The sequence below is a fragment of the Caldimonas taiwanensis NBRC 104434 genome (genome assembly GCF_001592165.1).
In the GTDB taxonomy this organism is placed as follows: Bacteria; Pseudomonadota; Gammaproteobacteria; order Burkholderiales; family Burkholderiaceae_C; genus Caldimonas; species Caldimonas manganoxidans.
In genome coordinates, this window is the sequence record NZ_BCWK01000002.1 from 224418 (window position 1) to 335363 (window position 110946).

Consider the following 110946-nt stretch of genomic DNA (forward strand, 5'->3'; position numbering starts at 1 on the left):
CGCTCGCAGCAGCCGCCTCGTACCAATCACGCGCCTGGCGAACATCCTTGGGCACGCCCAGGCCCTTTTCGTACATCGACGCCAGCAAGTACTGCGCCGCCATGTCGCCTTGCCATGCCGCACGGCGATACCACTGTGCCGCCTGGGCCCAGTCCTGAGGCACGCCACGCCCCAAGTAGTAGGCCGTGCCAACGGCCACTTGGGCCTCCACATGCCCGCGAGCAGCCGCCTTCGAGTACCACTGCACCGAGCGCGCATGGTCGGCCCGGCCGGTCAGGCCGCGCTCATAAATCTCGCCCAAGGCATGTTCGGAGCGCACGAAGCCTTGGGCCGCCGAGGCTTCCAGCAGCGCGATCGCCTTGCCGATGTCGGGCCGGGCGGTCTCGCCGCGCACATGCATCATCGCCAAGTTGTAGCGGCCCACCGGGCTGCCCTGCTCGGCCAAGGCAGTGAACCGGCGCTCGGCCTGCGCCCAGCGCCCGGCCTGGTGATCGGCAAGGGCCTCGAAGATCTCGCGCCGATCCTGCACGCCGCGCGGCGGGCTCGGCGACCTCACGCCGCCATCGGCCCCGAAAACCGGCGGGACCCAGACCGCTTGCAGCAGCACCAAGCCACAGGCCAGCGCCAAGATCTTCAGGGCCGGCATCCGGCCGCTGCGCATCCGTGTTGGCTGGGTCCACCTCATGGCCGTCTCCTGCCGGGGGCATGGTCCCCGCACCTTAAGCACGGTACCCCAAAGGCGATGACCCGGCCAGCCGCGTGGATGCCCAGCCGCTCGTGCCAGGCCGATAGACTCTCGACCATGGAGATCCGTTGGCTCGGGCGCGTCGAATATCTGCCCACCGTCGAGGCCATGCAGGCCTACACCGAATCACGCACCGCGGACAGCCCCGACGAGCTGTGGCTGTGCGAGCATCCGCCGGTCTTTACCCTGGGGTTGGCCGGCAAGACCGAGCATCTGCTCGCCCCGGGACACATCCCGGTGGTGTCCACCAACCGAGGCGGCCAGGTGACCTACCACGGCCCCGGCCAAGTGGTCGCTTACCCTCTGGTCGATTTGCGCCGATTGGGCCTCTACGTGAAGGAATATGTCCACCGGCTCGAGCAGGCCGTGATCCAGACGCTCGACAGCTTCGGCGTGACCGGCCATCGCGTCAGCGGCGCGCCGGGCGTCTATGTGAATCTGGCCGACCCCTTCGGTCACGCACGCCTGCGGCCCGACCGGCCCGACCCCTTCGCCGGTCTGGGCAAGATCGCCGCGTTGGGCCTCAAAATCAGCCAACACCGCAGCTACCACGGCCTGGCCCTGAACGTGGCAATGGACCTGAGCCCCTACGAACGCATCCACCCTTGCGGCTACGCCGGCCTGCGCAGCATCGACTTGGCTACACTTGGGGTTTCCACCGACTGGGACACGGTGGCCAGCCGCCTGAGCGAACGCCTGCAGGCCCATTTGAGTCCCTGACACCGCAGCCGGCCGGCTGCGACGGAGCACCCCGCGCATGTCCACCTCCAACGTCGTCCACCAGGTCCAGCCCAGCGGCACCTACGACGCCACGGCCAAGCAAAAGGCCCAGGCCAAGACCGCGCGCATCCCCATCAAGATCGTGCCGGCCGCCCCCCTCAAAAAGCCCGACTGGATCCGCGTCAAGGCCGGCTCGCCCAGCACGCGCTTTTACGAAATCAAGCAGATCCTGCGCGAGCACAAGCTGCACACCGTGTGCGAGGAAGCCTCCTGCCCCAACATCGGGGAGTGCTTTGGCAAAGGCACGGCCACCTTCATGATCATGGGCGACAAGTGCACCCGCCGCTGCCCCTTTTGCGATGTGGGCCACGGCCGCCCCGACCCGCTGGACCCCGACGAGCCGATCAACCTGGCCAAAACGATTGCCGCACTCAAGCTCAAGTACGTGGTGATCACCAGTGTGGACCGCGACGACCTGCGCGACGGCGGCGCCGCCCATTTCGTGGAGTGCATCCGCCGCACGCGCGAACTCTCCCCCCACACCAAGATCGAGATCCTCACGCCCGACTTCCGCGGCCGCATGGACCGTGCGCTCGAGATCCTCAAGGCCGCGCCGCCCGACGTGATGAACCACAACCTCGAGACGGTGCCGCGGCTGTACAAGGAAGCCCGTCCGGGCTCAGACTATCAGTACAGCCTGAACCTGCTCAAGCGCTTCAAGGAATTCGCCCCCCATGTGCCGACCAAAAGCGGCCTGATGGTCGGTCTGGGCGAGACCGACGAAGAAATCCTCCAGGTGATGCGTGACATGCGCGAACACGGCATCGACATGCTCACCATCGGCCAATATCTGGCCCCCTCGAACCACCACCTGCCGGTGCGTCGCTATGTGCACCCCGAGGTGTTCAAGATGTTCGAGCAAAAGGCCTACGAGATGGGCTTCACCCATGCCGCCGTGGGCGCGCTGGTGCGCTCCAGTTACCACGCCGATCAGCAAGCGCACCAAGCGGGCGTGGCCGACGCCGTCTGAGCATGGAGGCGGTCGCCCGCCTGAGTCGGCGCCAGTACGGCGAATCGAAGGGCAGCCATGCCCACGATCATTTCCAGCTCCTGTGGGGCTGGCATGGCGCTTTGGAGCTGGAGATCGAAGGCCGCGGCACGCGCGTGGTGGCCGGCCGCCTGGCGGTCATCGCCCCCGGCCAGCGGCATGACTTCTGGTCCGCCGGCGGCAGCACCTGCTTCGTGCTCGATGCCAACGACAGCGCCCATCCGGCACTTGCGGCCCTGGCCGGTCGCGTGCTGCCCCTGGACGGGACGGCCTTGCATCTGCTGCGTTTCCTGGCCAGCCGCCACGATCTGGCCGATCTGCAAGGCCCGGCCACCGCGCTGCTGCTATCGACATTGCCCAGCGAAGCCGCCGCGCCGCGCCGCACGCGACGGCCCATCGACTGGGGGCGGCTGGACGCTTGGATCGACGCCCACCTGGGCGAGCCCTTGGACGTGGCCGACCTGGCGGCACAGGCCTGCCTGAGCCCCTCACAGTTCACCGCCCGGTGCCTGGCCGAAACCGGGCAGGCACCGATGGCCTACGTGCGCGAACGCCGCCTGGCCGCGGCCCGCCGGCTGCGCGCTCAGGGTCTGCAGGTGCAGGAGGTGGCGCTGCGCTGTGGCTACCGTTCACCGTCGGCGCTGACGGCGGCGCTGCGGCGTCGGGGCTGATCTCGCCTGGGCACCGAGACGGCCCAGCGAGGCATCACTGGATCCCCGATCTTTCGCGGCTCGAGGATCGGCGAGCCTTCTCCGACATGCGCCCACGCTGATAAAGCGCTACACCCAGGAAGCACCCCAGTCCAAGCCGACCACAAGGCCGAAACCCGCTCCCACCACCGTGCTCGCCACCGTTTCAACGAAGAGCTTGTACAGGGCGTAGTCGTCGCCAATGCGGCGCAGCAGGTCCAGGTTGCCCGGGCTCATCAGCGTCGATGTCGTCCCCAAGGCCACAGCCCCTGGAGCCAACAGCAGGTTGCTGTGCTGGGCCCAGGCCAAGACCCAAAGAGCCCTCTGCTGCGATGGGTCTTGCACCGGTTCAAGCCACAAGGGCCTCCCCCCCGCCGGGCACGTGCGCGGGCACACAGTCGCTCGATCTCAGGATCATTCCGGGGTGCAAAGGGCAAAGGCGGGTTCGTGCGCAGATGGGGGTTGAGCGCCTGGAGCGTTTGCAGCACGTCTTCGTGATGGCAAGACGATGGTGAGCTGCCATAGACGCTTTGAATCAATGCCGGCAAGGTATCGCCAACTTGGACCGGATACTCGAAGTACAAGGGGCGGTTCATGGTTCCTCCTGATGTTGTGGTGATCCGTCCGTGCCCTGGCATCCTAGGCCAATCCGCTTTGGGCGAGCCTGGCCTGGACGTATCCAGGGGTGAAACCTGGTTTCGAGGCGTAGGCCCTATCAAACCGTGATCGCGCGACGACCGACCCGCGTGGCGCGACGATCGCGCCGCGCGCCCGCGGCTATGCTCGCCTGCCATGAACTCCGAGACCCCGACTGCAAGCCGCGGCCGTTCCGCTTCCCACCTGTACGCCCTCGGCGCGATCGCGCTGTGGGCCTCATTGGCCACCTTGGGCGTGGCCTTGTCGCATGTGCCGCCCTTTCTGCTCACTGGCGTCGCCCTGGTGGTGGGCAGCGTGCCGGCCTGGCCCTCGTGGCGGCAGTGGCGCATTCCGCTGCGCACCTTGGCTTTGGGGGTCTATGGACTGTTCGGTTTTCATTTCCTGCTGTTCATCGCACTGCGCCACGCGCCGGCGGTGGAGGCCAATTTGGTGAACTATCTGTGGCCGCTCCTGATCGTGGTGATGGCCCCGCTGTTCCTGCCCGGCCTGCGGCTGCGCCCGGTGCATGTGGGGGCCGCACTGACCGGCTTCGCCGGCGCGGCGCTGGCGATCGCCGGCGGGCGCGAGTTGGCCGGGGGGTGGTCCTGGGGCTATGTCGCGGCGCTGGGCTCGGCCTTCGTCTGGGCGAGTTATTCGTTGTGGACGCGGCGCGTGGCGCATTTCCCGACGGCGGCCATCGGGTTGTTCGGTCTGGTCTCCGGCGGGCTGTCGCTGATCTGCCACTGGGCGCTGGAGCCGCGCGTGGCACTGTCGGCACAGGACTGGGGCCTGCTCGTGCTGATGGGGTTGGGGCCCCTGGGGGCCGCCTTCTTCCTGTGGGACAAGGCGCTCAAGACCGGCGATGCGCGGCGCATCGGCATCCTGAGCTATCTGACACCGCTGGCCAGCACGGTGCTGCTGGTGCTGGTCACCGGACGCAGTGTGTCGGGCTGGATCGTGGCCGCTGCGGTGCTCATCATCGGCGCGGCCCTGGCCGGGGTGCGGGCCCGCGCCTGATCAGGCTTCGGACAGCAGGCGCTCGATGAGCTGGTGCAACTGCGCAAAGTCGGGCTCGCCGACATAGCGCTTGACGACCTGGCCGCGCTTGTCCACGACGAAGGTGGTGGGCGTGAGCTTGACCTCGCCGAACCGTCGGGCCACCTCGCCGGTGTTGTCGATGGCCACCTTGAACGGCAGTTGACGGCTGTGCGTGAAGTTGGACACATAGGCCGGCGGGTCGTAGCTCATCGCCACGGCCACCAGGTCGAACCCACGCTCATGGTACTTGCGATAGGTCTCGACGAGCTCGGGCATTTCCTTCACGCAGGTCACACAGCTCGTGGCCCAGAAATTCACCAACACCACCTTGCCGCGCAGTTCGGCGAGGTTTTCCTTGCGGCCGTCCAGCAGCACATAGTCCACGGCCGGAGCCTGATCTCGGGACAGGGCCATCCAGCCAGTGACGGCAAGAACCACGGCCACCACGGCGGCGGCCCACAGGGCAGGTTTCTTCATCGGGGGCACTCCATGTGCAAGGCGCCAGTGTACGGCCAGGCCGCTGCGCCTGCCCGGCGCAGGGGCGGCCGATCCGCACGGAAGGAGTCGCACCCGTGGCAAAAGTTCGCCCTGCCCCAAGGGCTCACATGGTTTTGGCCAACTCGAACACCAGGGCCGACGGCAGCGAGCTGAGGATGGCCCCGCGCCCCACGCGCGCGATCGTGGCATGTCCGAAGCCCGAGGCTTCGAACATGTCCCCTTCTTCGACGATCTCGATGAAGACCAGGTCGGGCGCTTCATGCAGCAGGTCTTCACGCCACTGGTTGAAGCGCTCACCGCGCAGGATGGATTCGATCAGGATGGCGTGCGGCAGGCCCTCGCGGCAAAAGGCCACGGCCTCGTCCAGGGACGACACGAAATCGAGCACCAGCCCCATGTGTCGGACCGCCTCGCGCACTTGGGCACGCACCTCACGCCGCGATGCCACCACCAGCACGTGGCTGCCGGCCAAGGGGCGCGAGTTGGCCGAGGACGCCGCAAATCCGGTGTCTTCCTCGACCACGCTGAGGCCCGGCAGCTGATCGGCCACGGTGCGCGGAAAACACAGCGTCACGGCAGTACGCGACTCATCGTCTTGGCGCTGCAGTTCCAACCCCAGGGTGTCGGCGGCTTGCCGCACGAGGCACCAGCTCACGTCATCGAGCAGGGGCCGCTCGTCCTGCAAGGACAGCGCGGCAGCCACGGGGCTCGGCCCGACCTCGTCGGGCGCCGTGTGATGAAAGCGGCACTGCAAGCGGGCCTGGACCGGCCAGGGCTTGGTGTCCAGCCGCAGCTCGATCGCCCCTTGGGCATGCGTGAACGCCCAGTCCAGCAGCGTATTGAGCAGGGAAAACAGCAGCGCCGGATCGACGATCACCTCCACGGGCTTGAGCACCTGGCGGATCTCCAGCCCATGGGACTGGCTCTCGCGACTGCGGTGCGCCAACACGCCTTGCAGCATTTGCGTCAGATGCAGCCGCTCGGCGCTTTGGCGCACGCGACCGGAAGCCAAGCGCACGATTTGCTGACTGCACATGCCCACGCGCCGGGCGCGTTCGAGCTCGTCGCGCAAGCTGCGCAGGCTGCGTCGGTCGATCTGACCGGTGGCGATCAGCGCATGCACCCGCTCCAACGCACGGCTCAAGGGCGTGGAGACTTCCTCCCCGATCTGGGCGAGCAAGCGGTGCCAGCGCTCGACGGCCGGCTCGGGCACCGAGGGCATGGCCTCTGCCGGCCGCTGGCGCCCGGGGGGCGTCGGGCCGGAGAGCTCAGACAAGTCCATGGACGCTCCAGCGGCGTAGCAACGCAACGATAGTGCCACCAGTATTCCGAGAGGTGACAAAGGGTGTCGATCCCCCGATCGGGGGCCTGCGAGCGAGAGTGACGCCGGCGGCGGATAATCGGCACGATGTCCCCTCGAATCCTCGTCGGTCTGGCTTTCGCGCTGGGAGTGGCGCTGGGAGTGTCGGCTTGTGCGCCGACACTGGATTGGCGCGAGGTGCGCCCCGAGGACGGCCGCTGGGTGGCGCTGTTTCCGTGCAAGCCCAAGACCCATGCGCGCAGCGTCGAGCTGGCGGGCACGCAGGTTCGCATGCACCTGTATGCCTGCACGGCCGCAGGCCACACCTATGCCCTGAGCTGGGCGGATCTCGGGGATCCGAGCCGGGTGACCCCGGCGCTGCGCATGCTGCGGCAAGCCACGGTGGCCAACCTCGACGCCCCCGAGCCGGTGCCCCAGCCGCTGCAAGTGCCCGGCATGACCCCCAACCCCGAGGCGCTGCGCGTGCGTGTGAGTGGCCACTTGCCAGACGGTCAAGCCGTCACCCATGTGGCCGGCTACTTTGCCCATGCGACCCGCATTCACCAAGTCAACGTGGTCGGCCCCGAGCCGCCGGAGGAAGCCGTCCAAACCTTCTTCGAGGGCTTGCGCCTGCCATGAAGCCGCCGCGCCCGGCCGATGCGCCATTGCGCACACGGCAAGCCCTGGTGCTTTTTCTGGTGTTTGCCTGGGCGTATTTCCTCTCGGCGCTGATTCGCGCGGTGACGGCCACCCTGGCGCCGACCTTGAGCGCCGATCTGGGCCTGAGTTCGGGTGATCTCGGCTTGCTGGCGGGCGCTTACTTCCTTGGTTTTGCCGCCATGCAACTGCCTTTGGGTCGGTGGCTGGACCGCTTCGGTCCACGCCGCGTGCTGATGGCCTTTTTGGGCATGGCGGTGCTGGGCTGCGCCGCTTTTGCATTGGCGCAAGGCTTCACGAGCTTGACGGTGGCGCGCATGCTGATCGGTGCGGGAGTCAGCGCCTGCTTGATGGCGCCGCTCACAGGCTTTCGGCACTGGTTCACCCCCACCCAGCAGCTGCGCGCGAACTCGTGGATGCTGATGACCGGCTCGCTGGGCATGCTGGCCTCCACACTGCCGGTGCAATGGCTGCTGCCGCTGACGGGCTGGCGCGGACTGTTCTGGCTGCTGGCCAGTGGCCTGATGCTGAGCATCGCCTGCCTGTGGGTGGCCGTGCCGCGCGATCGGCCACCGAGCGCACCGGGCGCGCCCGATCCGGCCACCGCCGAGGGCTATGGCGCCATTTGGCGCGAGCCGGCCTTTCGTCGCTACGTCGGTCTGGGCTTCGTCAACTATGGCGGCATGATCGCCCTGCAGACGCTGTGGATCGGCCCTTGGCTGGTGCAGGTGGCCGGCTGGTCGCCGGACGCCTCGGCCTCGGGCTTGTTCGTCGTCAATGCGTCCATGCTGCTGGCCTTCCTGGCGTGGGGACTGGTGATGCCGCGGCTGCAGGCCCGGGGCTGGTCCGCTGCCCGGCTCATCGTCACGGGCGCGCCATGGAGTCTGGGCGTGCTCGCGCTGAACTTGGTGCTGGGACCCCAGGCCACCGCCGGGCACTGGGCTCTGTATTGCGTGAGCTGCACTTTCATGGCCTTGGCACAGCCCCTGGTGGGACAGTCCTTCCCGCCCCATCTGGCCGGCCGGGCTCTGTCGGCCTACAACCTGGTGATCTTCGCCGGGGTGTTCGCCATGCAATGGGGCATCGGCCTGGTGGTGGACCTGGGGCGCGCCCTGGGGCTGGAGGCGATCGGCGCTCATCGCCTGGCGCTGGGCCTGTATGGCGTGCTGGCGGCCGGGGCCTATGTCCAGCACTGGCGGGCCCTGCGCATGGCCACCCCCCCGACCCGGGTGTCCGCCCGATGACACACACCCCAGGCGCGATGGGTCGATAATCCGTCAACGTCGTTTCCCATGCTTGGCATTCTCATCATCGCCCACGCCCCGCTGGCCAGCGCCCTGCAGGCCTGCGCGCGCCATACGTTTCCGGAGTGTGCAGCCACTCTCGAAGCCCTGGACGTGACCGCCCAGATGAGCATCGACGAAGTCGAGACCCGCGCGCGCGCGCTGCTGGCCCGAGTGCGCGCGCCCGAAGCGCTCATCCTCACCGATGTCTTTGGCGCCACGCCCTGCAATGTGGCCCAACGTTTGGCCGACGGCGTGCATGTGAAGGTCGTGGCTGGCGTCAACGTGCCGATGCTATGGCGCAGCTTGTGCTATCGGCACGAACCGCTGGACTCGCTGGTCGCGCGCGCGGTGGCCGGCGCCAACCAAGGCATCATGCAAGTGGGCCACACTGCTCCGCAAAATCAGGTGTCCTCCCCCGTCCATGCTCAAGTCACGAATCACCATCAGCAATAAGCTCGGCCTGCACGCACGGGCCTCGGCCAAGCTCACCAAGCTGGCCGGCAGTTTCAAAAGCGAAGTCCATCTCAGCCGCAATGGCCGACGCGTCAATGCCAAGAGCATCATGGGCGTGATGATGCTGGCCGCCGGCTTGGGCAGCGAGGTCGAAATCGAAACCCATGGCGAAGATGAGCAAGCCGCCATGGATGCGCTGCGCGCACTCATCGAAGACAAGTTTGGCGAAGGCGAGTGAATCGACCGTCCCGCGTGGCCTGATGGATGGGCGCTGTCGTCCGAGATTCATCCGCCCAAAAAGTGCCGGCGATATTTGGCCGGCAAATCGGCGATGCGCATCAACATGGGCAAGTCGGCCGTGTTGAAATCCGGATCCCAGGCCGGAGGCCCCAAGACTTTCGCGCCGCAGCGCAAGTAGCCTTTGATCAATGCCGGCGGCTCCACCGCGAGGTCGCGCTGCAACTCGTCCACCGGCAGCGGCAGGCGCGGCTGCACGCGGTATTCGATGGGGGCCAGATGCGTGTGGCGCAGCTGCTCCCACAGGCTGGCCGCATAGTGGCCGCCGTCGCGCATGCTCACGCTGGCGCAGCCCACCATGGTGTCCAGGCGGTTGCGCACCATGAACTCGGCCAGCGCCCCCCACAGCGCCAGGATCGCCCCGCCGCTGCGGTACAGCGGGTGCACGCAGGAACGGCCCAGCTCCACCATGCGGGCTCGCAGCGGACGCAGCCGCGTCAAATCGAATTCCGTCTCGCTGTACAAGCCACCGACCCGTCGCGAGGCCTCGGGCGTGAGCACCCGGTACGTGCCGATGACCGGGCCCGGCCCCCCCTCGCACGATGGGGCGCGCACCAACAAGTGCTCGCAATAGGCATCGAAGACATCGATGTCATGGCCCGGCGGGGAGCCCTTGGGCACGCTCAGACGCGCCCCCATCTCCTCGGCGAACACCTGGTACCTCAGCCGTTGCGCTTCGCGCACCTCCTCCTCATGGCGCGCCCAAACCACCTCCAGCCGCGCCCGGGCAGCCCCCTCAGCCGCGCCAAGGTCCCCAGTCGAGCCGTGAAGTGACCTCCGCGGCGCACGGATCTCGGCAATGGGCAAGGTCGGCAGCGGCAGGTCCCTCATGTCGTTCTCCGTTCTCCGAGATGGCATCGCCCTCAAGCCTAGGGATGCGTCATGACGTGGCCATGACCATGCCGTGACGCACTCGTGACTTCCTACCGGCCGCACCACCGAACCCAGGCCGACACCGAGGCTTCCCGATCCCAACCGGCCTGGCGGTCGTGTTACCGTGACGGCCTGATCGTCATCCCTCTGAGACCGGACATTCCGCAACACGCATGGATCGGCCCTCGCGCGCCTGCGACCCACCGACGCCCAGGCCAGCGGGCTGGCGCACCTGGCTGGAGGAACTGGCCACGCCGGCCCTGCCGCTGCAGCCACTGCGCGAGCTCACCGCCCGCATCCTGCTGGTGTTGGGCGCCGGTGGTTTGCTGCTGATCACACTGACCTGGGGCCTGGCGCCGCTGGCCCATCCCCCGAGTCTGGCCACCGGTTATGCGCTCAGCGCCACGGCGCTGGGCTTGAGTCTGTGGGTGCGCCGCAGCCAGCGCCCGTGGGCGGTGGGCTTGGCCGTCACGGTCTGCCTGTTGGGAGCACTGGCCTGGGTGGCCGGGCTGGGCACGGTGCAAACCACCCACCTCCTGATGCTGGCCCTGCCGGTGATCTACATCGTCTTCATCTTCGGGCCCTGGGCCGGCTTGTCGGCCGCGCTGCTGACGGCCGGCGTCATCTACGGCTTGGCCCATCTGCAAGCGCAAGGCCTGTATGGTCAGCCCAAGTTGCTGTCACCCTACAACCAGGCCTGGGCCTACCTGACATTCATCCTGCTGTGCAGCACCTTGGCCCTGGTGCTGCGGCAACGGCTGGTGCGATCCTCGACCGAGCAAGCGCGCCAGCGTCTCGAGCACGAGCAGATCCAAGCCCTGCAAAAGGTGCACCACCGTCTGGCCATGGCCGTGCGGATCGGACGCTTCGGCGTATGGGAATACGACCTCCTGCACGGCGAGTTCATCATCGACGACCGAGAGCGGGACATCTTCGGCGCTGCCCCCGGCTTGCAGCGCCCGCGGATGAAAGACTGGCTGCACGTGGTCCATGCCGACGACTTGGATCGCGTGCGCCAGTGTCTGCAGCGCGCCTTGGCCGGCCAAGGCGGCTACGACTGCCGCTATCGCATCGTCCGACGCGACCGCAGCGTGCGCTGGATCCACTCGGTCGGTGAAATCGAGCGTGATGAAGACGGCCGCATCGTGCGCTTGATCGGGCTGGACCGCGACATCACCGAGGAAGAAGAACGACTGCAACGCCTGCGCCTGGCAACCAAAGTCGCCAAGCTCGGCGTATGGGAATACGATTTCGCCACCGAGCGCTTCAGCTTCGACGCCTACGAACGCCAGTTGTTCGGCCTGCCCGAAGACGTGGAAGTGACCCGCCCGCTGCTGCGCGCCTGCCTGCACCCCGAGGACCTGCCCGGCGCGTTGGCCTCGATGCAAAAAGTCATCGAAGGCGGGGCGGAATATGAATCGCAATTTCGCATCCAACGCGACGGACAGGTGCGATGGTTGCGCGGCCTGGCCCATGTCGATCGAGACAGTCGCGGCCGCCCGGTGCGCATGCTCGGCGTCAACTGGGACGTCACCGAAGACGTCCAAGCGCATCTGGCCCTGCAAGACGTCAATCAGCGGCTCCTCATCGCCCTGTCCACGATCAATGCCTCGGTGTGGGAGTATGACGCCCAGGCGCGCCGGTTGCGCTGGGACGAGCGTGGCGCCGCACTGTACGGTATCGATGTCAACCGCGATCGGCAAGCCTGGGAATCGGTGCTCAGCCCCGAATGCGCCGAAGCCACGCGCCAGCGCATCGATGCTCTGCTCAAAGACCCCGGATGCAGCGAGTTCGATCTGAGCTACACCATCGAGCACCCCCAGCTCGGACGCCGCCACATCCGCTCGGTGGCCCGCAACGAACGCGACGCCAATGGTCGCTTGGTGCGCACCATCGGCTTGGACATGGACATCACCGCGCAAGTCGAGACGGCCATGCACGCCGAAATGTTGGCGCAGCGACTCCAGCTGGCCATCACGGCAGCCGGCATCGGCGTGTGGAGCAACCGCTTGTCCGACGGCGCCGTCGAATGGAACGAACAGCAATACCACATCTATGGCCTGCCGCCGCAATCGCCCATCTCCCGACAAGCCTGGCTCGAGCGCGTGCATCCCGACGACCGGGAGCGCATGGCGCGGGAAGTCGCCCACGCTCACGAGCACACGACGGGCGCCAGCTCCGAATTCCGCATCGTGCGCCCCGACGGGCAGGTCCGTCACGTGCGCGTCGTGGCCCGCGGCACCCGTGATGCCGCCGGGCATCCCACGGGAACCATCGGCCTGACCTTCGACATCACCCCCGAACGCCAAGCCACCGAGGCCATCCAGCGCGCCCGGGCTGCGGCCGAGGAGGCCAACCGCCTCAAGAGCGAGTTTCTGGCCAACGTCAGCCACGAAATTCGCACGCCGATGAACGCCATCATCGGCATGACCGAACTGGCCCTGGGCGGAGCCCTGCCCGCACGCGAGCGCGACCAAATCGCCAAAGCCAACGCGGCAGCACGCAATCTGCTGGTCGTGCTCAACGACATCCTGGACTTCTCCAAGATCGAAGCCGGCAAGCTCGACCTGGACCACACCGCGTTCTCGCTGCCGGCCTTGGTGGGAAGCGCGCTGGACATGGTGCGGCTGCAAGCCCAGGCCAAGGGCTTGACGCTGGACGTATCCATCGCGCCGGACGTGCCCGAACACTGCCTTGGCGACCCGACCCGGCTGGGCCAGGTGCTCACCAACCTGCTGTCCAATGCCGTCAAGTTCACCGAACGCGGCCGGGTGGACTTGCGCATCGCCCTGGCCAGCGCCGCGCCGGCCGACCGACCCATCGTGCGCTTCGAGGTGGAAGACACCGGCATCGGCCTGACCGAGGAACAGCAAGCGCGGCTGTTCGAGGCATTTGCCCAGGCTGATGCCTCGACCACGCGCCGCTTTGGCGGCACCGGGCTGGGCTTGGTGATCTCGCGCCGCCTGCTCGACCTGATGGGAGGACGCATCGGCGTACGCTCCAAGCCCGGCGGCGGCTCGCTGTTCTGGTTCCAATTGCCCTTGGAGCGGGAAACTCCCGGATCGACCGACACCGGCGACCGACTCGCCTCGCTACCCCGGCTCGATGGCCTGCGCGTCCTGCTGGCCGAAGACAATCCGCTCAACCGCGAGCTCGCCGTGGCCCTGCTCGAAAGTGCCGGCGCCCAAGTCCAGGCCGTCGACAACGGGGCCCAGGCCGTCTGCGCGGTACAGCAAGACCGCTTCGACCTGATCTTGATGGACGTGCAAATGCCGGTCATGGACGGATTCGAAGCCACACGCCGCATCCGTGCGCTGCCCGGCCCAGCCGCCCGCCTGCCCATCGTCGCCATGACCGCGCATGCCATGTCCGGAGACCGGGAACGCTCGCTGGCCGCAGGCATGAACGAGCACCTGACCAAGCCCATCGACAGCGCCGCCCTGCGCCACACCCTGGCCCGCCTGCGCCACAGCCTCACCGACGCGGCAGCCGGTGCCGCCGCGGCCCCATCCCCGCCCCCCACCCCCGCGCCATCGGCAGACGCCCCCCTGCCGCTGCTGGATGCGGCCCTGGGGGTGCGCCTGTGCGGCCAACGCGAGGACCTCTACCACCGAGCCTTGCAGCAGTTCGTGGCGCTGTACGCAGACTCCGGGCGCTTCCAGCCCGATGCCCGCCCCGACGCCGTGCAGCGCGAGGCGCACAGCCTCAAGGGAGCGGCCAGCAGCTTGGGGCTGTTGCGGCTGCAGCACCAGGCCGCACAGCTGGAAGCCCAGTGCAAATCCGCTCACCCCCTGCCCGCGGCCGACTTGGCGCAGCTGAACGACACCCTGGCCGCCAGTTGCCAAGCCGTGCGGGCCTACCTGGGCCGCACCACGCCCCCGCCTTGACTCGAAACAAGCCCTCCAGCCCCCCGAAGCCGCCGGGCCCGATACACTGTGGGCTGGACTCTACGAAACGGTCGCATTGGCGGCCGTCTGCCCCACCATGAACGACGTTCAGCAACGCATCGACGACCTCGTCAAATCGCACCGCGTGGTGCTTTTCATGAAGGGCACCGCGCAGTTCCCCATGTGCGGTTTTTCCGGCCGCGCCGTCCAACTCCTCAAGGCCTGCGGCGTCAACGACTTCAAAGCCGTCAACGTGCTGGAAGACGAAGCCATCCGGCAAGGCGTCAAGGAGTACGCCAACTGGCCCACCATCCCGCAGCTCTATGTCAATGGTGAATTCATTGGCGGCTCGGACATCATGATGGAGATGTACCAGTCCGGCGAACTGCAACAAGTGCTGGGCACGGCCCAATAAGGCCGCCGCCGTGGGTGCCCCCCAGGTCGTCGTCGGGCTCACCGGAGCCACTGGCGCCATCTACGGCGTGCGGCTGCTGCAGCGTCTGCGCGAGCTGGGGGCTCGCACCCATCTGGTCGTCTCGGCCGCTGGCGTGCTCAATGCCCATCACGAGCTCGGTCTGGACCGCCACGCGCTCGAAGCCCTGGCCGACGTGGCCTATGCGCCTGGCGACGTGGGCGCAGCCATTGCCAGCGGCAGCTTTCCCACGGCGGGCATGGTGATTGCGCCATGCTCGATGAAGACCCTGGCGGCCGTCGCGCATGGCCTGTCGGACAACCTGCTCAGCCGTGCGGCCGACGTCACCCTCAAAGAGCGCCGACGCCTGGTGCTGATGGTGCGCGAGACCCCCTTCAATCTTGCGCACTTGCGCAACATGACGGCCGTCACCGAAATGGGCGGCATCATCTTCCCCCCACTGCCGGCCTTTTACCACCGCCCCGACAGCATCGAAGCACTGGTCGACGACAGCATCGAGCGTGTGCTGGCCTTGATGGGCCTCCCCAAGGCCCACCCTCAGCCCTGGCAAGGTTTGTAGGCGCTGTTACCGTGATTGGCGGTTGTCATCCGTGTACGCCATCGTAGGATCCATCTGCTGACGAAGCGCTTGCACACACAAACGCACCTTGGCCGACTGTGCAGAACGCACCGTAGAGACGGCATAGATGTGAGCGCTGTGCTCATATTGCGGGAGCACCCGCACCAACGCACCCTGCGCCAAAGAAGGTGCCAGCAGCCATTGAGATGCCTTCACCAAACCGAACCCGTCACGCGCCCAACGCAATACGACGTCGATGTCATTGGAGGCCAAAGGACCTTTGACCTTCACCTGCTCCAAGCCGTCCGGCCCACTCAGCCGCCACAATCCAAACGGCTCTTCCCGCTCCCGCAGCAACACGCAGTCGTGCGCTGCCAAGTCCGACAGCGTTTGCGGCACGCCTCGGCGCGCCAAATAAGACGGCGCTGCACAAACGATGTGTGCGTTGCGCGCAATCAAATGCCCGATCAAGTGAGGCTCGGCTACCTCCCCGGCACGCACGTCGAGGTGGAACGACTCCCCTACCAAGTCCACGCGCCGATCCAATAGCTCCAGCCAAATATCGATGCCTGGATAGCGCCTCTTCAGGGACGACAAAGCAGGCGCAACCACTTCGCGCCCAAGCCGGGCGCTACTGCTGACGCGAATGGGGCCCTGGGGCTCCCTCGCCGCCCGCGACAGCTCATCGCGCATGTCATCGACGTCTTCCAGGATGCGCTGCGCCCAATCCAACACACGCTGGCCCTCATCGGTCAGGCTCACCTTCCGCGTCGTGCGTCGCAGCAGCGTGACCCCCAGCGCACGCTCCAACTGAGCCACACGCTTACTCGCCAAAGCTTGCGACACGCCCGCCTCGCGCGCGCCGCCGGCAAAACTGGCCCGCCTCGCGACGACGCAGAACAGCCGCAGATCGCTCAGAGATGGATCATTGATCACGATTAAGAATAAATGAAACTCCAGTAGAACAGATTGTAGTTATTTTTGTGATTAGTAAGATGCCTTGCACTCGACAACTTTCTGGTCCCACGGCACCTTCCATGACGACACTTACGAACTACCGAGGCATCATTCCCGCGATTGCCTGCCCATTCACCGACGACGACCGTATCGACGAGCCAGCGCTGCGCCGCTTAGCGCGCTGGCTCGCCCAGCAGCCCGGCGTGGTCGCCGTCATGACCAATGGTCATACCGGGGAATGCTTCGCGCTTTTGCCCGAAGAGCGGGCACAGGTCACGCAAATCGTGGCTAGCGAGCTCGCAGGGCAGTTGCCCGTCATCAGCTCCATCGTCTGCGAGGGCATCGAAGACGCCAAACGTCACGCACGCATGGCCCGCCAAGCCGGTGCTGCCGCTTTGGACGTGATGCCCCCACACCATTGGCTTCGTTTTGGATACCGGCCCAAGCACGTGCGTCAGTATTTCGACGCCGTTGCCGAAACAGGGCTCGACCTAGTGGCGCACGTCTACCCCGCCTGGACGCGAGCCTCTTACACCACCGAAGTCATGGCCGAGCTGGCGCGTCATCCATCGGTCCAGGCCTTCAAAGTGGGCCAGCGCGACATGAACAAATACGCGGCCGACATTGCCGCCATTCGGGCGGTCGCTCCGACCAAAGCCATCCTCACCTGCCATGACGAGTATCTGTTGGCCAGCATGGTGCAAGGCGTGGATGGCGCATTGGTGGGCTTTGCGACATTCATTCCGAGCTTGATCGCGGATCTTTGGTCCGCTGTTCAAGCTGGCGACCTGCGGCGCGCGATGCAAATCCAAGCGGTCATCAACCCATTGAAGGACGCGGTTTACGGCATGGGGGAGCCCACTGGTGAGGCCCACGCACGAATGAAAGCCGGCATGTGGCTCGCTGGCATCCTCGACAACCCTCGCGTACGTCCTCCCACCGAGGCCCCTGACGAAGCAGAAATTCACGCCTTGCGCGCAGCCCTGGCGCAAGCCGGCTTGCTCAAACGCTGAAGTTCCCCTTGGTCCACACCAATGATTCAAAAGGAGACATGCCCATGACACGACGGACCTTTTTGCACCACAGCGTGCGCACGATCATCGCTACGACAGTCGCTGTCACTGCGGTGCTGCCCAATGTAGCCCACTCCCAACCCTACCCCCACAAAGTGGTGAAGATGATCATCCCCTTCCCTCCTGGCGGCACCCTGGACTTCGTGGGGCGGGCGCTAGCGCAGAAATTGGGAGAGTCGATGGGCCAAACATTCATTGTCGAAAACCGGGCTGGCGGCAATGGGTTCGTCGGCGCTGACGCTGTGGCCAAAGCCCCCGCCGACGGATACACGTTACTGTTCAACGCCAGCACCTTTGTCACTGGCCCCATGGTGGCCAAGGCGCCTTACGACGTTCAGAAAGACTTCGTACCGATCGCCCTGGTGGCCCAAGCCCCACTGGCCGTATCCGTGACGAACGGACTGCCGGTGAAAGACTTGGCGGGGCTGATTGCACATGCCAAAGCCCATCCCGGTCAGCTGAACTTCGCCATTGGATCTACCGGTTCGGCAGGTCACCTGGCCACCGAACTGCTCAAGAAAACCGCCAACATCAACTTGAGCATCGTTCCATACAAAGGCACGGCTCCAGCCATGCAAGACTTGGTAGGGGGACAGATTGAAGGCTTCATCGATCCTCTGCTGGGGGCCATGAGCTTCTACAAGTCGGGACGGCTGCGCATCCTGGCTATCACATCCAAGACCCGCCTCCCCAATCTGCCGGAACTGCCCACCGTCGCAGAAACCATCCCGGGCTACGAGTTTTACAGCTGGTACGGGCTGTGGGCTCCGGCCGGCACCCCCACTGAGGTCGTGAACAAACTCAATGCCGAGGTCAACAAAGCCCTCCAAGGAGATCTTAAAGACAAGCTCGAGGCGCAGGGGTTGATCGTCGGTGGTGGCACTGTCGATGACATGGCCCGATTCCAGCGATCGGACATGGCCAAGAGCCAAAAACTCATTTCCGAAGGGAACATCCGTGCTCAATAACACCGGCCCTGTGGCCTTGGTCACTGGCAGCAGCTCTGGCATTGGCCAAGCCATCGCGCAATGGCTGGTCGAAAAGGGCTGGTTCGTGTTCGGGTTCGATGTTCGACCTGCAACCATCCAGCATGACGCCTACAGCCACCGCATCGTCGACCTGACCGATGCAGCAGCACTGGAGGCGGCGCTTCAGCCCTGGCGCCACGAGCCAGCACCGTTTGCGCTGATCCACGCCGCTGGGATGCTGCGCACTGGATTACTGGGACAACTCGACACAGACGCGGCCCGGCAGTTGTGGCAACTGCACGTTCAAGCCGCCACGCAACTGGCTAACCTTCTTCTGCCGCGCATGGCCCAAGTCGGCCGAGGACGTATGGTGCTCATCGGCAGCCGCGTATCCCAAGGCATGCCAGCCCGGAGCTTGTATGCCGCTAGCAAGGCCGCCCTGGTCGCGTTGGCGCGCAGTTGGGCCGCCGAAGTCGTGACCCAAGGCGTGACGGTCAATGTCGTGTCTCCAGCCGCCACAGACACCGGCATGCTCCGTGATCCCGCACGAACTTCCTCCCCACCCGCACTGCCCCCCATCGGGCGACTGATCCAACCTGCCGAAGTGGCAGCCCTCGTCGGTTTTCTCCTGTCCGACGCTGCTGCAGCCATCACTGGCCAAGACATCATTATCTGCGGTGGCGCGTCTCTTCCATCTCATCCTCGACCCGCATTATGAAAATCGTTGACATTCGGGAATCCACCCGCCCCATTGCATCAAACATCCGCAATGCCTACATCGACTTCAGCAAAATGACGCTCAGCTTGGTGGCTGTGGTCACCGATGTCGTGCGTGACGGCAAACCGGTCATCGGCTACGGATTCAACTCCAATGGTCGTTATGGGCAAGGCGCATTGATGCGCGAGCGATTCATTCCCAGACTGCTCGAAGCCGATCCGAACAGCCTACTCGACCCTGAGCGAGACAATCTTTGCCCTCACCGCATCTGGGACACGATGATGCGCAATGAAAAGCCTGGAGGGCATGGTGAACGATCCGTCGCCGTGGGCACGATCGACATGGCGGTCTGGGATGCCGTGGCAAAAATCGAGGGCAAGCCTTTGCACCGTTTGCTGGCCGAGCGCTATGGCCGGGGCCGTCCAGCCAACCCCAAAGTGTTTGTCTATGCAGCTGGGGGCTATTACTGGCCCGGCCAAGGCTTGGAAGGATTGATCCGTGAAATGTGCAGCTACCTCGATCGCGGGTACACCGTGGTCAAAATGAAAATTGGTGGTGCCAGCTTGTCCGAAGATTGCCAACGCATTGAAGCTGTACTCAAGCTGCTGGGCCCAGGGCAACATTTAGCCGTCGATGCCAATGGCCGATTCGATTTGAAAACAGCACTTGCGTATGCCGAGGCTTTAAAAAACTACGGCCTGTTTTGGTATGAAGAGGCAGGCGATCCGCTGGACTATCAACTTCAAGCGGTGCTGGGGCAGCATTACCAAGGCCCTCTGGCCACCGGAGAAAACCTCTTCTCGATGCAAGATGCCCGCAACCTCATCCGCTACGGTGGTATGCGGCCAGATCGCGATTGGTTGCAATTCGATTGTGCCCTCAGTTATGGTTTGGTCGAATACCTGCGCACGCTCGATATGCTCCAATCGCACGGCTGGAGCCCCACACGCTGCATCCCTCACGGCGGTCACCAAATGAGCCTGGCCATCGCTGCGGGATTGGGTCTGGGCGGCAATGAAAGTTACCCCGATCTGTTTCAGCCTTATGGAGGTTTTCCCGATGGGGTTCGCGTCGAAAACGGCTACGTCACCCTGCCCGAACTACCAGGCATCGGATTTGAAGGTAAGGCGGACCTGTATGCACAAATGAAGGCGCTGGCCGCATGAGCCACAGCGGGGCAGCGCATCCGACGGCCCTCACCCACTGCCACCGCCACTTGGGTGCGGCATTTCCCGTCCGCTGCGCGACTCGATCGAGGGGGCATACAGCCAATGCTTGCGCGCCGCAAACACCGCATTCGGATACTCCGGCCGGCCACGGCTGCCGTTGTAGCGGCCCAAGGCCATGAAGAGGTTGCCCTTTTCGATGTCCAGGTAGTGGCGCAGGATCACGCAGCCAAAGCGCAGGTTGATCTTCATGTGAAAGAGCTTGGACGGATCGCCATCGCCGATCAGTCGGCTCCAAAACGGCATCACCTGCATGTAGCCCCGTGCCCCCACCGGGCTGACGGCATACTTGCGAAACCCGCTTTCCACCTGGATGAGGCCCAGCACCAGCGCTTGCTCCAAACCGGCGCGGGTGGTTTCGTACCACAGCGTCTTCAAGAACTCCAGGCGCGTGGTCCGGTCCGGCTTGTGCCGCCGCAAGCGGTCGCTCATCTCGCCGAGCCAGCGCAAATACGCCAAGCGCTCCTGGATATCCCGGAACTCAGGCTCGGGCGCAGCGCGATTGGCGATCGCGGCCGATAAGGCCGAGCGGACCGAATCGGCCAACGGCTCCTCGATCTGACCACCGGCCAGCGCCGGCGCGGCAGGCACGATCAGTCCGGCCGCCCCGGCCAGCATCAGCCGGCGCCGCAACCAATGAACGCCTCCCTCGCCCCTCATACCCCCAGCCGCTGGCGCAAGAAGGCCAACAGCTCGGTCGCGGCCACCGGCGTGGCCTGAGGATCGCGGCGGCCCTGGTATTCCAGCTTGCCCTCCTTGAGGCCACGGTCGGACAGCACCACGCGATGCGGCACGCCGATCAGCTCCCAGTCGGCGAACATCGCGCCCGGACGCTCTCCCCGGTCATCGAGCATCACATCCACCCCGAGCGCGGCCAATTCGTCATGCAAGCGGTCGGCAGCGGCCTTCACTTCGGCCGAGCGCTCGTATCCGATCGGGCACAGCACCACCGTGAAGGGCGCCATGGCATCGGGCCAGATGATGCCGCGCTCATCGTGGTTCTGCTCGATGGCCGCCCCGAGGATGCGGGTCACGCCAATGCCGTAGCAGCCCATCACCATCAGCTGGGGCTTGCCGTTTTCATCCAAGTAGGTCGCGTTCATCGCGGCGCTGTACTTGGTGCCGAGCAAGAACACATGCCCCACCTCGATGCCACGCTGGATGGCGAGCCGCCCCTTGCCATCGGGCGAGGGATCTCCCTCGACCACGTTGCGAATGTCGGCCACCACATCGGGCTCGGGCAGGTCGCGGCCCCAGTTCACACCGGTGTAGTGGTAGCCGACATCGTTCGCGCCGCAGACGAAGTCGCTCATGTTCGCCACCGTGCGGTCGGCCACCACCTTGACCGGCCGCTTCACGCCGATGGGCCCCAAGTAGCCCGGCTGACAGCCAAAATGCGCCTCGATCTCGGCTGGCGTGGCAAAGCGAAAGCCCGCCTTGAGGCCCTCGATCTTGCCGGCCTTGACTTCATTGAGGTCATGATCGCCACGCACCAGCAGCAACCACACCTGGGTGCGCACCACCTCCCCGGCTTCGTTCTTCTCGTCGGTGGCCAACACCAGCGATTTCACCGTGCGCGACAGCTCCAGGCCCAAAAACTCCGCCACTTGCGCACAAGTGCTCTTGCCCGGCGTGGGCGTCTTGGCCAGCGCCTGCGTGGGCGCAGCACGCTGCGCAATCAGCGCCACGGCTTCGGCCAGCTCGATGTTGGCCGCGTAATCGGACTGCGGGCAGTACACGATCGCATCCTCGCCGGTGTCGGCGATCACCTGGAACTCGTGCGAGGCATCGCCGCCGATGGCACCGGTATCGGCGGCCACCGCGCGGAACTTCAGGCCCAGGCGCTCGAAGATGCGCACGTAGGCGTCGTACATCTGTTGATAGCTGCGACGCGCCGACTCCAGATCGCGGTCGAAGGAATAGGCGTCCTTCATCGTGAATTCGCGCCCTCGCATGATGCCAAAGCGAGGCCGGCGCTCGTCGCGGAACTTGGTCTGGATGTGGTAGAAGTTTTTCGGCAACTGTCGGTAGCTGCGCAGCTCCTGCCGGGCAATGTCAGTGATGACCTCCTCCGAGGTGGGCTGGATGACGAAGTCGCGCTCGTGCCGATCCTTCACGCGCAGCAGCTCCGGGCCCATCTGGTCCCAGCGCCCCGTCTCCTGCCACAGCTCGGCCGGCTGCACCACCGGCATCAGCAGCTCGATGGCGCCCGAGCGGTTCATTTCCTCACGAATGATGGCCTCCACCTTGCGGATGCTGCGCAGGCCCATCGGCATGTAGCTGTAGATGCCCGCGCCCAGCCGTTTGATCAGGCCGGCACGCATCATGAGCTTGTGGCTGACGATCTCCGCATCGGCGGGCGCTTCCTTCAAGGTCGAAATGAAAAACTGGGAGGCTTTCATGGGCAAAAGAGGTGAAAAGGCCGCCCCAAAGCGTGAACGATCTCACGCATGAGGGCCTTCGGCGCGGCCCGGTAGGCAGCCGCGCGTGCCGGTGCAATAATGATTTCAATTGAAAAATCCGAGGTTCGATTATGCTCGACCGTGACGGCTTCCGGCCCAACGTCGGCATCATCCTGCTCAACCACAAGAACCAGGTGTTCTGGGGTAAACGCATCCGCACCCATTCGTGGCAGTTTCCCCAGGGGGGCATCAAACATGGCGAGAACCCCGAGCAGGCGATGTACCGAGAGCTCCATGAGGAAGTGGGGCTGCGTCCCGAACACGTGCGCATCGTCGCGCGCACCCGCGATTGGCTGCGCTACGAAGTGCCTGAACACTACATCCGCCGCGACGCGCGCGGTCATTACAAAGGCCAGAAGCAGATTTGGTTCCTGTTGCAGCTCCTGGGGCGCGACAGCGACATGAACCTGCGCGCCACCGACCATCCCGAGTTCGACGCTTGGCGCTGGAACGATTACTGGGTGCCGCTGGATGCGGTGATCGAGTTCAAGCGCGGCGTCTACCAGATGGCGTTGACCGAGCTGGCCCGCTATTTGCCGCGCTTGCCCCATCAACACAACCGCTATCTGCGAGCCGGGCTGCGACCGCAACCCCGCGAAGAGCCGCGCACGGCCCCTGCCGTCCCGCTGGTCGAGCCTCCCGGCACCGGCGAAAGCTGAACCTGCGAGCCCGCGCTCGCTCCACGCGAGCGGACTTTGTGGCGCCGGCCCGGCGCTACGCGCCTTCACATCGCTGCGCGATGTGAGCCGTCGCCGCAACCTGGCGCTCGTTACACGAGCACCAGGTTGTCCCGATGGATGAGTTCGGATTCGCCGGGACAGCCCAGCAAGCGTTCGATCTCGCTGGATGGCTTGCGAGCAATGAGCCGAGCCTGGGTGCTGTCGTAGTTGGACAAGCCCCGCGCGATCTCACGGCCTTGGGTGTCACGCACGGCGATCACGTCACCACGATCGAACTCTCCCGTCACCTGCACCACACCGATGGGCAGCAGGCTCTTGCCGGCCTCGCGCAGCTTGGCCACGGCGCCATCGTCCACCACCACCGCCCCGCGCAGTTGAAGATGGTCGGCCATCCATTGCTTGCGCGCCGCCAGTTTGGCCGTGCCGGCCACCAGCAGCGTGCCGATCGATTCACCTTGCGCCAAGCGGATCAGCACATCGGGCTCACGGCCCCAGGCGATCACCGTCGAGGCACCGCTGCCAGCGGCGCGCTTGGCCGCCAGGATCTTGGTGATCATGCCTCCTTTGCCGATGCTGGAACCCGCCCCGCCGGCCATGCGCTCGAGCTCGGGGTCGCCCGCTCGGGCTTCGTGCACGAAGCGGGCGTTCGGGTCCTTGCGCGGGTCCGCCGTGTACAGGCCACGCTGGTCGGTCAAAATCACCAACACATCGGCCTCGACCAAGTTGGCCACCAGCGCCCCCAGGGTGTCGTTGTCGCCAAACTTGATCTCGTCGGTGACCACGGTGTCGTTTTCATTGATGACCGGAATCACCTTCAAAGACAACAGGGTCAGCAAGGTCGAACGGGCATTGAGGTAACGCTCACGGTCGGCTAGGTCGGCGTGGGTCAGCAGCACCTGAGCGCTGCCCAGGCCTTGGGCGCGCAATTCGGTCTCGTAAATGTGGGCCAGGCCCATCTGCCCCACCGCGGCGGCAGCTTGAAGTTGGTGCAGCTCGGTCGGACGTCGGGTCCAACCCAGTCGCTTCATGCCTTCGGCGATCGCGCCGCTGGACACCATGATCAGCTCGCGACCTTCACGGGCCAAAGCCGCCATCTGGCGGCACCAGTTCCCGATGGCCTGGGCATCCAGGCCACGGCCCTCGTTGGTCACCAGACTGGAGCCCACCTTCACGACGATACGGCGGGCATTGCGAAGCACGTCACTCATCGGAGTATCGCAAGCGAAAGAACGAAGCGTCCGCGACCTCAGCGCCAGCGCGGGTCGTGCGGGTCAGACGAAGGGGCCGATTCGGCATCTTGGGCCTCCTGCGACACGAAGCGCACATCGGGCTGCTGCGGTTCGGGCTCGCGATGGGCCGCCAGATGGTCGTAGATGGCGCGCACCAAGGCTTCGCAGCCCTCACGGGTGAGTGCAGAAATCTCGAAGACTGGTCCCTTCCAGCGCATGCGCTTGACGAAGTCCTTCACGCGCGCCGCGCGTTCGTCCTCGGGGATCATGTCGAGCTTGTTCAGCACCAGCCAGCGCGGCTTCTCGTACAGCGCCTGGTCGTACTTCTTCAACTCGGCCACGATGGCCTTGGCCTGAGCCACCGGATCCACCCCTTCGTCGAACGGCGCCAGGTCCACCAGATGCAGCAGCAAGCGGGTGCGTTGCAGATGGCGCAAGAACTGATGTCCCAGGCCGGCGCCCTCGGCCGCGCCTTCGATCAGCCCGGGCACATCGGCCACGACGAAGCTCTGCTCCGGGCCGACGCGCACCACGCCCAGGTTGGGGTGCAAGGTGGTGAAGGGATAGTCGGCGATCTTGGGCCGAGCATTGGAGATGGCCGCGATCAGGGTGGACTTGCCCGCATTGGGCATGCCCAGCAAGCCCACGTCGGCCAGCACCCGCAACTCCAGCTTGAGTCGACGCTGCTGCCCCGGCCACCCCAAGGTGCGCTGGCGCGGCGCCCGGTTGGTACTGGACTTGAAATGCAGGTTACCAAAGCCGCCGTCGCCGCCCTTGGCCAGCAAGACCTTCTGCCCCGGCACCAGCAGCTCGGCCACGACCTCTCCGGTGTCCACATCGGTGATGATCGTGCCCACCGGCATGCGCAGCACGATGTCCTCGCCGGCCGCGCCGAACTGGTCCGAACCGCGGCCATGCTCACCATGCCGGGCCTCATGGCGGCGCGCATAGCGGAAATCGACCAGGGTGTTGAGGTTGCGGTCGCCCACGGCGTAAACACTTCCGCCGCGCCCCCCGTCGCCCCCGTTGGGGCCGCCAAAGGGAATGAACTTCTCGCGGCGGAAGCTCACGCAGCCGTTGCCGCCATTGCCGGCAGCCACGTCGATGTAGGCTTCGTCAACGAATTTCATGATGTCCTGTCCCGCCGAGAACGGCCGCACACGAGGACCGGCCGCCGTTGGCGATGGTACTGCAGCGCCGTCGGCCGGGTTGGCGACGGCACAAAACAACGAAGCCCCGGCAAACCGGGGCTTCGCTTCAAGGGAAGGCCGACGCTTACAGCGGCGTGACGCTGACCACCTTGCGGTTCAGCGGGCCCTTCACATCGAAGGACACTTGGCCGTCGACCAGAGCGAACAACGTGTGGTCACGCCCCGTACCGACGTTCACACCGGCATGGAAACGCGTTCCGCGCTGGCGCACGATGATCGAGCCGGCCGACACGACCTGGCCGCCGAACACCTTCACGCCGAGCATCTTCGGTTGGGAGTCGCGGCCGTTCCGGGTGGAACCGCCGCCTTTTTTCTGTGCCATGCTTGCTTACTCCTGGAAGGGGGTCAGGCCGTCACCGCACTGATTTGCAGCTCGGTGTAAGTCTGGCGATGCCCTTGGCTCTTCTTGTAGTGCTTGCGACGACGCAGCTTAAAGATGCGCACTTTGTCATGCTTGCCATGAGCCACCACCGTGGCTTTGACGCTGGCGCCGGCAACCAAGGGCGTGCCAACCTTGAGCTCGGCGCCGTTGCCCACGGCGAGAACCTGGTCGATCACGATCTCTTGGCCGACTTCCGCAGCAATCTGTTCTACCTTGATCTTTTCGCCGGCAGCCACCTTGTATTGCTTGCCGCCGGTTTTTATGACCGCGTACATATCAGCCCTTTCACAAACGCGCACCTTATCGACCCGGTGCGGATCCGGTGCGCACCGATCGTCATGGCTTGTACGCCGCCGCCCTCGCGCTGCATGGCTCACCCTTCGGCACTGAAGCCCAGGCACTGAAGCCTTGGCACTGAAGTGACTGATCCGAAGACAGCCCAAGCGCCCAAAGGCAAGCCCACCCACCCGAGGCCACGAGCACCACGCACCATGACCCAAACTCAGCCTCCATTTGGCCGAGCCCAAAAGTATAGCACACCCAGAATCCCAGCCGCCCTGCCCCCGTCGATCCCGGCCTTGCCCGCCACTGGCCTCTTTATAATCCGCGGATTCACGTCCCTGGGCCTGTCGCGTGTCCGCCCCTGTCTCATCCCCTGCACTGCCCGAATTACTGGCCGCCGAGATGGCCGAAGTCGACGCCGTCATCCATCGGCGCCTGGCCTCCGAGGTGGCGCTGATCAACCAGATCGCTCATTACATCGTCAGCGCCGGCGGCAAGCGCATCCGGCCTCAGCTGGTGATCCTGGTGGCCAAGGCGCTGGGCTTCGATGGCCCGCAGCGGCACGAACTGGCAGCCGTGGTCGAGTTCATCCACACCGCCACCTTGCTGCATGACGACGTGGTAGACGAATCCCAGCTGCGCCGCGGCCGCGAAACGGCCAATGCGGTGTTCGGCAATGCTGCCAGCGTGCTGGTGGGCGATTTCCTCTACTCACGCGCCTTCCAGATGATGGTGGCCATCGACCGCATGCGCGTGCTGGACGTGCTGGCCGAGGCGACCAACGTCATCGCCGAGGGCGAGGTCTTGCAGCTGATGAACATGCACGACCCCGACACCGACATCGAGGCCTACTTGCGCGTCATCCGCTACAAAACCGCCAAGCTGTTCGAGGCCAGCGCCCGCCTGGGCGCGGTGCTGGCCGACGCACCGGCCGAGATCGAGCAATCTTGCGCCGACTACGGCCGCCACCTGGGCACGGCCTTCCAGCTCATCGACGACCTGCTCGACTACGAGGGCTCCACCGCGGCTCTGGGCAAGAACGTCGGCGACGACCTGCGCGAAGGCAAGCCCACGATGCCGCTGCTGATTGCGATGGAGCGCGGCAACGCACAAGAGCGGCAATTGATCCGCCACGCCATCGAGCATGGCGAGATGAACCGCTTGAAGGACATCGTCGACATCGTTCGCCGCACCGGGGCATTGGATGCAACACGCCAAGCCGCCCGCGCCGAGGCCGAGACGGCCCGGCACTGCCTCCACGGCCTGCCGGCTTCCCCCTATCGAGAAGCTCTGCTAGAATTATGTGTTCGCTCAGTTGAGCGCTCTGCTTGAGCAAGCAACTGAGCATCCAACTCGACCCTGCAAGGGTCCCATCGGGGTGTAGCTTAGCCTGGTAGAGCGCTACGTTCGGGACGTAGAGGCCGGTGGTTCGAATCCACTCACCCCGACCAGTTTTCTTCGTCGGCCCGCCCCGATGTCTCGGGCGGAGCCATCCAGCCCACCATGGTCGGCAGTGTTGGCTTCGAGCACGCCGCGCCGGCGTGTAAAGCGTAGGGCACGCGACGTAGGGCACGCGAAACACCGAGCACGACCAAGCCACTTGCCGAGCCCGCCCCAGGTTGCGAACTCGGCATGCGTGAGGCCCAGCAAGGATTGCGGGTCACGCTCCAACACATCCAGAAACTTCGCATCCCAAGCGGTGTTGTTGAATCCGGCGCGCTCGCCGTGTACTTGGTGTGACAAGCCGCCCGTGGCGACGATGGCCACTTTCAGGTCTTCGGGATAACTTTCGATGGCACGGCGCAGCGCCTGACCCAGCCTCCAACACCGCCGAGCACTGGGAATTGGAAACTGCAGCACTCCCACCTGCAGCGGCAACAGTTTCACCGGCCATCCGTCTTCGTAGGAACACATCACCGACAAAGGAGAAAAACACCCGTGGTCCAGCGATCGGGCGCTTCAACCGGAGGCGCTCACGCGTCCAAAACGCTCCCGCACCTGATCGGCCGTGGCCAAGGGGCGGCCCAGCCATCGAATGCCTTCGGCCGCCTGCGCCACCAGCGCGGCGTTGTCCGGTGCCATGCGCCCGTCGCGCAGCCACACGTTGTTCTCGAAGCCCACCCGCACATGCCCGCCCAGGGCCGCAGCCGCCAGCACGCAGGCATGCTCCTGCGCGCCGAAGGCGCACACGGCCCACGGGTGCATCCCATCATGCGCCTGCAGGAAGGGCAGCAGATCGTTGGGCGAGGAGGTCTGCCCGGCGCTGTAGCGTCCCAGCACGAAAAGCAGGAACCACGGCCCCTCGGGAATCACGCCGCGGCGGCACAGGTCCTGCCAGTCGCGCACGTCGGCCGCGTCGTAGAGGATGACTTGGGTCATCACGCGATGCGCCACCAACCACTAGAAGAAGGCACTGAGTTCTTGCTCACGGACACCCGGCACATGCAGCTCACGCAAGGCCACCGACACGGCTTCCGGCAGCACCTCGCGCACCACGGCCATCTGGACCGCCGGCTCGTAGATCCTGGCCGCCTCGGTGGTGATCTGCACCACCAGTTGCGAGCCCACCGCCTGGCGCACGGCCGCTGTGGCCTCCCGGTAAGCCTGGGCATCGAGCAGGTGACGCCCGTCAGGCCGGCGCACATGCATGTGCAGCATGGCGGCGCCGGCTTCCAGACAGGCCTTGGCCGTCGCGGCCAGGGCTTGTGCGGTCAGAGGCAAGGCAGGGTGTTGCTCGTGGGTCTTGTACGCCCCGTTGGGGGCCACCGTGAGCATGAGGGGGTCGAGCGCGAGCGGGGTCGTCATGGGGCCATCCTTTCAGCCAATAGTGCCGCAAGCCTGCGCCAGAGCAAGCCCGGCAAGGCAGCCCAGCGGCGATGAGGCGCACCGCAGGCGAGGCGCCAGCAGTTGTATTCTCGCAACATCCAGCTTCGCCCGGGGCCTTGGGGCAGGCCTGACACCCGAGACCCTCACGGGCGGCGCGGCCGCCGTCGGGCCGACGTGGGGCATGGTCAGGCGCAACTCCAAACGCAGGCAGGGGGAGTGCACAGCGGCCAGATTTCGGGCACGGACGTGCACTAGTTCACCATGCCGCCGCCGATCTCGGGCTGCTTGCACGGGCTTGCAAGGTTTACAGTGTGCAGAGGATCGGCGATCATTCCGCGGCCCCACAGACGGCGCCTTTCGGCGCTGTGCGATCGCTCACTTTTTTCCGATTTGACCTTTTGGCATGGACACCCTGGCTGAGGCCCCGAACTCCACGCTGTCTGGCGTGGCGCGCGTGCTGGTCAATGCCGGCAAGCTCTCGACGAAGACCGCCGAGGATCTGGCCAAGCAGGCCGCGGAAAAGCGCTGCAGTTTCATCAATGCGGTCATCGCCGCCGGCGCGGTCTCTCCCAGCGATTTGGCGCACACCCTGTCAGCGACGTTTTCCCTGCCGCTCATCGACTTGAACGCGGTCGATGTCCAGCGCTTGCCCAAGGGCTTGATCGAACCGAAGCTGTCGTCCCAGTACCAGGTCCTCCCGCTGGGCAAGCGGGGCAGCCGCCTGTTCGTCGCCGGTGCCGATCCGACCGACCAGGAAGCCCTCGAGCGCATCAAGTTCGCCACCCAGCTGACGCCCGAGTGGATCTTGGTCGAGCATGACAAGCTGGTCAAAGTGCTCGAAAGCCTGGGCGCCTCGGCCAGCGAGGCGCTGGAGAGCATCGTCGGCGGCGATTTCGAGTTCGATGTGTCCGAGGAGGACCCTGCTGCGTCGGAAGCCGCAGAGATGGCCGCCGACGTCGAGGACGCACCGGTCGTGCGCTTCTTGCAGAAGATGCTGATCGATGCGATCAACATGCGGGCCTCGGACCTGCACTTCGAGCCTTATGAGCTGAGCTACCGGGTGCGCTTCCGCATCGATGGCGAGCTGCGCGAAATCACGCAGCCGCCGGTGGCCATCAAAGACAAGCTGGCCTCGCGCATCAAGGTGATCTCTCGTCTGGACATTGCCGAAAAACGGGTGCCCCAAGATGGGCGCATGAAGCTGAAGTTCGGCAACCGCGCCATCGACTTTCGCGTCAGCACCTTGCCCACGCTGTTTGGCGAGAAGATCGTGATCCGTATCCTCGATCCCTCCAGCGCCAAACTGGGGATCGATGCGCTGGGTTATGAAAAGGCCGAGAAAGAGCGGCTGTTGGCGGCCATCCACCGCCCCTATGGCATGGTGCTCGTCACAGGCCCCACCGGCAGCGGCAAGACGGTGTCGTTGTACACCTGCCTGAACATCCTGAACCAGCCGGGGGTGAACATTTCCACCGTCGAAGATCCGGCCGAAATCAACCTGCCTGGCATCAACCAGGTCAATGTGAACGAGAAAGCCGGCCTGACCTTTGCCACGGCCTTGCGGGCTTTCCTGCGCCAGGATCCCGACGTGATCATGGTCGGGGAGATTCGGGACCTGGAAACCGCCGACATCGCCATCAAGGCGGCGCAGACCGGTCACCTGGTGTTGTCCACGCTGCACACGAACGATGCGCCTTCGACCTTGACACGCCTGCGCAACATGGGCGTGGCGCCGTTCAACATCGCCTCCAGCGTGATCCTCATCACCGCCCAACGCCTGGCCCGGCGGCTGTGCGAGAACTGCAAGCAGCCCGCCAACTATCCCCGCGAGGCCATGCTCAAAGCCGGCTTCAAGGAGGAAGAGCTCGACGGCAGTTGGAAGCCCTACCGAGCCGTGGGTTGCTCGAGCTGTAACAATGGCTACAAAGGGCGCGTCGGCATTTACCAAGTGATGCCCATTTCCGAGGAGATCCAACGCATCATCTTGGCCGACGGCTCGGCCTTGGACATCGCCGCCCAAGCGCAGAAGGAAGGCGTGCGGGATCTGCGTCAGGCCGGCTTGTACAAGGTCCGACTGGGGGTGACGACACTCGAAGAAGTCATTTCCGTCACCAATGAATAAGCTTTGACACAGGGCTTGCACCCTGGAGACACCATGGCAGTGGCAGCAGCAAAGAAAACCCAGGAATTCGTCTTCGAATGGGAAGGCAAGGACCGCAATGGCAAAGCCGTGCGTGGAGAAATGCGCGCCGGCGGTGAGGCCATGGTCAGCGCCAGTCTGCGCCGTCAGGGCGTGCTGGTCACCAAGGTCAAGAAGCGCCGCATGAGCGGTGGCAGAGCGATCAAGCCCAAGGACATTGCCATCTTCACCCGTCAGCTGGCCACGATGATGCGTGCGGGCGTGCCCTTGCTGCAGGCGTTCGACATCGTCGGCCGCGGCAGCAGCAATCCGCGATTGACCAAGCTGCTCAACGAGATCCGCATGGACGTGGAGACCGGCACCAGTCTATCGGCGGCCTTGCGCAAGCATCCGTTGTACTTCGACGCGCTGTACTGCAATCTGGTCGAAGCCGGCGAGGCCGGCGGTATTCTGGAGACACTGCTGGAGCGCCTGGCCACCTACAAGGAAAAAACCGAAGCCATCAAGGCCAAAATCAAGTCGGCGCTGATCTACCCGGTGGCCGTGCTGGTGGTGGCCTTCATCGTGGTGACCATCATCATGATGTTCGTCATCCCGGCGTTCAAGGACATTTTCACCTCCTTCGGTGCCGACTTGCCGGCTCCCACGCTGCTGGTGATGGCGATGTCGGACCTGTTCGTGCAGTACTGGTACATCATCTTCGGCGTCTTGATCGGTGGCACTTACTTCTTCTTCGAGAGCTGGAAGCGCTCGGAGAAGATGCAAAAAGCCATGGATCGCTTGCTACTGAAAGTGCCTCTGTTCGGCCCGCTGGTCTACAAATCGGCCGTGGCGCGTTGGACGCGCACCTTGGCCACGATGTTTTCCGCCGGCGTGCCTTTGGTCGAAGCGCTGGATTCGGTTGGCGGAGCCTCGGGCAATGCGGTGTTTGCCGAAGCCACCGAGAAAATCCAAAAGGATGTCTCCACCGGCACGAGTCTGACCACGGCGATGCAATCCACGGGCCTCTTCCCGGTGATGGTGCTGCAGATGTGTGCGATCGGCGAAGAGTCGGGTTCCTTGGATCACATGCTCAACAAGGCCGCCGAGTTTTTCGAGCAGGAGGTCGATGAGGCGGTCAAAGGGCTGTCGAGCCTGATGGAGCCCGTGATCATCGTCGTGCTGGGCACCATCATCGGCGGCATCGTGGTGTCGATGTACCTGCCCATCTTCAAGCTGGGTCAGGTGGTCTGAAGCGCAAGCCCAAGAGCCTCGATGTCCTCTGAAATGCTTGCCTGGTGGCTATCACCGGCCACCTTGGCCGTGCTGGGCCTGTGCGTGGGGAGCTTCCTCAACGTGGTCATCCATCGCTTGCCCCTGATGCTGGAGCGGCAGTGGCGACGCGACAGCGCCGAGCTCCTGGAGCAAGCCCTGCCCGACGAGGGCGAGCCGCTGGGTCTGTGGCGGCCTCGATCACGCTGCCCGCACTGCGGCCATGCCATCCGCTGGTACGAGAACATTCCTGTCATCAGCTGGGTGGCACTGCGCGCGCGATGCTCGGCCTGCAAAACCCCGATTTCCTGGCGCTATCCGGCCGTCGAGCTGTTGACGGCCGTCCTGTTCGCCGGCGTGGCGTGGAAGCTGGGGCCGCAGCCCGTGGTGCTGGCTTGGTGCGGGCTGATGGCCACCTTGGTGGCTTTGGCCTTCATCGACTGGGACACCACCTTGCTGCCCGACCAGCTCACGCAGCCCTTGTTGTGGGCCGGACTGATCGCCGCGGCCTTGGACTGGACGATTCCGCTGTCCACGGCGCTGTGGGGAGCCGTCGCGGGCTATCTGGCCTTGTGGTCGGTCTATTGGCTGTTCAAGCTCACCACCGGCAAGGAAGGCATGGGCTATGGTGACTTCAAGCTGCTGGCAGCACTGGGCGCTTGGCTGGGCTGGAACACCCTGCTGCCGATCGCGCTGATCGCCTCGCTGATCGGCGCCGTGGTGGGCATCGGGATGAAGCTGACCGCCCACCTGCGTGAAGGCCGCTATGTGCCCTTCGGCCCGTTTCTGGCCGGTGCCGGCGCCTTGGTGTATTTCCTGGGCGCCGACACCGTGCTTGGTTGGTTGGGGTGGGCCTGAGCCGATGGACGGCGCACGGCTCCCGCGCCCCCGCCGGCTCGGACTGACCGGTGGCATCGGCAGCGGCAAAAGCACCGTGGCCGCTTGGCTGCGCGAACGCGGCGCGCATGTGGTCGACACCGACGCCATCTCGCGCCAGCTCACCCAACCCGGTGGAGCCGGCATCGCGCCGATCCGTGCGGCCTTCGGCGAGGCGGTCTTGACGGCCGACGGCGCCTTGGACCGCGAGCGCATGCGCGAGCGGGTGTTTCGCGACCCGCAAAGCAAGGCCATGCTCGAGGCCATCTTGCATCCGCTGATCGGCGAGGAAGCCCTGCGCCAAGCGGCCCAGGCCCCGCCGGATCAGATGGTGGTCTTCGATGTGCCGCTGCTGGTCGAATCGCGCGTCTGGCGCACCCGGGTGGACCAGGTCCTGGTGGTCGATTGTTCGCCCGAACGCCAAGTGCTGCGCGTGAAGCAACGCTCGGGCCTGAGCGAAGCCGCGGTGCGCGCCATCATGGTCCAGCAGGCCTCGCGCCTGCAGCGACTGAGCGCAGCCGACATCATCGTGGCCAACGACACCGACGGTTTGGCCGATCTGTACGCCGCATTGGAAGCGCTGTGGCGTCTGTGGCATCCGATGCATCCGCCGGCTGCGGCCGCCGCGTCGGCCTTCTGAGCCTGCCACCGCCGCGAGGGTCGCCGACCGAAAGACAGGGGCTTGCGCGGTGCGCGGGTAGCCCGCGCTACCCAGGTATGGAAAAATGCTTGGCATTGACTGCGTCGTGCCGCTTGCCTTGATCCTCTACGAATATCCCTTCAACGAAAGCATCCGCACCATGCTGCGGCTCGAACACTTGTTCGACCGGCTGGGCCAGTTGATGGTGCGTGAGGCGGCCGTCGACCACCATTTCGCCCTGGCCACCCTGTTCGAGATCATGGACGTGGCCTCCCGGGCCGATCTCAAGTCCGACTTGCTCAAGGATCTGGATCGCCAGAAAACGCTGCTCAATGGCTATCGCGGCAATCCCTCGATCTCGGAGCAGGCCTTGGACGAGGTGCTCGGTCGCATCGACCATGCTCACGCCCAGCTCAACCAGCTGCCCGGCAAAGCGGGCCATGCGCTGACCAGCAATGAGTGGTTGATGAGCGTGCGCAGCCGCATCAGCATCCCCGGCGGCACCTGCGAGTTCGACCTGCCCGCGTATTACGCCTGGCAGCATCTCCCGGCGGCGCGGCGGCAAGCCGACCTGCAACGCTGGGTGAGCACGCTGATGCCGCTGGCCGAGGCCTTGCGGGTGCTGTTGGGGTTGCTGCGCGAGTCCGGCGTGCCGCACAAAGTGATGGCCACCGCCGGCCAGTATCAGCAAAGCCTGCCTGCGGGGCGCAGTTATCAGCTCCTGCGGGTGCGCCTGGATCCGTCCACCGGACTCGTGCCCGAGATCAGCGGCCATCGCTTGATGGTGTCGATCCGCTTCTTGCGCCAAGAGGACGATGGACGCTTGCGACCGTCCGTCGAAGATTTGGGTTTCGAATTGACCCTGTGCACCGGATGAGCTCTGCCCCACCCCCACCTCGCACCGTGCGCTGCCCGGCCTGTGGCGGGCCGAGCCAGTACGCGCCGGACAACCCGTACCGTCCCTTTTGCAGCGAACGCTGCAAGAACCTGGATTTCGGGGCCTGGGCCAGCGAACGCTACCGCGTGCCGGCTCCGTCGCAGGCGTCCGACCCCGACGACCCGGGATCCTCGGCCCCGGTGCATTGACGCAGGCTCAGTCCGCGTGGGTTGGGCCCTTGTGACAGCGCTCGGCGGCAAACCATTGCAGCACGGGCACCGTCCCCGGCAGCACCGGACGCACTTGCACCGGCAGATCCTGCCAGGCCATGGACTGGCCTTCACGCATCTCGAGCTCGCCCGTCCATTCGTAGACCTTGCAAAAATGCAGGCGCACCAGCGCATGCGGATAGTCCACCAGCTCGACCTTCCATGGATGAACCGCGCCGATGGTGATGCCCAGCTCTTCGTGCAATTCGCGACGCAGGGCATCTTCCACCGACTCCCCGCGCTCGAGCTTGCCTCCCGGGAACTCCCAGTAGCCCGCATAGACCTTGCCCGGCGGGCGCGAGGTCAGCAAAAAACGCCCCTCCCCGGCCGGTGTGCGCTCGACCAAGACCCCAACGGCCACATCGATGGGCGTTCTCATGCCGCAGCCAGGCCGATGCGGCCGCAATAGTCCCGAGCAAACTGGTAAGCCACGCGCCCCGAACGCGAGCCACGCTCCAAGGCCCACACCAACGATTCCTGACGCGCGGCCTCGATGGAGGCCTCGTCCACGCCGAAGCGGCGCAGCCACTGCGCCACGATGGCCAGGTATTCGGCCTGGGTGAAGGGATAGAAGCTGATCCACAGTCCGAAGCGCTCGGACAGGGAAATCTTTTCTTCCACCACCTCGCCCGGATGGACCTCTCCGTCGTCGGTGTGGGTGTAGGTGAGGTTTTCTTTCATGTACTCGGGCAGCAGGTGGCGGCGGTTGCTGGTGGCGTAGATCAACACGTTCGGTGTGGCCGCCGCCACCGAGCCGTCGAGAATGGACTTGAGCTCCTTGTAGCCCGCTTCGCCCTCGTCGAAGCTGAGGTCGTCGCAAAAGACAATGAAGCGCTCCGGACGATCGGCCACCAGATCGATGAGATCGGGCAAGTCCACGAGATCGCCCTTGTCCACCTCGATGAGCCGCAGCCCACGGTCGGCAAACTCGTTCAAGCAGGCCTTCACCAGCGAGGACTTTCCGGTGCCCCGCGCGCCGGTCAACAGCACATTGTTGGCCTGTCGCCCGGCGACGAACTGCGCGGTGTTGCGCAGCAAGCGCTCTTTCTGCGCATCGACCTCGCGCAGGTCCGACAGGCGGATGGTGGACACATGGCGCACCGGGTCGAGACGGCCGACGGGGCCGCGCCGGCGATAGCGAAACGCGATGGAGGCCGACCAGTCGGGCTCGGTCAGAGCGTCCTGGGGCAGCATGTTTTCCAGCCGCGCCAGCAGGGCTTCGGCACGTAGCAACAGAGTTTCGAGGGCAGCAGACATGGGCAAACGCGCAGACGGCAAAGACTCGTCGACGCGCCAGTGTAGCGGCGTGCTCAACGGCCCACCGCCAGATCCACGACCATGTCATCGGCCACGGCGTACACGCGGTCGCCGGCGGCCGGTGCGATCGGGTGCATCCCCGTGAAAGGCCCATAGGCTGGCAGCACCCCGACCTGCGCACCCAACCAAAAGCACGGCAGACGCAGCCGGTCGCGCGCCCGGGCCTGCAGGCTCACGCATGGATGCCAGTGCCCGGCCAGCACATAGCCCTGCGGGTGCGGCTGCGGATGATGCGACAAGGCCCAGGGGCCCAAGGGCCAGGGTTCGTCCACGCAGCGCATGCCCAGCTCGACCGCAGGATCGCCGGCCCGGTGGTCGTGGTTGCCACGCACCAACACCAGCTCCAGCCCCGGATGGCGTTGCCGCCAGTGCCACAGATCCTGCCAGGTGTCCGGGTTGTGGGCCGCCGGCGCATGCAGAAAATCGCCCAGAAACACCACGCGCTCGGGACCAAGGCGCTCGATCAACAGGCTCAGGCCCTGCAAGGCGGCACGGCTGCTGCCGCGCGGCACCGGCACGCCCTGTCGGCGAAAACTCGCTGCCTTGCCCAGGTGGACATCGGCCACCAGCAGACTGGCATGAGCCGGCAGCCACAGGGCTTTCTCAGGCAGCAGGACGACGGTCTCGCCTGCCAAGCAGATGCTCAGCATGCCCTTCGCGCAGCCGGGCTCAGCCCGACAACAGACGCAGACTGGCCTCGAGGAACTCGGTGGGCGAGCGCTTGAATCCCGAGCGGGTGTAGCGATGCAGCCGCCCCAAGAGGAAGCTCGTCAACACCGAGGCTTGCGCCTGGGCATCGACCGAGGGCGTGATCGAACCGTCGGCATCGGCCGCCAGACGCAGGCTTTGGCGCAGCTGCGCCTCGATGCGATCGAAGAACTGGTTCATGCGAAGCAACAGGCGCTCGTGCTCGAACACCAAGGCATCGCCCACCATCACGCGGGTCATGCCCGGGTTCTTCTCGGCAAACTGCAACACCACGGCCACGATTTTGTGGGCCTGGACCCTGCCGGCACTTTCGCGCTCGGTGATCTGGTTGATCAGCGTGAAGACGCTGTGCTCGATGAACTCGATCAGGCCCTCGAACATCTGGGCCTTGCTGGCGAAATGGCGATACAAGGCCGCCTCGCTCACCGCCAAACGCGCCGCCAGGGCTGCGGTGGTGATGCGTTCGGCCCCCGGCTGTTCGAGCATCGCCGCCAGGGTTTGCAGGATCTGCACGCGGCGCTCGCCAGGCTTGGGCCGCTTGCGTGAGGCCGCGTCGCTGCTGGACTCGGCTGCACCCGACATCGGCTCGACAGGCAGGGAAGGCTCGGCCATCACAGTGCACGCAAAGAATGTAACTTTTGTAGCGAGCGGATTCTCGCACACACGTACACAGGCTTGCGGTGCAGGTAAACACCAACTTCCGGGCCGTGTGCATTGTGTCGCAGATATCGCTGCATCCACACCGTGCGCATGCCCAGCGCTCGGGCCGCCTTCTGATGGGCCAAGGTGTCTTCGACGAGCACACAGCGGCTCGGCGGCACCTTCAATCGGGCGGCCACGCGGCGCAGCATGCGCGCATCGGGCTTGGGCCGCCAGCGGCCGAACATGCGCAAGTCCTCGATGGGGATGAGACCGTCGAAGACCGCCTCCAGGCCCAGGGCGCCCAACACCCGCCGGGTGTAGGCCCGCGGCGCATTGGTCAGCACGTATTTGCGCCCCCCAAGGCGCTTGAGCGCCGCCTTGTCATGGGCATGCGCGAACAGTCGCCCTTCCAGCCCCGGCAGCGCGTGGGTGTGCTCCAGGAAATGCGCTGGGCGGATGCCATGGTGATGCACCAGGCCGAGCAACGTGGCGCCGTAGCGCCGCCAGTAGTCGCGCCGCAGGGCATCGGCCTGCTCGTGGGGCAGCTGCAGCGCACGGGCGATGTATTCCGTCATCGAGCCGTCGAGCTGACGGAACACCGCCCGCGAGGCGTCGTGCAGCGTGTTGTCCAGGTCGAACAGCCAGACGCTGCGGCGCTTCATGCGCGAACGCAATTCAGTGCGAGCGGATCATCGTGCCGAAGGCTTGGTCGGTGAGGACCTCCAGCAGCATCGCATGCGGCACGCGGCCGTCGATGATGTGCACGGCATTGACGCCGCTTTTGGCCGCATCCAAGGCCGAGGCGATCTTGGGCAGCATGCCGCCCGAGATGGTGCCATCGGCAAACAGCTCGTCGATCTGGCGTGCGGTCAGATCGGTGAGCAAATTGCCGTTCTTGTCCAGCACTCCCGGGGTGTTGGTCAACAGCATCAGCTTCTCGGCCTTGAGCACCTCGGCCAGCTTGCCAGCCACCACATCGGCATTGATGTTGTAGTTCTCGTTGTGTTCACCAAAGCCCAGGGGCGAGATGACCGGGATGAACTGGTCGTCTTGCAGCGCCTTGACCACGCTGGGGTCGATGGCGACGATGTCGCCCACCTGACCCACGTCGTGTTCCTTGGTCGGGTCGTCCTTGTCCTTCATGCGCAGCTTGCGTGCGCGGATCAAGCCCCCGTCGCGTCCGGTCAGGCCCACGGCCTTGCCACCGGCGGCGTTGATGAGGCCCACGATGTCTTGCTGCACCTGCCCGGCCAGCACCCATTCGACCACTTCCATGGTCTCTTCATCGGTCACGCGCATGCCTTGAATGAAGGTGCCTTTCTTGCCGATCTTGGCCAGGGCCTCGTCGATCTGGGGGCCACCCCCATGCACCACCACCGGGTTCATGCCCACCAGCTTGAGCAGCACCACGTCCTCGGCGAAGTCCTGCTGCAACGCCGGGTCGGTCATGGCATTGCCGCCGTACTTGATGACGATGGTCTTGCCATGAAATTTGCGGATGTAGGGCAAGGCCTGGGCCAGGATCTCGGCCTGGTCCCGCGGGGCGATGTGGCTCAAATCATGGGAGGCCGCAGCAGGGGTGTTCATGCAGGTAAGACTCCGGGACGCTTCGGATACGGACGGTGGACAGCCGCCGGACGATGCCCGGATTCTAGGGCGGCTGGTGCGGCGCAGCACGCCCCTTGGGGCCCCCACCGCGGCGGCCACGACGGCAAGAGACGCCGCATGGCTTGCGACCGATCCTCAGACGGGGCCCGCCACTCCAGGCATCATATCGGGGTGCGGCCCCAACGCCGTTCGCAAACCGAACGGGGCTGGGAACCTCGTGGCGCCCCGCGGCTCCAAATGCCTGCCTCAGCACGAATGCGTGCTGGGCGCCGTGAGCGCCGCTGGCGCTGCCCCCGATGCGCCACCGCCTGTCGAGAAAGGTTCATTCCATGTCTTTGCCGATGTCACGTCGCCGCTGGCTGGCCTGGGCCGGGTCCCTGGCCGGCGCCACCCTCGCCCCGGGGTTGGCGATGGCCGCCCGCCAGCCTCTGATCGAGGTCTGGAAGTCCGAGAGCTGTGGTTGCTGCGGTGCCTGGGTCGAGCATTTGCAAGCCCACGGGTTCCAAGTGAAGGTCAACCATGTCCGCGGCCCGGCCGAATATCGCGAGAAACTGGGCATGCCCGATGAGTTCGGCTCTTGTCACACCGCGCTCGTCCAAGGCTATGTACTGGAAGGCCATGTGCCAGCGCGCGAGATCCGCCGCCTGCTGGCCGAGCGGCCCGCGGCCATCGGATTGGCCGTGCCCGGCATGCCGGTGGGCTCGCCCGGCATGGAAGTGGGCGAGCGTCGCGACGCTTATGATGTGATCCTGGTCGGCCGTGACCGCAAGGGCCGTGTCTACCAGCACTACCCCGCCCTGTCGGGCACACGTCCCTGAAAAGAAAGGCCTCTCGATGCTCAAACGCTGGATCAGCGCCATCGCTGTGGCAACCGCAAGCACGCTGGCCCTGGGCCAGGCTGCCGAAGGCGAGGTGCGCAAGATCGACAAAGCCGCCGGCAAGATCACGATCAAGCATGGCGAGATCAAGAGCCTGGACATGCCGCCGATGACCATGGTCTTCCGCGCCGAACCACCCAGCTTGCTCGACAAGGTGCAGGTCGGGGACAAGGTGAGCTTCCAGGCCGCCAAGGTGGGCGGCACCTACACGGTCACCGCGATCGAAAAGCGCTGAGCGCGACTCAGCCCGGCTCCAGCACCGACGGATCCAGATGGGCGGCCACCGCGGCGGCGTGGGGCTCGCTCAACGGGGGCACCACGCCCACGCACGGCGCCTCGAAATCCCGCGCCAAACGCAAGCGCAAGGTCTCGACATTGTCTTGTCGCCAGGGCATGCGGGGGTCCACCGCATTGCCCACCCAGCCAGCCAGCCGCAAACCCCGAGCACGCACGGCTTCGGCGGTGAGCAACGCATGGTTGAGACAGCCCAAGCGCAGCCCCACCACCAGGATCACCGGCAGACCCAGGCGCACGGCCAGTTCCGCCGTGTCGTGTTGCTCGTCCAGCGGCACGAGAAAGCCGCCCACGCCCTCGACGATGAGTCGGTCCACCCGCCCGGCCAAGCGCTGCGCGCCGTCCAGCAGCGCCTGCAGCGAAATCGACACGCCGGCTTGGCGTGCAGCCACATGGGGGGCGCACGCGGCATCGAGCAGGCAGGCGCAGACCTCCTCGGCATCCAGCGGCTCGGTGGAGGCGGCACGCAGGCGTTCGATGTCGTCATTGACACGACGGCCCTCACGCCATTGCGTGCCCGCGGCCACCGGCTTGTAGCCGGCCACGCGCCACCCACGGCGCCCCAAGGCGTGCAACAGCCCAGCGCTGATGGTGGTTTTGCCGATCTCGGTATCGGTGCCCGTGACGAACCAGCCTTGCAACGACTTCATGAGCCATCTCCCACCTCGAAAGCCGCCGCACGCACCGCCTCGATGAGGCGGTCCACGTCCTCGGCCGTATGGGCCGCGCTGAGAGCCACTCGCAAGCGAGCCGTGCCCGGAGGCACCGTGGGGGGCCGGATGGCAGGCACCCACAAGCCACGGGCTTCCAAAGCGGCCGACAGGGCCAAAGCCGCGTCGTTGTCCCCCAGGATCAGGGGCTGAATGCCCGTGAATGATGGCGCCAGCCGCCAGCCGGCGGGCAGGCCCTGGGCCAAGCCGCGGCGCCATTGCGAGATGCGCTCACGCAAGGCGGCTCGCCGGCGCGCGCCCTCTTCGCCGAACATCAAGCCCAGGCTCACGCTGACGGCATGGGCCACCGCTGGCGGAGCGGCAGTGGTATAGATGTAGCTGCGCGCGCTTTGCACCAGCCACTCGATCACCGTGGGATGGGCCGCGACGAAAGCCCCGGCCACGCCAGCGGCCTTGCCCAAGGTGCCCACGTAGATGATGCGTTGGCTGCGCAAGCCGAAATGCTCCAAGCTGCCGCGTCCGTGGGCGCCCAAAACGCCAAAGCCATGGGCATCGTCCACGATCAGCCAAGCGTCATGGCGCTCGGCCAAGGCCAGCAGCGCCTCCAGCGGGGCGAGGTCGCCGTCCATGCTGAACACCGCATCGGTGACGATCAAGCGCAGCGTCGAGGTGCAACGCGCCAGCAACCCCTCCAGCGCCGCCACGTCGTTGTGCGGATAGATCATGACCGTCGCTCGCGCCAGACGCGCTCCGTCGATCAAGGAGGCATGGTTGAGGCTTTCACACAGCAAGGTGGCCTGGGCCTGCCCCAAGGCGGTCAGGACCGCCAGATTGGCCATGTAGCCGGTGCAAAAGCTCAAGACGGCCAGCTCGGGCCAATGGGGCGACAACAGCTCGGCCAACTGAGCCTCCAGCCGCGCATGGGCCACGCCATGGCCATTGATGAGGTGCGAGGCGCCGCTGCCGGCGCCATAGCGGGCCGCCCCCTCGGCCAAGGCTTCGCGCAGCGCCGGGTGCGCGGCCAAGCCCAGGTAGTCGTTGCTGCAAAAGCTCAGCAGCTCGCGCGGCGCGGCCCCATCGGCCGCCAGCACCTGGCGCGGTTGGCAGGGTGTGTGCGCGGTGCGACGCCGGCGGCGCAGGGCCTGCGCCTCGCGCTCGGCCAGTTGCTGGCGCAGATGGTCAAGCAGCATGGCATCCTCCGGACAGCACAGCCTCCAGCGTGCGGCGCACCCGCTGCGCCAGCCAATCGGCCCCCGCCTCATCGAGCACGTAGGGCGGCATCAGATACACACTGCGGCCGATCGGGCGGATCAGCAGTTCCTGCGCCAGCCCGGCGCGATGGAAGCGCTCGGCAAAGTCCTCGCCTGCGTGCTGGGCCTTGACGTCGAAGGCATGGATGGTGCCGCAGCGTCGCAGGTGCTCGATGCGCGGGTCTTGCGCCAACGGGGCCAACGCCGCAGCCAAGCGGTCGGCCACCACGCGGTTGCGCTCCAGCACGGGCTCGTCATCGAAACGGTCGAGCACGGCCAGCGCGGCACGGCAGGCCAGCGGATTGCCGGTGTACGAATGCGAATGCAAGAAGGCGCGCTCGCTGCGCTCGTCCAGGAACGCGGCATAGATCGACTCGCGCACCATCACCAGCGACAAGGGCAGAAAGCCGCCGCTGATGCCCTTGGACAGGCACAGCACATCCGGCCACAGCGGCGCCTCACCGGCGCAGGCGGCTTGCTCGAAGGCGAAGAAGCTGCCGGTGCGCCCGCAGCCCACGGCGATCTCATCGGCGATCAAGTGCACCTCGTAGCGGTCGCACAGGGCGCGCAGTCCACGCAAATAGGCCGCATCATGCATGGCCATGCCCGCGGCCCCCTGCACCAGCGGCTCGACGATGACCGCCGCCAGATGCTCATGCCGCGCCTCCATCAGCGCCTGCATCTGCGCCAGCGCCCGCTGCGCCACCTCGGCGCCCGTCTCGCCGGGCTGGGCCTGGCGCGCATCGGGGGACATCACCTGATGCGTGCGCAGCAGCAGCGGGTCATAGGCGTCTCGGAACACCCGCACGTCGGTCACGGCCAGCGCCCCCAAGGTTTCCCCGTGATAGCCGCCGCGCAAACAGACGAACTCGCGCTTGGCCGTGCGGCCCCGGTTGCGCCAGCTGTGGAAGCTCATCTTCAGCGCGATTTCCACCGCGCTGGCGCCGTCGCTGGCATAAAACGCATGCCCCAGCACGCCGCCGGTGCGCGCCGACAAACGCTCGGCCAACCTCACCGCCGGCTCGTGCGTGCAGCCGGCCAACATCACGTGGGGCAAGCGGTCGAGCTGATCTTTCACGGCCGCCGCGATGCGCTCATCGGCATGGCCGAAGAGATTCACCCACCACGAGCTGATCGCATCGAAATAACGCCGCCCGTCGGGATCGAACAGCCAGGGCCCTTGCCCCCGCACCAAAGGCAAGGGTGCCGAGCGCGCCTGGCGCTGGATCGGGGTGCAGGGATGCCAGACCTGCGCAAGACTGCGTTGCGCCCAGTGCGCGCAGACGCCGGCCGCCGGTGCGGCCGCATCGAAAGAAGGGGTCGTCATCGGGCCGTCGAACTGAACAAGGCCTCGGATGGTACGCAAGCCCCGCACGACCGATCAACTGCCGCGCTCGCGCCAGAAACCCTGCAAGATGAGCGCAGTTGAGGTCATTTGCAGCAAGCCCGCGACATGCGCGCGCTTTTTGCAGTCAACCGCCCACGAGCGGCGCGTCATGCCGTTACATTTTCGGTCGTTCAGACATGAATGCCGCGCATCCTCTTGCGGTTCGGCGAGCGCCGATGCTGCGCGCCATCCCCCAGGCCGCCATAGAGGCGCCTCACTAAAGAATTGGGCTGTCGTGCCTACGGCACCCTTCTATAGTGGTCCTGTCTCCACCCAACCTGGAAGGATGCCCCATGGTCAAGAAAGCGCAAAAGGCGGCCGAAAGCAAGGCCGCCACGCCCGCTGGGCTGTTCGACTCTCAACTCGCGGCCACCGTGCGTGAATCGGCTCAGCAAATCTGGCTGGCCGGCCTGGGCGCGTTCTCCAAGGCGCAAGCCGAAGGCAGCAAGGTCTTTGAGGCGCTGGTCAAGGAAGGGGTGTCCCTGCAGCGCAAAACGCAGGCTGTGGCCGAGGACACCATCGGCCAGATGACCGGCAAGATGAGTGCGATGGCCGGCGAGATCACCGACCGTGCCGGTCAGCACTGGGACAAGCTCGAAGCCATTTTCGAAGAGCGCGTCGCGCGCGCCTTGAACAAGCTGGGCGTGCCCAGTCACAAGGATGTCCAGGCCCTGATCGCGCGCATCGATGCGCTCAGCCAGGCCGTGGACCAGTTGTCCAAGGCCAAGGCCCAGCCAACGGGCCGCGCCACCTCCGCCGCCCGCAAAACGGCCACGGCCCGCAAGGCGGCGGCCAAGCAGGCGGCGTCTCGCAAGGCCGCTGCCTGAGATCCGCTGGCGCTGGGCCTGCGCCAAGCGATGAGCAGGCCGCCCCGCATACGGACACCGTGCGGTTCGAGCCCGAAACGCACGTCGAGACTCAGCTGCGATAGTCAGCGTTGATGCTGACGTAGTCGTGCGAGAGATCGCAGGTCCACACCGTGGCCTCGGCTGAGCCGCGGCCCAGCAGCACCCGCACGGTGATGTCCGAGCGCTTCATCACGCGCTGGCCGTCTTCTTCCTTGTACTGCGGATGACGCCCCCCCCGCTGGGCCACATGCACGTCGTCGAGATACAGGTCGATCTTGGTCTGATCCAGATCCTCGATGCCCGCATACCCCACGGCCGCCAGAATGCGGCCCAGGTTGGGGTCGCTGGCGTAAAACGCCGTTTTCACCAATGGCGAATGGGCAATGGCATACGCCACCTTGCGGCACTCATCCGCAGTGGCGCCGCCTTCCACGCGCACGGTGATGAACTTGGTGGCGCCTTCGCCATCCCGCACGATGGCCTGCGCCAGTTGCTGCGCCACGCCGATGAGGGCTTCTTGCAGCGCCAGCCCTTCAGGCGATTCGAGCGCCGTGATGGCCGCATGCCGCGCCCGGCGCGTGGCCATGAGCACGAAGGCATCGTTGGTCGAGGTGTCGCCATCGACGGTGATGCGGTTGAAGGACTGATCGGCAGCCTGGCGCACCAACGCAGGCAGCAGGCTTGGATCGATGTTCGCGTCGGTGGCGATGAAACCCAGCATCGTGGCCATGTTGGGACGGATCATGCCGGCCCCTTTGGCAATGCCGGTGATCGTCACCGTCTGAGCGCCGATGCTCACTTGCGTGGAGACCGCTTTGGGCACCGTGTCGGTCGTCATGATGGCCTGCGCCGCATCGGCCCAGCCGTCGGCCTTCAGACCGGCCAAAGCCACGGGCAGCCCCGCCACGATGCGATCCACCGGCAGCGGCTCCATGATCACACCAGTGGAAAAGGGCAACACCTGAGTGGGCTCCACGCCAAGATGACCAGCCAGGGCAGCGCAGGTGGCCCGCGCATGGGCCAAGCCCTCCTCTCCGGTGCCCGCATTGGCATTGCCTGTGTTGATCACCAAAGCGCGAATCCCTCGTGCGGCGGCCAGATGCTCGCGGGCCACCTGCACCGGGGCGGCGCAAAAGCGATTGCGCGTGAACACCCCTGCGACGGCCGCCCCCTCGTCGAGCACGAACACACACACATCCTTGCGATGAGCTTTGCGCACACCGGCCATCGCGGTGCCGATGCGCACCCCGGGGACCGGGTGCAAGGCCTTGGGGTCGGGAGCTTGCAGATTCACCGGCATGATCGACCTCAGTTCAACTTGCCATGGCAATGCTTGTACTTCTTGCCACTGCCGCACGGGCAAGGTTCATTACGCCCCACCTTGGGCACCTGGACGGTGGCCGTGCGCGGGTCGGTTTCACTGGCCACCGAACCGTCTTCGTTCGGATGGGTGTAGGTCACGTTCGAGATGTGTCCGACTTTGTCCTCGATGGCCTCGGCCGCTTGAGCCACCTGCTCCTGGGTCTGGATGCGCACCGTCAGCAAAATGCGCGAGACCTCCATCTTCACCACATCCAGCAATTGAGCGAAAAGCTCGAAGGCTTCTCGCTTGTATTCCTGCTTGGGATTCTTCTGCGCATAGCCACGCAAATGGATGCCCTGCCGCAAGTAGTCCAGCGCCGCCAGGTGCTCGCGCCAATGGGTGTCCAGGGATTGCAGCAACACCATGCGTTCGAACTGCGCAAACTGTTCCTTGCCCACGCGGTCCACCTTGGCCTGATAGGCCGCATGGCCGGCTTGCACCACACGCTGGACGATGTCCTCGTCCGACACCGCCTCGCTGGACTCGACCCACTGGCGCAAATCCACATCCAGCTGCCACTCCTCGCGCAGGGTTTTCTCCAACCCTTCGAGATCCCACTGCTCTTCGACACTGTCGACGGGCACGTAGCTGCGCACCACATCGGTCAGCGCCCCCTCTCGCAAATGGGCGATCTGGGCGCTGACATCGGTGGCATCGAGGATGTCGTTGCGCTGCTGGTAGATGACCTTGCGCTGGTCGTTGGCCACATCGTCATACTCGAGCAGCTGCTTGCGGATGTCGAAGTTGCGTGCTTCGACCTTGCGCTGCGCGCTTTCGATGGAGCGCGTCACGATGCCCGCCTCGATGGCTTCCCCATCAGGCATCTTGAGGCGGTCCATGATGGCCTTGACGCGATCTCCCGCGAAGATGCGCATCAGCGGATCTTCCAGCGAGAGATAGAACCGCGAAGAACCAGGATCACCCTGGCGGCCGGCGCGACCACGCAGCTGATTGTCGATGCGACGCGACTCATGGCGTTCGGTGGCGATGATGCGCAGCCCACCCAAAGCCTTGACCTGCTCATGCAGGCTGCGCCATTCGGCGCGCAGCTTGTCGATGCGCTGCTGCTTCTCGGCCTCGCTGAGCGAGTCGTCGGCCTCGATCAGCTGCACCTGCTTGTCCACGTTGCCGCCGAGCACGATGTCGGTGCCGCGGCCGGCCATGTTGGTGGCGATCGTGATCATGCCCGGGCGGCCGGCCTGGGCGATGATCTCGGCCTCCTTGGCATGCTGCTTGGCATTGAGCACCTGGTGCGGCAATCCGGCCTTGGTGAGCAAATCCGACAGCAGCTCGGAGTTCTCGATCGAGGTCGTGCCCACCAGCACGGGCTGGCCACGCTCATGGCATTCGCGGATGTCGGCGATCACCGCCTCGTAGCGCTCGCGGCTGGTCTTGTAGACGCGATCGAGCTCGTCCTTGCGCTGCGTGGGCTTGTTCGGTGGGATGACCACCGTCTCCAGACCATAGATCTCCTGGAACTCGTACGCCTCGGTGTCGGCCGTGCCGGTCATGCCGGCCAACTTGGCATACATGCGGAAATAGTTCTGGAAGGTGATCGACGCCAGCGTCTGGTTCTCCGCCTGGATGGCCACGCCCTCCTTGGCCTCCACCGCTTGGTGCAAGCCATCGGACCAGCGGCGCCCGACCATCAAGCGGCCGGTGAACTCATCGACGATGATCACCTCGCCGTTTTGCACCACATAGTGCTGGTCGCGATGGAACAGATGATGGGCACGCAGCGCGGCATACAAATGGTGCAGCAGCGCAATGTGCGATGGGTCGTACAGACTCGCCCCCTCGGCCAACAAACCGGCCTGGGTCAGCACGCGCTCGGCATTCTCGTGGCCCTGTTCGGTCAGGAAGACCTGGCGGCTCTTCTCGTCGATCGTGAAGTCGCCCGGCTCGATCACCCCTTCACCGGTACGGGGGTCGGCCTCTCCGATCTGCCGCTTCAGCAGCGGCACCACCTGGTTGATGCGTTGATACAGCTCGGTGTGGTCTTCGGCCTGGCCGCTGATGATCAACGGCGTGCGGGCCTCGTCGATCAGGATGGAGTCCACTTCGTCGACGATGGCATAGTGCAGACCACGCTGCACCCGATCGCCCGGCTCATAGACCATGTTGTCGCGCAAGTAGTCGAAGCCGAACTCGTTGTTGGTGCCATAGGTCACGTCGGCGCGGTAAGCTGCTTGCTTGTCCTCGCGCGACATTTGCGGCAAGTTCACGCCCACGCTCAGCCCGAGGAAGCCATAGAGGCGCCCCATCCACTCGGCATCGCGGCGAGCCAAGTAGTCGTTGACCGTGACCACATGCACGCCCTTGCCCGCCAGCGCATTCAGATATACGGGCAAAGTCGCCGTCAGCGTCTTGCCCTCGCCCGTGCGCATCTCGGCGATCTTGCCGTCGTGCAGCGCCATGCCGCCGATGAGCTGCACGTCGAAGTGACGCATCTTGAGCACCCGCTTGCTGGCTTCACGCACCACGGCAAAGGCCTCGGGGAGCAAGTCGTCGAGCGAGGCCCCCTGGGCCAGACGCTGCCGGAACTCGCCTGTCTTGGCCTGCAGGGCCGCATCGTCCAAGGCCTCGTACTGAGGCTCCATGGCATTGATGCGCTCCACCACGCGCCGGTACTGCTTGAGGAGCCGGTCGTTGCGACTGCCGAAAATCTGGGTGAGAAGCTTGGGCAACATGCGTGATGGGGTGATTTGAAACGATGGACGGACCTCGGGGACCAGGCCGTCGGAAACACATCGGGAAAGGAAGTGGCACCGGTTCGATGCGTCGCTCGGCGCGGGTCCGACAGGCGCAGCCGGCCCCGAAAGCTCTAAAGCGATCGAGTTTAGCACCGGGCCTTCGGGCCGGGCGTGGCTCACCGTGAATCCGCAGTCACAATCGTCGGGGCGGCGCTGCCCCGGTCATGGAAGCTCGCGCAAGGCAGGAGATGGGCTTGCGCCGTTCCACTCAAGGCCGCGCAGGCCGGCTTCTCGCACTCTGGGCCAAGGCTTTGGACTGCCCGGCGTCGGCCAGAAAACGCGCGGGGTTCTGGGGCACGCCAGAGACGAGCACCTCGAAGTGCAGATGCGGGCCGGTGGAGCGGCCGGTCGAGCCGACCTCGGCAATCACCTGACCGCGCTTGACCAGATCCCCCGGTTGGACCCGCAGCTTCGAGGCATGGGCGTAGCGGGTGACCAGGTCATTGCCGTGGTCGATGTCCACCATCAAACCATAGGCCGGATGGTCTTCGGCCGCGATCACCACCCCCCCGGCGGCCGCCAGGATGGGCGTGCCCACCGGCGCTGGGAAATCCAAACCCGTGTGCAGGGCCTGCCGGCCCGTGAAAGGATCCAGCCGGAAGCCAAACCCCGAGCTGGTGGGGCCATCGACCGGGCGCGTGTTCGGAATCCTCAGAGCTTGCATGCGCTGCTCGAACAGCTGGGATTCGATCAGCGTGAACAGGTCCGCATGCAGTGCCGCGGCATGGTCCAGCTCGTCCACCATGCGCTGCAGCTGCTCGAACGAGGGCTGCGCGCTGGGCACATAGGGGCCGCCCTTGGGTCCATCCGGCAGCGCCGCTTTGATGTCGTCGGGTTTGAGTCCGACCATGTCCGAGACGCGCTCGCCCACGGCTTCGAGCTGCAGCAAGCGGGCTTGCATCTCGCCGACCCGGCGGGCCATCGCATCGAGGTTCTCCCGCATGAAGCGATCACGCTGGGCAAACTCGTCCTTGACCACCAGACGCACGATTTGGCTGACCACCGGCCAGCCTTCACGCGCGGCCTGAAGAAAGATGAAGTGGTAGACCAGCCCCGACAGCAGCAGCATCAGGCCCAGCGCACCGCTCAGCACCGCGGCCAGCTGCCAGCGGCTGAGCGTCCACACATGCGTGCGGGTGAAGCGGCTGTGCGTGATCATGATCTGCATCGGTACACTCCCACCTCATGAATGCCCGCGCAGATCGCACGCTGCCCATCCAAGAGGCCATGAACCGCCACACCGTGCTCGAGCGGCTTCAACGACTCCTGCGCGAATCTCAATCGCGCCTCGAGGGCATTCGCCCCCTCCTGCCTGCGGCCATCGCGGCCCATGTGAAGCCCGGGCCGGTCGATGACACGGGTTGGACGTTGCTGGCGCCCAACACCGCGGTCGCGGCCAAACTGCGCCAGCTTCAGCCGCGTTTGGAAGCGGCCTTACGCCAACAGGGCTGGCAGGTTAGCGCAATCCGGGTGAAGGTTCAATCGAACTGATCCCGAGAACGGAAACCGTCCGTAACGGGCCGTGCAGGTGTCACGGACGGCCCGACCGTGCGGCCGCGTGGGCCAGCGGCCAGCACCGCCGCGGCATGTTATTCGTCGCGGCCGCCAAACACGCCCAACAGGGCCAGCAACGACTGGAACACGTTATACAGGCTCAAATAGACGCCCAGCGTGGCCGTGATGTAGTTGGTTTCCAGGCCGTCTTGCACGCGCTTGAGATCATGCAGGATGAAGGCCGAAAAAATGCCGATCGCCAAGACCGACAGGGTGATCATCAACGCGCTGGATTGGATGAACACGTTGGCGATGCCAGCCACCAGCAGCATGATCGCACCGACGAACAAAAACTTGCCCATCGAGCTGAGATCGCGCTTGATGATCGAGGACAAGGCGGCCATGCCGAAGAAGATCGCACCGGTGCCGGCAAAGGCGGTCATGATCAGGCTCGCGCCATTGGCCAGCCCCAACACCACACCCACCAGGCGCGACAGCATCACGCCCATGAAGAAGGTGAAGGCCAACAGCACCGGCACGCCGGCAGCCGAATTCTTGGTGCGTTCGATCGCGAACATGAAGGCAAACGCACCGCCCAGAAACACCACCAGGCTCACCATCGGCGACATGGCTCGCGCCAAGCCGGTGGCCAAGCCCAGCCAAGCGCCCAGCACGGTGGGCACCATCGACAAAGCCAGCAGCCAGTAGGTGTTGCGCAAAACGCGGTTGCGCTCTTGGGCCGAAGGGATCGATGCGCCCAAGGAGGATGAAAGAACCGTGTTCTCGTTCATGGACAAAGCTCCAACAAAGGGAAGGACAAAACGTCGAGCCGCCGCACGGCGGCGGCCATGTCGGCCAGCCTGTGGCGCGGACGCGACCCGGGCCGCTGCGGGTCTCAAGCGCCCCGCCCGGCGCGCTTCGGGGGCCGCAGCAAGCCCTCCAGCGCAGGCGATGCCACGGGTCGGGCGCCCAAATGGCCGGTCCAGGTCTGTGCGAACCGAGGCTGAGCCAGCTGTGCGCCGACGGTCTCGACGGCATGGAACTCCACGGCCGGATCCACGGGCACGGAGGAATCCGTCGCCGACTCCTCCGAGCCGCCGGCGTGGCTGCTGGGCGCAGGCCAAGAGACATCGGCGGTGAACTCGACCTGCGGCTGCGCAACGGCAGCCCCCAGCCCAGAGGCGGCCGCCGTCGGCAGCGCCTGGGTCGTGGCCACCAGGAGCAAAAGCGCCACGAAGGACAACAGTCGCTTCATCATGGGCCGGATTCTATGCGTAGACGGCAGCCCGTTGCCTGCAGAATCGCTGGCCACCCCTGCCCCCGTGGGGACCATGATGCCATGGTGCCGGCTATCCGACTCGAACGGATGACCTACCGCTTACAAGGCGGTTGCTCTACCAACTGAGCTAAGCCGGCGGCCTGGACGGAAATGATGCGATGTCTCGGGATTGTAAAAGGCTCATTTCACCCGCTTGAGCGCGGGACGCCCCCCGCTGGGGGGCGGCGGAGGCTCGGGCGGTTGCTCGGCAGGCGGCTCGCCCGACGAGGGGCCGGCCGCGAGCTTGAGCGGCCCGCCACTGGCGCGCGCCGTCGTCGCTGCTGGGGCCCCGTCGGCAGGCGCCGGGGATGGGCCGGCGGCAGCGGCCGCCGGCATCGGGAAGGCCATGCCCTGGCCGTTCTCGCGGGCGTAGATGGCGATCACATGGTCCACCGGCAGCACGATGTCACGGGCCACACCGCCGAAACGAGCCCGGAACTCGATCGTGTCGTTGCCCAGCTTGAGCCCGCTGGTGGCCTCGAAACTGACATTGAGGACGATTTCGCGATTTTTGACGTACTCTCGCGGCACCTGCACCGAATCGTCCACGTAGACGGCCAGGTAGGGCGTCAAGCCGTTGTCCGTGCACCAGTCGTGCAAGGCACGAATCAGATAGGGCCGCGTGGAGGCGACCTCCGGGCTCTCGGGTGCGTTGGGCTCGCTCATCGCGTCATCACTTGCGCATGACTTTTTCGGACGGGGTCAGCGCTTCGATGTAGGCCGGCCGAGAGAAGATGCGTTCGGCATATTTGAGCAGCGGCATGGCGTTCTTGGACAGATCGATGCCATAGTAGTCTAGACGCCACAGCAACGGGGCAATGGCCACGTCGAGCATCGAAAAGTCCTCGCCCAGCATGTACTTGTTCTTCAGGAAGATGGGCGCCAGTTGGGTCAGGCGATCACGGATCTGAGCGCGCGCCCGCTCGAGCTGCTTGTCGGTGGGCTTGATGCCTCGCGACTCCAGCACGTTGACATGGGTGAACAGCTCTTTCTCGAAGTTGAGCAAGAACAGCCGCACGCGGGCCCGCGCCACAGGATCACCGGGCATCAGCTGCGGATGAGGAAAGCGTTCGTCGATGTACTCGTTGATGATGTTGGACTCGTACAGGATGAGGTCGCGCTCCACCAGGATGGGCACCTCGTTGTACGGGTTCATCAGCGCGATGTCCTCGGGCTTGGCATACAGATCGACATCGCGGATCTCGAAGTCCATGCCCTTCTCGAACAGCACGAAGCGACAACGGTGCGAGTAAGGACAAGTGGTTCCGGAGTAAAGCACCATCATGGCGGTGAGCTCCTCATGAGGCGAGAGATCCTAAAAACGAAAGGAGTGGGACGCGTCGGCGGGCCCACTCCGGCTGGGGCTGACGCTGCACCGCATGCCGTGCGGCCAGCATCACGCCCGTCTCATTTCACGTCTTTCCAGTAGGCAGCGTTCAAGCGCCAAGCGATGAAGGTAAAGCCGGCCAGGAAGATCAGCACCCACACGCCCAGGCGCACACGCTGGTTTTGGACCGGCTCCCCCATCCATTGGAGGAAAGCCACCAGGTCGGCGATGGCCGAGTTGTATTCGGCCTCGTTCATCTTGCCCGGCGTGATCTGCTCGAAACCAGCAAACACCTCGATGGTCTTGCTCGGATCGTGCGGATCGGGCTGCTGGGCGAAACGCGCCACACGCTGGCCTTGCAGCTCCCACAACACATGGGGCATGCCCACGCTGGGGAACGCCAGGTTGTTCCAGCCCGTGGCCTTGGTGTCGTCACGGTAGAAGGTGCGCAAGAAGGTATAGAGGTAATCGGCCCCCGAGCCCTTGCCAGCAGCCGCACGCGAACGGGCGATGACGGTCAGATCCGGCGGGTTGGCCCCGAACCATTCCTTGGCCATCTTCGGGTCGATCGCGACCTTCATGGTTTCACCGACCTTGTCGGTGGTGAACATCAGGTTGTTTTTGATCTGCTCCTCGGTCAGGCCGATGTCGCGCAGGCGGTTGTAGCGCATGAAGGCCGCCGAGTGGCAGTTCAGGCAGTAGTTGACGAAGAGCTTGGCACCGTTTTGCAGCGCAGCCAGATCGGTGACCCGCTCTTTGGGAAACTTGTCCCAGGCGATGCCACCGCCTGCCGCATGGGCCGTAGACAGACCGACACTCAGCACCAGCGCGGCCAGCAGTGTTTGGATCATTTTTTTCATGGGGACAGACTCCGGCGGGCTCAGTGGGCGGCAAAGGTCACACGCTCGGGCACCGGCTTGAACTCACCCAGGCGCGACCACCAAGGCATGAGCAGGAAGAAGCCGAAGTAGAACAGCGTGCCGATCTGAGAGATCAGTTCACCGGTGGGCGACGGCGGTTGGATGCCCAGATAACCCAGCACCATGAACACCAGCACGAACGCGCCGTAAATGTATTTGTGCCAGTTGGGACGGTAGCGAATGGACTTGACCGGGCTGCGGTCGAGCCAGGGCAGGAAGAACATGATGATCACGGCGCCGCCCATGACCACCACGCCCCAGAACTTGGCGTCGAAGGCCTTGAGCAGACCGGCGGCCACCAAGGCGCCGACGATGACGGCCAACTTGCCCTTGGCACCAAAGCCGCCGCGCAACACCGCCAAGATCGCCGCCAGCGCAATGAGCACCACGAGCACGTTGACCATCAAGTCCGTGGTGGCACGCAACATCGAGTAATAGGGCGTGAAATACCACACCGGGGCAATGTGCGCCGGGGTCTTCAACGGGTCGGCCGGAATGAAGTTGTTGTACTCCAGGAAGTAGCCGCCGAACTCGGGCGCGAAGAAGACCACGGCGGAAAACACCATCAGGAACACGCTCAGCGCGTAGATGTCGTGCACCGTGTAGTAGGGATGGAACGGAATGCCATCCAGCGGACGGCCTTGGGCGTCCTTCTTGGCCTTGATCTCGATGCCATCGGGGTTGTTGGAGCCCACTTCGTGCAGTGCGATGATGTGCGCCACCACCAGGCCCAGCAGCACCAGCGGGATGGCGATGACATGGAAGCTGAAGAAGCGGTTGAGGGTTGCGTCGGAGACGACATAGTCACCGCGAATCAGCAGGGCCAGGTCCGGGCCGACGAAGGGCACGGCGGCAAACAGGTTCACGATCACCTGCGCGCCCCAGTAAGACATCTGCCCCCAGGGCAACAGGTAGCCGAAGAACGCTTCGGCCATCAAGCACAGGAAGATCGCACAGCCGAAGATCCACACCAGCTCCCGCGGCTTGCGATACGAGCCGTACAGCAGCCCGCGGAACATGTGCAGATAGACGACGATGAAGAAGGCCGAGGCGCCCGTGGAGTGCATGTAGCGAATCAGCCATCCCCAGGGCACGTCGCGCATGATGTATTCCACCGATGCGAAAGCCAGGTTCGCATCGGGCTTGTAGTGCATCACCAGGAAGATGCCCGTGACGATCTGGATCACCAGCACCACCAGCGCCAGCGAGCCGAACACATACCAGAAGTTGAAGTTTTTGGGCGCGTAGTACTCGCCCATGTGCTCTTTGTAGAGCTTGGTGAGCGGAAAGCGGTTGTCGATCCAGGTCAGCAGCTTCTGGCCTGCGGTGGCGTCGACCGGCGCCTCTTTGAATTCAGCCATGGGGTGTCACCTTTTCTTGTCCGTGCATCGGGGTTCAGGCCCGCTTGTCCTCACCGATCAACAGCTTGGTGTCGGACAGGTACATGTGCGGCGGCACTTCCAAGTTGTCCGGCGCAGGCTTGTTCTTGAACACGCGCCCGGCCATGTCGAAGGTGGAACCGTGGCAGGGACACAGGAACCCCCCCTGCCAATCATCGGGCAGCGAGGGCTGGGCTCCCGGCGTGAACTTCGACACCGGCGAGCAGCCCAGGTGCGAACAAATGCCCACACCCACGAAGATCTCCGGCTTGATCGAGCGGTGCTGGTTGCGCGCGTACTCCGGTGTGGGGTACTGGGTCCGCTCGGACTTCGGATCGGCCACTTGGGACTCGGTTTTGGCCAGGGATGCGATCTGCTCGGGCGTACGATGCAGGATCCACACCGGCTTGCCTCGCCACTCCACGGTGATCATCTCGCCGGGCTTGAGCGTGCTGATGTCCACCTCCACCGCGGCGCCAGCGGCCCGCGCCCGCTCGGACGGTTGGAAGGTGCTGACGAAGGGGATGGCGGTGGCCACGCCGCCAACGGCGCCCGCGCCACAGGCAATGGCGACCCAGGTACGGCGGCTCTTGTCCACTGGCTGATCACTCATGGGGGATCCTCGGAAAGCACGTCTTTGATTAGGGGCAACCCGCGATTCTAGCGGACTGCGGGCTCGCCCAGCCAGCGCGGGTCTCATCCCGAGGGGCGCAGCCCCTTGGGCCGGGCCGCACGGCTTGGCCGCCCGCATGACCGCAGGCATACTGCAAGCACCGTCGGCGCAGGCGCCACGGATCCCCAACTCCAGGAGAGCCGAATGGGTTTCATGCGCGAGTTCAAGGAATTTGCCGTCAAGGGCAATGTCGTCGATCTGGCCGTCGGGGTGATCATCGGTGGTGCCTTCGGAAAGATCGTCGACTCGATGGTGGGCGACGTGATCATGCCCGTGGTCAGCACCCTGTTCGGCGGGCTGGACTTCTCCAATTACTTCCTCCCGCTGGCAGGACAGACGGCCCAGACTTTGGCCGAAGCCAAGAAAGCCGGCGCGGTGCTCGCCTATGGCAACTTCATCACCGTGGCGATCAACTTCCTGATACTGGCGTTCATCATCTTCCTGATGATCAAGCAGATCAACCGATTCAAGCGTCAACCTCCGCCGCCGGCTTCGGCGCCACCGGCCCCCGCGGAAGACATCGTGCTGCTGCGCGAAATTCGCGATGCGCTGAAAAGTAAGTAAACGTTACCAGCGCGGCGGCCTGGCGTGCCGGGCGGGCCGCCGCCATGGTGCACCTGTGCCCAATTTGGCACGCTGCGGCCGGATGCCGTGCGCCGACGGCGCGGCTCCTGGCTGCACTCAGCGGTTTTCGGGTCATACTGTTTCACCTTGCCAACGCAAGTCCCATGACCCTGCCCGACCCGCGACTCCACGCCGCCATGCAGGCGGCCGTGCAAAAGATCGTGAACACCGCGTCGTCCACCGCCAGCCGCGTGGTCGACGCGCTGGGCATGCTCGCGCTGTCGGCCAAGAGCAACGCGCAGCGCCAGTCCTACATGTCGGCGCAGTTCGATCTGCAGCACAAGCTGTCGGCCTTCAACATGACCTTCACCTCGGTGCTCAACGACAAGGTCGCTCAGGAAATCACGCCGCGCGTCGGTGGCGGCCGCAGCTTGGCCAGCACCGACTGGACCTCCCTCAGCCTGGTGGGCGACCATGAGGTCGAGGAGGAAGTGACGGCGCATCGACTCGGGCTGGACATCGAGCACGAGTGCGAGTGGGAACTGCGGGAGCTGGATGCTTACATGGGCTCGCTGCTGGGCCTGGGCCGGCCCGACCCGGAACGCAACCCCGTGCGACCGGACGTCATCGGCAAGGCGTTGTTCCGCAGCATCGAAGTGGTCAGTCCGGAAGCCGCGGTGCGCCAGACCTTGGCCCGTGAACTGGGGCATGGTCTGGCCAAGGCGATGCGCCAGTGCTACGGGGCGATCGTGGCCGATCTCAGCGCACGCGGCATCCAGCCGGTGGGCCTGGCCGTGCGCAGCGCCGTCATTTCGGGCACCGGGGGTGTCACCGCGCCGGCCGTGCCGTTTCGCCACTCGGGCGCTGGCTCCCTGGCCGACCCGCATCAGGCGGCACAAGCCCTGAGCGCCTTGTTCGGCCTGCCTGCGCCGGCCGGCTTCGGCCCCAGCGGTGCAGGCAGCCTGGGCAGCCCCAGCCCGAGCCGCACGGGCGGCTTGTCGCTCGGCGGCGCGACCTCGGCCGGGGCCGTGGGCGGGCCATCGGGTGCCGGGGCCCTGGGCGGCCCCGTCTCTGCGGGCGCGCCGCTGGCCTCCGATGCGCAGATGCTCGACGTCATCCGCCGCTTGGCCTACTTGACCAGCGGCCCCGGTGCGCTGGACGCGGTGAGCACCGGAGGCTGGGGAAGCAGCGGGGCGGCCGCTGCGCCGGCGGCCTCGGCCCCTGAAGGGCTGCATTCAGGCCTCAGCGGCCTGATGGCCGTCAACCTGATCCGCGCACACCGTGAAGAACTGATGCGCGCCAGCAGCGGGGCGCTCGATCACATGGTGATCGACATCGTCGCCTCGCTGTTCGATCAGATCCTGTCGGACCCGAAGGTGCCGCCGCAGATGGCCCGCCAGATCGCCCGGCTGCAGCTGCCGGTGCTGCGAGTGGCGCTCAAGGACGTGCAGTTCTTCTCCTCGCGCAGCCACCCGGTGCGCAAGTTCGTCAACCGCATGGCCTCCATTGCCTGTGCCTTCGAAGACTTCGACGAGGGCCCAGGCCGGCGCTTTTTGAGTCTGGTGCGTGAACTGGTGCAGCAAATCGTCGAGGGCGATTTCGACCAGATGGATCTGTACGAGGGCAAGTTGCGCGCCCTCGAAGCCTTCGTGCAAGAGCAAGCGCATGACGAGGCCCTGGCGCATGCCGAGGCGGTGGCCTTGCTGGCCAACAAAGAGGCGCAGTTGCGCATCGTGCACCGGCATGAAATGCAGGTGCAAGGCGTGCTGGCGTCGATCGACCTGCCCGAATTCATCCGCGACTTCTTGGTGAAGGTATGGACCCAGGTCGAGGTGGAGGCCACGGTGCGGCATGGGCCTGACGCAGAGACGACGCGGCGCATCCGCCGCGTCGGGCGTGAACTGGTGATGTCGCTGCAACCCAAAGCCACGCCGGCCGAACGCAAGCAGTTCATCTTGGCGCTGCCGCAGTTGATGAAGACGCTGCACGAGGGCCTGGCGCTGATCCATCACCCCGAAGAGCAGAAGAAGGCATTCTTTGCCGAGTTGCTGCCCTTGCACGCCCAGTCGCTCAAAGGCCAGCCGCTGACCGACTTCCAGCTGCGTCAGCTCGACGTCCAGTTGCAGGGGCTGGACCGGCTGGTCGTGCCCACGGCCGAGGAAGTGCCTCCTACCGAGGCAACGGCTGCCGCGGCGATCCCGGAGACGAATTTTTCGCCCGACGAGGCCCAGCGCGTCGGGTTGGTGGCCGAGACGGCCATCGACTGGGACGGCCAGCTCGACATCGACCTGGGCAGCGCGCCCGCCGGCGGCACGGACGTGGACATCAACCTCGAGGAACTCGAGCCCGAGATGCGGCCCGAACAGCCCACGCAGGGCGTGGCCTTGGTGCAGCATGTGCAGCCCGGCGTGGCCTATCAGATGCACTTGGACGGGCAGTGGAAAAAGGTGCGGCTGAACTGGGTGAGCCCGGGGCGGACCTTCTTCATCTTCAGCCACGGCAAGAAGCACCAGACCCTGGTCTCGATGACCGGCCGCATGCTGACCAAGATGTGCGAGACCGGGCGCTTCCGCGCCTTCGAGCAAGCCTATCTGATCGAGCGCGCCGTGGCGCGGGCACGCAAGCAGCTGGCCGAGCTCACCGCGAACAGCCAGCGCTGAGCCGGCGAGCCATGCGGGCGGCGGCAATCAGGCTGGAGGGGTCGGCCTGGCCGCGGCCGGCAATGTCGAAAGCCGTGCCATGGTCGGGGCTGGTCCGGATGAACGGCAGCCCAAGCGTCACGTTGACGCCTTGGTCCACCCCGAGGTACTTCACCGGGATCAAGCCCTGGTCGTGATACATCGCCACGACCACATCGAACTCGCCCGGATGGCCGGGGGCGTGGCGGGCCCGCATGAAGACCGTATCGGGCGCAAAGGGACCACGCGCGTCGATCCCTTCGGCGCGAGCGGCCTCGATGGCCGGGGCGATGTGACGGATTTCCTCGTCGCCGAACAGGCCGCCCTCGCCGGCATGCGGGTTGAGCCCGGCCACCGCGATGCGCGGCTGCGGCTGCCCCCACAACGCCGCGCTGCGATGCGTGATGCGGATGGTCTCCAGCACGGCCGACTGCGTCACCCGTTCGATGGCCTCGCGCAGCGACACATGGATGCTCACCAGCACGGTCTTGAGTTCTTCGTTGGCCAGCATCATGCGCACGGCCGGCGCGGCCTGGCCCGGGCCGAGGGCTTCGGCGGCCAGCATTTCGGTGTGGCCGGGATAGGGCTCGCCCGCGGCGGCCAGCGCCTCCTTGTGCAGCGGCGCGGTGACGATACCGGCCACCGTCCCCGCGCGGGCCCAGGCCATGGCCTGGCGCACGCAGCAGGCCGCCGCCGCGCCAGCGCGCGCATCGACCCGGCCCCAAGGCAGCTCGGCCAAGCCCGTGGGCAGGCCCGCAGGCTGGTACACGGCCACGGCGCCAGCGGGCACCCAGGCCGCTTCATCCGGGTGCTCGAGCACCACCACCGGCGCTTGCTGCCCGACACAAGCCAAGGCGCGTCGCATCACGGCGGCATCGCCCACCACCACGGCCGCCGGAATGGCGCCGGCCACCAGCGCGCGCGCCAGGATTTCCGGGCCGATGCCGCAAGGGTCGCCCATCGTCAGGGCCAAGGGACGTTCGGCATCCATCATCACGGGTGCATGGCATCGCTGTCCATGTGCGCATTGTGAACGCACCCGATCGCAGGCGTCCGGCGCGCGCCCGACTCCCCCATTTTTCCCCCAAAAGTGGGAGGCACTCGAGGGCCAACCTGTGGTCCTATACGCAGCATTTGGTGTCGCCAGCCGCAGTGCTCGAAGCCCGAACCGGTGCGAGCGGCTGCGCCCCCACCCAAGAATTTGATGTCCGTTTGCCCCATGACCCAACATCTCGCCCGCATCCGTTTTGCGGATGGCTTGACCCTGCTTGGGCTGTATGACGCCCAAGCCGATAGCATCGAGCCTTCGCTGGTGCGCCCCATGCCCGACATCACGGGGCGCTGGGAATGCTGCCACATCGAGCCGCCCGATTGTCGTGAACGCTATGAACGCGCCCACCGCGTGCAGCATGGCTGCGCGCCTGGCGAACGCATGAAGCTCCTGTGGTGCCAGGCCCTGGAGCACGCCGCCAGCCGCCCCGGCTTGCTGCAAGAGGCCCTGGACTGGGTCTCGCAGACCGAACCGGTCGAAGTGGAAGTGCCCGCCTGCCATGCCCGCTGGCGCTCGCATGCCGACCGCAGCCGCCTGGCGCTGGTGGGCGTGCTGGAGCCGCTGCACCATTGAATCCGGTTTTGGGCCAAGATCGGGGCTGTTGTGGAAGGAGACACCCCGATGTTCAAAGCCTTGCTCCTGAGCCAGGAGGACCGCCAGACCCGGGCCGCGCTGGTCGATATGGACGACACCCAGCTGCCCGAGGCCGAGGTGACCGTCAAGGTCGAGTATTCCACCCTCAACTACAAGGATGCGCTGGCCATCACGGGCCGCGGGGCCATCGTGCGCGCCTGGCCGATGGTGCCCGGCATCGATCTGGCCGGCACGGTGGAAGCCAGCCGCGATCCAGCCTGGCAGCCGGGCGACCCGGTGGTGGTGACCGGCTGGGGACTGGGCGAGACCCACTGGGGCGGCCTGGCTCAGAAGGCCCGTCTGAAGGCCGGTTGGCTGCTGCGGCGTCCGGCGGCCTACACCGCCCGGCAGTCGATGGCGATCGCCACGGCCGGCTTCACCGCTGCGCTGTGCGTGATGGCCTTGCAGCGCCACGGCTTGCAGCCCGGCGACGGAGAGGTGCTGGTCACGGGCGCCGCCGGCGGCGTGGGCTCCATCGCCGTGGCCTTGCTCGGCAGCCTAGGCTACACGGTGGTGGCCTCCACCGGGCGGCCGCAGGAGGCGGACTATCTGCGCAGCCTGGGGGCGGCCCGCTGCGTGGATCGCCAGGCATTCGCCCAACCGGGCAAGCCGCTGCAAAGCGAGCGTTGGGCCGGCGTGGTCGATACCGTGGGCAGCCACACCCTGGCCAATGCCTGCGCTGCCACGCGCTGGAACGGGGCCGTGGCCGCCTGCGGCCTGGCGCAAGGCTCCGACTTCCCCGGCACGGTGATGCCCTTCATCCTGCGGGGAGTCACGCTGTACGGCATCAACAGCGTCTTCACCGACCACGACACACGCCGCAAGGCCTGGGATCTGCTGGCGCAGCATGTGCCGGCCGAACGACTGGAGACCATGATCACCGAGATCGGCCTGAGCGAGGTGATCGACTATTGCCCAAAGCTGTTGGCCGGTCAGGTGCGTGGACGCACCGTGGTGGATGTGTGGCGATGAAGGCCTCGGGGCCTGGGGCCGGCAGCGTAAGCTGCCCAACTTCTGCGGTGATTAATCCGCGCGGCGCAAAAGCGTAGGCTAGAGGCTTGCGGGGCACCTCAGCGCCCCGCAAGCTTCAAGGAGCACCCATGGCCGCCAAGACCCCGCTGTCGCCTGCCGAACAAGCCCTGCGCGACGCCGCCCTCGAATACCATCGCAGCCCGGTGCGCGGCAAAATCGCCGTCACCCCCACCAAACCCCTGTCCAACCAACGCGACCTGTCGCTCGCCTACTCGCCCGGTGTGGCCTATGCCTGCCTGGCCATCGAGGAGGACCCTCGCCTGGCGGCTGACTACACCTCACGCGGCAATCTGGTCGGTGTGGTCACCAATGGCACCGCCGTGCTGGGCCTGGGCGATATCGGGCCGCTGGCGGGCAAGCCGGTGATGGAAGGCAAGGGCTGTCTGTTCAAGAAGTTCGCCGGCATCGATGTCTTCGACATCGAACTGGCCGAGAAAGACCCCGACAAGCTGATCGAGATCATCGCCGCGTTGGAGCCCACCCTCGGCGGCGTCAACCTGGAGGACATCAAGGCGCCCGAGTGCTTCTACATCGAAAAGAAGCTGCGAGAGCGCATGAACATCCCCGTCTTTCACGACGATCAGCACGGCACGGCCATCATCTCTGCGGCTGCGCTGCTCAATGGCCTGGAGTTGGTGGGCAAGCGCATCGACGAGGTCAAGCTGGCCGTCTCGGGGGCGGGTGCGGCAGCCATCGCCTGCCTGGACCTGATGGTGGCGCTGGGCGTCCGACGCGAGCACATCTTCGTGTGCGACTCCAAGGGGGTCTTGCATGACCGGCGCGAAGACCGGTTGGACGAATCCAAGCAGCGCTATGTGCAAAAAACCGAGGCGCGCACCCTGGCCGATGCGGTGCGGGGGGCCGATGTCTTCCTCGGCTGCTCGGCCCCGGGCGTGCTGACGGCCGAGATGGTCCAGACCATGGCCGAGCGGCCCATCATCTTGGCGCTGGCCAATCCGGAACCGGAAATTCGCCCCGAGGTGGCCAAAGCCGCGCGGCCCGACTGCATCATCGCCACCGGCCGTTCGGACTACCCCAACCAGGTCAACAACGTCCTGTGTTTTCCTTATATCTTCCGCGGCGCGCTCGACAGCGGTGCGACGCGCATCACCGAGGCGATGAAGCTGGCCTGCGTGCGCGAGATCGCCGAGCTGGCCAAAGCCGAAATCAGTGACGAGGTGGCCTCGGCCTATGCCGGCCGAGAGTTGCGCTTCGGCCCGGACTACCTCATCCCCACGCCCTTCGATGCCCGCCTGATCCTGCGCATCGCCCCGGCCGTGGCCAAGGCCGCAGCCGACTCCGGCGTGGCCACCCGCCCGATCGCCGATCTGGAGGCCTACCGCGAGTCGCTCACCCGCTTCGTCACCCACACCGGGCTGTTCATGCGGCCGGTCTTCCAAGCGGCCAAGGCCGCGCCGCGGCGCATCGCCTATGCCGAAGGCGAGGACGAACGGGTGCTGCGCGCGGTGCAGATCGCGCTGGACGAAAAGATGGTCCGGCCGATCCTGGTGGGCCGGCCCCATGTGATCCAGATGCGGCTGGAGCGCGCCGGCTTGCGCCTGCAACCCGGGCGCGACTTCGAGGTGGTCAACCCCGAGGACGACCCGCGCTTTCGCCAGTACTGGGAAACCTACCACCGGCTCAAGGCCCGCGATGGCGTCACGCCCGAGATGGCCAAGGTGGCCCTGCGCCGATCCAACACGCTGATCGCGACGATGATGGTGCACCTGGGCGATGCCGATGGCATGGTTTGCGGCCTGGTGGGGCGCTATGAAGCCCACCTGGAACACGTGCGCGACCTCATCGGCTTGAAGCCTGGGGCCAGCGCTTGGGCCGCGATGAACGCGCTGATGCTGGACAAGCACACGCTGTTCATCGCCGACACCTTCGTCAACGAGGACCCCGACGCGGCCACGTTGGCCGACATCGCGGTGCAAGCCGCCGATGCGGTGCGTCGCTTCGGGCTGCCGCCGCGCGTGGCCTTCCTGTCGCACTCGATGTTCGGCTCCAGCACGCGCCCTTCGGCGCGCAAGATGCGCGCCGCGCGCGATCTCTTCGTGCAACGCCGCCCGGATGTGCAGGCCGATGGCGAGATGCACGGCGACGCGGCCCTCAGCGAGGCCGTGCGTGAGACCTTTCTGCCCGGCTCCACCCTGCGCGGGGCGGCCAACGTGCTGGTGCTGCCCAATCTGGATGCAGCCAACATCCTCTTCAACGTGCTGAAGATGACCGGCGGCCAGGGCGTGACGGTCGGCCCCATCTTGCTGGGGGCGGCCGCACCGGCGCACATCCTCACGCCTTCGGCCACGGTGCGGCGCATCGTCAACATCACGGCCTTGGCCGTGGCCGACGCCAACGCAAGCTGCTGAATCCAGGCTGAACGCCGCTGGCGCGGCATGCGCAAACTCGTCGGGTTTGAGGCATCATCGGGCTTGCCTTGAACCCGTCTGATTCTTCCCCGTCCCCCACGTCTTCGCCCGCCACGGCGGCGGTGTCGGCCTCCGCCTGGGCGCCGCTGACCCAGCCGGTCTTCCGCATGCTCTGGATCACCTGGTTGGTGGCCAACACCTGCATGTGGATGAACGATGTGGCCGCGGCCTGGCTGATGACCACGCTGACGACCTCCCCGGCCCTGGTGGCCCTGGTACAGACGGCCTCGATGCTGCCGGTCTTCCTCTTGGGACTGCCCAGCGGCGCCTTGGCCGACATCCTGGATCGGCGGCGGTTTTTCATGGTCACCCAGTTCTGGGTGGCCGGCGTGGCCGTGGTGACTTGCACCTTGGTGCTCACCGATGCCATCTCGCCGGTGTTGCTGCTGGTGCTGACCTTTGCCAATGGCATCGGTCTGGCCATGCGTTGGCCCGTGTTCGCCGCCATCGTGCCCGAATTGGTGCCACGGGTGCAATTGCCCGCCGCCTTGGCGCTCAACGGCATCGCGATGAATGCCTCGCGCATCATCGGCCCGCTGCTGGCCGGCGCGATCATCGCCGCGCTGGGCAGCGCGTATGTCTTCGTGCTCAATGCCGCTTTGTCGGTGGCCGCCGGCTTCGTGATCATGCGCTGGAAGCGCGAGCGCACCGTCAGTGCCTTGCCCGGCGAGCGCTTCCTCGGCGCCATCCGCGTGGGCTGGCAGTACGTGCGTCAGTCCACCCGCATGCACGCCGTGCTGTTGCGCATTGCGCTGTTCTTCTTGCAATCGACCGCCGTGCTGGCTTTGCTGCCGCTGGTGGCCCGCGGCCTGCAAGGCGGTGGAGCCGGCACGTTCACGATGCTGCTGGCGGCCATGGGCTGCGGCGCCGTGGTGGCCGCCTCTCAGCTGCAGCGGCTGCGCGCCCGCTACGACCGCGACACCTTGGTCAATCGCGGCAGCATCGTGCAAGCGGCCATGACCGTGATCGTGGCCTTCGCCCCCAATGTCTGGGTGGCCGTGCCGGCGATGTTTTTCAGCGGCATGGCTTGGATCACGGTGGCCAACACCTTGACCGTGGCTGCCCAACTGGCGCTGCCGGATTGGGTGCGCGCCCGCGGCATGTCGATCTACCAAATGGCCTTGATGGGCAGCGCCGGCCTGTCCGCCGCGCTATGGGGCAAAGTGGCCACGCTCGGCTCCGTGCCCTTGAGCTTGTTGGCCGCGGCCGTCACCGGCATGGCCTTGCTCCCCTGGGCCCGCCGCTGGCGTATCGAAGGCAAGGCCGAAGAAGACCTCACGCCCTCGCAGGCCTGGAAGCCGCCGGTCACCGCCACCCCGATCGCCCCGGACGCCGGACCGGTGCTCGTGACCATCGAATACCGCATCGACCCGGCGCAGGCCGCCGCCTTCCGTGAGGTGATGAAGGAAAGCCGCCGCAGCCGCCTGCGTCAAGGCGCGCTGGCCTGGGAGCTGTTTCGCGACGTCAACGACCCGGGGCTGTACACCGAGTACTTCATCGATGAATCTTGGGTCGAGCACCTGCGGCGCTTCGACCGTGTGACCGCGGCCGACGTGCACCTGCGGCAGCGCCGTCTGGCGTTTCACATCGGACCGCAGCCGCCGGTGGTGACCCGACGCATCGCCGAACCGCTGGACCCCCATTGATCCCACCGGCTCAGAACGGCGCGCCCGAAACGCGAGGGGCGCCGGGCCCCTAGCGATCACTGCACCAGCCTGCCACCAGAGCCGATCATCGCGAAATCCACGTAGCGGGACCCCGTGCGCCCTTGTTGGCTGAAGTCCAAGACATAGCCGCCCACATCCAGGCTGCGCAGGCTGCTCAGCGTCGCGCTGACGGCCTCGGGCGTCCAGCGCGGCGCACGCTCCAACGCATGCACCAACACTTTGGCCGCGATGAATCCTTCGATCGAGCGCGCCGTCAAATCGGGATCCTTGGACTGTTCTCGCAAGGCGAGATATTCACGCACCACGGCACGGTCTTGCCGGTTGAGCAAAGGCAACACCACGGAAAACGCATAGCCCCGCGCCCGATCCGGCCCCAAGGCTTTGAGCAATGCATCGGTATCGATGATCGACATCCCATACATCGTGGCTTGCCCGCCAGCCTCGCCATAACGTCGCACGAACTCGATCGCCGCGGCCGTGGTGGCCCCGAGGAAGATCGCCTGCGGCTGGGCTTGCATCAGTTGGGTCACGGCGGCCGTCACCTCGGTGGTGTTGCGCGCGTAGGGCGCTTGCGCCACCAAGCTGATGCCATGCGCTTGGGCAGCAGCCTGCGCCCCGGCCCGCACGTCTTGACCCAAACCATCGTCCTGGTAGAGCAAACCGACGCGGGTCACGCCCACCTGCGACAACTGACGAAACAAGCGGCCAATTTCGTCGTGATAGCTGGCTTTGACGACGAAAATATTGGGCGCCTGCGCCACCGAAGCAGCCCCCGACACGCCCCCGACCATGGCCGTGCGGCTGCGCACCAGCACCCCGTCCTTGGACAGCGCTTCCAGGTTGGTGGTGCCCACCGTGCCCAACAGGGCCACCGGCGCATCTTCGGCAATCATCGCCTTGACCAAGCGCACCGTCTCATCGGCCTTTTGGGCATCGTCACGCGTGACGAAACGGATGCGTTGGCCCTTGACGCCGCCTCGGGCATTGACCGCATCGAAATAGAGTTTGGCCCCGGCATGAATGGCGCGTCCGGTCACTGCCTGAGGCCCACTGAAAGGCGCCACCTGTCCCACCACGACTTGCGCCTGGACGAGCGCGCCCCACATCACCATTGCCAGCGCCACGCATCCTCGCGCCACCCAGGATGTCGACATCATTCCGTTTTCTCCTGATCCAGATCACCCACACCCGCCACGGGAACCGGCGAGCCGCGCGGATTCTACGGGGATGATCAGGGTTAACCCTCAATCGGCGTGCGATTGGCGGACCGTGTGCGCACAGCCCCCTCCGGAATGGGCCATCCTTCACGGTCGCGGCCGGCGCCTTGCCCGGTGGCCGGCAGCGGCCCTCACGCCGGATTGTCGATGTCGATGAACTGGTGCTCCAGGCCGAAGCGCTCGGCCAGATGGGCGCCCAGTGCGGCGGCGCCAAAACGCTCGGTGGCATGGTGGCCGCAGGCGAAATACGCCACACCGGTCTCGCGCGCGTAATGGGCCTGGGGCTCGGAAATCTCGCCGGTCAGGAACGCATCGGCACCGGCGGCGATGGCGGCCTCGAAATAGCCTTGTGCTCCCCCGGTGCACCAGGCCACCCGGCGGATCGGCCGACCGTCGCCCTCCACCACCACGGGCGCGCGGCCCAGTCGATACTGCAGCAAGGCCGTCAGGGCCGCCACGGTCAGTGGCTGGGCCGGCGTGCCCAGAAAGCCGAGATCCTGCTCGCCGAAGCGGCCATCGATGCTGAGCTTCAGCTTCTGCCCCAACTGAGCGTTGTTGCCCCATTGCGGATGGGCATCCAGCGGAAGGTGGTAAGCAAAAAGGTTGATCTCGTGCGCCAGCAGGACCTGCAAGCGCCGCTTCATCCAGCCCGTCACCCGTCCGTCTTGCCCACGCCAAAACAGCCCATGATGCACGAGGATCGCATCGGCCCCGGCCCGGGCCGCGGCCTCGATCAGGGCCAGACTGGCGGTCACCCCGCTGACCAGCTTGCGAATCTCGGGGCGGCCCTCGACTTGCAAGCCGTTCGGCCCATAATCACGGAAGCGGTCCGCCTCCAACAGGGCGTGCACCTGCACGCCAAACTCATCGCGGTGGATCATGCCTCAGGCTCCCCATGCCGCCCGGAATCCGGCGTGTCGCGTGTGCGGCCCCTGGCGGGGCCGGTGCCGGATGGCAAGCCGCTCATTGGGCCTCCTTTCCCTTCACTGTATGCGCAAAACCTGGCTGATTTTCTCGCAAGCCGTCACGGTCGCGGTGGCGGTGCTCTTCGTCGTGGCCACGCTCAAGCCCGAGTGGTTGCGCCGTGCGCCCGGCAGTGTGATCCCGACCCTCACGATCACCGAGACCCCCGTGTTGCTCAGCCAGGAGCATCCCCCAGGCAGCCTGGCGCCCGCGGCCAAGCGCGCCTCGCCGGCAGTGGTCAACATCGCCACCAGCAAAGCCCCGGAGGGTCACCCGCACCTCAACGACCCCTGGTTCCGCTTCTTCTTCGGAGATCAGACCGATGAGCAGCCCCAAACCGGCCTGGGCTCGGGCGTCATCGTCGCACCCGAAGGCTATGTGCTGACCAACAACCATGTGATCGAGGGGGCCGATGACATCGAGGTCAGCCTGGTCGATGGCCGCAAAGCCTCGGCCCAAGTGGTGGGCACCGACCCGGAGACCGACCTGGCCGTGCTCAAGATCGACTTGCCCGATCTGCCGGTCATCAGCTTCGGCGACGCCTCGGCGCTGCAGGTGGGTGACGTGGTGCTGGCCATCGGCAACCCCTTTGGGGTGGGTCAAACCGTCACCGCAGGCATCGTCAGTGCGCTTGGACGCAACCAATTGGGCATCAACACCTTCGAGAATTTCATCCAAACCGACGCAGCGATCAACCCCGGCAACTCCGGTGGCGCCCTGGTCGATGTGGCTGGCAATCTGATGGGCATCAACACCGCCATCTATTCGCGCTCCGGCGGCAGCATGGGCATCGGTTTTGCGATCCCAGCCACCACCGCGCGCCAGGTGATGGAGAGCTTGATTCGCGACGGTCGGGTCACGCGCGGCTGGATCGGGGTCGAGCCCCAAGATCTCACGCCCGAACTCGTGCAGACCTTCAACCTTCCCCTGCGCGAAGGCGTGCTGATTTCCGGCGTCTTGCAAGGCGGCCCGGCCCAACGGGCTGGCGTGCGGCCGGGCGATGTGGTCGTGGCCGTGGCAGGCCGGCCGGTGGCCAACACGGCCCAGCTGCTCGATGCAGTGGCCGCACTGCGGCCCGACAGCACGGCCACGCTGACCCTGCAGCGCGCCAATGAGCGGCTGGAGCTGCAGGTGCAAGTGGCCCAGCGCCCCAGCTTGCAGCGCTCGGGCCGCGCGCCGCGCTGAGGCCGGCGGCTCAGATCACCACCACACCTCCACCTGGGCGCCGAAACTGGTGCCCGAGGTCTTGCCATCGCCCAGACCGGTAACCCCCCCGGAGCCCGCAGCGACATTGGCCGCATCGTTCCATCGGGCGGTCGTCACGTACAAGCGCAGTTCGGGACGGGTCCAGAAGCCCGGGGCCGTGCTCAGCGTGGGCGCCAGCGTGAACTTGGTGAGTTTCTGCGTGGCCCCACCGTCGGGCTTGCGCTGCGAATGTCCGAGCTCGGCCACCATCTTGAAGTGCCGGGTCAGGGCATACGACGCCCGGCCCCCCAGCGAGATGCTGTGGACCTTGTCGCCGGTATCGCTGCGTTCGGTCTGCCACATGGCCAAGGCCTGCCCGCCAAAAGCCCCTTGCTGCCATGTGAAGGACTCGACCAAGCGCCAGCCTTTGTGGCCCGAGCCCGCGGACAAGTCGCCAAAGCCGGTGTTCAGATTGGCCGAGCCTTGGGCATATTGCAGCCACAGGGTGTTGGACCCGCCCAGGCCCAGGAAATTCTCCTGTTGGTGCTGCGCGGTCAGAGCCAGCCCGTCCTGACCGCCGGAGAAGCTGCCCCGCGTGTAGCTGGCCACCCAGCGCAGCTTGCCGCCGGCATTGACCGGCAAGTCGTACCACTCCGCACTCAGCCGATGACCGGGCTGATTGCCCACCGTTCCAGCCACCCCGTCATCGGTGCGGAAATAGGCCAGCGAGAAGCGTCCCGGGCCGGCCGACAGCCCGCGCATGCCACCGCCCACCCCATCTTGTTGCGTGAAGAAGGTATCGACGATGTGCACATCGGCACGGGCGTAGTAGCGCTTGCCCACCCAGAAGCTGGCCTCGGGCGCGATGTCGAAGCCCTTGCCCTCGACGAACATCTCGGCCAGGCCGAGCTTGGCGTCATTCGTGTCGGTACCGGCGTTGTACAGATTGGGCGTGAACTGGATCTTGGTGTCCACATCGCCGGCCTTGAAGTTCTCGCTGAAGAAGAACTCCCCGTAAAAGTCGCATTCATTGCCCAGGCGGTACTTCAAACCCGGCCCCTGCAGGCCATAGCAGGCGCGGGCGGCGTCCTTCTTCGTGGCCCCCGGGCCGGCGCGGAAGTAGCCATGACTGTCCAAGGCCCAGCTGGGGGAGGCGGCCCAGCCGGCCGCCGCAACCACGGCCAGGCATCCCGCCAGACGGCGAATCTGTTTATCCATCGTTAAGACTCCTCGTGCTTCTGTTTGCTTTGCTTGGGGTGACCTTTGGGCAGGATTGCCGCAAAGGCCGGCACGATTATTTAAGGTTTCTTAAAGTCTTAATACATGGTTAATACTGATGGGCAAAGCCCTCCGGGCGGCGCACCGGCTGGGCGGGCGCCGCCTCGCTCACCGCGGGCTGGGGACACCGATGCAGGGCCGCGCTACTTGGCGGCCAGGTCTTCTTCCGCGTCGGGCGCGCGGGTGTACTTGACGAAAAGCTGGGCCGCCCACAGGCCCGCCTCGTAAAGCAGGCACATGGGGAGGGCCAAGGCGAGCTGGGAGATCACATCGGGCGGCGTGACGATGGCCGCGACGATGAAAGCCAGCACGATGAAGTAGCTGCGGAAGCTGCGCAGCTTGTCCACACTGACCACGCCCATGCGCACCAGCACCACCACGACGATGGGCACTTCGAAGGTCAGGCCGAAGGCCAGGAACATGGTCAGCACGAAGCCCAGGTAGGCCTCGATGTCGGGCGCGGCCGTGATGCTCTTGGGGGCAAAGCTCTGGATGAACTTGAACACTTGCCCAAAGACGAAAAAGTAGCAAAACGCCACGCCCAGCAAGAACAAGAGGGTGCTGGAGATCACCAAGGGCAAGACCAGGCGTTTTTCATGCGAGTACAAGCCAGGGGCCACGAAAGCCCACACTTGGTACAGCACGTAAGGCAGCGCGATCAGAAAGGCCGCCATCAACGTGATCTTCAAGGGCACCAGGAAGGGCGAGATGACGTTGGTGGCGATCATGGTGGAGCCTTGCGGCAAATGAGCCACCAAGGGGGCGGCCAGCAAGTCGTACAGCCCCGCGGGACTGGGCCACAGAAACAGCAGGCCGAAGACGATGCCCACCGCGATGAGCGACCGAACCAAGCGGTCACGCAGCTCGATCAGGTGGGAGACGAAGGGCTGCTCGGTGCCGTCCAGCTCATCCGGACGGTCTGGCTTGGGATCCTGGCTCACGGACGGGCTTTGGAGGAGACTTTCGGGGGCCGAAAACGTGCCACCCGCGCCGCCCCGGACTGAACCTTCGAGCGCAGGCCATGGCGCTGTCGGTACCACTGGGGCACGGCGCTGCGCTTGAGGCGCCAGTTCTTGCGCGGCGGCTTGTACACGGGAGGCGGCGGCTCCCAGGCGGTGGAGGAGGACGACGACAGCCCCCCGGTCGCCTCGGCCCAGGCCTTGTCGAAGTCACTGGAGACGGCCTGAACCTCCTGGGTGACGGTCTGCTCGACGTTGCGGGCGGCGTCCTCGAACTGGGACTTCATCTTCTTGAGCTCTTCGAGCTCGATCGAGCGGTTGACCTCGGCCTTGACCTCGGCGACATAGCGCTGCGCCCTGCCCAGCAGATGCCCCACCGTGCGGGCCACCTTGGGCAAGCGCTCCGGGCCGATGACGATCAGCGCCACCGCTCCGATCAGGGCCAGCTTGTCGAAGCCAAAGTCGATCATGGACGTACGCGCCGTCAGGGCTCAGCCGGGCCAGCCCTCAGGACTTGGTTTTGGCCTCGACGTCGATGGTGGTGCCGCCGCCCTGGGCTTTGTCGGCGGTCACCTGTTGGGCGGGAGTCGAGGCCTCGGTGTTGCTGGAGCCGTCGCGCATGCCGTCCTTGAAGCCCTTGACGGCCGCCCCGAGGTCCGAGCCGATGTTCTTGAGCTTCTTGGTGCCAAACACCAGCACGACGATCAACAGCACGACCAACCAGTGCCAGATGCTGAAGGTACCCATGATGTACTCCTAACAAGGACCCTTGATTCTACGGCTTCGCCCCACCAGCGCAGCGGCTCGAGGCTAGCCCACACGCCACGGGCGCGGCCCGCCCAACACATGGACATGGAGGTGGTAGACCTCCTGCCCACCGTCCACACCGGTGTTGATCAAGGTTTTGAACCCATTGCCGGCGCCCTGTTCCACTGCCAGGCGCGGCGCCAGGGTGAGCATGCGCCCCAGCAGGGCCTGGTGCTCGGCCCCGACCTCCAGCAAGGAAGCCACGTGCAGCTTCGGAATGATCAGGAAATGGATGGGCGCATGCGGCCGAATGTCGTGGAAAGCCAGCAGTTCTTCGTCCTCGTACACCTTCTTCGAAGGAAGCTGGCCGGCGACGATTTTGCAGAAGACGCAGTTCGGATCTTGGCTCATGGCACTTCAGTGGGCATGGGCATGGGTCGGCGGTCGTTCAAGGCCAGCCAGCCGCGCACCACGCGGTAAACGAACCAGATGGAAATCACGCACCAGGCGATCCAGCCCGGCACGATGAACAAAAACCACAGCGGCAGTGTGACGAGATAGAGGCCGGCGGCCCACAGCACGCTGCGGATGCGCCAGCGAAAATGCGAAGCATGCCATGTGCCGGCGGCGTCATGGCGCTTGATCAGATCGAGGATGAAGGCCGCCACCAGCAGCAGCACGCCGGGTTGGAAAGAAGGAATCACGGCGCCCACCGCCACGATGGCATGCAAGGCATAGCTGATGTGACCCAGGGTGCGCAGCGAGTCCTCGCCTGGACCGTGGGGGCCGAAGATCTCGCTGACGGGCGAGGCCTCGCGGGGATCGGGTGAGGCGCTCATACACCGGGCTCCCGCGGCTGGCTCGGCTGTCGGGCGGCGAACTCCTGCAGTCCGGACAGGCCCTCGCGGCGCTGGAGCTCGGCCAGCACATCCGAGGGCTTGAGCCCGAAATGCGCCAGGGCCACCATGGTATGGAACCACAGATCGGCCACCTCGTACACGATCTTCTGTGGCTCCCCGTCCTTGGCGGCCATCACGGTCTCGGTGGCTTCCTCGCCCACCTTTTTCAGGATCGCATCGGTGCCTTTGTGAAAGAGCCGGGCCACGTACGAGGTCTGAGGATCGCCCCCCTTGCGGGATTCGATCACATCGGCCAGGCGGGCAAGCACATCCTGCGACGAAAAAGACGGCGGCTCCTGGTCCATGGCGTTCATCCGTAAATGCTCTGTGGATCTTTCAGGACCGGATCGACGGTGACCCATCGTCCGTCTCGCAGGACCTGGAAGAAGCACGAATGCCGGCCGGTGTGGCAGGCAATGCCCGGCTCGTGACCGAGCTGGCTCACCAGCAGCAAGACGACATCGGCATCACAATCCAGGCGGATTTCGTGCACCTTCTGGATGTGGCCGGAGGACTCCCCTTTGTGCCACAGGCGCCCGCGCGAGCGACTCCAGTAGACGGCCTCACCGCGACGGGCCGTCTCGGCGAGCGCCTCGCGGTTCATGTAGGCGAACATCAGCACGTCCTTGGTGCTCGCCTCCTGCGCGATCACCGGCACCAGGCCGTCGCGGTCCCATTTCACTTCGTCGAGCCAACTCATCGGCACAGTGTAGCAACCACGGGGAATCGGCGATGCCGCCTCTCAGGCCCGCACCGGGATTCCCCTTGCAGCCATCAGGGCCTTGGCCTGCCCGACCGTGTACTCGCCGTAATGAAAAATGCTGGCTGCCAGCACGGCATCGGCACCGCCTTGCTGGATGCCCTGGACCAAGTGTTCGAGGGTGCCGACGCCGCCCGAGGCAATCACCGGCACATTCACCGCATCGCTGACGGCCCGCGTGAGCGCCAGGTCGAAGCCGCTCTTGGTGCCGTCGCGGTCCATGCTGGTGAGCAAGATCTCTCCGGCCCCATGCTCGGCCATCTGCCGAGCCCAGGCCACGGCGTCCAGCCCGGTGTTCTTGCGTCCACCGTGGGTATAGACGTCCCAGCCGCTGCCATCGGGCCGGGCCTTGGCATCGATGGCCACCACGATGCACTGGGCCCCATACTTGGCCGACGCCTCGCGAATGACCTGAGGGTTGGCCACCGCCGCCGAGTTGAAGCTCACCTTGTCGGCCCCGGCATTGAGCAGGCGGCGCACATCGTCCACGGTGCGCACGCCTCCGCCGACCGTCAGCGGGATGAAGACCTGCGAAGCCACGGCCTCGATGATGGGCAGGATCAGGTCGCGCCCATCGCTGGTGGCCGTGATGTCGAGGAAGGTCAGTTCGTCGGCGCCTTGCTCGTTGTAACGCGCGGCGATCTCCACCGGGTCGCCGGCATCGCGCAACTCGACGAAATTGACCCCCTTGACGACGCGGCCGCCGGTGACGTCCAGGCAGGGAATGATGCGTTTGGCCAGCATGGATCTGCGCTCAAGCGCCGCCGTTGAGTTCATCGGCGCGCTTTTGGGCCTGCGCGAAATCGAGTGCACCGGTATAGATCGCCCGACCGCAAATCACCCCCTCGATGCCTTCGTCTTCCACCGCGCACAGCTTTTCGATGTCGGCCAGGCTGCTCAAGCCGCCAGAGGCGATCACCGGGATGCTCAGAGCCTGCGCCAGCTTGACGGTGGCCTCGATGTTGATGCCTGTGAGCATGCCGTCGCGGCCGATGTCGGTGTAGATCACCGCCTCGACGCCATAGTCCTCGAATTTCTTGGCCAGATCGATCACCTCGTGGCCCGAGAGCTTGGACCAGCCGTCGGTGGCCACTTTGCCGTCTTTGGCGTCCAACCCGACGATGATGTGGCCGCCAAAGGCGCTGCAAGCATCCTTCAAGAACCCCGGGTTCTTCACCGCGGCCGTGCCGATGATGATGTAGCTGAGGCCATCGTCGAGATAGCGCTCGATGGTGTCGAGGTCGCGGATGCCCCCGCCCAACTGCACGGGAATCTCATCGCCCACCTCGGCCAGGATGGCTTTGATCGCCGACTCGTTGACCGGCTTGCCGGCAAAAGCCCCGTTGAGATCGACCAGATGCAAGCGACGCGCCCCCGCATCGACCCAACGGCGCGCCATGGCCGCCGGATCTTCGCCGAAGGTGGTGGAGTCATTCATGTCGCCCTGCTTGAGGCGCACACATTGGCCGTCTTTGAGATCGATGGCAGGGATCAGCAACATAGCCGAAGTCGAGTGGGTGGGATGGGAATGGCAGCGGAGTGGCGAAAGAGTCGGGCACCGCAGCGGTGCACGCTATAGGAGTCGACGGTCTCGGGCGATGTCAGGGCTTCCAGCTCAGGAAGTTGCGGTACAGGGCCAAGCCGTGATCGGCGCTTTTCTCGGGGTGGAACTGCGTCGCGAAAATATTATCCCGGGCCACCGCACAGGTAAAGCGCAGCCCGTACTCGGTTTCCCCGGTGCTATGGGCCTCATTGACCACCCGCGCATAGAAGCTGTGGACGAAATAGAACCAAGCCCCATCGGGCACGCCGGCCCACATCGGGTGCGAACGCGTTTGCCAGACCTGATTCCACCCCATCTGCGGCACTTTGTAGCGGCTGCCATCGGGCTGGATCTGGCCTTCGAGCTGGAAGCGCACCACCTCGCCGGCAATCAAGCCCAAGCCTTCGGTGGGCCCCTCCTCGCTGCGTGACAGCAGCATCTGCATGCCCACGCACACGCCCATCAGCGGCTTGTTCGCCGCCGCATGCAGCACGGCCTCCAGCAAGCCGCAGTCACGCAGCTGTCGCATGCAATCGGGCATGGCCCCCTGGCCGGGCAGCACGACGCGCTCGGCGGCATACACCTCATCGGGGCGTGCGGTGACGACCACCTCCAGGCCACAGCCCTGCGCCACATGGCGCACGGCCTGCGACACCGAGCGCAGATTGCCCATGCCGTAGTCGACGACCGCAACGGTAGCCATGGCACGCGCGCTCACAGCGAGCCTTTGGTGGACGGGATGACGCCAGCGCTGCGCGGATCGAGCTCCAGGGCGGCACGCAGGGCGCGGGCAAAGGCCTTGAAGACCGTCTCGCACTGATGGTGCGCATTCACACCCTTGAGGTTGTCGATATGCAACGTCACCAACGCATGGTTGGCAAAGCCCTGGAAGAACTCGAACGCCAGCTGGGTGTCGAAGCCGCCGATCATGCCGGCCGTGAAGGGCACGTGCATGTGCAAGCCGGGCCGGCCGGAAAAATCGATCACCACCCGCGACAAGGCCTCGTCCAGCGGCACATAGGCATGGCCGTAGCGGCGAATGCCCCGTTTGTCGCCCACGGCCTTGGCCACGGCCTGCCCCAGGGTGATGCCCACGTCTTCCACCGTGTGGTGACCATCGATGTGCAGATCGCCCTGGCAGTCGATCTCCAAGTCGATCAGCCCATGACGGGCGACCTGATCGAGCATGTGGTCGAAAAAGCCGATGCCGGTGTTCAGCTTGGCCTGGCCGCTGCCGTCGAGATTGAGGGCCACGCGAATCTTCGTTTCATGGGTATGGCGCGTGACCTCGGCGACGCGCGGCGCGATGGAAGTGCTCATGGTGGCTTACAGACTTTCTCGCAAGGCGGCGATCAGGCGCTGGTTCTCCTCGGGCGTGCCCACGGTCAAGCGCAGACAGTCTCGCAGCAATGGATGCATTCTAGAAACGTTCTTCACCAGCACGCCACGCTGCTTCAAGCCGGCAAAGGCGCGGTCGGCCTCGGGCACGCGCACCAGCACCATGTTGGCCTCGCTGGGAAAGGGCGTCACGCCGGGCAGGCTGCCGAGGGCCTGGATCAGCCGCGCGCGCTCCTCGCGCAACACCGCCGCCTGGCGGGCGTACTCGTCGGCATGCTCCAAGGCGAACAAAGCCGCCTCGGCATTGAGCACGCTCACGTTGTAGGGCGGGCGCACTTTGTCGATCTGGGCGATCAGCCGGGCCGCGCCCATCATGTAGCCCACACGCACCCCGGCCAGACCGAATTTGCTCAGCGTGCGCATCAGCAGCACATGCTCGTGCTGGCCCAGCCGATCGATGAAACTGCGGCTGGCAAAGGGTTGGTAGGCCTCGTCGATCACCACCAGGCCCGGTGCGGCCTCGATGAGCCGCTGGACGATGCGATCGTCGAAGAGATTGGCCGTCGGATTGTTCGGATAGGGGAGATACAGCAGGGTGGGCTGATGCGCTTCCAAAGCCCTCAGCATGGCCGTCTCGTCCAGCTCGAATGTGTCCGTCAGCGGCACGCCGACGAACTTCAGCCCCTGCAGCTGCGCCGACATCGGGTACATCACGAAGCTGGGCACCGGGGCCATGATGGTGGCGCCGGGCACGTCGCAAGCCATGGCCAGCAGGCTGATGAGCTCATCGGATCCATTGCCCAGCATCAGCGCGCAGCCTTCGGGCAGGCCGGCGTGATGAGCCAGGGCTTGGCGCAAGGTGTCGATGCGCGCGCCGGGATAGCGGTTGATGGCCACCGCGCCCAAGCGCTCACCCAAGGCTTGCTGCAGCCGTGGCGGCAGCCGAAAGGGGTTTTCCATCGCATCGAGCTTGATCATGCCGGTGCTGTCTTGCACGGCATAGGCATGCATGCCTTGCACGTCCTGGCGCAGCCAGCGCGCCATCACCGCATCGAGCCGGCTCATCGCACCTGCCCCTTCAAGCGGAACTCGGCCGCCTGCGCATGGGCTTGCAGACCCTCGCCATAGGCCAACTCAGCGGCAATGGCACCCAGCACTCGAGCGCCAGATTCGCTCACCTCGATCAGGCTGGAACGCTTCTGAAAGTCATACACCCCCAACGGCGAGGAAAAGCGGGCCGTGCCCGAGGTGGGCAGCACGTGATTGGGGCCGGCGCAGTAATCGCCCAGGCTCTCGCTGGTGTACGCCCCCAGGAATATCGCCCCCGCATGGCGCAGCAAGGGCTCCCAACGCCCCGGCTCCCGAGAGGACACTTCCAAATGCTCCGGGGCAATGCGGTTGCTGATCTCGCAAGCTTCTTCCATGCTGCGGGTCAGGATCAGCGCGCCGCGGCCTTCGAGCGAGGCGCGAATGATGTCGCGGCGCGGCATGCCTGGCAGCAAACGATCGATCGCCGCTCGGACCTCGGCGATGTAGTGGGCATCAGGGCACAGCAGGATGCTTTGGGCCAACTCGTCGTGCTCGGCCTGGCTGAACAGGTCCATGGCCACCCAATCGGCCGGCGTGCTGCCGTCGGCCAGCACCAGGATTTCGCTGGGGCCGGCGATCATGTCGATGCCCACGGTGCCAAACACATGCTTCTTGGCGCTGGCCACGTAGGCATTGCCCGGGCCGGTGATCTTGTCCACTTTCGGGATGGTGGCCGTGCCATAAGCCAGGGCGGCCACGGCCTGCGCCCCGCCGATGGTGAAGGCACGGCTGACGCCGGCCACATGCGCGGCGGCCAGCACGAGCGGGTTCTTCTCGCCCCGCGGCGTGGGCACCACCATGATGATCTCGCCCACCCCGGCCACCTGGGCAGGAATGGCGTTCATCAGCACCGACGAGGGGTAGGCCGCCTTGCCGCCGGGCACGTAAATGCCCACGCGGTCCAGCGGCGTGACCTTCTGGCCCAACAAAGTGCCGTCCTCGTCACGGTACGACCAAGAGCGGCCGCAGGCCTCCAACTGACGTTCGTGATAGGTCCGCACACGCTTGGCGGCGGCTTGGAGCGCCTCTCGCTGGGTCGCCGGGATGGCCTCGAAAGCCGCCTGCAACTGCGCCGGACTGAGCGCCAGCTCGGCCACCGAGGCGGCCTGCAGCCCGTCCAAACGCGCGGTGTGGTCGAGCACGGCAGCATCGCCTCGCGCACGCACGTCGGCCAAAATCTCCGTGACACGGGCCTCGATCGCTGGGTCTGCCTGTGCCGTCCAATGCAACACGCGCTGAAACTCGGTCTCGAAATCAGGCGATGTGGTGGCCAGTTGACGGATTCGGACGGACATCGTTCACTCCTTCGCAATGGCGCCGGCAAACGCATCGATGAGCGAGCGCAGCGCCGCACGCTTGAGCTTGAGCGCCGCTTGGTTGACGATCAGCCGCGAGGAAATCGGCATGATCTGCTCGACCTCGACCAGATGGTTGGCCCTGAGCGTGCTGCCGGTGGATACCAGATCGACGATGGCATCGGCCAGGCCGGTCAGCGGGGCGAGCTCCATCGAACCATACAGCTTGATCAGATCGACATGCACGCCCTTGTCGGCAAAATGCTGGCGCGCCACCGTGGTGTACTTGGTGGCCACGCGGATGCGCGAGCCCTGCTTGACGGCTGCCGCATAGTCGAAGTCGGCGCGCACCGCCACACTCATGCGACAGCGGGCGATGTTCAAGTCCAAGGGCTGATACAAACCCTGGCCACCATGCTCGAGCAGCACGTCTTTGCCTGCCACCCCCACGTCGGCCCCGCCATACTGCACATAGGTGGGCACGTCCGTGGCGCGCACCAGCACCACACGCACATCGGGTCGATTGGTGGGCAAGATGAGCTTGCGCGATGTCTCCGGGTCCTCCATCACCTCGACACCGGCCGCCTTCAGCAGCGGCAAGGTTTCATCGAAGATGCGGCCCTTGGACAGCGCCAGCGTGATCATGGCTGCGTTCTGGCTCATTGAATTCTTTCGATGTCCGCACCCAAAGCGCGCAACTTGACTTCCATGTGGTCGTAACCCCGATCCAGGTGGTAAATGCGATCGACCACGGTCTCGCCCTCGGCCACCAAGCCGGCGATCACCAAACTGGCCGAGGCGCGCAAATCGGTGGCCATCACGGCAGCGCCCGAGAGTTTCTCGACCCCCTGCACGATGGCCGTGTGGCCGTCCACCTCGATGCGCGCCCCCAGACGCACCAGCTCGTTGACATGCATGAAGCGGTTTTCGAAGATGGTCTCGGTGATGCGGGACGTGCCTTCGGCGACACAGTTCAGCGCCATGAATTGCGCCTGCATGTCGGTAGGAAAGGCCGGGTATTCACTGGTACGGAAGGACTGGGCTTTCAGCCGCCCCGAGGCGGCCACGCGGATCCAGTCGGCGCCGGCTTCGATGCGGGCGCCGGCCTCGCGCAATTTGTCGATCACCGCATCCAGATGATCGGCACGCGCCTGGCGCAACAGCACGTTGCCACCGGCGGCGGCCACGGCGCACAGGAAGGTGCCGGTTTCGATGCGGTCCGGAATGGTCCGGTGCGTCACGCCGCCGAGGCGCTCGACACCCTGGATGCGGATCTTGCTCGTCCCATGCCCTTCGATCTTCGCCCCCATGGCGATCAGCATCTCGGCCAGATCGGGAATTTCAGGCTCTTGCGCGGCATTTTCCAGCACCGTTTCGCCCCGGGCCAGCGTGGCCGCCATCATCAAGTTCTCGGTGCCGGTGACGGTGACCATGTCGGTGGTGATGCGCGCCCCGCGCAGCCCACCGGCCGGCGCCTTGGCCAGGATGTAACCATGCTCGACCCGGATGTCGGCCCCCATGGCCTGCAGGCCCTTGATGTGTTGGTCCACCGGGCGCGAGCCGATCGCACAGCCGCCGGGCAGCGAGACCGTGGCCTCCCCGAAGCGCGCCAGCAGCGGCCCCAGCGCCAAGATGGAGGCCCGCATGGTCTTGACCAGGTCATACGGCGCTTCCGGGGAGGTGACACAGCTGGCATCCAGGTGGATGCGCTCGGGGTGGTCGGCATCTCGCTCGGCCTTGGCCCCCATGTTGCGCAAGAGCTTGAGCATGGTCGCCACGTCTTGCAGCGCCGGCACGTTGTCCAGCGTGACGGGTTCGGCCGTCAACAAGGCCGCGCACAATTCAGGCAGGGCGGCGTTCTTGGCCCCTGAAATGGTGATCTCGCCCGCCAGAGGGCGGCCGCCGCGGATGAGGAGTTTGTCCATGCGTGGGCTGGTTTACAGGCCCCGCGCCGCGCGCGTCTGGGCGCCCCCCGCTTGCACGCCAACCGCGCCCAGGGGGCTGCCACCCGTGCCGCGGCCACGGGCGCCGATCAATGGTGGTGGGTGGACGCCGAAGTGGCAGACCACTCGGCCGGCGTGAACGTCTTCATCGACAGGGCGTGGATTTGCTCGCGCATTCTATCGCCCAGCGCGCGGTAGACACGCTGGTGCCGCGCCACGCGCGACAGCCCCTCGAACTCGGCCGACACGATGGTGGCGAAAAAATGGCGGCCGTCGCCCTCCACGTCCAAATGCTCGCAGGCGAGCCCTTGGGCAATGTAGGTGCGCACTTCCTGAGGAGTCGGATCGGCCATAGTGGACCAATTATCCTGCATTCTTCAATGCCGGATCTTGTAGCCGGTCTTGAGCAGGTGCAGGGCGATCGCAGCCACCACGGCGAAGCTGCCACCCACCACGGCCAGGCTGAGCCACGGCGAGACGTCACTGACACCGAAAAACCCCCGACGGAACCCGTCGATCATGTAGAAAAAGGGGTTGAGGTGGCTCACCGCCTGCCAGAACGGCGGCAGCGAATGCACCGAGTAGAACACCCCGGCCAAAAACGTCATCGGCATGATCAGGAAGTTCTGGAAGGCCGCCATCTGGTCGAACTTCTCGGCCCACAGGCCGGCGATCAAACCCAGCGAGCCCAACATGCCCGCCCCCAGCACTGCAAACACCAGGATCCATCCCGGTTGCGCAAACGGCGGCACGGCAAAGCCCAGCGTGACCAGGAACACTCCCAGCCCCACCAACAAGCCCCGGATCACCGAGGCGCCGACATAGGCAACAAACCAGTCCCGATGCGACAGCGGCGCCACCAGCAGGAACACCAAGTTGCCAGTGATCTTGCTCTGGATCAAGGACGAGGAGCTGTTGGCAAAGGCATTTTGCAGCACGCTCATCATCACCAGGCCCGGCACCAAAAAGGCGGTGTAGCTGACGCCGTCATAGACCTGGACATGCTCTTCGAGCACATGGCCGAAGATCAGCAGATACAGCACCGCGGTGAGCACCGGCGCGGCCACGGTCTGGAAGCTCACCTTCCAAAAGCGCAGCACCTCCTTGTACAGCAGCGTGCGCACGCCAGCCGTCGGCGCGATCGACGCGGGATCCAGCGGCTTCACGATGGCACCTCCTCCAGCGGGCTGGGATGGTCGAGGAATGCCGGCGCGGTATCGGCTTGCATGATTTCGAGGAACACGTCTTCCAGATCGGCGCGGCCGATCTCGAGGTCTTCCACGGCCACGTGATGCAGGCGCAAGGTGGACAGGATCTCCTCCACCTCCAAGGCATCGTGGGCTTTGATCTGCACGATGCGTCCGGTCACACGCGCCATGTCGGCCAGCGAGGCCGGCAGCGGGTCGTCGGTCTTGAAACGCAGCATCGTGCTGGCCCGGCCCGACAGCAGGGCCGAGGTGCGGTCCAGGGCCACCACCTGCCCGGCCTTGAGCATGGCGATGCGATGGCACAGGGCCTCGGCCTCCTCGAGGTAATGCGTGGTCAGCAGCACCGTGTGGCCTTCGCGGTTCAAACGCGCGATGAACTGCCACAAGGTCTGGCGCAGCTCCACGTCCACGCCGGCCGTCGGCTCGTCCAGCACGATCACCGCAGGCCGATGCACCAGGGCCTGGGCCACCAGCACCCGACGCTTCATCCCGCCCGACAGCTGGCGCATGTTGGCGTTGGCCTTGTCGGCCAGACCCAAATTGACCAACAACTCGTCGATCCAGTCGTCGTTGCGACGCAAGCCAAAGTAGCCCGACTGGATGCGCAGCGCCTCGCGCACGCTGAAGAAGGGGTCGAAGACCAGTTCCTGAGGCACGATGCCCAAGCATCGGCGCGCCATCGCGTAGGCGTCCACCACATCGTGGCCATGCACGCACACACGCCCGCTGGTGGCCCGGCTCAGGCCGGCCAGAATGCTGATCAGGGTGGTCTTGCCCGCGCCGTTGGGCCCCAGCAAGCCGAAGAATTCACCGGGTTCGATGGTGAAGCTCACCTCGCGCAAAGCCTGCAATGGGCCCCGCGCGGTGCGATAGGTCTTGCTGACCTGCTGGAAAACGACAGCGGACATAGGGGGCTTGATTGTAGGCAAGGCCGCCGCAGCGTGCAGCCCGCGGGACAGACCCGGCTTGCGGTCGGAACCGGATTTGCTAGATTGGCAGCGGGCATGCCGGCGCACAAGGCGTCCGTGCCCCGGAGCCATCATGCACACCAAAAAGCCGCGCCGCACGGCCGAGCGCATTCTCGAAGTCTCGCTCGATCTGTTCAACCGCTTCGGCGAGCCCAATGTCTCGACCACCCTGATCTCGGCCGAACTGAACATCAGCCCGGGCAACCTTTATTACCACTACCCGGCCAAGGACGAACTGATCAATGCCTTGTTCGACCGCTACGAACGCGCCCTCAACGAGCTGCTGCACGCCGCGGACGATGTGCGCAACGTGGAAGACGCCTGGATGTTCTTTCACATGCTGTTCGAGTTGATTTGGCAGTACCGTTTCCTCTACCGCGATCTCAACGACCTGCTGAGCAAGAACCGCCGACTGGAGACGCATTTCCAGTTCGTGCTGAAGAACAAGTCCCGCGCGGTGCGCACGGTGCTCGACGCCTTGTCGCGCCATCAGTCGTTACGCATCGATGGCCGTGAAGCCGACTCGGTAGCCACCGCCATGGTGGTGGTGCTCACCTACTGGCTCAGCTATGAATATGTGCGCGACCCGCGCCACGCGCTGGAGCCCGAATGCGCCGGCGCGGCCCTGTTGCGGGGGGCGTTCCATGTGCTGAGCCTGCTGCTGCCTTATCTCGATCCCGCACAAAAGACCCACCTGCTGGGTCTGGTCGGGCACTACAGCCCCCCCTGAGTGGAGCCCCCCATGGCCCGATGGACTGCCTTCCCTGACGACGCCACCGCCTCCACCCACGACCTGGCTCCCTTGCAGCCACAGTGGGCGCAGCTGGATGCCGAAGCTGCCGCCTGCGAGCCCATGGACGCGACGCGCCGGCTGGACGTCGAGATGGCCCAGGCCGAACTCGAGTCATGAACCTGCTGCGACCCCGTTATGATGCGCAGCCTCACACTGCCCGCCCCCGATGTCGACCGCACCCAAGCAAATCATCTGCGTGAAGTGGGGCACCGCCTATGGACCGGAGTACGTCAACCGGCTCTACGGCATGGTGTCACGCCACATCACGGGCCCGTTTCGGCTGGTATGTTTCACCGACGACCGGCGTGGCATCCGCCCCGAGGTGGACACGTTCGACCTGCCGGAGCTGGGGTGCGCCCATCCGCAACGCACGATGGGCAAATGGCGCAAGGTGGTGTTGTGGGGCGAGACCCTGGGCGACCTGCGCGGCCCCGCGCTCTTCGTGGATCTGGACTCCGTGATCGTCGGCTCGCTGGACGACTATTTCAGTTACGGCCACCCCGAGGACGTGATCCTGGCGAGAAACTGGTCCAAACCTTTGCAACGGCTGGGGCAGACCTCGGTGTTTCGCTTCCCGGTGGGCCGCTATCCGCACATCCTGGCTGACTTTCGTGCCGACCCGCAAGGCGTGGCCGACCGCTATCGCTTCGAGCAGCACTACATCACGCATGCCGTGCCCGGCGGCATCAAGCTCTGGCCTGAAAGCTGGACGAGGCATTTCCGCCTGCATTGCTTGCCGCCGTTTCCGCTGCGCTACTTCATGCCCGCACGACTGCCCCGCGGAACACGCATCGTGACCTTTCCCGGCGGCCCCAACCCGGGCGACGTGTTGGTGGGGCGCTGGACCCCCGAGGCCCCCGAACACCCTTCGCCCTGGGAGCATCTGCGCGGCGCCTTTCGCCCCGGCCTGAGCCTGAAGCAGCGTTGGCGCCATGCCACCCGCTATGTCAAGCCCGTGCCCTGGATCGCACAGCACTGGCGCGAGTGACTCAGACCTCCTGCGCGTCGTACTCGATGCCGCCGACCCAGCCGGCCACCAGGTTGTAGACCCAGCAGGCCAGCACCGTGCCGATGTAGCCGAGCACCAGATAGAGCACGGGCAGGATGAGCACCATCAGCCAGGGCATTCGTTCGCCGTGGGGCATGATGCTCCCCAGGATCAGCATGAAAGGCACCAGGATGACCAAGGACACCAGGGCCATCATCAGCCCAGCCACCTTGCCGTTTTGATGCGGGGACAAGCGTTGAATGCGTCGTTTCATGAAAACCTCCCTCCCGGCAGGCTACCATGAAACCACGCGGATTCAAGCCCCATGACTTCGGGGGTCGCTGGCGCAGAAGAAGCGTTCGACCAACTCCCATTGGTCCGGCACGTTCAGCGCCGGCGCATGCCCGCAGCCGGGGATGGTGACGACCACGGCACGCGGACCGCGGTTGCGCATGGCCTCGGCCGTCTCGGCCAGCAGCAGATCGGAGTGTTCGCCGCGCAAGCACAGCACCGGGATGTCCAGGCTGTCATAGGCCTCCCACAGGTCGTAGTCGTGTGGGTGATGGACGAATTGCTGCGCCATCGCCGGGTCGTAATGGGTGGTGATGCGTCCATCGGGCAGGCGGCGCGCCGAGGTTTCGGCCATGCGGCGCCACTGGGCATCGGACAGCCAGCCATAGGGCCGGTAAACGGTGCGCAAGAAGGCCTCGAGCTCGGTCATGCGCTCGAAGGTCGGCGGACTGCCGGCATAGGCCCGGATGCGTTCGAGCGCCGGTTGGGCCAGTTGGGGACCGTTGTCATTGAGAATGAGCCGCCGGATGCGCCCCCGCAGCGAGGTGGCCGCCGCCAGCGTGCCGATGGCCCCTCCCATGGAGGTGCCCAACCAGTGGAAACGTTCCAAGCCGAGCTGGTCCACCAGCGCCGTGGCGATCTGCACATAGAACGAGAGCTTGTATTCATTGACAGGGTCGGGGCTCCACTGCGACAGCCCACGGCCGAGTGTGTCCGGGCAGATGACGCGAAAACGCGAAGACAAGTATTCGGCCACGTCATCCATGTCACGGCCGGTGCGTGCCAGGCCATGCCAGGCGATCACGGTCTCGCGGTGCTGCGCGCCCCATTCGGTGTAATGGATCTCGCGGCCGACGCAGCTCAGATAGTGGGAAGTGAACGGCATGAGAATCTCCCTTGCTCGTGTGCCTCAAGCATGTGCAACCGATCACAGGGCGCGCTGACGCAGCCGCCCGACGATGCCGGTGGGAAAGTGGTAGACGCACAGCACGAACAGCACGCCCAACCACAGCAGCCACCGGTCAGGAGACACGAGCTCGGAGACGACTGGAAGCCCTTGGACCGCACCCGCGCCCAGGCGCATGAGGTCTTGCAGGTAGTTTTGGGCCAGCACGAACAGCGCCGCGCCGATGACCGCGCCGTAGATCGTGCCCATGCCGCCAATGACCACGATGAGCAAGATGTCCAGCATGATCTCGAAGCTCAAGGAGGTGTCCGGGCCGTTGTAGCGCAGCCAGATGGCCAGCATGGCGCCGGCCACCGTGGCGAACAATGCCGACAGCACATTGGACAAGGTGCGGTAGACCACCGTGCGATAGCCAATGGCCTCGGCACGGAAATCGTTCTCGCGGATGGCCTGCAGCACGCGGCCAAACGGCGAGTTGACGATGCGCAGCATCAAGCCCAGCAGCAGCAGGGTGAGCAGGAACAAGCCGTAGTAGCTGATGATGCGTCCGTCGATGAGCACCCCGAAGAATTCGTTGTCGAAAGGCTCGAAACTCGGGCTCAGCCACTCGGGCATGCGGAAGGTCAACCCATCCTCGCCACCGGTGATCTCTGACAGCTGCGAGGCCAGGGTCTGGAACGCCGAGGCCACCGCCAGCGTGATCATTGCGTAGAAGATGGCCTTCACGCGCAGGCTGAACAAGCCGATCACGAACGACAAGACCAGCGACAGCAGCAACGCGCAGCCGATGCCCACCGCCAGCGCATCCCAGCCCGCGCCCATGCGGCTGGAGGCGATGGCCACGCCGTAGGCGCCAATGCCGAAGAACATGGTGTGGGCGAAGCTGACGATGCCGGTGTAGCCCAGCAAGAGGTCGTAGCTGGCCACCAGCACCATGAAGATGAGGATCTTGGCCGCCACGTTGAGCGACTTGCTGCCCGGAAAGACGAAGGGCGTGAGCAAGAGTCCGAGCAGGATGATGATCAAAGCCAGGGCCAGCCAGCGGCTGCGAGGCAGGTCATGGGACAGCAGGCGTTGCAACATGATCGCCCCCCTCAACGATGGGTCACCGGATACAGGCCTTGGGGTCGCCACAGCAAGATGGCCACCATCAGACCGATGTTGGAAAACAGCGCGACCTTCGGGGCCAGAAAACCGGTGTAATTGGCCATCAGTCCGACCAACAAAGCCCCGACGAAGCAGCCCAGCGTGGAGCCCAAACCGCCGATGATGATGACGATGAACAGCAGCACATTGATCTGCGCGCCCATCTGCGGCACCACCATTTGCTGGTACAGACCCCAAAGCACGCCACCCAAGCCGGCCAGCGCCGAGCCCACGACGAACACGCCGATGAACAAGCGCTTGATGCGATAGCCCAGGCTTTCGACCATCTCGCGGTCTTGCACGCCGGCGCGGATGAGCAACCCGATCTTGGTGCGGTTGAGCACGAACAGCATGGCCACCAGCACCACCGCGCCGAGGACCACCGCCAACAGCCGGTATTTCTCGATGGCCGCCTCTCCCAGCAGCACCGAGCCGCGCAAGCCTTCGGGCAGCGGCAACGGGATCTGCAGCGGCCCCCAAATCACCTTGATGATCTCCTCACCGATGATCATGCCGCCCATCGTGATGAGGATCTGCTTCAGGTGCTGGCCGTAGACCGGCCGCACGACCACGCGCTCGAAGGCGTAACCCACCGCACCGGCCACGCTCATGGCCACCACCATCGCGAGGAAAATGGCCGTCAGGTTGCGCCACAGCGAGTCGCTGGCGGTCCAGTCGCCCATGGCCCCCAGGACCGTGGTGGCCATGAAGGCGCCAAGCGCGATGAACACGCCATGGCCGAAGTTGAGCACGTCCATCAGGCCGAAGACGAGGGTCAGGCCCGAGGCGATGATGAAAATGATCATGCCCATGGCCAATCCGGCGATGGTCAGCGTCAGCCAGGTGGGCACCGAACCGACCAGCGGCAGGGCGGCTGCCGCCAGAACCAGCACCAAGGCCAAGGGAATGAGGTCGAAGCGCTCGCGCGGCACGGCCTCGGTGGCGCCACCGGTGGCGCCCACAGCAGAAGTGATGGGAGTCATCGCACACCTCGTGTTCACTGATGAGCCGCCAGCGACAGCCCCAGCAGGCGCTGCTGGAGGGCCTCGTCCTGGGCGAGTTCGGCCATCGGGCCGCGATGCACGATGCGGCCGTCGTCCATCACCGCCACCTGGTCGCCCAGGGCCTTGGCCATGGCAAAGTTCTGTTCGACGAGCAAGATGGTGGTGTGCGTGGACTTGAGTTCACGCAGCGCGCCGATGAGGTTCTGGATGATGGCCGGCGCCAACCCCTTGCTGGGCTCGTCGATGAGCAGCAGCTCGCGCGGCTCGACGATGGCGCGCGCGATGGCCAGCATCTGCTTCTGGCCTCCCGAAAGCTTGCCGGCGGGATAGAGCCAGAACTTCTTCAGCGCCGGGAAGAGCCCGAAGATCCACTCCAGACGCCGGGAGTCGAGCTCATCGACGGTGCGCGCCCCGCGCGCGGCCAGCAGCAGGTTCTCCTTGACGCTGAGGTCGCTGAAGATCCCCATGCTTTCGGGGACATAAGCGATGCCACGCTGGGCAATGTCCGGTGTGGTGAGCTTTGCACCGGGCCCGCCGATGGCCTGGCCCTTGAATCGAATGCTGCCTTGCTGCGCGGACCACAAGCCCATGATGGTGCGCAGCGTGGTGGTTTTGCCGGCGCCATTGCGCCCCAGCAACATGGTGACCTGACCGGCCGGCACCTCGAAGTCCACGCCATGCAGGATGTGATAGGCACCGATGTGGGTGTGCACGCCAGAGAGGCTGAGCACGATGTCGTTCGGATTCATGCGGCCTCCCGAATGTCGGCCGTGCCCATGTAGGCGCTTTGCACGATGGGCAGGTTCATCACCTGAGCCGGCTCGCCGTCGGCCAACAGCTGACCGTTGTGCAGCACGATGATGCGATCGGCCAGTTCGCGCACGACGTCCATCTTGTGCTCGACGAGCAAGATGGTCTTGTCGCGCCGATCCTTCAGCGCGCGGATGAGATCGAGCACCACGGGCACTTCGTCCACGCTCATGCCGGCGGTGGGTTCGTCGAACATGTAGACCTTGGGATCCAAGGCCATCATCAGCGCCACTTCCAGTTTGCGCTGGTCGCCGTGGGGCAGGCTGGAGGCCGGCGCATGGGCCTTGTCGGCCAAACGCACCGCCTCCAGCCGAGCGTAGGCCTCATCGATGAGGTCTTTGCGATCGAGCCACACGCTGAACAACTGCAGAACGCCGCCGTGACGCGACTGCACGGCCAAGCGCACGTTCTCCAGCACCGAAAGGTTGGGGAAGAGCTGGGTGAGCTGGAAGGCGCGTCCCAGCCCGCGCCGGGTGCGCAACGGCGCGGGCAGATGACCGATCTCCTCCCCATCGAGCCGCACGCTGCCGCTTGTCGCCTTGAGCTGCCCGGAAATGAGGTTGAAATAGGTCGTCTTGCCCGCGCCGTTGGGCCCGACGATGGCCGTCAGCGTGCCTGGATGGAAGGCACAGCTGACGCGGTCCACGGCCACATGTCCGCCAAAGCGGACCGTGAGATCCTGGGTTTCGAGCACGCCGCTCATCGCTGCTTCACTTTCTGTGGGTTCATCGGATCAAGGACGATCGGCCCTCAGGGACAGGTGCCGATCACGTAGTGGTTGGGTCCCGTCTGCTTCAGGGTGGTGATGACGTAGATGTTCCACAGCCCCATGTTCTGGTTGGAGCCTTTGGCATAGGCGTACCCCCAGGCGGCATAGGCGCGGCCCGCGGTGGTGTGCCCATAGTTGCTGGCCGTGTAGCAGGTGGCCGGTGGTGGCGCCGCCCCGGTGGTGGTGCCACTGGCCGCAGCAGATGGCACACTTTCGGCCCCTTGTCCATCGACCGCGGTCACGGTCCACTGGTAGGTGGTGGCTGGTGTCAGCCCGGTGTCGGTGTAGCTGGTGCCGGTCACCGGGGTCGTCGTCTGCTTGGCACCGTTGCGATACACGTGGTAGCCAGCCGCCCCCTGCACCGAGGCCCAGGAAATCACCATCGAGGTGTCGGTCGCGCCCGAGGTGCTGACCCCCGTGGGCGCAGGCAGCGTGGACGTGGGCGCACCGCTGGCCAGGTGGTCCACCATGGCCTTGATGGCGCTGATCTGGGACCCGCCCTTCTGGGCGAAGTCGCTGCCATACCAGCCGATCCAATCCCAGCAGGCATTGGGGTTGGGCAACAGGCCGCTGGCGGCGGTGCTGCGGCTGGTGTTGTCCACCTTGGTCTGCGGAAACAGCACGACGATGCGGTTGGTGTCGGCCCAGCGGGTATAGCCGGTGTTCTTGATGAACTTGTCGCCGATCTGCGCATAGCTCTGCTGGCAGCCGTGCAAGGCCACGTGCAGCCTGCACTGGGCGCCGGCGGCGCAGTCGCTGGGCACGTACACCCAGCCGGTGGCGGCCATGCCGGGGTTGCTGGTGAAGCTGGCTTGGCTGAACTCGATGTAGTTGCTGGCCGGCGGTGCGTCGCTGCGGGGGTTGAGCGTGCCGTAGATGCGGGTCAGCACGGCCTTGGCGCCGTCATAGCCGCAGTTGGCGATGTAGGGAGAGGACGTGCTGCCACAGCTGTTGTTGCCGGCGGCATCGAAATCGGTGGGAAACACATGCGCTGCACCGCTGCGCTTGATGTATTCGACGTTGCCCGAGGGCACGGCGTTGTTCGCGTACTGCTTGCGCAAGGCGTCCATGGGGTTGGGGCCAATCGTGCTGTCGCTCGTGCCGACGAACAAGTAAATCTTCTGCTTGGCGATCCCGGCCTTGTCGTCGATTTGCGAGCCGCTCCAGTGGTTGATGCTGGACTGCATCGTGGAAAGCTGGCCGTCGCTGATCGTGGCGTTGTACATGCAGGCGGTGTAGTTGTAGTGCCCTGCGCACATGTAGGGGCCGGCAGCAAACACGCCCACCCCCATGAAGGTGGACGAGTGCGCCACACCGAGCTGGTTGGCCATGAAGCCGCCGGAGGACAGGCCCGATACGCTGATCTGGCTTTTGTCGATATTGAGTCTGGGCAAGCTCTGCACGGCCCAGGCCGGGCCCGCTGCGAGAACGGCGGCTGCGGCCCAGCCCACCAACATTCTGGTCTTCATCGTTTGTCTCCTCGTCGTCTCGGGGATGAGCGCCCCCGCCCGCCGATGCGCGGTTGTTGTGAAACGATGCAAAGAATGTGCATGCAAGGGCCGCGACGGCAGGCCGCGGCCCACGCTGGGGTCAGCGTTTGTTGCGGATGGGCACTTGCATTTCTTCGGGCTTGATTTCGCGCACCAGCTCCGGCACCCCCCAGGCGAAGGCCGGATCGTCCTTGATGCGGAAGTGGTACATGCTCTGCATGGCCTGGTGATCTTCCTTGCGGAAGGTCATCGTCCCTTTGGGCGTCTCGAAGCTCATGCCTTCCATCGTGGCGATCAGCTTGTTGGTGTTGGTGTCGCCATTGGTTTTCTTCAACGCGGTGACGATGGCCATGGCAGCGGCGAAGCCCCCGGCCGTGAAGAAGTCGGGCGGGCTCTTGAATTTGCTGTAGTGGTTGGCCACCAGCCACTCATTGACCGGGTTTTTCGGGATGCCGAAGTAGTAGTAGGTGGCGCCCTCCATGCCCGGAAACTGCTTGTACGCGGCCATCGCCGGCAGGATGTTGCCGCCGGTGGCGATCTCGATGCCGTAGCGCTTGAGATCCAGATCGGCGATCTTGAAAGGATTGCCCGCGCCGGCCCAGATGATGAAGATCACTTTGCGACCGGGCTGGTCTTTGAGCTTGTCGATGAGCCGCTGCGCCCCGGCGGTGAAGTCGGTGGTGTTGGTGGGCAAATACTCTTCATGCACCAGCTTGGCCTTCTTGAGCGCCGCCTTGAAGGCCGCCACACCATCGCGACCGAAGGCGTAGTCCTGCGCCAAGGTGGCAATCACGGTGCCTTCCTTGTCCAGCGCCACGGCGTTGGAGATGGCGTCTTGCGAGCTGTTGCGACCGGTGCGGAAGATGTATTTGTTCCACTTCTCGCCGGTGATGGAGTCGGCCACGGCCGGCTCGACCAGCAGGATCTTCTTGTACTCCTCGGCCACCGGCAGCATGGCCAAGGCCACGCCGGAGGACGTGGGCCCCACGGCCAAGTCGACCTTGTCGTCGGCATAGGCCGCCGCCAACAGCGATTTGCCCACGTCAGGCTTGCCCTGGTCGTCTTTCTCGATCACCACGATCTTGCGGCCGGCCACTTGCATGGTGCCGCCAGTGGCATATTCCAGCCCCAGCATCAGACCGGTCTGGGTCTGCTTGCCATAGGCCTCCAGCGGGCCGGTTTTGCTGTAGACGTGGGCGATGCGAATGTCCTTGCCTTGGGCCTGAGCCAAGCCGGTGCCGGAGGCAGCCAGCGCCGTGACGGCCAGGGCCAGGAAGGCGCGACGGATGGGATGCGCAGTCATGGTGTCTCCTGTGGTTGTCGTGGCGGATCCCTCCACCACCGAGTCACCGTCCCGCAGAATTCGGGCCGGACACCCCGACTCTGCAAGGTGCATGCCGAGCCGAACAACGGCCGCCAAACCCTTGTCATCCTTGGAATTCGGGATCGATTTTCGGGTTTACCCGAGGATGGGGTCTCGAGCGATTGTCCGAAAGTCGGACATCTCATCGCGGCCGCAATTGTCTGGATTTCAGACAGTGTCTGAACTCAAGACAGCTGGCGCAACTCCGGCCAGGCGGCCAGTTTTTCATAGAGGGTGGCCCGCGAAATGCGCAGCAAGCGGGCGGCGGCCAGCTTGTTGCCGCCGGTGATGCGCAAGGCCTCGGCGATGGCGCGGCGCTCGAGCTCGGCCACGGCCTCGGCCAGCGGGCGCACGTGGGGGGCCTGCGGTGGCTGCGGGCCGGCGGTGCGGGCCTCGTCGGCCGCTGCTGCCACAGGTGCGGCGGCCTGCGCCTCCCCGGGCGAAAGCACCCGCGCGAAATGGTGGGCATCAAGGCGCAGATCGTCGGTCAGCAAGCTCACTTGCTCCAGCACATTGCGCAGTTCGCGAATGTTGCCGCGCCAGGGGTGGCGGCGCAGCACCTCCAGGGCCTCGGGCGTCACCTCGCGATGGGGCATGCCGCTGCGCCGGGCAATGTCCTCTTCCAAAGCTTCGACCAAGGCCTCCAGGTCGCTGAGGCGCTCACGCAGGGCCGGGATGCGGATGGGCACCACGTTGAGCCGGTAATAGAGATCTTCGCGGAACCGACCCTGGGCCACGAGCGCCGGCAGGTCGCGGCTGGTGGCGGCGATCACGCGGACATCGATCTTGATGACCTGGTTGGAGCCCAGCGGCTCGATCTCCTGCTCTTGCAAAGCGCGCAAGAGCTTGGCCTGCAGCGGCGCCGGCATGTCGCCGATCTCGTCGAGAAAGAGCGTGCCACCATCGGCGAGCTTGAACTTGCCGTCACGCCCCTTGCGGTCGGCGCCGGTGTAGGCGCCGGGGGCCACGCCGAAGAACTCGGCCTCCAGCAAGGTTTCGGGCACCGCCGCGATGTTCACGCCGATGAAGGGGCGCCGCGCGCGGGAGGAAGCGGCATGGATCGCGTGGGCCAACAGCTCTTTGCCGGTGCCGGTTTCGCCCAGCAGCAGCACCGTGCTGTCGGTGCCCGCTACCCGGCGCGCCTGGCGCTTGACCTCCATGGCCTGCGGACTGGAGCCGATGAAGCTGGCAAAGGTGTATTTGGGCCGGCGTTGTTCGGCCAGCTGCTTGCGCGCATCGTCGAGCTCGCGCTGCAGCATCGCGAATTTCTTCATCAGCGGCTGCATCGTGCTCTCGGGATGGGCCATCAACACCAGACCGAGCGCTCCGATCACTTCGCCGGCCTCGTCACGCAGCGGGATGCGGCTGACGAGAAAGGTGCCCGCCTTGTTGGTCAGCAGGTCCACGAGGATGGGCCGGCCGGTGGCGATGACCTCGTGCATCAGGGTGTTGGGCACCACCTCCTCGACCCGATGCCCGACGAAATCGGCCTCGTCCTTCAGCCCCAGGGCCGGCAGGAATTGCTTGTAGCCCTCGCTGATCCACACCACCCGGCCACTACGGTCCACGACCATCATGCCCTCGGCCGTGTCGGCAAAGAGCTGGAACATCGAACGTGCGGCCAACTCCAGCACACTGCGGGCATCGCGCGGCAAGTCGCTGGCCGCATCCAGGGGATCGAGAGCTCGGATCTGGGACATCGCGCGCATGCTAACGCCTGACCGCGTGGTTTGCGGCCGGGGTTAGCCCGGGCTGCCCACTCAGCCGGTCTTGCGGCGATTGCGGATGGGCAGGTCTATCTCGGCGGGCGGGATTTCACGCACGAGTTTGAGGTCGGGAATACTGCCAGGAAAAGCCCCAGACGAGACGCGAAAGTGGTACATGCTTTGCAAGGCCTGGTGGTCCTCGGCGCGGAACTGCATCCAACCCTTTGGGGTTTCGAAGCGCAAGCCCTCCATCGCAGCCACCAGACGCTCGGGGTCGGTATCGCCTTGCGTGGCGCGCAATGCGCTGACGATGGCCATCGCTGCGGCAAAGCCCCCGGCCGTGAACATGTCGGGGGGGCTTCCGTAACGCAGAAAGTGCTGAGTGACCAACCACAGGTTGACGGTGTTGCGCGAAAACGCGTAGTAGTAATACGCCGCGCCCTGCATGCCGGGCATTCGATTGAATTGCACCATCGCCCCCAGCGTGTTGCCCACGGTGGCGAGCTCGATGCCATGGCGCTTGAAGTGATCGGCCAGTGCAAACGGAGGGTCGTCGCCGGCCCACAGGATCCACACCACCTTGCGCCCGGTGCGTCCTCTGAGGCGCTCGATCAGGCGTTGCGCGATCGCGCCGACGTCGGGCACACGGCCGGTGTCGACATACTCTTCGTGAACGATCTCGGCTTTGCGCAAGGCCGCCCGGAATGCGGCCACGCCGCTGCGACCGAAAGGCGAGTCCTGGGCCAACGTGGCCAGGTGCAGCCCCTCGTGATCCAGCACGATCGCATTGGCGATGGCATCCTGACTGCTGTTGCGCGCAGTGCGGAAGATGTAGCGGTTCCAGCGCTCACCAGTGATGATGTCGGCCACTGCGGGCTCGACGAGCAACAACTTGCGCTGCGCCTGGGCCACCGGCAACAAGGCCAAGGCCACCGCCGAAGAGGTCGGGCCGATGGCCAGATCCGCGCCATCGGCATAGGCCTGCTCCAGCAGGGCCTGTCCGCGTTCGGGCCGGCCCTCGTCATCGGCTTCGGTGAGCACCAGCGGACGACCGGCCACCTGCAGGCTGCCGCCGGTGGCGTATTCCAGCCCCATGGCCAAGCCGATGGACGTCTGCTGCCCGTAGGACTGCAAAGGGCCGCTGCGGCTGTGGATGTGCGCCAAGCGGATCGGGGCGCGCGCCGCATGCGCTCGCAGCGAGGGCAACGCCCACGCCGCCGCAGCCAAGCTCAACACCCCACGACGCTTCAGCACCGATGTCATGACCGTCTCCTCCGTGTGATGCCCGCCAAGGCGCAACGCCGGCGGACCGATGTGGAGTCGCTCCGATGCAAGCACGATGCCAAGGACCGGCCGCGCACGCCCGGGCGCGGCAGACGTGACAGCGGACGTGACCGATGCGCCGCCCAGCGGCGCGCGGCGCGCCCATGTGACCACCGTCCAGACACCAGGCCGCTCAGACCTGCCTGATTGACGGACATCTGACCAAGCTCAAGACAGAGGTCTTGAAACCGACCCGCGCACCCCCTATATCGGGCTCAGGGTTTCGAGACCCATCGAAATCGACGGAGGACACACCATGTATCGCTCGCTCTTTTCACGCGACCTGTTCGCCGAATTGGATCGCCTGCAGCGCGAGATGCAGCAGGTCTTCGATCTGTCGCCCAGCATTCGCGGCTTCGGCCGTGGGGGCTATCCTGCGCTCAACATCGGCAGCACGCCGACCTCGGTGGAGGTCTACGCTTTTGCGCCCGGCTTGGATCCGGCCCGCATCGAGGTCAATCTGGACCGCGGCGTACTGACGCTGGCCGGTGAGCGCGCGCCTGTGGCCCAGGCCAGCGACGAGAAGCAAACGCTGCACATCCATGAGCGCTTCGACGGGCGCTTCCGCCGCGTCATCAGCCTGCCCGACGACATCGACCCGGCCGGCGTGACGGCCAGCTACCGCGATGGCGTGCTGCAAGTCAGCATCCCGCGCAAAGCCAATGCCCAACCGCGGCGCATCGAGGTTCAATGAACACAAGGAGTGAAGCCATGAACACGACCACTGCCGTGACCCCAACTGGCCAGGCCGCTGTGCGCCATCCCGCCAGTGAACGCAATGAACCGGCGCTCGTGCCGCCGGTGGACGTGATCGAGGACAGCACCGGCATCACGCTGTACGCCGACTTGCCCGGCGTGCCCAAGGAACGCCTGAACCTGAGAGTCGAAGGCGACACGCTCAGCCTCGAAGGCGAGATGCAGCTGACCGTGCCGCAGGAGATGACGCCCAGCCATGCCGAGGTGCAGCTGTCGCGCTTCCGTCGCACCTTCACGCTGAGCAAGGAGCTCGACCCCGACAAGGTCAGCGCCGAACTCACGCACGGGGTGTTGCGGGTGCGTATCCCCAAAGCCGAGCATGCCCAGCCACGCCGCGTCGAGGTGCGGGTGATCTGAACTGCGGCATGTCCAACATCGAATGGAGGCCCGACATGACGATGAAAACCATCCGTGAAGGCTTCGACTCGCTGTGGGACAGTCTTTCCGAAGGTTGGGCGCGCCTGCGCGAGTCTGCGCGTGGCGCCCTCACCCGGTTTCGCGCCGGCGACGAAGCCCAGCTGCCCGACCGCAGCCGCATCGACGACAGCAGCTTCAATGCCTCGCACGGCTGGGCGCTGATCGGCGGCGATGTCTTCGAAGACGACCGCCGCCTGGTCGTGCGGCTGGAAGTGCCAGGCATGGACAAGAAGGACTTCGACATCGAAGTGCATCACGATGTGCTCGTGGTCCGTGGTGAGAAGCGCTTCGAGCAGGAGTCCAGCGACGGCCGCTGGCGCGTGCTGCAATGCGCTTATGGCAGCTTCGAGCGCACCGTGCCGCTGCCCGTGCCCGTGAAGGCCGACCAAGCCCAAGCTCGCTATCGTGACGGTGTGCTGCGCATCGAGCTGCCCAAGGCCCAGCCTGGCAGCGCCCGGCGCATCCAGCTCACGGTGAACTGAGCACCGCGACGATCCGCCGCCCCCGCTGCGAAACGCGAGGACGCGCAGCGCCCCCCGGTCGGTGCCTCACGCCGGCACAGCGCCATGCCGCGGCAGCAGGCCGCGGCCATCGGCACCAACGGACAGCGGCTGCCGGCTCCACTTCGGCGTGATACTTGGAGGCTTTGACGCCTGCCCCAGCCCTCACGCCATGCAAGTCATCACCGCAGCCCAAGCCGCTGCCCTGATCCAAAACCACTGGACCATCGCCACGGCCGGCTTCGTCGGTGCGGGCCATGCCGAGGCCATCACCGCGGCCATCGAGCGCCGCTTCGAGGCCGAAGCCGCGCCGCGCGACCTGACTCTGGTGTATGCCGCCGGCCAAGGCGATCGTGCCCGGCGAGGGGTCAACCACTTCGGTCATGCCGGGCTGGTCAAGCGCGTGATCGGGGGGCATTGGATCTCGGCCCCGCGCCTGGGCGAGCTGGTGGCGCGCAATGAGATCGAGGCCTACAACTGGCCCCAAGGGGTGATCGCCCACCTCTTTCGCGCCATCGCCGGGGGCAAGCCGGGTGTGATCACCCGCATCGGATTGCACACCTTCGTCGACCCACGCCATGACGGCGGGCGGCTGACGCCGCGCACCACCGAGCAGCTCGTGCAACTGATCCACCTCAACGGCGAGGAGCAGCTGTTCTACCCCAGCTTTCCGATCCACTGCGGCCTCATCCGCGCCACCACGGCCGACGAGCATGGCAATCTCACCACCGAGCACGAGCCCTTCCACCAAGACTTGCTGGCCATTGCGCAAGCCGCTCACAACAGCGGTGGCATCGTCATCGCCCAAGTCAAGCGCCTGACCCGCGCCGGCAGCATGAACCCCAACCTCGTGCGCGTGCCTGGCATCCTGGTGGACTATGTCGTGATCACCGAGGACCCGGCCGATCACTGGATGACCTTCGGCGAGGCCTACAACCCCGCGTATACCGGCGAAGTGCGCCAGCCCGAACAAGCCTTCCAGCCCCTGCCGCTGGACGTGCGCAAGATCGTGCAACGGCGTGCCTTTCTGGAGCTGAAAAAGCTGCACAAGCCCGTCGTCAACCTGGGCGTGGGCATGCCCGCCGGCCTGGGGCTCATCGCCCGTGAGGAAGGTCACAGCGACTTCACCCTCACGGTGGAAGCCGGCCCGGTCGGCGGCACCCCCGCGCAGCTGTTGAGCTTTGGTGCCAGCGCCAACCCCGAAGCCATCATCGACCATGCCGCGATGTTCGACTTCTACGATGGCGGAGGCATCGACATCGCCTTTCTGGGCCTGGCCGAACTCGACCCGCAAGGCAATGTCAACGTCAGCCGCTTCGGCAGCCGCATCGCCGGGGTGGGCGGCTTCATCAACATCAGCCAAAGCGCCCGTCGCGTGGTGTTGATGGGCACGCTCACCGCCGAAGGACTGCAGGTCCAAGCCGGCGGTGGGCAACTGCGCATCGTGCACGAAGGCCGGGTGAAAAAGCTGGTGCCTCGAGTGGGCCACCTCAGCTTCAACGGCCCCTACATGCGCAGCCTGGGCCGCGAGGTCCTGTACATCACCGAACGGGCCGTTTTCGAACTGCGCGAAACCGGCCTCACCCTCACCGAAATCGCCCCCGGCCTGGACCTGCAACGCGATGTGCTCGCAGCCTGCGACGCCCCCATCGCCGTGGCCGAGGACTTGCGCCCCATGGACCCACGCATCTTCACCGACGCGCCGATGACGCAAGCACCGTCGGCGGCAACCCCCTTGCCGGCGCAGGGCCGATCCCTTACGCTGTGATCGTCCAGTCGGCGCGCCCTGCACGGCGCACCGACCCCTCGGCGACGGATGTTCCGCCCAAGGAGGAATGCGCCATGCCCACGACACCGTCCCCCAGGACTGCCACGATCCGCAACCTGGCCCTGGTGGGGCAAAGCGCGGCGGGCAAAACCAGCCTCGTCGAGGCCTTGCTGCATCGCGCCGGCCGCATCGGCAGCCTGGGCAGTTTGGAACGCGGCAGCACCGTGTCCGACTTCGACCCGCTGGAGCGCAAGTTCCAACACTCCCTCAACACCAGCCTGGTCAGCCTCGAACACGGGGGAGCGCGGATCCAGCTGCTCGACACCCCGGGGCTGCCCGACTTCCTCGGCCAAGCGCTGCCCGCGCTCGAAGCCGTGGAGACGGCGGCCATCGTGCTCAACGCGACCGTCGGCATCGAGCCGATGGCCATCCGGATGATGAACTGGGCCCGTCAGCGCGACCTGTGCCGGCTGATCATCATCAACAAAATCGACGCCGAACGGGTCGACCTGCCTGGGCTGCTGACGCAAATCCAGGAAGCTTTCGGCAAGGAATGCCTGCCGCTGAACCTGCCTGCCGGCGGTGGCACCCAGGTGGTCGACTGCTTCTTCAATCCCGCTGGCGCGTCGGATTTTTCCTCCGTGGAGGCTGCGCACCGCGCGCTGGTGGAGCAAGTGGTGGAAGTCGATGCCGACTTCGTCGAGCGCTATCTCAACGACGGCGACGTCGATCCGCGCGAACTGCACGCGCCGCTGGAGCAAGCCCTGCGCGAAGGCCACTTGGTGCCCGTGTGCTTCACCTCGGCACGCAACGGTGCAGGCATTGCCGAGCTGCTGGACGTGATGGCGGCCCTGATGCCCCACCCCGGCGAGGGCAACCCGCCACACTTCCTCGAAGGCGAAGGACCACAGGCCCGCCCCGTGCGCGCCGAGCCCGACGCCGACCGACACGTGCTGGCCCATGTGTTCAAAGTCGTCAGCGACCCCTATGTCGGCAAGCTCAGCCTTTTCCGCGTGCACCAAGGCACCGTCACCAAGGACAGCTTGCTCTACGTCGGAGACGGGCGCAAGCCGTTCAAGGTCGGCCACCTCTTTGCCGTGCACGGCCGCGACCATGTCGAGATCCCCAGCGCCGGTCCAGGCGAAATCGCCGCCGTGGCCAAAGTCGACGAGATCCACTACGACGCCGTGCTGCACGACGCCGCCGAAGACAGCCACATCCACCTCGAGCCCCTGCCCTTCCCGGTGCCCGTGCACGGACTGGCCATCGAACCGAAACGGCGCGGCGACGAACAACGCATGTGGGAAGTGCTGCAAAAACTCGTCGAAGAAGATCCCTGTTTGAAAGTAGAACATGTGGCCGCGACCAACGAAACCGTGATCTACGGCCTGGGCGAGATGCATCTGCGCGTGCTGCTCGAACGCATGACCGAGATCTACAAATGCGAGGTGCTCACCAGGCCACCGCGCATCGCCTACCGAGAGACCATCACCCAATCGGCCGAAGGCCACCACAGGCACAAAAAGCAAACCGGTGGAGCCGGCCAATTCGGCGAAGTCTTCCTGCGCATCGAACCCCTGCCACGCGGAGCCGGCTTCGAATTCATCGACGAGGTCAAAGGAGGCGCCATCCCCAGCGTCTTCATCCCGGCCGTGGAAAAAGGCGTGCGCCAAGCCATGGACGGCGGCGTCATCGCCGGCTACCCGATCCAAGATGTGAGGGTGGTGGTGTATGACGGCAAACACCACTCGGTGGATTCCAAAGAGATCGCCTTCATCACCGCTGGGCGCAAAGCCTTCATCGATGCGATGCTCAAGGCCGCGCCCATCGTGTTGGAGCCCATCGTCAAGCTCGAAGTGACGGCCCCCGAGGCCCATATCGGCGACATCACCGGGGACCTGGCCACCAAGCGCGGCCAAATCAACGGCACCCGCGCGCTCTCACCCGGCACCCTGGTCGTGCTCGGTCAAGCCCCGCTGTCCGAACTCAACGGCTACCAATCCAGGCTGCACGCCCTCACGGCCGGCCATGGCAGCTACCTCATCGAGTTCTCACACTACGAACCCGTGCCTGCGGCTGTACAACAACAACTCGTCAGCCAGTTCCGGCTGCGCGAGGAGGATTGAGCGCGTCCTCCGGTCCCAGGCATGTTTGCATGCTGCCGCGCAGACGTCGCGAGACCCGCCCCCCCCTCAAGGCCTCAGCCCCTCCAAGGCGGCCAAGTCCAAATCCTTCATGGCGGCTCGCAGGCCGTCCAGGTCCAAGCCGTCGGCCAGCGCCTCCACGGCCACCCCATTGGCCAGCACCCAGTGAATCTGGGCCGGCGTCGCGTCCGCCGGCTCGACCTCACGCCGCACCCGGCCTTGCTCGAAGCGCACGATCTCTCGACGCCCCGCCTGCTGCGCTTCGGCAGCCACGCGCAGCCACTCGGCCATCACCGCCCAGACCGACAAGCCCCCTGTGTCACTGACCGACAACGCGATGCGGCGCGCGGCATCGTCCCCGTATTGCGTACTGACCGACACACTGGGCGCCCCCAAGGACGCATCGCCAAACGTATCGCTGGGCTGCCGCGGCAAACCGCCCAACTGTGCAGGCAGCACCGCCTCGATCTGCTCAGGTCGTAGCGTGGGCCGGGTCCCCAGCCCCATGACCTCGTTGAGCGCGCGCTGGGCCTGCTCCATCGCCGCCGCGCCGCCCTCGCGCCACGCCCTGTCCCGATCTCGCAGCGCCTGAGCCAAGCGCTGGCCGGCGGCCTCCAATGCCTCTCGTTCTTGCGGCGACAGGGCCATTGTCGCTTCGTCGCCGGCCTGCCACTGCGGCCCGGTGCGGCTCAGCCATCCCCCGAGCGCCACCACGCCGCCCAGCACAATCACCCCCGCGATCCACCAAGGCCCGCGCCCACTGCCGCGTCCCCACGATGACGCCATGTCCACCTCCGCTGCCGACGGTCTCTGTCCTGATCGCCCGCATTGTGAGCCTGCGCCCCACCGCCGCGATGCTGCCCAGGCGACACCTCAGACCCCCTTGCGGGTTTGTCCCATTCAAGTCCTCCGGCAAGACCGCCGATAACCCCTCAGGAGGGTCTGTATGCTCACCCGCCCCTTACCCACCCTGGAGGCCTGGACGGCCCACTTCGCAGCGGCCACCATTCCCGTGCTGCCCCGCACGGCCGAATCCATCGATTGGTTGGCCACCCGGCAAGACGATCTGGACGCCCACAGCATTGCCGAATTCCTCGCTGGCGACCCGCTGATGGCCCTCAAACTGTTCAGCCACGTGGCCAGCCTGCGTCGGCCAGGCCACGAGGACGACGACGAAGAAGTCGTGACCGAGACCCTCACCGCAGCCCTGGTCTACCTGGGCGTGGGGCCCTTTTTCCGCGCCTTCCAACATCTGCAAACCACCGAAGACCTGCTGCAAGCCCACCCGCAAGCACGTGACGGCCTGCACGAGGTGCTCACCCGTGCCGCCCGTGCGGCCGTGTTCGCGCTGGGCTTTGCCGTGCACCGCATGGACAGCGACGCGCCGGCGCTCTATCACGCGGCCTTGCTGCATGATTTCGCCGAAATGCTGCTGTGGTGCCATGCCCCCGACTTGGCGCTGGAAATCCGCCAGCGTCAGCGACGCGATCCGCGCCTGCGTTCGGCGCAGGCCCAGTGGGACGTGCTGCACATCCGACTGACCGATCTCGAACAAGCCTTGATGCGCACCTGGCGTCTGCCGCGCGTATGGCGCCGGCTCACCGACGACCAAGCGGCCGTCCACGACCCTCAAGCACGCTGCGTGACCCTGGCCATCCGCTTGGCCCGCCACACCCAGCATGGCTGGGACAATCCCGCCGTCCCAGACGACGTCACCGACATCGCCGCCTTGCTCAACCTCTCGCCCGAGGCCACGCTGCGCAAGCTGCGTGACCTGGACGAAGGCTGAGCCTGTCAACCTCCTCAAGGCGTTGGGCAGGCGGGCATCAGCCCGCGCACGGCCACGGTCGCGGGGTTGTCAAAAGGCCCACCGGTATTCACCGTGAAGCGGCAACCATAGGCCGGGTCGGCCACCGTGGCCGCATCCAACACCTCGTCCCCGGGCGGCCGCACGCCGGTTTGTTCCCAAGCCACCATGTCATCGAAGGCCGCCACTTGTTCGGCCACCGTGAAATCGCAATGGCTAGGTGCACGGATGGCGCGCTGCACCAACCATGCCCCCGAGCCATGGGCATCGGCGCGGCGCTTGTAGATCTGCTGCATGCTGAAGGGCACATACATGTCGCCCAAGGTATGCAAAGACACCACCGGCACGCTGAACTGGCCGTTGATCTTCGGAATCCAGCGCAAGCCGTCACGACGCAAGCGGTTGGCCTCGGGCACCGGGCTGACGCGCAGCACGCGCTGGTTGAGCAAGGTCTCCTCGTCACTGAGCGCCGGGTCGCTGTCGATCTGCAAGACCATGTCACGCGTATCCAGCACACTGGCATTGAGGATGCCATTGATCGTGCCATCGCCGCCGAAGGTGCCCCAGACCACCTGCTGCAAAGCTGCGTTGGCAAAGCCCTCCTCGAAGATGGGCCGACTGCCGCCCGTCAGGTTCATCACCACCCCTTTGAGCTTCTGACCGTCGGCCGTGGGCGTGATCTCGGTCTGGGAGAAGGTCGTGAACAACCCGCTGCGCACCAAGGCATTGATATCGGCCCACCCCGTGGTGGGGTACAGAGGCACCCCCGCGAAGTACTGCGCGGCCGTCTGATATGCAGAGAAGTAATTGAACAACTCCGTATCGCCCATCACCCCGCACATCGGCACGGCTCCGTGGTAGCGCACCTTGTGCCGGGCCGTGCGGAAGGTTTCCTCCTCGATCGCCGCGCCGGTGATGTGTCCACCCATCGAATGGCCAATGATGTAGCGCCGTGTCGGCTCGGGCAGCCCGGTCAGGCGCGAAAACGCCAGCGCCAACGCATTGGTGTCCTCCACCCCAGCGCGCACATCGTAGTAATTCTTGCTGTAGCTCGATGCCGCCCAGGCATAGCCATTGGCAATCAAGTGAGCGCGAATCGGGGGATTGCTCACCGTCAGCGGCACCGAGGTGCCCCGGTAGCCATGCGCATACATCACCAGGCGGCCATTCCAGTTCTGCGGCACCTCGATGCGATAACCCGCTCCATCGAGCACCCCATGAAAGCGTGTCGTGGTCGTCCCCGGCAAGGCATCGAAGGCCAGGCTTGACTCATCGAGTGGGAAGGTGCGGGCATCGTGCGGCCGCACCTCCTCGGGTTCGGGAGGGCTGTCTCCACCGCCGCAAGCGGCCAACAACATCACGCCGCCCATGGCGACGAACCCAATGAAGCGGAATATCGGCATGCTCGTCTCCTTTGGTGTTCTGCACTGCAAAATGCACGACCGTGCAAATTTGCAAGTCGATTGTGGAGACTCGCCCGATGGCTTCTGTCGCCAAAGTGACAGTCCAGCCCTAGGGATTACACCGGCACGGCCGTGGTGTTCTTCACCCGATCGAGCACGAAGCTGGTCTTGCAGTCTTCGACGCTGGGGTGCTTGAGCAAGGTGTCCATGATGAAGCGCGAGTAATGGGCCATGTCCTCCACCACCACCCGCAAGAGGTAATCCATCTCCCCCGTCAGCGCCACGCACTCCACCACCTCGGGCCAGCTCTGCACCGCGGCGCGGAACAGATCCATGGGATTGCGCTTATGGGTCTCGGTGTGCTTTTCCAAGCGCACATTGATGTAGGCCGTCAGCCCCAAGCCCACCCGCTCAGGCGCAACGATGGCCACATAGCCGGCGATCACGCCAGCCTCCTCCAGCCGCTTGACGCGGCGCAAGGCCGCCGAAGGCGACAAGCTCACCTGGGCCGCCAGCTCGTCATAGGTCATGCGGCCATGAACCTGCAAGGCGCGAAGGATGCGCCGATCGATCGCATCGAGCGCAACAACTGTGTTCATAGATAAATTTTTGCATATTTATTGCGTAATGTCCGTCTAGGCATTCAAAAATGCAGCAAAACTGCGTCTCACGCCGCCTACAGTCTTGACACAGCTCAACCCGCAGGCGCGCGGCGCTTGCCCCTGCTCGACAAGGAGACCGGTATGCAGTTCACCCCCTGGGACAATCCGATGGGCACCGATGGCTTCGAATTCATCGAATACGCCGCGCCCGATCCCGCCGCCATGGGCCAGCTCTTCGAGCGCATGGGCTTCAAGGCCATTGCACGTCACCGCCACAAGAACGTGACGCTGTACCGACAAGGCGAGATCAATTTCATCCTCAATGCCGAGCCCGACTCCTTCGCCCAACGTTTCGCCCGTCTGCACGGCCCCAGCGTGTGCGCCATCGCCTTCCGCGTGCAAGACGCCAAGGCCGCCTACGAGCGCGCCATCAGCCTGGGCGCCTGGGGCTATGCCAACCAGGCCGGCCCGGGCGAGCTGAACATCCCGGCCATCAAAGGCATTGGCGACTCGCTGATCTACCTGGTCGACAAGTGGCGCGGCAAGAACGGCGCCAAAGAAGGCGACATCGGCAACATTGGCTTCTATGACGTCGACTTCGAGCCCCTGCCCGGTGCCGAGCTCCACCCGGTGGGCCATGGTCTGACCTACATCGACCACCTCACCCACAACGTGCACCGCGGCCGCATGGCCGAATGGGCCGAGTTCTACGAGCGCATCTTCAACTTCCGCGAAGTGCGCTACTTCGACATCGAAGGCCAAGCCACCGGCGTCAAAAGCAAGGCCATGACCAGCCCTTGCGGCAAAATCCGCATCCCCATCAACGAGGAAGGCAACGAAAAAGCCGGCCAGATCCAGGAATACCTCGATCGCTACCGTGGCGAAGGCATCCAACACATCGCCCTGGGCACGAACAACCTCTACGACACCGTCGACGCCTTACAAATGGCCGGCATCAAGCTGCTGAGCACCAGCGCCACCTATTACGAGCTGCTGCCCAAGCGCATCCCCAACCACGGCGAGGATCTGGAAGGGCTGAAGGCCCGCAACATCCTGGTCGACGGCCAGCCCGGCGAGCTGCTGCTGCAAATCTTCAGCGAGAACCAGCTCGGCCCCATCTTTTTCGAATTCATCCAGCGCAAAGGCAATCAAGGGTTTGGCGAAGGCAACTTCAAGGCACTCTTCGAAACCATGGAACTGGATCAAATGCGCCGCGGCGTCTTGAAGACCGACGCCACCGCGGCCTGAACATCCCGCACGAGGAGCGCGCCATGACTGCCCCTTCCACCGCCATCGACTTCCACAGCGGCGTCAACCAGGGCGTGGCGCCGGTCACCTACGGCGAAGGCGAACGTCCGCCGCGCGGCAACTATGCCCGCGCCCGTGCCGACTACACCTGCGAGCAAGACTGGGGCGCCTATACCCCGGCCCAGCACGACCTCTACCGCAGACTTTACGAACGCCAGGCGGCCCAGTTGCCGGGCCTGGCCTGCCGAGAGTTCATCGAGGCCGTGGCCCACCTGGGCGAGCCCGACCGCATCCCGCGCTTCGACGAGCTGAGCGAGCGCCTCATGCGCGCCACCGGCTGGCAGGTGGTGGCCGTGCCCGGGCTCATCCCCGAGGAGGCCTTCTTCAAACTGCTGTCCGAGCGCCGCTTCCCGGTCACCGAATGGATTCGCGAGCCCGAGGAATTCGACTACGTCGTCGAGCCCGACGTCTTCCACGACCTGTTCGGTCACGTGCCCCTGCTGTTCAACCCGGTCTTTGCGGACTACATGCAGGCCTATGGCGCCGGCGGCCTCAAAGCCAGCCGGCTGGACGCCTGCGAGCTGCTGGCACGGCTGTACTGGTACACGGTCGAATTCGGCCTCATCGCCACGCCCGAGGGCCTGCGCGCCTACGGTGCCGGCATCCTGTCATCCACCGGCGAACTGCGCTACAGCGTCACCTCGCCCGAGCCCAAGCGCGTGCGCTTCGACGTCGAGCGCATCATGCGCACGCGCTACAAAATCGACACTTACCAGCGCACCTACTTCGTGATCGACAGCTTCGATCAGCTCTTCCAGGCCACCGCCCCCGACTTCACGCCGATTTATGCGCGCGTGCGCCAACTGCCCGCGCTGGAAGCCGGTGAGCTGCTGCCCGCCGAGCAGCTCTTCGCCCCGAACTGAGCCTGCCGTCCTCGGTGGCCTGGAACCGCACGGTGCACGACCGTTGCGCCCTCCTTGCGACAGACGAGGAGGAACAGCTCCTGGGCCAAGCTCACCGCGACTCCTCTTGAGGCGAGCCATCGCCCGCCTGCTCGACGTTGAGCCAACGCATCGTCTCCTGCCACACCGTGGGGTGGAAGACCATGTGCACATGCGCCGTGGCCTGCAGATGCCGATTGTCTGCTCCTTCCAGCGTGGCCGTCGAGGCCGGAAAGACAATGTTGTCCGCATGCCCATAAAAGCAGGTAAAGCGCCGATAGGTGGCCGGCGTTTCCTGCTGCGCCAGCGCCTGCAACCAGGCGCTGTCCAGACGCATCTGGCGGGCGTTGGTGCTCAGCCCCCAGCGTCCCAGCCAAGTGCCATGATGCGGAGTCCCGATCGTGATCACACGATGCACCCGCCACAGCGCCTTGCGCCGCGCCAGCCAAGCCCGCACCGCCAAGCCCCCCATGCTGTGACACACCAACACCGGCGGCAAGCCCGTGGCCGACTCCAGCCGCGCCACTGCGGCCTCGATCAGCTCCACATACTCATCGATCGAGCCAAACACCGGCTCCAGATTTACCGCCACGAACGCATGGCCCTGCCGGCTCAGCTCGCGCAGCCACGCAGTCCACAAGCCCCGGTTGCACACGAAGCCGTGCACCAGCACCACACCCCGCCGTCCTGCCACGCCCTCCAGCCGGTCTGGCACGGCACGCCACAAAAACGGCTGGTACCAGCCAAACACCAGCGGTGCGGTGCGCACCTCGCCCCACCAGGCGCGCAACAACTGAACGGCCGTCGCACGCGGGGCCGGATCAGGTCCATGCAGGCACGCCACCAGCACGAACTCCAGCGCCATCAACACCCCATAGCCCGCCACGACGATCACGGCGCCCAACGGCATCCACGCCGGTCGCCCCAGAGCCCCGGCCACGACGGCCCACCCCAGCACGACGCTCACCAAGCCCCATGTCAGCCCCTGCTGCATGCGGGCCAGCCGGCTGTGCCTCACCATGCCGCTCACCGGCCGCGCCAGCTCAGGCCAGCACCGGGGTGCGCCCGGTCAGCTGCGTGGCCAAACCCGTGGCCAGCCGATTCGCAAACCCATAGACCGACAACTGCGGATTGGCGCCGATGCTGGTCGGAAAAATCGATCCGTCGATCACACTGAGATTCTCGAGTTGCCAATGCCGGCCGTCGGGTCGAACCACCCCTTGCGCGGCACGCGCCGCCATCGCGCAGCCCCCCATCACGTGGGCGCTCACGACCTTCGTGAGCAAAGGCTTCATCGGCAAGGTCTGCAGCGCCTGCTGCGCCTGTTGCCAAGTGCGATACGGCCGGGCCATCTCATGCACCGGCATCACCTCCAAAGCGCCAGCGGCGAACTGGATCTGCGCCATGCTCAACAACGCCCGCCGGGCGCCGTCCATCACGAAGTCATTGAGCGGATAGTCCAGCACCGCAGAGCCGTCCCTCCGCAGCGTCACACGCCCCCCGGGCGAATCCGGATGGAAGCCGTCGCGCAGCAGCGCCAGCAACGCGTGGGTATGGGCAAACTGGGCCAGCAATTCGGCTTGCGCGCATCCAAAGCCCGACAGCGTCGTGGCAAAGATCACCGGATGCAACGGCGGCACCTCGATCTTGTAGCCCATGGGGCCATCGATCGGGTGCAACTCCAAAAAATGGTCCGTGTAGATCGTCTGCGGTGCCCCTTGCCAACCCTCCACCCGCTGCTCGAAACGTGCCGCCGAAATCACCACCGGATGCAAGAAGGTGCGGCGCCCCAGCACCCCATGCGGATCCGGCGCTTTCGAGCGCAGCAACAACGCCGGCGAATTGATCGCACCGCCGGCCACCACATAGTGCCGGGCTCGGATGCGCGTGGCAGGCCGGTCTGGCGCCACATCACCATGGGCTTGGACCGGCACACACAGCAAGCCCAAGACCCGTTCCCCATCGTGCTCCAGACGCTGCGCACGGGTTTCCACCAGCAAACGGGCCCCCTGCTCCAGCGCCGCGGGAATCGTGGTCACCAACATCGACTGCTTGGCATTGGTCGGACAGCCCAGACCACAAGAGCCCAGGTTCCAGCAGCCCTTGACGTTGCGCAAAATCGCCGGGGCGGCCATCCCCAGGCGCACCGCCCCGCGACGCAGCAAGTCATTGTTCTCGTTGGGCGGCACCAGCCAGTCACCGATGTGCAAGCGCCGCTCGGCCTGCGCAAACCAAGGGCTCATCGCCGATGGGTCCAGATCGTGCAAACCCAAACGCTCCTGCCAGTAAGCCAAAGTGGCCTTCGGGGTACGGAACGAACTCGTCCAATTCACCGTCGTGGATCCCCCCACACAACGCCCTTGCAGGATGTTGATGGCTTGGTCCGCCGTCTTGCGCGCCGCGCTCTCCTGATACAGCTGCGGGTACGCCTCGCTTTCGAGCTGGTGGAAGTCGCGGCTGCTGCGCAGTGGCCCCTCCTCGACGATCACCACATCCAGCCCCACTTGCGTCAACAGCTCGGCCGTGATGCCTGCGCCGGCTCCACTGCCCACGATCACCACATCGCAATCCATGCGCTCCGGAGGCCGCGCATACGGGCCGCCCATCACACGCCACCCTCTCGACAGCCCCTGCGCCACAGGGTCAGGAAGCCGACTCATCGCGATTCCTCCTCACAGATCGGCCGGCCCGGGATAGCCCAACAGCGGCCACTGTGCCGGGTCCGAGAAATACGTGGCATTGATCATGTCTCGCAGCGCGTGATAGGCCTGACGACGCAGCACCCATGCAGACTGCCGCATCTGCTCCAGACCGGCCTGCACCTGAGCCAACGATGCACGGTCCCAGTCCTGCGCCAATCCCACCAGCCAGCGCCGCCCCGGCGGCAAGGCCATCAGGCCCAGCAACTGGCCCAGTTCCGCACGGGTGGCCGCAGGCAAGCCGGCGGCAAAGCCCTCCAGCCGGGCGATCAGCCCCTCCAAGACGCGGGCTCGCGCGGCATCCTCTTCAGGCAAGGTGCACGCGAGCACGGCCTCGCACAGGCGCACCAGCACCCGCCGCGCCCCCGGCGTGAACTGCCCATCGGCCCAACCCGGCCGCCACCACCACAGCCCCGCCCCCAGACTCCCCAGCACCAAGGCCGAGCCCAGGCCCACACGAAGAAAAGTCCGTCTTTGCATCGGCGCCAGTGTGGCACCGACCCCGCGCCGTGGCCTAGAGGTCCTTCACTAACCACGATGCGCGCAACCGCCGAGGCCGCCCGCCAGGGCGACCTGCAACGCGCCCTCCACGCCGGCTTGCACGCCGAC

At 65.6% G+C, this 110946-nt stretch carries 115 protein-coding genes, 2 tRNA genes and 2 pseudogenes (2 of these 119 running past the window's edge); 47 read left to right on the top strand and 72 right to left on the bottom strand.

Features of this window, described 5'->3' with window-relative positions; genetic code table 11:
* Positions 1-685: the 5' portion of a tetratricopeptide repeat protein gene (locus CTA01S_RS02770; protein WP_084362266.1), read on the bottom strand. The gene continues 65 nt to the left of window position 1, outside the view; 685 of the gene's 750 nt are visible here — the first part of the coding sequence; it begins with the start codon at positions 683-685; its stop codon lies off the left edge, out of view.
* A 117-nt stretch (positions 686-802) separates the two neighbouring features.
* On the opposite strand from CTA01S_RS02770, the gene lipB reads away from it, so the two are divergent.
* From lipB to CTA01S_RS02785, 3 genes are read left to right on the top strand one after another with little or no spacing between them, the layout of a single operon-like run.
* Positions 803-1465, top strand: a complete 663-nt coding sequence (gene lipB, locus CTA01S_RS02775) for a lipoyl(octanoyl) transferase LipB (RefSeq protein WP_019561828.1) — start codon at positions 803-805, stop codon at positions 1463-1465.
* 37 nt (positions 1466-1502) lie between these two features.
* Entirely contained in the window at positions 1503-2495 is a 993-nt protein-coding gene (gene lipA / locus CTA01S_RS02780) for a lipoyl synthase (RefSeq protein ID WP_019561829.1), read from the top strand.
* A 2-nt stretch (positions 2496-2497) separates the two neighbouring features.
* Positions 2498-3184: a helix-turn-helix domain-containing protein gene (locus tag CTA01S_RS02785; protein ID WP_062191923.1), complete on the top strand. Its 687-nt coding sequence runs from the start codon at positions 2498-2500 to the stop codon at positions 3182-3184.
* Between the two features lie 108 nt (positions 3185-3292).
* On the opposite strand, the gene CTA01S_RS02790 is transcribed toward CTA01S_RS02785, so the two are convergent.
* Positions 3293-3547 carry a hypothetical protein gene (locus tag CTA01S_RS02790; protein WP_198150752.1) on the bottom strand — a complete coding sequence of 85 codons (255 nt, stop codon included), beginning with the start codon at positions 3545-3547 and terminating at the stop codon, positions 3293-3295.
* Positions 3548-3994: 447 nt separating this feature from the next.
* On the opposite strand from CTA01S_RS02790, the gene CTA01S_RS02795 reads away from it, so the two are divergent.
* Positions 3995-4855, top strand: coding sequence for a DMT family transporter (locus tag CTA01S_RS02795; RefSeq protein ID WP_062191933.1), 861 nt, complete (start codon positions 3995-3997; stop codon positions 4853-4855).
* Here CTA01S_RS02795 and CTA01S_RS02800 read toward each other — a convergent pair whose 3' ends face one another.
* Both CTA01S_RS02800 and CTA01S_RS02805 read right to left on the bottom strand, forming a co-directional pair.
* Positions 4856-5353 carry a TlpA family protein disulfide reductase gene (locus CTA01S_RS02800; protein ID WP_019560622.1) on the bottom strand — a complete coding sequence of 166 codons (498 nt, stop codon included), beginning with the start codon at positions 5351-5353 and terminating at the stop codon, positions 4856-4858.
* A gap of 124 nt (positions 5354-5477) precedes the next feature.
* Complete coding sequence (locus tag CTA01S_RS02805) at positions 5478-6656, bottom strand: hypothetical protein (RefSeq protein ID WP_062191937.1); 1179 nt, start codon at positions 6654-6656, stop codon at positions 5478-5480.
* A 126-nt stretch (positions 6657-6782) separates the two neighbouring features.
* On the opposite strand from CTA01S_RS02805, the gene CTA01S_RS02810 reads away from it, so the two are divergent.
* The 4 genes from CTA01S_RS02810 to CTA01S_RS02825 are packed head-to-tail and all read left to right on the top strand — an operon-like array spanning position 6783 to position 9308.
* Positions 6783-7313 (top strand): hypothetical protein, encoded by a 531-nt coding sequence (locus CTA01S_RS02810; protein WP_019560620.1) that lies wholly within the window; start codon positions 6783-6785, stop codon positions 7311-7313.
* Positions 7310-8575, top strand: a complete 1266-nt coding sequence (locus CTA01S_RS02815) for an MFS transporter (protein ID WP_062191942.1) — start codon at positions 7310-7312, stop codon at positions 8573-8575. Before CTA01S_RS02810 ends, CTA01S_RS02815 begins: the two co-directional genes overlap by 4 nt.
* Positions 8576-8623: 48 nt before the next feature.
* Positions 8624-9070, top strand: a complete 447-nt coding sequence (locus CTA01S_RS02820; RefSeq protein ID WP_019560618.1) for a PTS sugar transporter subunit IIA — start codon at positions 8624-8626, stop codon at positions 9068-9070.
* Positions 9039-9308 carry an HPr family phosphocarrier protein gene (locus tag CTA01S_RS02825; protein WP_019560617.1) on the top strand — a complete coding sequence of 90 codons (270 nt, stop codon included), beginning with the start codon at positions 9039-9041 and terminating at the stop codon, positions 9306-9308. Before CTA01S_RS02820 ends, CTA01S_RS02825 begins: the two co-directional genes overlap by 32 nt.
* Positions 9309-9355: 47 nt before the next feature.
* Here CTA01S_RS02825 and CTA01S_RS02830 read toward each other — a convergent pair whose 3' ends face one another.
* Positions 9356-10198: a GNAT family N-acetyltransferase gene (locus CTA01S_RS02830; protein WP_084362267.1), complete on the bottom strand. Its 843-nt coding sequence runs from the start codon at positions 10196-10198 to the stop codon at positions 9356-9358.
* Positions 10199-10413: 215 nt separating this feature from the next.
* On the opposite strand from CTA01S_RS02830, the gene CTA01S_RS02835 reads away from it, so the two are divergent.
* The 3 genes from CTA01S_RS02835 (at position 10414) to CTA01S_RS02845 (ending at position 15119) form a co-directional block, all read left to right on the top strand.
* A complete protein-coding gene (locus tag CTA01S_RS02835; protein ID WP_062191946.1) occupies positions 10414-14127 on the top strand; it encodes a PAS domain-containing protein in 3714 nt (1237 codons plus the stop codon).
* A 97-nt stretch (positions 14128-14224) separates the two neighbouring features.
* Positions 14225-14542 (top strand): Grx4 family monothiol glutaredoxin, encoded by a 318-nt coding sequence (gene grxD, locus CTA01S_RS02840; RefSeq protein ID WP_062191949.1) that lies wholly within the window; start codon positions 14225-14227, stop codon positions 14540-14542.
* A 10-nt stretch (positions 14543-14552) separates the two neighbouring features.
* Positions 14553-15119 carry a UbiX family flavin prenyltransferase gene (locus CTA01S_RS02845; RefSeq protein WP_062191954.1) on the top strand — a complete coding sequence of 189 codons (567 nt, stop codon included), beginning with the start codon at positions 14553-14555 and terminating at the stop codon, positions 15117-15119.
* A gap of 6 nt (positions 15120-15125) precedes the next feature.
* Here CTA01S_RS02845 and CTA01S_RS02850 read toward each other — a convergent pair whose 3' ends face one another.
* Complete coding sequence (locus tag CTA01S_RS02850; protein WP_084362268.1) at positions 15126-16055, bottom strand: LysR family transcriptional regulator; 930 nt, start codon at positions 16053-16055, stop codon at positions 15126-15128.
* Positions 16056-16156: 101 nt separating this feature from the next.
* On the opposite strand from CTA01S_RS02850, the gene CTA01S_RS02855 reads away from it, so the two are divergent.
* The 4 genes from CTA01S_RS02855 to CTA01S_RS02870 are packed head-to-tail and all read left to right on the top strand — an operon-like array spanning position 16157 to position 20001.
* On the top strand, positions 16157-17089 hold the full coding sequence (locus tag CTA01S_RS02855; protein ID WP_062191960.1) for a dihydrodipicolinate synthase family protein: 933 nt from the start codon (positions 16157-16159) through the stop codon (positions 17087-17089).
* A 44-nt stretch (positions 17090-17133) separates the two neighbouring features.
* Complete coding sequence (locus CTA01S_RS02860) at positions 17134-18117, top strand: Bug family tripartite tricarboxylate transporter substrate binding protein (protein WP_062191964.1); 984 nt, start codon at positions 17134-17136, stop codon at positions 18115-18117.
* A complete protein-coding gene (locus CTA01S_RS02865; protein ID WP_033371080.1) occupies positions 18107-18835 on the top strand; it encodes an SDR family NAD(P)-dependent oxidoreductase in 729 nt (242 codons plus the stop codon). The genes CTA01S_RS02860 and CTA01S_RS02865 overlap by 11 nt, the downstream gene beginning before the upstream one ends.
* Positions 18832-20001 (top strand): mandelate racemase/muconate lactonizing enzyme family protein, encoded by a 1170-nt coding sequence (locus CTA01S_RS02870; protein ID WP_062191968.1) that lies wholly within the window; start codon positions 18832-18834, stop codon positions 19999-20001. Before CTA01S_RS02865 ends, CTA01S_RS02870 begins: the two co-directional genes overlap by 4 nt.
* 30 nt (positions 20002-20031) lie before the next feature.
* Here CTA01S_RS02870 and CTA01S_RS02875 read toward each other — a convergent pair whose 3' ends face one another.
* Both CTA01S_RS02875 and CTA01S_RS02880 read right to left on the bottom strand, forming a co-directional pair.
* Positions 20032-20721, bottom strand: a complete 690-nt coding sequence (locus CTA01S_RS02875; RefSeq protein WP_062191973.1) for a lytic transglycosylase domain-containing protein — start codon at positions 20719-20721, stop codon at positions 20032-20034.
* Positions 20718-22463, bottom strand: coding sequence for a proline--tRNA ligase (locus CTA01S_RS02880; RefSeq protein WP_019560605.1), 1746 nt, complete (start codon positions 22461-22463; stop codon positions 20718-20720). The genes CTA01S_RS02875 and CTA01S_RS02880 overlap by 4 nt, the downstream gene beginning before the upstream one ends.
* A 131-nt stretch (positions 22464-22594) precedes the next feature.
* On the opposite strand from CTA01S_RS02880, the gene CTA01S_RS02885 reads away from it, so the two are divergent.
* A complete protein-coding gene (locus CTA01S_RS02885) occupies positions 22595-23182 on the top strand; it encodes an RNA pyrophosphohydrolase (RefSeq protein ID WP_019560604.1) in 588 nt (195 codons plus the stop codon).
* A 110-nt stretch (positions 23183-23292) separates the two neighbouring features.
* Here CTA01S_RS02885 and proB read toward each other — a convergent pair whose 3' ends face one another.
* From proB to rplU, 4 genes are all read right to left on the bottom strand, one after another.
* Complete coding sequence (proB, locus tag CTA01S_RS02890; RefSeq protein ID WP_062191976.1) at positions 23293-24411, bottom strand: glutamate 5-kinase; 1119 nt, start codon at positions 24409-24411, stop codon at positions 23293-23295.
* 38 nt (positions 24412-24449) lie between these two features.
* On the bottom strand, positions 24450-25562 hold the full coding sequence (cgtA, locus tag CTA01S_RS02895; RefSeq protein WP_019560602.1) for an Obg family GTPase CgtA: 1113 nt from the start codon (positions 25560-25562) through the stop codon (positions 24450-24452).
* Positions 25563-25707: 145 nt separating this feature from the next.
* A complete protein-coding gene (gene rpmA, locus CTA01S_RS02900; RefSeq protein ID WP_019560601.1) occupies positions 25708-25965 on the bottom strand; it encodes a 50S ribosomal protein L27 in 258 nt (85 codons plus the stop codon).
* A 23-nt stretch (positions 25966-25988) separates the two neighbouring features.
* Complete coding sequence (rplU, locus tag CTA01S_RS02905) at positions 25989-26300, bottom strand: 50S ribosomal protein L21 (protein ID WP_019560600.1); 312 nt, start codon at positions 26298-26300, stop codon at positions 25989-25991.
* A 397-nt stretch (positions 26301-26697) separates the two neighbouring features.
* Here rplU and ispB point away from each other — a divergent pair, with 397 nt between their 5' ends.
* Positions 26698-27639, top strand: coding sequence for an octaprenyl diphosphate synthase (gene ispB / locus CTA01S_RS02910; RefSeq protein ID WP_084362278.1), 942 nt, complete (start codon positions 26698-26700; stop codon positions 27637-27639).
* Positions 27640-27681: 42 nt separating this feature from the next.
* A tRNA-Pro gene (locus CTA01S_RS02915) sits at positions 27682-27758 on the top strand.
* A 157-nt stretch (positions 27759-27915) separates the two neighbouring features.
* Here CTA01S_RS02915 and CTA01S_RS16585 read toward each other — a convergent pair.
* Positions 27916-28260: pseudogene (locus CTA01S_RS16585) on the bottom strand (DODA-type extradiol aromatic ring-opening family dioxygenase); the annotation flags it as partial.
* Positions 28261-28266: 6 nt separating this feature from the next.
* Positions 28267-29112 (bottom strand): annotated as a pseudogene (locus tag CTA01S_RS02920) (beta-keto acid cleavage family enzyme).
* A 424-nt stretch (positions 29113-29536) separates the two neighbouring features.
* On the opposite strand from CTA01S_RS02920, the gene pilB reads away from it, so the two are divergent.
* The 6 genes from pilB (at position 29537) to CTA01S_RS16370 (ending at position 35126) form a co-directional block, all read left to right on the top strand.
* Complete coding sequence (pilB, locus tag CTA01S_RS02925; RefSeq protein ID WP_062191981.1) at positions 29537-31255, top strand: type IV-A pilus assembly ATPase PilB; 1719 nt, start codon at positions 29537-29539, stop codon at positions 31253-31255.
* A gap of 33 nt (positions 31256-31288) precedes the next feature.
* Entirely contained in the window at positions 31289-32506 is a 1218-nt protein-coding gene (locus tag CTA01S_RS02930; RefSeq protein ID WP_019560596.1) for a type II secretion system F family protein, read from the top strand.
* 21 nt (positions 32507-32527) lie between these two features.
* Entirely contained in the window at positions 32528-33382 is an 855-nt protein-coding gene (locus CTA01S_RS02935; protein WP_026330128.1) for a prepilin peptidase, read from the top strand.
* A 4-nt stretch (positions 33383-33386) separates the two neighbouring features.
* Positions 33387-34040: a dephospho-CoA kinase gene (gene coaE, locus CTA01S_RS02940; RefSeq protein WP_062191985.1), complete on the top strand. Its 654-nt coding sequence runs from the start codon at positions 33387-33389 to the stop codon at positions 34038-34040.
* Positions 34041-34158: 118 nt separating this feature from the next.
* Positions 34159-34917, top strand: coding sequence for a cell division protein ZapD (gene zapD, locus CTA01S_RS02945; RefSeq protein WP_062192174.1), 759 nt, complete (start codon positions 34159-34161; stop codon positions 34915-34917).
* Entirely contained in the window at positions 34914-35126 is a 213-nt protein-coding gene (locus CTA01S_RS16370; protein WP_084362269.1) for a DNA gyrase inhibitor YacG, read from the top strand. The genes zapD and CTA01S_RS16370 overlap by 4 nt, the downstream gene beginning before the upstream one ends.
* Positions 35127-35133: 7 nt before the next feature.
* On the opposite strand, the gene CTA01S_RS02950 is transcribed toward CTA01S_RS16370, so the two are convergent.
* The 6 genes from CTA01S_RS02950 to argB are packed head-to-tail and all read right to left on the bottom strand — an operon-like array spanning position 35134 to position 39440.
* Positions 35134-35565, bottom strand: coding sequence for an NUDIX domain-containing protein (locus CTA01S_RS02950; protein WP_062191988.1), 432 nt, complete (start codon positions 35563-35565; stop codon positions 35134-35136).
* Positions 35562-36443 (bottom strand): ATP-binding protein, encoded by an 882-nt coding sequence (locus CTA01S_RS02955; RefSeq protein ID WP_062192178.1) that lies wholly within the window; start codon positions 36441-36443, stop codon positions 35562-35564. The genes CTA01S_RS02950 and CTA01S_RS02955 overlap by 4 nt, the downstream gene beginning before the upstream one ends.
* Before the next feature lie 53 nt (positions 36444-36496).
* Positions 36497-37153 carry a ligase-associated DNA damage response endonuclease PdeM gene (gene pdeM / locus CTA01S_RS02960; RefSeq protein WP_062191993.1) on the bottom strand — a complete coding sequence of 219 codons (657 nt, stop codon included), beginning with the start codon at positions 37151-37153 and terminating at the stop codon, positions 36497-36499.
* 19 nt (positions 37154-37172) lie between these two features.
* Positions 37173-37823: a nucleoid occlusion factor SlmA gene (gene slmA / locus CTA01S_RS02965; protein ID WP_062191997.1), complete on the bottom strand. Its 651-nt coding sequence runs from the start codon at positions 37821-37823 to the stop codon at positions 37173-37175.
* Positions 37823-38515, bottom strand: a complete 693-nt coding sequence (locus CTA01S_RS02970; RefSeq protein ID WP_062192001.1) for a pyrimidine 5'-nucleotidase — start codon at positions 38513-38515, stop codon at positions 37823-37825. Before CTA01S_RS02970 ends, slmA begins: the two co-directional genes overlap by 1 nt.
* Before the next feature lie 13 nt (positions 38516-38528).
* Complete coding sequence (gene argB / locus CTA01S_RS02975; RefSeq protein ID WP_062192006.1) at positions 38529-39440, bottom strand: acetylglutamate kinase; 912 nt, start codon at positions 39438-39440, stop codon at positions 38529-38531.
* Positions 39441-39790: 350 nt separating this feature from the next.
* Between argB and CTA01S_RS02980 the strand changes: the two genes are divergently transcribed.
* Both CTA01S_RS02980 and CTA01S_RS02985 read left to right on the top strand, forming a co-directional pair.
* Positions 39791-40279: a DUF411 domain-containing protein gene (locus CTA01S_RS02980; RefSeq protein WP_084362270.1), complete on the top strand. Its 489-nt coding sequence runs from the start codon at positions 39791-39793 to the stop codon at positions 40277-40279.
* Between the two features lie 16 nt (positions 40280-40295).
* Positions 40296-40574 (top strand): copper-binding protein, encoded by a 279-nt coding sequence (locus CTA01S_RS02985; protein ID WP_019560585.1) that lies wholly within the window; start codon positions 40296-40298, stop codon positions 40572-40574.
* Positions 40575-40581: 7 nt separating this feature from the next.
* On the opposite strand, the gene bioD is transcribed toward CTA01S_RS02985, so the two are convergent.
* Genes bioD through bioA form a run of 3 tightly spaced genes read right to left on the bottom strand, consistent with a single transcriptional unit; the run spans position 40582 to position 43881 of the window.
* Positions 40582-41283 carry a dethiobiotin synthase gene (bioD, locus tag CTA01S_RS02990; protein WP_062192014.1) on the bottom strand — a complete coding sequence of 234 codons (702 nt, stop codon included), beginning with the start codon at positions 41281-41283 and terminating at the stop codon, positions 40582-40584.
* Complete coding sequence (bioF, locus tag CTA01S_RS02995; RefSeq protein ID WP_062192020.1) at positions 41280-42494, bottom strand: 8-amino-7-oxononanoate synthase; 1215 nt, start codon at positions 42492-42494, stop codon at positions 41280-41282. The genes bioD and bioF overlap by 4 nt, the downstream gene beginning before the upstream one ends.
* Entirely contained in the window at positions 42484-43881 is a 1398-nt protein-coding gene (gene bioA, locus CTA01S_RS03000) for an adenosylmethionine--8-amino-7-oxononanoate transaminase (RefSeq protein WP_084362271.1), read from the bottom strand. The genes bioF and bioA overlap by 11 nt, the downstream gene beginning before the upstream one ends.
* Positions 43882-44234: 353 nt before the next feature.
* Here bioA and CTA01S_RS03005 point away from each other — a divergent pair, with 353 nt between their 5' ends.
* Entirely contained in the window at positions 44235-44768 is a 534-nt protein-coding gene (locus CTA01S_RS03005) for a phasin family protein (protein WP_062192023.1), read from the top strand.
* A gap of 91 nt (positions 44769-44859) precedes the next feature.
* Here CTA01S_RS03005 and argJ read toward each other — a convergent pair whose 3' ends face one another.
* From argJ to CTA01S_RS03020, 3 genes are all read right to left on the bottom strand, one after another.
* Positions 44860-46089 (bottom strand): bifunctional glutamate N-acetyltransferase/amino-acid acetyltransferase ArgJ, encoded by a 1230-nt coding sequence (argJ, locus tag CTA01S_RS03010; protein WP_062192026.1) that lies wholly within the window; start codon positions 46087-46089, stop codon positions 44860-44862.
* A gap of 8 nt (positions 46090-46097) precedes the next feature.
* Positions 46098-48842, bottom strand: coding sequence for a preprotein translocase subunit SecA (gene secA / locus CTA01S_RS03015; RefSeq protein ID WP_019560579.1), 2745 nt, complete (start codon positions 48840-48842; stop codon positions 46098-46100).
* 271 nt (positions 48843-49113) lie between these two features.
* Positions 49114-50073, bottom strand: a complete 960-nt coding sequence (locus tag CTA01S_RS03020) for a M23 family metallopeptidase (RefSeq protein ID WP_062192030.1) — start codon at positions 50071-50073, stop codon at positions 49114-49116.
* Between the two features lie 59 nt (positions 50074-50132).
* Here CTA01S_RS03020 and CTA01S_RS03025 point away from each other — a divergent pair, with 59 nt between their 5' ends.
* On the top strand, positions 50133-50396 hold the full coding sequence (locus tag CTA01S_RS03025; RefSeq protein ID WP_232300970.1) for a DciA family protein: 264 nt from the start codon (positions 50133-50135) through the stop codon (positions 50394-50396).
* Positions 50397-50494: 98 nt separating this feature from the next.
* Here the strand turns inward: CTA01S_RS03025 and CTA01S_RS03030 are convergent, their stop codons facing one another.
* The 8 genes from CTA01S_RS03030 to petA form a co-directional block, all read right to left on the bottom strand.
* Positions 50495-51190 carry a Bax inhibitor-1/YccA family protein gene (locus CTA01S_RS03030; RefSeq protein ID WP_019560576.1) on the bottom strand — a complete coding sequence of 232 codons (696 nt, stop codon included), beginning with the start codon at positions 51188-51190 and terminating at the stop codon, positions 50495-50497.
* A gap of 104 nt (positions 51191-51294) precedes the next feature.
* Complete coding sequence (locus CTA01S_RS03035) at positions 51295-51657, bottom strand: hypothetical protein (RefSeq protein ID WP_062192033.1); 363 nt, start codon at positions 51655-51657, stop codon at positions 51295-51297.
* Positions 51658-51739: 82 nt separating this feature from the next.
* Positions 51740-51815, bottom strand: a tRNA-Thr gene (locus CTA01S_RS03040).
* Between the two features lie 43 nt (positions 51816-51858).
* Complete coding sequence (locus CTA01S_RS03045) at positions 51859-52383, bottom strand: ClpXP protease specificity-enhancing factor (RefSeq protein WP_062192037.1); 525 nt, start codon at positions 52381-52383, stop codon at positions 51859-51861.
* Positions 52384-52390: 7 nt separating this feature from the next.
* Positions 52391-53002 (bottom strand): glutathione S-transferase N-terminal domain-containing protein, encoded by a 612-nt coding sequence (locus CTA01S_RS03050; RefSeq protein WP_019560573.1) that lies wholly within the window; start codon positions 53000-53002, stop codon positions 52391-52393.
* A 122-nt stretch (positions 53003-53124) separates the two neighbouring features.
* A complete protein-coding gene (locus tag CTA01S_RS03055) occupies positions 53125-53904 on the bottom strand; it encodes a cytochrome c1 (RefSeq protein ID WP_019560572.1) in 780 nt (259 codons plus the stop codon).
* A 20-nt stretch (positions 53905-53924) separates the two neighbouring features.
* Positions 53925-55325, bottom strand: a complete 1401-nt coding sequence (locus tag CTA01S_RS03060) for a cytochrome b (protein WP_062192040.1) — start codon at positions 55323-55325, stop codon at positions 53925-53927.
* A gap of 34 nt (positions 55326-55359) precedes the next feature.
* Positions 55360-55956, bottom strand: a complete 597-nt coding sequence (gene petA, locus CTA01S_RS03065; RefSeq protein ID WP_019560570.1) for a ubiquinol-cytochrome c reductase iron-sulfur subunit — start codon at positions 55954-55956, stop codon at positions 55360-55362.
* Between the two features lie 204 nt (positions 55957-56160).
* On the opposite strand from petA, the gene mscL reads away from it, so the two are divergent.
* On the top strand, positions 56161-56580 hold the full coding sequence (mscL, locus tag CTA01S_RS03070; protein ID WP_062192044.1) for a large conductance mechanosensitive channel protein MscL: 420 nt from the start codon (positions 56161-56163) through the stop codon (positions 56578-56580).
* 164 nt (positions 56581-56744) lie between these two features.
* Positions 56745-59240: a DUF1631 family protein gene (locus CTA01S_RS03075; protein WP_062192047.1), complete on the top strand. Its 2496-nt coding sequence runs from the start codon at positions 56745-56747 to the stop codon at positions 59238-59240.
* Here CTA01S_RS03075 and pdxA read toward each other — a convergent pair.
* On the bottom strand, positions 59218-60252 hold the full coding sequence (gene pdxA / locus CTA01S_RS03080) for a 4-hydroxythreonine-4-phosphate dehydrogenase PdxA (RefSeq protein ID WP_062192050.1): 1035 nt from the start codon (positions 60250-60252) through the stop codon (positions 59218-59220). The two genes, CTA01S_RS03075 and pdxA, sit on opposite strands and share 23 nt — an antisense overlap.
* A gap of 225 nt (positions 60253-60477) precedes the next feature.
* Here pdxA and CTA01S_RS03085 point away from each other — a divergent pair, with 225 nt between their 5' ends.
* The 4 genes from CTA01S_RS03085 to CTA01S_RS03100 all read left to right on the top strand — a co-directional run bounded on the left by CTA01S_RS03085 (position 60478) and on the right by CTA01S_RS03100 (position 66049).
* Positions 60478-60882 (top strand): hypothetical protein, encoded by a 405-nt coding sequence (locus CTA01S_RS03085; RefSeq protein WP_062192053.1) that lies wholly within the window; start codon positions 60478-60480, stop codon positions 60880-60882.
* Positions 60883-60930: 48 nt separating this feature from the next.
* A complete protein-coding gene (gene acuI / locus CTA01S_RS03090; RefSeq protein ID WP_019560565.1) occupies positions 60931-61914 on the top strand; it encodes an acrylyl-CoA reductase (NADPH) in 984 nt (327 codons plus the stop codon).
* A gap of 128 nt (positions 61915-62042) precedes the next feature.
* Positions 62043-64343, top strand: coding sequence for an NADP-dependent malic enzyme (locus tag CTA01S_RS03095; protein ID WP_062192057.1), 2301 nt, complete (start codon positions 62043-62045; stop codon positions 64341-64343).
* A gap of 122 nt (positions 64344-64465) precedes the next feature.
* Positions 64466-66049: an MFS transporter gene (locus CTA01S_RS03100; protein WP_019560563.1), complete on the top strand. Its 1584-nt coding sequence runs from the start codon at positions 64466-64468 to the stop codon at positions 66047-66049.
* Between the two features lie 56 nt (positions 66050-66105).
* On the opposite strand, the gene CTA01S_RS03105 is transcribed toward CTA01S_RS03100, so the two are convergent.
* Positions 66106-67227 carry an ABC transporter substrate-binding protein gene (locus CTA01S_RS03105; protein ID WP_062192060.1) on the bottom strand — a complete coding sequence of 374 codons (1122 nt, stop codon included), beginning with the start codon at positions 67225-67227 and terminating at the stop codon, positions 66106-66108.
* Positions 67228-67418: 191 nt separating this feature from the next.
* Positions 67419-68168 (bottom strand): Nif3-like dinuclear metal center hexameric protein, encoded by a 750-nt coding sequence (locus tag CTA01S_RS03110; protein ID WP_019560561.1) that lies wholly within the window; start codon positions 68166-68168, stop codon positions 67419-67421.
* Between the two features lie 109 nt (positions 68169-68277).
* Between CTA01S_RS03110 and CTA01S_RS03115 the strand changes: the two genes are divergently transcribed.
* The gene (locus CTA01S_RS03115) at positions 68278-69435 is read left to right on the top strand and encodes a Do family serine endopeptidase (protein WP_019560560.1); all 1158 of its coding nucleotides are present in this window, start codon (positions 68278-68280) and stop codon (positions 69433-69435) included.
* Between the two features lie 15 nt (positions 69436-69450).
* Here CTA01S_RS03115 and CTA01S_RS03120 read toward each other — a convergent pair whose 3' ends face one another.
* The 19 genes from CTA01S_RS03120 to CTA01S_RS03210 all read right to left on the bottom strand — a co-directional run bounded on the left by CTA01S_RS03120 (position 69451) and on the right by CTA01S_RS03210 (position 83402).
* On the bottom strand, positions 69451-70653 hold the full coding sequence (locus tag CTA01S_RS03120) for a maltoporin (protein WP_062192064.1): 1203 nt from the start codon (positions 70651-70653) through the stop codon (positions 69451-69453).
* Positions 70654-70856: 203 nt separating this feature from the next.
* Positions 70857-71654, bottom strand: coding sequence for a twin-arginine translocase subunit TatC (gene tatC, locus CTA01S_RS03125; protein ID WP_019560558.1), 798 nt, complete (start codon positions 71652-71654; stop codon positions 70857-70859).
* Positions 71651-72142, bottom strand: coding sequence for a Sec-independent protein translocase protein TatB (tatB, locus tag CTA01S_RS03130; protein ID WP_019560557.1), 492 nt, complete (start codon positions 72140-72142; stop codon positions 71651-71653). Before tatB ends, tatC begins: the two co-directional genes overlap by 4 nt.
* Before the next feature lie 37 nt (positions 72143-72179).
* Complete coding sequence (tatA, locus tag CTA01S_RS03135; RefSeq protein ID WP_062192067.1) at positions 72180-72419, bottom strand: Sec-independent protein translocase subunit TatA; 240 nt, start codon at positions 72417-72419, stop codon at positions 72180-72182.
* A gap of 63 nt (positions 72420-72482) precedes the next feature.
* Positions 72483-72830, bottom strand: a complete 348-nt coding sequence (locus CTA01S_RS03140) for a histidine triad nucleotide-binding protein (RefSeq protein WP_019560555.1) — start codon at positions 72828-72830, stop codon at positions 72483-72485.
* A complete protein-coding gene (locus CTA01S_RS03145; RefSeq protein ID WP_232300972.1) occupies positions 72827-73258 on the bottom strand; it encodes a DUF4870 family protein in 432 nt (143 codons plus the stop codon). Before CTA01S_RS03145 ends, CTA01S_RS03140 begins: the two co-directional genes overlap by 4 nt.
* A complete protein-coding gene (locus CTA01S_RS03150; protein WP_019560553.1) occupies positions 73255-73632 on the bottom strand; it encodes a phosphoribosyl-ATP diphosphatase in 378 nt (125 codons plus the stop codon). The genes CTA01S_RS03145 and CTA01S_RS03150 overlap by 4 nt, the downstream gene beginning before the upstream one ends.
* Positions 73629-74018, bottom strand: coding sequence for a phosphoribosyl-AMP cyclohydrolase (gene hisI, locus CTA01S_RS03155; protein WP_019560552.1), 390 nt, complete (start codon positions 74016-74018; stop codon positions 73629-73631). The genes CTA01S_RS03150 and hisI overlap by 4 nt, the downstream gene beginning before the upstream one ends.
* A gap of 42 nt (positions 74019-74060) precedes the next feature.
* Positions 74061-74822, bottom strand: coding sequence for an imidazole glycerol phosphate synthase subunit HisF (gene hisF / locus CTA01S_RS03160; RefSeq protein WP_019560551.1), 762 nt, complete (start codon positions 74820-74822; stop codon positions 74061-74063).
* A gap of 10 nt (positions 74823-74832) precedes the next feature.
* Positions 74833-75579 (bottom strand): 1-(5-phosphoribosyl)-5-[(5-phosphoribosylamino)methylideneamino]imidazole-4-carboxamide isomerase, encoded by a 747-nt coding sequence (hisA, locus tag CTA01S_RS03165; protein WP_019560550.1) that lies wholly within the window; start codon positions 75577-75579, stop codon positions 74833-74835.
* Between the two features lie 100 nt (positions 75580-75679).
* Complete coding sequence (gene hisH, locus CTA01S_RS03170; protein ID WP_157451278.1) at positions 75680-76324, bottom strand: imidazole glycerol phosphate synthase subunit HisH; 645 nt, start codon at positions 76322-76324, stop codon at positions 75680-75682.
* Between the two features lie 11 nt (positions 76325-76335).
* Positions 76336-76941: an imidazoleglycerol-phosphate dehydratase HisB gene (hisB, locus tag CTA01S_RS03175; protein WP_062192073.1), complete on the bottom strand. Its 606-nt coding sequence runs from the start codon at positions 76939-76941 to the stop codon at positions 76336-76338.
* Positions 76942-76947: 6 nt separating this feature from the next.
* The gene (gene hisC / locus CTA01S_RS03180) at positions 76948-78024 is read right to left on the bottom strand and encodes a histidinol-phosphate transaminase (RefSeq protein WP_062192076.1); all 1077 of its coding nucleotides are present in this window, start codon (positions 78022-78024) and stop codon (positions 76948-76950) included.
* Positions 78021-79343: a histidinol dehydrogenase gene (gene hisD, locus CTA01S_RS03185; RefSeq protein WP_019560546.1), complete on the bottom strand. Its 1323-nt coding sequence runs from the start codon at positions 79341-79343 to the stop codon at positions 78021-78023. Before hisD ends, hisC begins: the two co-directional genes overlap by 4 nt.
* A 3-nt stretch (positions 79344-79346) precedes the next feature.
* On the bottom strand, positions 79347-79988 hold the full coding sequence (gene hisG, locus CTA01S_RS03190; protein ID WP_026330121.1) for an ATP phosphoribosyltransferase: 642 nt from the start codon (positions 79986-79988) through the stop codon (positions 79347-79349).
* A gap of 14 nt (positions 79989-80002) precedes the next feature.
* Positions 80003-81268 carry a UDP-N-acetylglucosamine 1-carboxyvinyltransferase gene (gene murA / locus CTA01S_RS03195; RefSeq protein WP_019560544.1) on the bottom strand — a complete coding sequence of 422 codons (1266 nt, stop codon included), beginning with the start codon at positions 81266-81268 and terminating at the stop codon, positions 80003-80005.
* Between the two features lie 107 nt (positions 81269-81375).
* Positions 81376-81639, bottom strand: coding sequence for a BolA family protein (locus CTA01S_RS03200; RefSeq protein WP_019560543.1), 264 nt, complete (start codon positions 81637-81639; stop codon positions 81376-81378).
* A gap of 24 nt (positions 81640-81663) precedes the next feature.
* Positions 81664-82452, bottom strand: a complete 789-nt coding sequence (locus CTA01S_RS03205) for an ABC transporter permease (RefSeq protein ID WP_019560542.1) — start codon at positions 82450-82452, stop codon at positions 81664-81666.
* Positions 82449-83402 (bottom strand): ABC transporter ATP-binding protein, encoded by a 954-nt coding sequence (locus CTA01S_RS03210; protein WP_019560541.1) that lies wholly within the window; start codon positions 83400-83402, stop codon positions 82449-82451. The genes CTA01S_RS03205 and CTA01S_RS03210 overlap by 4 nt, the downstream gene beginning before the upstream one ends.
* Positions 83403-83535: 133 nt before the next feature.
* Between CTA01S_RS03210 and CTA01S_RS03215 the strand changes: the two genes are divergently transcribed.
* The 3 genes from CTA01S_RS03215 to CTA01S_RS03220 all read left to right on the top strand — a co-directional run bounded on the left by CTA01S_RS03215 (position 83536) and on the right by CTA01S_RS03220 (position 85243).
* Complete coding sequence (locus CTA01S_RS03215; RefSeq protein ID WP_062192080.1) at positions 83536-84192, top strand: TetR/AcrR family transcriptional regulator; 657 nt, start codon at positions 83536-83538, stop codon at positions 84190-84192.
* 12 nt (positions 84193-84204) lie between these two features.
* Positions 84205-84372: a hypothetical protein gene (locus CTA01S_RS16590; protein ID WP_157451279.1), complete on the top strand. Its 168-nt coding sequence runs from the start codon at positions 84205-84207 to the stop codon at positions 84370-84372.
* A 79-nt stretch (positions 84373-84451) separates the two neighbouring features.
* Positions 84452-85243: a glycosyl transferase gene (locus tag CTA01S_RS03220; RefSeq protein ID WP_211211791.1), complete on the top strand. Its 792-nt coding sequence runs from the start codon at positions 84452-84454 to the stop codon at positions 85241-85243.
* A gap of 1 nt (position 85244) precedes the next feature.
* Here CTA01S_RS03220 and CTA01S_RS03225 read toward each other — a convergent pair whose 3' ends face one another.
* From CTA01S_RS03225 to CTA01S_RS03270, 10 genes are all read right to left on the bottom strand, one after another.
* Positions 85245-85517 carry a hypothetical protein gene (locus CTA01S_RS03225; RefSeq protein WP_062192088.1) on the bottom strand — a complete coding sequence of 91 codons (273 nt, stop codon included), beginning with the start codon at positions 85515-85517 and terminating at the stop codon, positions 85245-85247.
* Positions 85518-85559: 42 nt separating this feature from the next.
* Positions 85560-86420, bottom strand: a complete 861-nt coding sequence (locus tag CTA01S_RS03230; protein WP_062192092.1) for an alpha/beta fold hydrolase — start codon at positions 86418-86420, stop codon at positions 85560-85562.
* Between the two features lie 42 nt (positions 86421-86462).
* The gene (locus CTA01S_RS03235; protein WP_019560535.1) at positions 86463-87524 is read right to left on the bottom strand and encodes a branched-chain amino acid ABC transporter permease; all 1062 of its coding nucleotides are present in this window, start codon (positions 87522-87524) and stop codon (positions 86463-86465) included.
* Positions 87525-87535: 11 nt separating this feature from the next.
* Positions 87536-88570, bottom strand: a complete 1035-nt coding sequence (locus CTA01S_RS03240; protein ID WP_198150754.1) for a branched-chain amino acid ABC transporter permease — start codon at positions 88568-88570, stop codon at positions 87536-87538.
* 14 nt (positions 88571-88584) lie between these two features.
* Positions 88585-89340, bottom strand: a complete 756-nt coding sequence (locus CTA01S_RS03245; protein WP_062192096.1) for an ABC transporter ATP-binding protein — start codon at positions 89338-89340, stop codon at positions 88585-88587.
* The gene (locus tag CTA01S_RS03250) at positions 89337-90095 is read right to left on the bottom strand and encodes an ABC transporter ATP-binding protein (RefSeq protein WP_198150765.1); all 759 of its coding nucleotides are present in this window, start codon (positions 90093-90095) and stop codon (positions 89337-89339) included. The genes CTA01S_RS03245 and CTA01S_RS03250 overlap by 4 nt, the downstream gene beginning before the upstream one ends.
* Positions 90096-90151: 56 nt before the next feature.
* Positions 90152-91639: an extracellular catalytic domain type 2 short-chain-length polyhydroxyalkanoate depolymerase gene (locus tag CTA01S_RS03255; RefSeq protein WP_062192103.1), complete on the bottom strand. Its 1488-nt coding sequence runs from the start codon at positions 91637-91639 to the stop codon at positions 90152-90154.
* Between the two features lie 121 nt (positions 91640-91760).
* A complete protein-coding gene (locus CTA01S_RS03260) occupies positions 91761-92963 on the bottom strand; it encodes a substrate-binding domain-containing protein (RefSeq protein ID WP_019560530.1) in 1203 nt (400 codons plus the stop codon).
* A 245-nt stretch (positions 92964-93208) separates the two neighbouring features.
* Positions 93209-94732 (bottom strand): sigma-54 interaction domain-containing protein, encoded by a 1524-nt coding sequence (locus tag CTA01S_RS03265; RefSeq protein WP_019560529.1) that lies wholly within the window; start codon positions 94730-94732, stop codon positions 93209-93211.
* Between the two features lie 51 nt (positions 94733-94783).
* Entirely contained in the window at positions 94784-95992 is a 1209-nt protein-coding gene (locus CTA01S_RS03270; RefSeq protein WP_019560528.1) for a substrate-binding domain-containing protein, read from the bottom strand.
* Between the two features lie 316 nt (positions 95993-96308).
* Here CTA01S_RS03270 and CTA01S_RS03275 point away from each other — a divergent pair, with 316 nt between their 5' ends.
* The 5 genes from CTA01S_RS03275 (at position 96309) to fusA (ending at position 101619) form a co-directional block, all read left to right on the top strand.
* Positions 96309-96746 (top strand): Hsp20/alpha crystallin family protein, encoded by a 438-nt coding sequence (locus CTA01S_RS03275; protein ID WP_019560527.1) that lies wholly within the window; start codon positions 96309-96311, stop codon positions 96744-96746.
* Between the two features lie 17 nt (positions 96747-96763).
* Positions 96764-97165, top strand: coding sequence for an Hsp20/alpha crystallin family protein (locus CTA01S_RS03280; protein WP_198150756.1), 402 nt, complete (start codon positions 96764-96766; stop codon positions 97163-97165).
* A 35-nt stretch (positions 97166-97200) separates the two neighbouring features.
* The gene (locus tag CTA01S_RS03285; RefSeq protein WP_026330115.1) at positions 97201-97707 is read left to right on the top strand and encodes an Hsp20/alpha crystallin family protein; all 507 of its coding nucleotides are present in this window, start codon (positions 97201-97203) and stop codon (positions 97705-97707) included.
* A gap of 190 nt (positions 97708-97897) precedes the next feature.
* Positions 97898-99493 (top strand): acyl CoA:acetate/3-ketoacid CoA transferase, encoded by a 1596-nt coding sequence (locus CTA01S_RS03290; protein ID WP_062192106.1) that lies wholly within the window; start codon positions 97898-97900, stop codon positions 99491-99493.
* Positions 99494-99567: 74 nt separating this feature from the next.
* A complete protein-coding gene (gene fusA, locus CTA01S_RS03295; protein ID WP_062192111.1) occupies positions 99568-101619 on the top strand; it encodes an elongation factor G in 2052 nt (683 codons plus the stop codon).
* A gap of 66 nt (positions 101620-101685) precedes the next feature.
* Here fusA and CTA01S_RS03300 read toward each other — a convergent pair whose 3' ends face one another.
* On the bottom strand, positions 101686-102423 hold the full coding sequence (locus CTA01S_RS03300) for a hypothetical protein (protein ID WP_157451280.1): 738 nt from the start codon (positions 102421-102423) through the stop codon (positions 101686-101688).
* 160 nt (positions 102424-102583) lie between these two features.
* On the opposite strand from CTA01S_RS03300, the gene CTA01S_RS03305 reads away from it, so the two are divergent.
* A complete protein-coding gene (locus CTA01S_RS03305; RefSeq protein WP_062192119.1) occupies positions 102584-103426 on the top strand; it encodes an HDOD domain-containing protein in 843 nt (280 codons plus the stop codon).
* A gap of 14 nt (positions 103427-103440) precedes the next feature.
* Here the strand turns inward: CTA01S_RS03305 and CTA01S_RS03310 are convergent, their stop codons facing one another.
* Both CTA01S_RS03310 and CTA01S_RS03315 read right to left on the bottom strand, forming a co-directional pair.
* Entirely contained in the window at positions 103441-104847 is a 1407-nt protein-coding gene (locus CTA01S_RS03310) for an alpha/beta hydrolase family protein (RefSeq protein ID WP_062192122.1), read from the bottom strand.
* 116 nt (positions 104848-104963) lie between these two features.
* Positions 104964-105446 carry an Lrp/AsnC family transcriptional regulator gene (locus CTA01S_RS03315; protein WP_019560519.1) on the bottom strand — a complete coding sequence of 161 codons (483 nt, stop codon included), beginning with the start codon at positions 105444-105446 and terminating at the stop codon, positions 104964-104966.
* 144 nt (positions 105447-105590) lie between these two features.
* On the opposite strand from CTA01S_RS03315, the gene hppD reads away from it, so the two are divergent.
* Positions 105591-106697: a 4-hydroxyphenylpyruvate dioxygenase gene (hppD, locus tag CTA01S_RS03320; RefSeq protein WP_019560518.1), complete on the top strand. Its 1107-nt coding sequence runs from the start codon at positions 105591-105593 to the stop codon at positions 106695-106697.
* A gap of 23 nt (positions 106698-106720) precedes the next feature.
* On the top strand, positions 106721-107620 hold the full coding sequence (phhA, locus tag CTA01S_RS03325) for a phenylalanine 4-monooxygenase (RefSeq protein ID WP_019560517.1): 900 nt from the start codon (positions 106721-106723) through the stop codon (positions 107618-107620).
* A 91-nt stretch (positions 107621-107711) separates the two neighbouring features.
* Here the strand turns inward: phhA and CTA01S_RS03330 are convergent, their stop codons facing one another.
* The 3 genes from CTA01S_RS03330 to CTA01S_RS03340 are packed head-to-tail and all read right to left on the bottom strand — an operon-like array spanning position 107712 to position 110817.
* Entirely contained in the window at positions 107712-108659 is a 948-nt protein-coding gene (locus tag CTA01S_RS03330; RefSeq protein ID WP_062192125.1) for an esterase/lipase family protein, read from the bottom strand.
* Between the two features lie 22 nt (positions 108660-108681).
* On the bottom strand, positions 108682-110298 hold the full coding sequence (locus CTA01S_RS03335) for a GMC family oxidoreductase (RefSeq protein ID WP_062192128.1): 1617 nt from the start codon (positions 110296-110298) through the stop codon (positions 108682-108684).
* Positions 110299-110310: 12 nt separating this feature from the next.
* The gene (locus tag CTA01S_RS03340) at positions 110311-110817 is read right to left on the bottom strand and encodes a hypothetical protein (RefSeq protein WP_157451281.1); all 507 of its coding nucleotides are present in this window, start codon (positions 110815-110817) and stop codon (positions 110311-110313) included.
* A gap of 57 nt (positions 110818-110874) precedes the next feature.
* On the opposite strand from CTA01S_RS03340, the gene CTA01S_RS16595 reads away from it, so the two are divergent.
* Positions 110875-110946 carry the 5' portion of a hypothetical protein gene (locus CTA01S_RS16595; protein ID WP_157451282.1) on the top strand. 66 nt of this gene lie beyond the right edge of the window, so the window shows 72 of its 138 coding nt (coding positions 1-72); its start codon is at positions 110875-110877; its stop codon lies off the right edge, out of view.

Excerpts from the sequence above, each read along its gene's own strand:
- lipB (WP_019561828.1), top strand. The coding sequence starts at position 803 with ATGGAGATCCGTTGGCTCGGGCGCGTCGAATATCTGCCCACCGTCGAG.
- lipA (WP_019561829.1), top strand. The coding sequence starts at position 1,503 with ATGTCCACCTCCAACGTCGTCCACCAGGTCCAGCCCAGCGGCACCTAC.
- CTA01S_RS02785 (WP_062191923.1), top strand. The coding sequence starts at position 2,498 with ATGGAGGCGGTCGCCCGCCTGAGTCGGCGCCAGTACGGCGAATCGAAG.
- CTA01S_RS02795 (WP_062191933.1), top strand. The coding sequence starts at position 3,995 with ATGAACTCCGAGACCCCGACTGCAAGCCGCGGCCGTTCCGCTTCCCAC.
- CTA01S_RS02800 (WP_019560622.1), bottom strand. The coding sequence starts at position 5,353 with ATGAAGAAACCTGCCCTGTGGGCCGCCGCCGTGGTGGCCGTGGTTCTT.
- CTA01S_RS02805 (WP_062191937.1), bottom strand. The coding sequence starts at position 6,656 with ATGGACTTGTCTGAGCTCTCCGGCCCGACGCCCCCCGGGCGCCAGCGG.
- CTA01S_RS02810 (WP_019560620.1), top strand. The coding sequence starts at position 6,783 with ATGTCCCCTCGAATCCTCGTCGGTCTGGCTTTCGCGCTGGGAGTGGCG.
- CTA01S_RS02815 (WP_062191942.1), top strand. The coding sequence starts at position 7,310 with ATGAAGCCGCCGCGCCCGGCCGATGCGCCATTGCGCACACGGCAAGCC.
- CTA01S_RS02820 (WP_019560618.1), top strand. The coding sequence starts at position 8,624 with ATGCTTGGCATTCTCATCATCGCCCACGCCCCGCTGGCCAGCGCCCTG.
- CTA01S_RS02825 (WP_019560617.1), top strand. The coding sequence starts at position 9,039 with ATGCTCAAGTCACGAATCACCATCAGCAATAAGCTCGGCCTGCACGCA.
- CTA01S_RS02830 (WP_084362267.1), bottom strand. The coding sequence starts at position 10,198 with ATGAGGGACCTGCCGCTGCCGACCTTGCCCATTGCCGAGATCCGTGCG.
- CTA01S_RS02835 (WP_062191946.1), top strand. The coding sequence starts at position 10,414 with ATGGATCGGCCCTCGCGCGCCTGCGACCCACCGACGCCCAGGCCAGCG.
- grxD (WP_062191949.1), top strand. The coding sequence starts at position 14,225 with ATGAACGACGTTCAGCAACGCATCGACGACCTCGTCAAATCGCACCGC.
- CTA01S_RS02855 (WP_062191960.1), top strand. The coding sequence starts at position 16,157 with ATGACGACACTTACGAACTACCGAGGCATCATTCCCGCGATTGCCTGC.
- CTA01S_RS02860 (WP_062191964.1), top strand. The coding sequence starts at position 17,134 with ATGACACGACGGACCTTTTTGCACCACAGCGTGCGCACGATCATCGCT.
- CTA01S_RS02870 (WP_062191968.1), top strand. The coding sequence starts at position 18,832 with ATGAAAATCGTTGACATTCGGGAATCCACCCGCCCCATTGCATCAAAC.
- CTA01S_RS02875 (WP_062191973.1), bottom strand. The coding sequence starts at position 20,721 with ATGAGGGGCGAGGGAGGCGTTCATTGGTTGCGGCGCCGGCTGATGCTG.
- CTA01S_RS02880 (WP_019560605.1), bottom strand. The coding sequence starts at position 22,463 with ATGAAAGCCTCCCAGTTTTTCATTTCGACCTTGAAGGAAGCGCCCGCC.
- CTA01S_RS02885 (WP_019560604.1), top strand. The coding sequence starts at position 22,595 with ATGCTCGACCGTGACGGCTTCCGGCCCAACGTCGGCATCATCCTGCTC.
- proB (WP_062191976.1), bottom strand. The coding sequence starts at position 24,411 with ATGAGTGACGTGCTTCGCAATGCCCGCCGTATCGTCGTGAAGGTGGGC.
- cgtA (WP_019560602.1), bottom strand. The coding sequence starts at position 25,562 with ATGAAATTCGTTGACGAAGCCTACATCGACGTGGCTGCCGGCAATGGC.
- rpmA (WP_019560601.1), bottom strand. The coding sequence starts at position 25,965 with ATGGCACAGAAAAAAGGCGGCGGTTCCACCCGGAACGGCCGCGACTCC.
- rplU (WP_019560600.1), bottom strand. The coding sequence starts at position 26,300 with ATGTACGCGGTCATAAAAACCGGCGGCAAGCAATACAAGGTGGCTGCC.
- pilB (WP_062191981.1), top strand. The coding sequence starts at position 29,537 with ATGGACACCCTGGCTGAGGCCCCGAACTCCACGCTGTCTGGCGTGGCG.
- CTA01S_RS02930 (WP_019560596.1), top strand. The coding sequence starts at position 31,289 with ATGGCAGTGGCAGCAGCAAAGAAAACCCAGGAATTCGTCTTCGAATGG.
- CTA01S_RS02935 (WP_026330128.1), top strand. The coding sequence starts at position 32,528 with ATGTCCTCTGAAATGCTTGCCTGGTGGCTATCACCGGCCACCTTGGCC.
- coaE (WP_062191985.1), top strand. The coding sequence starts at position 33,387 with ATGGACGGCGCACGGCTCCCGCGCCCCCGCCGGCTCGGACTGACCGGT.
- CTA01S_RS16370 (WP_084362269.1), top strand. The coding sequence starts at position 34,914 with ATGAGCTCTGCCCCACCCCCACCTCGCACCGTGCGCTGCCCGGCCTGT.
- CTA01S_RS02950 (WP_062191988.1), bottom strand. The coding sequence starts at position 35,565 with ATGAGAACGCCCATCGATGTGGCCGTTGGGGTCTTGGTCGAGCGCACA.
- CTA01S_RS02955 (WP_062192178.1), bottom strand. The coding sequence starts at position 36,443 with ATGTCTGCTGCCCTCGAAACTCTGTTGCTACGTGCCGAAGCCCTGCTG.
- pdeM (WP_062191993.1), bottom strand. The coding sequence starts at position 37,153 with ATGCTGAGCATCTGCTTGGCAGGCGAGACCGTCGTCCTGCTGCCTGAG.
- slmA (WP_062191997.1), bottom strand. The coding sequence starts at position 37,823 with ATGGCCGAGCCTTCCCTGCCTGTCGAGCCGATGTCGGGTGCAGCCGAG.
- CTA01S_RS02970 (WP_062192001.1), bottom strand. The coding sequence starts at position 38,515 with ATGAAGCGCCGCAGCGTCTGGCTGTTCGACCTGGACAACACGCTGCAC.
- argB (WP_062192006.1), bottom strand. The coding sequence starts at position 39,440 with ATGAACACCCCTGCTGCGGCCTCCCATGATTTGAGCCACATCGCCCCG.
- CTA01S_RS02980 (WP_084362270.1), top strand. The coding sequence starts at position 39,791 with ATGTCTTTGCCGATGTCACGTCGCCGCTGGCTGGCCTGGGCCGGGTCC.
- CTA01S_RS02985 (WP_019560585.1), top strand. The coding sequence starts at position 40,296 with ATGCTCAAACGCTGGATCAGCGCCATCGCTGTGGCAACCGCAAGCACG.
- bioD (WP_062192014.1), bottom strand. The coding sequence starts at position 41,283 with ATGAAGTCGTTGCAAGGCTGGTTCGTCACGGGCACCGATACCGAGATC.
- bioF (WP_062192020.1), bottom strand. The coding sequence starts at position 42,494 with ATGCTGCTTGACCATCTGCGCCAGCAACTGGCCGAGCGCGAGGCGCAG.
- bioA (WP_084362271.1), bottom strand. The coding sequence starts at position 43,881 with ATGACGACCCCTTCTTTCGATGCGGCCGCACCGGCGGCCGGCGTCTGC.
- CTA01S_RS03005 (WP_062192023.1), top strand. The coding sequence starts at position 44,235 with ATGGTCAAGAAAGCGCAAAAGGCGGCCGAAAGCAAGGCCGCCACGCCC.
- argJ (WP_062192026.1), bottom strand. The coding sequence starts at position 46,089 with ATGCCGGTGAATCTGCAAGCTCCCGACCCCAAGGCCTTGCACCCGGTC.
- secA (WP_019560579.1), bottom strand. The coding sequence starts at position 48,842 with ATGTTGCCCAAGCTTCTCACCCAGATTTTCGGCAGTCGCAACGACCGG.
- CTA01S_RS03020 (WP_062192030.1), bottom strand. The coding sequence starts at position 50,073 with ATGCAGATCATGATCACGCACAGCCGCTTCACCCGCACGCATGTGTGG.
- CTA01S_RS03025 (WP_232300970.1), top strand. The coding sequence starts at position 50,133 with ATGAACCGCCACACCGTGCTCGAGCGGCTTCAACGACTCCTGCGCGAA.
- CTA01S_RS03030 (WP_019560576.1), bottom strand. The coding sequence starts at position 51,190 with ATGAACGAGAACACGGTTCTTTCATCCTCCTTGGGCGCATCGATCCCT.
- CTA01S_RS03035 (WP_062192033.1), bottom strand. The coding sequence starts at position 51,657 with ATGATGAAGCGACTGTTGTCCTTCGTGGCGCTTTTGCTCCTGGTGGCC.
- CTA01S_RS03045 (WP_062192037.1), bottom strand. The coding sequence starts at position 52,383 with ATGAGCGAGCCCAACGCACCCGAGAGCCCGGAGGTCGCCTCCACGCGG.
- CTA01S_RS03050 (WP_019560573.1), bottom strand. The coding sequence starts at position 53,002 with ATGATGGTGCTTTACTCCGGAACCACTTGTCCTTACTCGCACCGTTGT.
- CTA01S_RS03055 (WP_019560572.1), bottom strand. The coding sequence starts at position 53,904 with ATGAAAAAAATGATCCAAACACTGCTGGCCGCGCTGGTGCTGAGTGTC.
- CTA01S_RS03060 (WP_062192040.1), bottom strand. The coding sequence starts at position 55,325 with ATGGCTGAATTCAAAGAGGCGCCGGTCGACGCCACCGCAGGCCAGAAG.
- petA (WP_019560570.1), bottom strand. The coding sequence starts at position 55,956 with ATGAGTGATCAGCCAGTGGACAAGAGCCGCCGTACCTGGGTCGCCATT.
- mscL (WP_062192044.1), top strand. The coding sequence starts at position 56,161 with ATGGGTTTCATGCGCGAGTTCAAGGAATTTGCCGTCAAGGGCAATGTC.
- CTA01S_RS03075 (WP_062192047.1), top strand. The coding sequence starts at position 56,745 with ATGACCCTGCCCGACCCGCGACTCCACGCCGCCATGCAGGCGGCCGTG.
- pdxA (WP_062192050.1), bottom strand. The coding sequence starts at position 60,252 with ATGATGGATGCCGAACGTCCCTTGGCCCTGACGATGGGCGACCCTTGC.
- CTA01S_RS03085 (WP_062192053.1), top strand. The coding sequence starts at position 60,478 with ATGACCCAACATCTCGCCCGCATCCGTTTTGCGGATGGCTTGACCCTG.
- acuI (WP_019560565.1), top strand. The coding sequence starts at position 60,931 with ATGTTCAAAGCCTTGCTCCTGAGCCAGGAGGACCGCCAGACCCGGGCC.
- CTA01S_RS03095 (WP_062192057.1), top strand. The coding sequence starts at position 62,043 with ATGGCCGCCAAGACCCCGCTGTCGCCTGCCGAACAAGCCCTGCGCGAC.
- CTA01S_RS03105 (WP_062192060.1), bottom strand. The coding sequence starts at position 67,227 with ATGATGTCGACATCCTGGGTGGCGCGAGGATGCGTGGCGCTGGCAATG.
- CTA01S_RS03110 (WP_019560561.1), bottom strand. The coding sequence starts at position 68,168 with ATGATCCACCGCGATGAGTTTGGCGTGCAGGTGCACGCCCTGTTGGAG.
- CTA01S_RS03115 (WP_019560560.1), top strand. The coding sequence starts at position 68,278 with ATGCGCAAAACCTGGCTGATTTTCTCGCAAGCCGTCACGGTCGCGGTG.
- CTA01S_RS03120 (WP_062192064.1), bottom strand. The coding sequence starts at position 70,653 with ATGGATAAACAGATTCGCCGTCTGGCGGGATGCCTGGCCGTGGTTGCG.
- tatB (WP_019560557.1), bottom strand. The coding sequence starts at position 72,142 with ATGATCGACTTTGGCTTCGACAAGCTGGCCCTGATCGGAGCGGTGGCG.
- tatA (WP_062192067.1), bottom strand. The coding sequence starts at position 72,419 with ATGGGTACCTTCAGCATCTGGCACTGGTTGGTCGTGCTGTTGATCGTC.
- CTA01S_RS03140 (WP_019560555.1), bottom strand. The coding sequence starts at position 72,830 with ATGAGCCAAGATCCGAACTGCGTCTTCTGCAAAATCGTCGCCGGCCAG.
- CTA01S_RS03145 (WP_232300972.1), bottom strand. The coding sequence starts at position 73,258 with ATGAGCGCCTCACCCGATCCCCGCGAGGCCTCGCCCGTCAGCGAGATC.
- CTA01S_RS03150 (WP_019560553.1), bottom strand. The coding sequence starts at position 73,632 with ATGAACGCCATGGACCAGGAGCCGCCGTCTTTTTCGTCGCAGGATGTG.
- hisI (WP_019560552.1), bottom strand. The coding sequence starts at position 74,018 with ATGAGTTGGCTCGACGAAGTGAAATGGGACCGCGACGGCCTGGTGCCG.
- hisF (WP_019560551.1), bottom strand. The coding sequence starts at position 74,822 with ATGCTGGCCAAACGCATCATTCCCTGCCTGGACGTCACCGGCGGCCGC.
- hisA (WP_019560550.1), bottom strand. The coding sequence starts at position 75,579 with ATGTTGCTGATCCCTGCCATCGATCTCAAAGACGGCCAATGTGTGCGC.
- hisH (WP_157451278.1), bottom strand. The coding sequence starts at position 76,324 with ATGGCTACCGTTGCGGTCGTCGACTACGGCATGGGCAATCTGCGCTCG.
- hisB (WP_062192073.1), bottom strand. The coding sequence starts at position 76,941 with ATGAGCACTTCCATCGCGCCGCGCGTCGCCGAGGTCACGCGCCATACC.
- hisC (WP_062192076.1), bottom strand. The coding sequence starts at position 78,024 with ATGAGCCGGCTCGATGCGGTGATGGCGCGCTGGCTGCGCCAGGACGTG.
- hisD (WP_019560546.1), bottom strand. The coding sequence starts at position 79,343 with ATGTCCGTCCGAATCCGTCAACTGGCCACCACATCGCCTGATTTCGAG.
- hisG (WP_026330121.1), bottom strand. The coding sequence starts at position 79,988 with ATGATCACGCTGGCGCTGTCCAAGGGCCGCATCTTCGATGAAACCTTG.
- murA (WP_019560544.1), bottom strand. The coding sequence starts at position 81,268 with ATGGACAAACTCCTCATCCGCGGCGGCCGCCCTCTGGCGGGCGAGATC.
- CTA01S_RS03200 (WP_019560543.1), bottom strand. The coding sequence starts at position 81,639 with ATGGCCGATCCGACTCCTCAGGAAGTGCGCACCTACATTGCCCAAGGG.
- CTA01S_RS03210 (WP_019560541.1), bottom strand. The coding sequence starts at position 83,402 with ATGTCCGCTGTCGTTTTCCAGCAGGTCAGCAAGACCTATCGCACCGCG.
- CTA01S_RS03215 (WP_062192080.1), top strand. The coding sequence starts at position 83,536 with ATGCACACCAAAAAGCCGCGCCGCACGGCCGAGCGCATTCTCGAAGTC.
- CTA01S_RS16590 (WP_157451279.1), top strand. The coding sequence starts at position 84,205 with ATGGCCCGATGGACTGCCTTCCCTGACGACGCCACCGCCTCCACCCAC.
- CTA01S_RS03225 (WP_062192088.1), bottom strand. The coding sequence starts at position 85,517 with ATGAAACGACGCATTCAACGCTTGTCCCCGCATCAAAACGGCAAGGTG.
- CTA01S_RS03230 (WP_062192092.1), bottom strand. The coding sequence starts at position 86,420 with ATGCCGTTCACTTCCCACTATCTGAGCTGCGTCGGCCGCGAGATCCAT.
- CTA01S_RS03235 (WP_019560535.1), bottom strand. The coding sequence starts at position 87,524 with ATGTTGCAACGCCTGCTGTCCCATGACCTGCCTCGCAGCCGCTGGCTG.
- CTA01S_RS03240 (WP_198150754.1), bottom strand. The coding sequence starts at position 88,570 with ATGACTCCCATCACTTCTGCTGTGGGCGCCACCGGTGGCGCCACCGAG.
- CTA01S_RS03245 (WP_062192096.1), bottom strand. The coding sequence starts at position 89,340 with ATGAATCCGAACGACATCGTGCTCAGCCTCTCTGGCGTGCACACCCAC.
- CTA01S_RS03255 (WP_062192103.1), bottom strand. The coding sequence starts at position 91,639 with ATGAAGACCAGAATGTTGGTGGGCTGGGCCGCAGCCGCCGTTCTCGCA.
- CTA01S_RS03260 (WP_019560530.1), bottom strand. The coding sequence starts at position 92,963 with ATGACTGCGCATCCCATCCGTCGCGCCTTCCTGGCCCTGGCCGTCACG.
- CTA01S_RS03265 (WP_019560529.1), bottom strand. The coding sequence starts at position 94,732 with ATGCGCGCGATGTCCCAGATCCGAGCTCTCGATCCCCTGGATGCGGCC.
- CTA01S_RS03270 (WP_019560528.1), bottom strand. The coding sequence starts at position 95,992 with ATGACATCGGTGCTGAAGCGTCGTGGGGTGTTGAGCTTGGCTGCGGCG.
- CTA01S_RS03275 (WP_019560527.1), top strand. The coding sequence starts at position 96,309 with ATGTATCGCTCGCTCTTTTCACGCGACCTGTTCGCCGAATTGGATCGC.
- CTA01S_RS03280 (WP_198150756.1), top strand. The coding sequence starts at position 96,764 with ATGAACACGACCACTGCCGTGACCCCAACTGGCCAGGCCGCTGTGCGC.
- CTA01S_RS03285 (WP_026330115.1), top strand. The coding sequence starts at position 97,201 with ATGACGATGAAAACCATCCGTGAAGGCTTCGACTCGCTGTGGGACAGT.
- CTA01S_RS03290 (WP_062192106.1), top strand. The coding sequence starts at position 97,898 with ATGCAAGTCATCACCGCAGCCCAAGCCGCTGCCCTGATCCAAAACCAC.
- fusA (WP_062192111.1), top strand. The coding sequence starts at position 99,568 with ATGCCCACGACACCGTCCCCCAGGACTGCCACGATCCGCAACCTGGCC.
- CTA01S_RS03300 (WP_157451280.1), bottom strand. The coding sequence starts at position 102,423 with ATGGCGTCATCGTGGGGACGCGGCAGTGGGCGCGGGCCTTGGTGGATC.
- CTA01S_RS03305 (WP_062192119.1), top strand. The coding sequence starts at position 102,584 with ATGCTCACCCGCCCCTTACCCACCCTGGAGGCCTGGACGGCCCACTTC.
- CTA01S_RS03310 (WP_062192122.1), bottom strand. The coding sequence starts at position 104,847 with ATGCCGATATTCCGCTTCATTGGGTTCGTCGCCATGGGCGGCGTGATG.
- CTA01S_RS03315 (WP_019560519.1), bottom strand. The coding sequence starts at position 105,446 with ATGAACACAGTTGTTGCGCTCGATGCGATCGATCGGCGCATCCTTCGC.
- hppD (WP_019560518.1), top strand. The coding sequence starts at position 105,591 with ATGCAGTTCACCCCCTGGGACAATCCGATGGGCACCGATGGCTTCGAA.
- phhA (WP_019560517.1), top strand. The coding sequence starts at position 106,721 with ATGACTGCCCCTTCCACCGCCATCGACTTCCACAGCGGCGTCAACCAG.
- CTA01S_RS03330 (WP_062192125.1), bottom strand. The coding sequence starts at position 108,659 with ATGGTGAGGCACAGCCGGCTGGCCCGCATGCAGCAGGGGCTGACATGG.
- CTA01S_RS03335 (WP_062192128.1), bottom strand. The coding sequence starts at position 110,298 with ATGAGTCGGCTTCCTGACCCTGTGGCGCAGGGGCTGTCGAGAGGGTGG.
- CTA01S_RS03340 (WP_157451281.1), bottom strand. The coding sequence starts at position 110,817 with ATGCAAAGACGGACTTTTCTTCGTGTGGGCCTGGGCTCGGCCTTGGTG.